Source organism: Maricaulis sp. (assembly GCF_017643475.1).
Classification (GTDB): Bacteria; Pseudomonadota; Alphaproteobacteria; order Caulobacterales; family Maricaulaceae; genus Maricaulis.
The window spans coordinates 1-115343 of sequence record NZ_JAEPNI010000004.1 but is presented as its reverse complement, the minus strand read 5'-3'; the positions used below and the strand labels follow the sequence as shown (position 1 = coordinate 115343).

Sequence of the window (115343 nt, the reverse complement as noted above, 5' to 3'; positions counted from 1 at the left end):
TCGCCCTGCCATCACCCCGCAAGCAGCCCAACCTGTTTCTCGCCGGCTTTTTGGCGCTTACCGCGATTGAACTGACAGTCTGGCTGTGGGGGGCGAGCGATTACATCTGGACCTGGCAGAGCACGATCTGGCTCGCGCTCGGCAAGCTGCAGATGCCGGTATTTTTCTTCTTTTTTGTCGCGTCCTGCTATTCAGATTTTCGCTTGCGGATGATCGATCTGGTCCATGGGATACCTTTCGCGCTCACGCTTCTGGTCAACTGGCCAGGCCTGGGCAGTTTCGGTTTTCTCGGTGACCTTCTCGCGCCGGGCGGACGCGTCTCGTGGATCACGAGCCAGCTGATCTATTTTGGTTACCTGACCGCCATTCTGCTTCTTCTGTGGCGTTTCCGAAGGCGATTTCAGCAGCAGCACTCCGGAGCCCGATCTGAGGTCCTGTTGTGGCTAACCCAACTGGCTGCGGCTTCATTGTTTGCCCGCCTGGTGATCCTGAGCCGTGACCTGCTGGCCGATACAGTGGCAGGCTGGGCGGTGCCGTCCCTGCAGATCTTTGGTGCACTTTTGGCGCTCGGCATAACCAGTTGGATCGCGTTAAAATCCCTGCTGCAACCTCATCTGTTCCGTGATGTGGACCGGCGTCTCCTTCGGCTGCCGATAGCGGGTCAGCCTGTGGGATCATCTCAGCTCGAAAGTTTGCGGGTCCGCGTTGAAAGCGAGCAAGTTTATCTCGACCCAGATCTGAATCTTGAGCGTCTGGCTTTTCTGGTCGCCATGACACCGCGTGAGGTTTCGGAACTGTTGAATCAGAGTGCTGGCATGCATTTCTTTGACTTTATCAACGGATACCGCGTCCGCCACGCTCAAGACCTGCTCGAACGATATCCGCAGCATACGATCTTGCAGATCCTGACCGACAGTGGGTTCAACTCCAAATCCTCCTTCAACACCGCATTCAAGAAACAGACGGGGATGACACCCAGCGCCTATCGGTCGAAACTGACATCTCGATGAGCGTACGGGCGAAAAGTCGGACGTTCGATTTCCTGTATTCGGTCGCTCGGACCCGAGAAAACACTCACACCTGTCGCGTCTTCAACGAGGTGTGACATCATGAGTTCAATTCTATTTCCCCTGGTTTGCTCCGCGCTCTGCGCATTCAGTCTGGGCGCTATCGACGCAGAAGCGCAACTGCGTGCATCCGAAGCGCCCGCCGCTCGTGCCGATGCGATTGTGGCCCCCTGGGTTTCCGATCGTGCGCCAGGTGTCTCGGTCGCAGTCTCCTTGAATGACGAGATCGTCTATGCGCGCGGGGCTGGCCTTGCGAACCTGGAGCACGGCGTGCCGTTGAGTCCGGATAGCGTGTTCCAGGTTGCTTCTGTGTCCAAGCAGTTCACGGCCTTCGCGGTGTTCTTGCTGGTCAGCGAGGGTCAGATTCAGCTTGGCGACGATATTCGTACTTATCTGCCGGAACTCGGTGAAACGGATGATGTGGTCACGGTGCAGCATCTCCTCGACCATGCCGGCGGGCTGAGGGAACAAAATACACTCGCGGCAATGGCGGGATGGATGCCGGGAGACATCCATACGCGCGATGGCATTTTCGATCTGGTGGCCCGTCAGCGCGGTGTGAATTTTCCGGCTGCGAGCCGTATTGAGTACAGCAATACCGGCTATGCCCTGCTGGCACGCGTGGTGGAGCGGGTGTCTGGACAGCCCTTTCGGGAGTTCATGCAGGAGAATGTATTTGCTCCGCTCGGCATGACCCGGTCCGGCTTTCCAGCGGATCGCGATGCGCTGGTCACACAGCGGGCGGCGTCCTACTACCCGGCTGGCGAGAGTTTTCGGAATGTGATTTCGGCGAGCGAGAGCATCGGGTCAAGCGGGCTCTATACAACGGCTCTCGACGTTCTGCGCTGGGCGGAAAACTTTGAAACCGGTGTTGTTGGTTCATCGCGCGTCTTCGAGTTAATGGCTGCCCGTTACACGGCGGAGAATGGTGAGGTGTCCACGTTTGGCCGAGGGCAGGAATTGCGGGTTCATAACGGGTTTGTGACCTGGTCACATGGCGGGCGAGACGCAGGCTACAGGTCTTTCCTGCTGCGCGTTCCGGCTGCCGATCTGGAAATCGTGATCCTGAGCAATCGTACAGATTTTGACACCGCGGCAATGGCCTTTGCGCTGATGGATGCCTGGCTCGAGAACGACCCTCGCTATGTTGGGCCACAAGCGGATAACTGGGAACCGCATTCCCTGAACGACTTGCAGGGTCTCGCGGGTGATTACGAGTTTTATCCGGGGGTGATCTTCTCGCTGCGCGCGGGAGAAGGAGGGCTGACCTTTGCTCCCCATGGTGCGTCACGAGATGACCTCGCGCCCCTTGTCCAAATCGGACCTGGCGAATTCCGGCTGAGTACGTCACCGGATCTCTCGCTTGTCTTCGAGGCGCAGCGTGGCACCCCAGCCGCTCGGATGGGATACCGGATTGGCCTTCACGGCACCTTATGGGCGCCGCGAATTGCGCTGGAGAGCTTCCAGCCGGAAAGTCTTGATATCAATGAATATGCAGGGCGTTGCTTCAGCGAGGAGCTGGAAACGCACTACCGGCTTGAAGCGCGCGATGGCGTGTTGATAGCGCACCATCCCAGACTGCAGTCCTTCGAGTTCACGCCGTACCAGCCCGACACCTTTGCCGGGGAGGGGCCGCTACAGCGAATTGAGTTTGTGCGTGCACAATCCGGTCAGCCGGTCGGGTTTCACGCCTCCGGGCCGCTGGCCATGAACGTCTGGTTCGAATGTCGGGCCGGTTGATCGCCCGGATGGTTACTCCGCGCTGACCGCCCCGGTATCGCGCCAATTCGCCTGGCTCCGGTACTGGCGCGGGGTGAGGCCGGTACGGGCCTTGAAGGCACGGTTGAACGGGCCCAGCGACGCGAATCCACTATCCAGTGCGATGTCGAGAATCGGCCTGGGTGTGGCGATCGGATCAGTCAGCAGGGCGCAGGCATGATCAATCCGGTATCGGTTGGCGAGGCGGTTGAAATTGGCTTCGCCCAGCCCGGCCGTAATGGCACGGCTGATACGATATTCTGGCTCCATCAGACGGCGGGCGATGTCGGCGACTTTCAGCTCGGCATTGAGATGCAGGGCCTCGTCGCGGAACAGGGTCTCGATACGCTGGCCCAGGGCGAGATCGTCGGAGGTCATTTCGGACTGGCGTGCGCGCAGGCGCTCACCCGTTTTGGTCAGCGGGTTCTGCAGGCGGAAAACCAGCGCCACCGAGGACACTGCGAAAATACTGAGCGCGCAGATCGACTGGGCGAGATACTCCGCATTGGCAGAGAGCGTCTCGCGTATCGGCAAGACCATGCAGACGCTCACGCACACACCGAACGCCCCGAGGAAGGCGAGGCGCAGATGGCGTTCGGATCCGTTTGTATTGGCAAAACCGCGGCCGGCCTCGGCGAAGCTGAGCAACAGGGCGGTTGAGCTCAGCAGGATCTGGAAACTGCCCAGCGTGTCATCAATAACGTCAAAACCGGCACTGTCTGTCCAATTGGGATCGCCAAAGAAAAGCAGCCCGCGCTTGATCACCGAGGGAAGGAAAATCCCGCTGACGAGCAACAGGTGTGGCCAGCCGATCTGTGCGGCGGGGCGGAAGAGTGCACGCGCATAAAGATAGAAGACGCTGCAGGTCGCCCCGCCGGCCATGCCGAACAGGAGCGCGTATCGGCCCAGCACATCAGAGAAGACCTCGTGCAACAGCACCAGTCCCATTGAGGTGCAGAATACAGCCCAGCTGGTCTCCAGCGCGCTGAAACGCCCGCGGCGCAACACCCATAACACCCAGACCAGGCAGCCACTGGCGATCGCCAGTTTGATCGAATTTGCCAGCATCAACATGAGCCACTCCATCAAGGTCGCGCACACTCCTGCAAACGCGATACCGGATCAAGGGTGACAGGCTGTCGCCAAATCCCTCACAAAAACTGTCGCCGATTTCCAAATCGGCAGGACCGGAGCGTCGATATCACGCCATTTCCGTCCAGGACCCGCCGCAAGTTTGCGCGGGCACAGGCAGGAAAGGTAAGTGAAATGACTGATGTCGCGAGCCCGAGGAATAGTGCCGGCAGGGCGCAGGGCATGCTCAAATCAGCCGGCGTGTTGTGGTTCCTCATAGCCACGGCAGGCCAGTGGGTCTTCGTCTACTACATCGCCATGTATTACGGCCGGAAGTCGCTCACCGGTGATTATGGCACGATCAATGATCGAGGCCTGATCAGCGGGTATGTCAATGGTGATTTCATCGGCAATCTCCTGTTTCTCAGCCACGTCCTCCTCGCGATGGTGATGATTGTTGGCGGCACGCTGCAGCTGACCCCTCCGCTTCGCAAACGTTTCCCGGCGCTGCACCGCTGGACCGGGCGGGTATTCATCCTGATTGCCCTGGTTCTGGCGATTGGCGGCTATTTCATGACCTGGGCCCAGGGTGTCCGGCTGAGTGATATCGGGGCACTGGGGGTCAGCTTCAACGCCCACCTGATCGTGGTGTTTGCAGGTCTGACTCTCTTTTACGCTGTTAAACGCCGCATCGATGTGCACCGCCGCTGGGCGATGCGCCTGTTCATCGTGGCCAACGGGGTCTGGTTTTTCCGTATCTGCCTGATGGGCTGGTACATGATGCACCAGGGACCGGTCGGCAATACGAGCCAGCTGGACGGGCCGGCGGACATCGCCATTTCCTTTGCCTGTTACCTGGTCCCGCTGGCCGTGCTGACGCTGTACCAATGGGCCAGCGATAGCTCGTCCGGCCTGTTCAAGTGGAGCATGGCAGGGGTGACCTTCCTGGGCGTACTGGCGACCGGTTTTGGTGTTTTCGCGGCCTATCTGATGATGTGGTCACCGCATTTCTGACGAGAGGTTGATGAGATCAATTCCCTTGGTGGGCGAATTTCGCATTGCCTCTCGTGACGGAGCTGTTAACGATTATGCCACCAGATCGTTCTGGTCGATAAACGATCTCAAAAAAGGGGAGAGAGATTATGAAAAAACTGATCGCAGGCGCAGCAATTGCGCTTCTCGCTGCGGCTCCGGCTCTGGCTGGCGAAATCGTCATCGAACTGACCCGTGACAGCGGTGAGAGCTTCACGCTGGTACTGGACACTACGGCGAACACTGCGTCCGTTAACGGCAGCACGCCGGAGGCTTACACCTGGGACGAGGGCACGAATGAGCTCTGCGCATCCAGCGGCCTTTGTGTGACTTTTGCGGAAGCAAGCCAGGAAGTTGGGTCGTCCACGACCTATACGACCAATGAAGGCAATGCCGGTACCGCAACACTGGTTGCTTTTTCGGAATAATCATTGGTCCTGGACCGAATGATGGACGGCGCTCCCACGGGGCGCCGTTTTTCATTGCCCGGACATGCTTGCCAGATCAGCGAACCTGTCCATAAATGTCTCTACAACAAAACAAAATGAGGGGGTTGATCATGAACTGGGCGCTGTCCATTGCACGCGAGGCCATCGCGGATGTCACGCTTGTCGAGGAGCCGTCACGCGCGCTGGAGGAGGGGGAAACCCGTCTTGCCGTGCGCCGCTTCGCCGTCACAGCCAACAATATCACCTACGCCGCGTTCGGGACGGTCATGCGCTATTGGGATTTCTTTCCCGGCCATGATGATCGTGGACGTCTGCCAGTCTGGGGATTTGCCGAGATTGCCGAGACGCGTTGCGCCGATCTCACCGTTGGTGAGCGCATCTATGGCTATTTCCCGGCCGGGTCCGAACTGATCGTATGCCCGGGCAAGGTGGAAAAGGGCAGTTTCATCGATTTCACCACCCACCGGGCCGAGCTGCCGCCGGCCTATAACCGATATGTCCGCTGTGCCGTCGATCCGATCTGGTCGCCCGCACGTGAAGCCGCCCAGATGGTCCTGCAGCCGCTGTTTGTCACCTCATTCCTGCTGGCGACATTCCTGCGCGACGAGAACGCCTTTGGCGCCAGCTCCATCTCGCTGACTTCTGCGTCTTCCAAGACCGCCATCGCGCTGGCCTGGTTGCTCAAGGCCAATCCGGTAGCGGGCGTCACCGTTCGCGCGCTGACCTCGAACGGAAACTCTGATTTTGTCAAAGGCCTCGATCTCTACGACGAGATTGTCACCTATGACACCATCGACAGCCTGTCGCGTGACGAGCGCCATGCCGTCGTCGATTTTGCGGGCAGCAGCGATATCAATACCGCCATCCACACGCATCTCGTTGACCAGCTGATGGCCAATATCCGTGTCGGTGGCGCCCACTGGCAAAAGAGCGTGCCGGCCTCTGATCTGCCAGGCCCGAAACCGCAATTCTTCTTCGCCCCTGACCATGCCCGCGCGCGGATCAAGGAATGGGGTCAGGAGGCATTCGACGGTCGCTACCGCGCCGGCTGGGACGGTTTTGCCGACGCTGGTTCACGTTACTTCGACTACGCTGAAGAGGCGGGCGGAGAGGCCGCGCTGGATATCTACAAGCGGTTTGTGGCGGGAGGCGTTCCCGCGAGCGCGGCTTTGACTGTCGGGGCCTAAACTCGGTCCCCGATGTCTTCTTGCTTGAAGATGTGTTGGCCGAGCGTCCGGTAAAGAGAGGCTCGGTCAATCGGCTTGGACAGGAAGCTGTTCATGCCAGCCGCCTCGCAGGCGCGGATATCGGCCTCGGCGACATGGGCGGTCAGCGCGATGACGGGCAGGGCGGCCAACTCCTCCCGCTCGCGCAAGCGCATGGTTGCTTCCAGCCCGTCCATTTCCGGCATGGACACATCCATCAGGACTGCATCAAAACGATGTTTAGCCAGCGCTGCGAGCGCTTCGCGTCCATTGGCGGCACGGATCACGCGGGCGCCGCACCGTGTCAGATGGTGGGTCACAACAAAGGCATTGGTGTCGCTGTCCTCGGCTAGCAGGATCTGGATATCGCTGCAGTCGGGGATGCTGCTGTCGACCGGCGATTCCGTCTGCGCGGGGGTCACATCCTCGTTCACGGGAATGCGGACGGTAAACGTCGTGCCGACGCCGGTTTGCGAAGTCACGGTGATGGTGCCGTTCAACAGGTCGACCAGGCTTCGGGTGATGGCCAGGCCGAGACCCACGCCCCCATGTCGCCTTGAGCGGGAAGCATCCGCCTGGACAAAACGGCCAAACACACGCTCGCGGGTCGCCCGGGTCATGCCGATGCCGGTGTCGCAAACGCGTAGGACAAGCTCGTCGCCGGCCTGACGTTCAATCGTCACATCGACCTGGCCCTGGTCGGTGAATTTGAGTGCATTCTGCGTGAGATTAAACAGGATCTGGCGAACCCTGTGGTGATCGGTGCGGACAGGTAGCGGGGCGATGTCGCTTTTAACGTTGAAATTGAGATCAGAGCGGGCCGCTTGTTTGGTGAAGGCGCCGAGTACATCTTCCACGAGGGTTTCGAGCCGTCCGGTCTCCTCCTTGACCTGCATTGTCCCGGCTTCGATCCGTGAGAAGTCGAGCAGTTGATCGATCAGGGCGGTGAGGTCATCGCTGGACCGCGAGGCCCGCGCTATCAAGGCGAGCTGTTCGTCATTTATTCCGGTCTCGGCGAGGATGTCCAGGCAACCGGAAATCCCGTTGAGCGGGGTGCGAACCTCATGACTGATATTGGCCAGGAAATCCTGTTTGGCCCGGTTGGCCGCATCGGCCTCGCGTTCGGCGACACGCAGGCGTGTCGTGGCCGAGCGCAGGGAGCTGATCAGGCGGCATTGCGCCCATTGCGCAGCCGTCAACGCAGCGATGGCCTTGAATGTCTCCAGATCGGATTCGCGAAACCAGCCGGGTGAGGGATGTTCGGAATCCAGCACGCCGAGCAATTCATTGCCGTGCAGGATCGGAACGCATAACTCCGAACCGGGCGGAGCGAGGTCGTGGATATAACGCGGATCGGCGCGGGTATCCCCGACCAGCAACGGGGTATGGCTGTCGGCGACCGCGCCGGTAATGCCTTTTCCGACAGGAATGCGCAGTGCGTTCTTGATCTGTCGCCGCAGAGGCGTTTTTTCGCCGATCGCCGCGGCCTGTACGAGGGTGTCTGTCTCGCGCTCCAGCCTGTAGATCACGCAGTCTGCATAGCCCAACCGTCCGACCACGCTCTGCGCGACGTACCAGAGCAGCTCGTCTTCCTTGTTGAGGCTGACGAGCCGGGCCGCGAATTCACGATAGATTTGCAGCTCTCGCTCTGCAGCGAGCGGAGTGTGCATGTCCCCACGCGTGTTGTGCTGATCCTCGATCACGCTTCACTCTCCCCGTTCTTACCTTTTAGGAGACGCAAGTTCAGGGCCGTTGTTAACTCATTGTTATCCACCCTAGTTTCGAAGAGTATTGCAGAATGCGGCGCGATTAGTTGCAAAACGCAAAATATTATTTGCATTTGGCGGTGTTATTATTCATGGCATCACGTTCCGTGTGCCAAGCAAGAGGCCTGAGAACTGTGTGTCTTCCTAGGCGGAACGCGGCGGGCCACTTATTCATGCTGTGCAACCGCAACGCCTGACCGCCTTGTTGTCCCGTAACCTGGTATCCGTGATGTCACGCTCCCTCGATCTCCTGTCCAGCACGTTTGGCTTTCCCGGTTTCAGGCCCGGGCAGGAGGAGATTGTCGATCGGTTGCTGGCCGGGACGAACACGTTGTGTGTCATGCCGACCGGTGCAGGAAAGTCGTTGTGTTACCAGGTGCCGGCGCTGTTGATGGACGGGCCGAGCGTGGTGGTCTCTCCCCTGACAGCCCTGATGGATGACCAGGTGGCCGGCCTGGCGGCCAATGGGGTCAAGGCCGTGGCGATCCATTCCGGGCGAGATCGTGACGAAAACGTCCAGGCCTGGCAGAGTTTCAAAACGGGCGAGGCCAAACTCCTCTACATGTCGCCGGAGCGCATGATGACCGGCCGCATGCTGGCAGCGCTGGACGGGCTGCAACCCGCCATGTTCGTCATTGACGAGGCGCATTGCATTTCCAAATGGGGCGCCAGTTTCCGGCCGGAATACGAGATGCTGTCGGCGCTTTCCGAACGCTTTCCCGATGCCGTTATCGGCGCCTTCACGGCCACGGCGGACGAGGTCACGCGCAGCGATATCGCGGCCAAGCTGTTTGGCGGTGAGGGCGATATCGTTGTGCACGGCTTTGACCGACCCAACCTGTCGCTGGCAGTCGCGCCAAAACAGAAATGGAAGGACCAGCTGCTCGACTTTCTCGAACCGCGACGCAAACAGTCCGGTATTGTCTATTGCCTGTCGCGCAAACAGACCGGGGAAGTGGCGCAATTACTGGTCGGTGAGGGCTATCGTGCCTTGCCCTACCACGCCGGACTGGCACCGGAAACGCGGCGGGAGAACCAGGAAAGCTTCATGGCCGAGGACGGCGTGGTCATGGTGGCCACGATCGCGTTTGGCATGGGCATCGACAAGCCGGACATCCGTTATGTCCTCCACCTTTCCCTGCCAGGCTCGATGGAGGCCTATTACCAGGAAATCGGCCGCGCCGGGCGCGATGGCCAGCCGGCGGATGCCATGATGCTCTATGCCATGGGCGATGCGCGCATGCGGCGGCAATTCATCGACCAGGATGGCGAGGATGAACGTCACAAGCGCCAGGAACACAAACGCCTGGACGCGCTCTTGGCCTATTGCGAGGCGACCCAGTGCCGTCGCCTGGCGCTGTTGGCCTATTTCGGGGAGACGGGCGGTAAGGCCTGCGGGAATTGCGATATCTGCCTCGATCCGCCGACCCTGATCGATGGCACGCGCGAGGCGCAGATGCTCTTCTCCGCCATTGCCCGCACCGGCCAGGTGTTTGGCGTGGGTCATATTACCGACATCCTGCGTGGGTCGGCCTCCGAGAAAGTCCTCGCCCGCGGCCATGATCAATTGCCCACCTATGGTGTCGGCCAGGACCGGCCCAAGGCCTTCTGGCAAGGCCTGACCCGCCAGATGCTGGCCTCAGGCCATCTGGAACTGGATATCGGCGGTTATGGTGGCCTGCGTCTGACCGACCGCGGCGACGCCGTCCTGCGCGGCAAGGCCAGTGTCGAGATCCGCGAAATCGTCCTCAAGAAGGAAACCCGCCGCACCAAGGCCGCCATCGCCGCCGCAGCAGCCGAGGTGGACCCCGATCTCCTGTCCCGCCTCAAGGCCGTGCGCCGCGAGCTGGCCGCAGAGCGCAATGTCCCGGCCTATGTGATCTTCTCCGACGCGACCCTCATCGACATGTGCCACCTGCAACCACGCAATCTCGACGAAATGGGCAGCGTAAACGGCGTCGGCCCGAAAAAGCTGAAGGATTTCGGGGAGGTGTTTTTGGGGGCTTTGGGGGATTAATACCAGCTCATCCCGGAATAAACTGGGACAAAGACATTTTTCACTCGCCACGCAGGCGAAGGGGCACGCGTTTTCGGCCTAAAAATGTGTCTGTCCCCATTTACTTCCGGGATAAATTTAATGGTCGAAGTGTTCACTTCGAGGAGGTCAGATCCTATACCGAAGTGTCCGGTCGCAAGAGGCGATGATGTTAGGTGTCCAGCATGAAGCTTGTCTATCGACTTGATAAAGACCGTGAGATCTACAATGACGCAGCAATCAGACGTTCGCATGCGTTATCAACAAACACTTTGTCCCCGCTTGGTATCGACCCGATCTATGGGTTGTACGCTTCATCCGAATGGTGGGCGAATGTCAATTCGGGGCGTATCCCAATCCGGGTGACTGAAGGAACGATTGAGCGACCGGTTTACGAGGCGGACGATCTTGATGGTGTTCCAAGCGGTGTACTTGTTCGACTAGATGATAACACAAATTGTGACCGGTCTATCAAACTGCTGGACCGCGATAACTATGAGTTGCTGAGGCGGGGTCGGCGCATCAAAATCATTGAGTTATTAGAAAAGCTCAAATCGCCATCTATGAGTATTGATGAGGATGGCATGCTTGCACGACTGTTCGAAGTATATCTGTGAATAGTTGGAGACAGACACATTATCTCTGCCCATCCGTTCGTTCGGCAGGCGAATGCGCGCGAGTTTTCAGTCCGAAAATGTGTCTGTCCCGGTTTGTCAGCGACCAATGAATGAGGCTTGGAACCGGTGAGAAACATCTACCTTGGATACTCAACCGTTTTTGACGCAGTCGAATTGCGGAGCTATTTCGATTACGATGAAGAGCACCCGGAAGGGTGGAGTAAGTACAAACAAAACATTGGTTTTGTAAGTGTTGATCCGGAGGGGTTTGAGCCTTACGGACTCGATTCTTGCCCGAGTGGCCGTTTTGATCCAGGCAGAATGAACTCGCTATTACCTTTCCGGGTTGAGGACGCCGGTGTGTGGAGGGCGTTCGACTTTGAAAAAATTAAGGCTGTGTTCTTTGTCGAAGCCGAGAAGGTAAAACAAATGTCTGACGAGTCTGTTTCTCTTGTTGGGCCTATCCAGATTTCGGCATACGACTACGAACAGTAGTCATTGAAAAAAAGCGTCGAGATAAAACAGGGACACCCACAATTAGCGGCCGTGCCCCAAGTTTCGGGACCTCACAAAAACCGGCCATGCTGAGCCATCGGTCCTGACTTTCGTCAGGATGAGGCGGCTTGATATTTTCTCCCTAAGGCATCTCGATCGCCGCAGCGATTTTCTCTGCCTGGGCTTGCAGCTCCGCCATATCCGCCTGGCCACCGCCATGCGCGCCCAGGGCTTTGCCTTCCTGGCGCGGGATGATGTGGAAATGGACGTGAAAGACGGTCTGGCCAGCCGGGGCGCCGGAGAACTGGGTCATCACGATGCCGTCGGGATTGAGCGCCTTTTTGACCGCCTGGGCGATGCGCTTGACGCGCAGCATGGCGCCCTGGAGTGCGCCGTCGGTCAGTTCCAGCAGATTGCGCGCCGGTTCACGCGGTACGACCAGGACATGGCCGGGCGCTTGCGGGAAAATATCCATGAAGGCGAGCACCTGTTCGTCCTCATAGACTTTCACACAGGGCATCTCGCCGCGCAGGATCTTGGCGAAGATATTCTCCGGATCATACTGGCCATCAATGCTCATCGTGCGTCTCCTGTTTGGGTTCAACGGCCTTAAACGGACTCTCCTGGCGCTGCAATTCGATATCGTGCAGCACGGCCGGGCGTTCGCGATCCAGGAAATCGGACACTGCGCCGCGAAAGCCTTCATCTGCAATGTAATGCGCCGAATAGACGGGCGAGGGCAGGTAGCCGCGCGCCAGCTTGTGTTCGCCCTGGGCTCCCGCCTCGACGCGGTCCAGTTTCAGTGCGATCGCGGCATCGATGGCCTGGTGATAACAGAGCTCGAAATGCAGGAAGGGGTGATCAACGAGGCGTCCCCAATAACGACCATAAAGGGCATGGGAGCCGATGAAGTTGAGCGCAGCGGCGATATAACGGCCATCCTGTTTGGCCATGACCAGCAGGACCTTGTCGCGCATGCGTTGGTGCAGCAGATCGAAAAAGGCCCGGTTGAGATAGGGATAGCCCCATTTGCGCGACCCGGTTTCCTGGTAACAGGCGAAAAACACATCCCAGTGTTCCGGGCGCAGATCATCACCGGTGAGTTGTTCGATCTCCAGCCCGGTCTGCGCGGCTTCGCGTTCCTTGCGCAAGGCCTTGCGCTTGCGGGAAGAGAGCGCGTCCAGGAAGTCGGCGTAACTGGCATAGTCCTGATTGTGCCAGATGTATTGCCGGTCCACGCGCTGTAACAGGCCCATGGCCGCCATTTCCTGCCAGCTTTTCTCGTCCGGGAAAGTGATATGCCAGCTGGCGATATTCCACTGGGATGCTGCCTGGACCGCGGCGGAGGCGAGTGTGCGGCGGGTAGCCTCGTCGGCAGCCAGAAGGCGCCGTCCTGTCACCGGGGTAAAGGGAACCGCCGTCTGCATTTTGGGGTAATACTGCCCGCCAGCACGTTCCCAGGCATCGGCCCAGGCGTGGTCGAAGACATATTCGCCCTGGCTGTGCGCCTTGAGATAGAGCGGCAGGACACCGATCAGTTCGCCCGCGGCATTTTCCAGCGCCAGGTGACGTGGATACCAGCCGGCCTCCGGCGAGACACTGCCGCTTTCCTCCAGGGCCTGCAGGAAATCCCAGCTCAGGAAAGGATCGAATTCCTGCCCCGCCGGATTTGCCAGCCGGTCCCACGCCTCGCGAGGGATCTCGGAGAGCGCGCCATGCGAGCGCACGGTCAGGCCATCAGGCGTGTCCGGTTCTGCAGGGTCCATCTGCTGCTTGCCTAGTCTCTGCGGCGCTGGCGGCGGATTTCCTCGCGGGTCGGTATGGAGACCGCCTCGATCTCGGTGGCGCGGAACCAGGCGGGTGTGCCTTGTTCCAGATTTGCCCGGGCACGCATTGCGAACTGGCGGGCGCGGCCGGAATTGCCAACCGCAAAGGCCTGTTCGGCGACAGCCAGCTGGGCCAGCGCGGTTTCTCCGCTGCGTTCATGCACGATGGAAAGCTGATACCAGGCAAAGGCATTGTCCGGCTCGATATCCAGTGCGATGCGCAGGTTTCGGCGGGCGTCCTCCAGCAATTGCGGGTCTTCCGTGGCGATCTGAGAGATGGCGAGATTTACGCGCAGCAAGGGCGCGGTCGGCAACAGCTCTACCGAGCGGGCGTGATACTGGATGCTTTCCTCGGCGCGACCGCTTTCGAACAGCATCTGGCCGTAAAGTTCATGGAAATAGGGGTTTTCCGGCTCTTCTGCGATCAGGCTCTCGATCTCTTCGCGCGCTTCGTCCAGGCGGGCGTCATGGTAATAGGCCACAGCACGGGCATAACGCGCCGGCAGGGACTGGTCGGTTTCCGGATAGCGATAGAAAACAAATTCCGGCTCGACCAGGAAGCCATAGATCTTGGCCTGGATGCGGCGCAGATAGGCGATGTCCTCGGGGGAATCCTGAACCGTGAAAAATTCGGACTGTTCCACATTCTCGCGCAGCGCGTCGATACGGTGGCTGGACAGCGGGTGGGACCGGAAATAGGGGAAGCGGCGCGCGTTCGACATCACTTCCTGGTAGCGAAAGCGGTCAAAGAATTCGACGAGGCCCTGGCCGGACTGGCCGGTCTCCTCCAGATAGCCGAGAGCAGCCTGATCAGCCGAAGCTTCCTGGCCGCGGCTGTAAGTGAGGAAGGACAGCGCGCCGAATTGCTGGCTTGAAGCCATCAGCGTGGCACCGGCACCGCCTTCGCCAGCGAGTGCAGCGAGCAAGCCCAGTCCCATTGACACATAAACCGGTACTGCAGCAGCCTGCATGGCATCGCCGGACCGTGCCAGATGAGCGCCGGCGATATGGCCGGTCTCGTGAGCGATGACGCCCTTGAGCTGGTTGGGTGTGCCTGCTTCGACGATGATGCCGGTATGCAGGAAAATATTCTGACCGCCCGTTACAAAGGCGTTCAGGGTCGGGTCCGCGACCAGATAGAGATCAACATCTGCTGGCAGCAATCCTGCCGCAACCAGAATCGGATCGGTATATTCGCGCAGGACCTGCTCGATCTCGGTATCCCGGATCAGCGATTGACCTAAGGCTTCAACACTTGTTGCCGTGGCAAGAGTAAACGCTACGGCGATGGCTTTGAGGATTTTCATCCTACCTCCACTACACAGCCCCCGCAGCAATATCTTAGCAGCGCTTCCCCAAAGCGCCAGCGTCAGGCGTTCACCCGGCTCTCACCATGTCGAGAGCCGGGTGAACAGGATCTGATCAGTTGCCGAACAGACCGGTGCGGTTCCACCAGCCCTTGCGCTTGGGCTTGTCCGACTTGTCGTCTGCCGCCTCGGCAGGGGTTTCAACAGCCGGCTCTGCTGCAGCAACAGGTTCGGCTGCGACGGGCTCCGGCTCTGCGGCTTTGGGAGCGTCCTCAGCGGCGGGCGCGTCAGCAGCCTTCTTTCTGGTACGGCGGCGCTTGGGCTTTTCCGTCGCTTCCGGTTCAGCTTTTTCTTCAGCCTTTTCCGCAGCGGGCTCAGCCGTTTTGGCGTCTTCCGCAGTTTCAGCTTCCGGTTCTGCCTTCTTGCGGCGCGTGCGACGCTTTGGTTTCGGCTTTTCTTCCTCGGCCTTGGCATCTGCTTCGGGCTCGGCTGGCGTTTCAGCCTTGTCCTCGCTTGCCGCAGATTTTGCGTCGGCGTCAGCCTTCTTGCGGCGCGGGCGACGTGTACGCTTGGGCTTTTCTACCTTAGCGTCCTCGGCGGCGGTCTCCGTGTCTTCAGCGGAGGCTTCGGCCGGTTCAGCAGCCGCCTCATCAGTTGCGGCTTCGCTCTCGACCTCAGCATCTGCCTTCTTGCGACGCGGGCGGCGCTTGCGTTTGGGCTTCTCGTCCTCGGCCGCCCGCGCTTCAGCTTCAGCTTCAGTGTCGGTTTCGGCTTCAGCAGCCGGAGCTTCCGCTTCGGCTACGGCTTCGCCGTCCACGGATGCCTCGGCCTCCTCGGTCGTTTCGCCATCAGCCTCCGCGTTGGCGTTCTCGCCGCGACGACGACCTCGGCCACCGCGACGCCCGCGACGACGGCGGCGCTTCGGCTTGTCCTCGTCATCATCATCGGAATCCGCCTCAACGTCGGCCGATGTGTCGTTGTTCTCTTCCGAGCTGGTTTCGGCAGACGCGTTGTCCTCGCCCTTGCCACCACGGCGACGGCGGCGACGACGGCGACGGCGACCGCCACCTTCACGTTCTTCCTCTTCCTGGGCTTCCGGCTCCTCGACCTCGATCTCGTCGATCGATTCGACAGAGAGCGGAGCCATTTCGATCTTCAGTTCCTGGCCGGGCTCTCGTGTGTCCAGGAGATCGATATTGAACGTCGGCGCGATGAGCTGATCATTGGCCGCAACCATGATGCGCATCTCGAAACGTTCCTCGATGGAAAGCAGGTGGTCACGCTTTTCGTTGAGCAGATACAGCGCAACAGAGGTCGGAACCGTGATCCGGATCGCCTTGGCGCGACCACGCGTGCCTTCCTGTTCCAGACCGCGCAGCGCGACCAGGGCACTGGACTCCGCAGACCTCAGCAGGCCGGTTCCGCTACAATGCGGACATTCCGTCGTCGAGCCCTCGATCAGGCTGGTGCGGCGCCGCTGGCGGGAGATCTCCATCAGGCCGAACTGTGAGATACGGCCCATCTGCAATCGCGCACGATCGCGTTTGAGCACGTCTTTCATGCGCTTTTCGACGGCACGATTATTCTTCGATTCATCCATGTCGATGAAGTCGATGACGATCAGGCCCGCCAGGTCACGCAGGCGCATCTGGCGCGCGGCTTCGGTTGCCGCTTCCAGATTGGTCTTCAGGGCAGTTGCCTCGATATTGCGCTCACGCGTGGCGCGTCCCGAGTTGACGTCGATCGAGACCAGCGCCTCGGTCGGGTTGATGACCAGATAGCCGCCGGATTTGAGAGGTGCGATCGGCGAGTAGATGGCCTCGAGCTGATTCTCGACCTGATGGCGCAGGAAGAGCGGAACCGGCTCCTTGTAATGCTGGACCTTCTTGGCATGACTCGGCATGAGCATGCGCATGAAGCCCTTGGCTTCCTTGTAGGCCGCTTCGCCTTCGACCAGGACGGAATCGATTTCCTTGTCGTAGAGATCGCGAATGGCGCGTTTGACCAGATTGCCTTCTTCGTAAATCAGGGAAGGGGCCACAGCCTTGAGCGTCGCCTCACGGATATTACTCCACAGGCGCATCAGATAGTCGGCATCGCGGCGAATCTCGACCTTGGTCCGCTTGGCGCCTGCCGTACGGATGATCAGGCCGACACCTTTCGGCAGATCCAGCTCGCCGACGACAGATTTCAGACGCTTGCGGTCAGCTGCATTGGAGATCTTGCGGGAAATGCCGCCACCACGCGGGGTGTTTGGCATCAGCACACAATAACGACCGGCCAGGGAAAGGTAGGTGGTCAGGGCCGCGCCCTTGTTGCCACGTTCTTCCTTGGCGACCTGGACCAGCAGCACCTGGCGGCGTTTGATGACCTCCTGGATCTTGTAGCGACGATAGAGTTGGCGGCGCATGCGCGCAGCCTTCTGCTCGTCGATATCGTCCTCGACGTCATCGCTGTCGGTCTCGATCGTCTCTGCAGACGTGTCGTCACCGTCTTCGTTCGCGTCATCGCCGTCACTGGTGTTTTCGTTGGACTTGTCCGCGTCGGATGCGTCCTCGGCCTGGGCCTCGGGCGTTTCGCTGGCGTCCTCCTCCTCGTCATCCTCATCGGCGACGACAGAGGCTTCTTCCTCGGCCAGGGCGAGGCGATCCTCGTAGGGGATCTGGTAGTAATCCGGATGGATCTCGTTGAAGGCGAGGAAACCGTGACGGTTTCCGCCGTATTCGACGAAGGCGGCCTGCAGCGAGGGTTCTACTCGCGTGACCTTGGCCAGATAGATGTTGCCGCGTATCGGCCGCTTCGCAGCGGCTTCGAAATCAAATTCCTCGACTTTGGGTCCATCGACTACGACGACGCGGGTCTCCTCGGGATGACCTGCATCGATCAGCATTTTCTTTGACATTAAGGGATTCTCCTGCGCGCACATACAGTCCGGCCCGGCCGCTTTCGGCGGCAACAGGAGACAGTTGTGGCGGGGTGCTGGAAAGCGAGTCTCGGCCTGTCGAGATTTGGAAATGATGCAGGCGTTGCTCGCGCATCTTCGCGTTTCCTTTGGCAGACCCGATGCGGCGGACGCCGGCTGGCCTGCGGTGGTCGGGGCCGCATCTCCGATATGGACATGCGACAGTGTTCAGCGGGTCGGCGCTCGCTTCGGCAGGCCCGAAAACAGGGCGCCGGAGGAGGCCTCATCGCGCCGGGCGAACTTCGGGTTGAATGCTTCCGGTCGCCGCAGCGGGCTCAAGATGCAACATTCGCGACGGGAATGGAAGCCTTTCACGCGGTAGGAAAAACTTGGAAGCTGAGTATTTTCATCAACCAAACGTCAAGTTCCATCGTTTAGGGTCCAATTAAAGCCGTGGACAGAATCACGGCGTATGCGATGGTGTGTGTATGCGTTTACTGGCGATTTTGGCGGCGTTTGCGACCAGCTTGGTCTCGGGTGCTGCAGCTCTGGCAGAACAGGAAGTCCGTGCGGTTCGTTTCGGTGGAGACGAGGCGCGTACGCGCGTGGTTGTTGAAACCTCGCAGCCGGGGGAGTTCCGCGCATATACGCTGGATGGTGTGTCCACGCGTCTCGTTGTCGACCTTCCGGTCTCGTCCTGGCAGGTGCCGGGGCTTGAGGCAGGTGAGGGCGTTGGAACCGGTCTTGTGGACGGTTTCCGCTTCTTCAACAATTCCGCCTCGTCATCACGCATCGTCTTCGAGCTTGACCATCCCGCGATGATCGACAGCCAGTTTTCGCTCGAACCTGCGCCAAGCAGCAATAATTATCGCATTGTCGTTGATCTCGCCCGGACCAGTGAACAGGCCTTCCGTGATTCTTCCGGGGTTCAGACGGTGGCCAGCACGATTGATACGCTGATCGCCGAGCGGGTCGAGGCTGCCTATGTTCCGCCAGCCCGTGACCGTCGTGTTATTGTCGTCGATGCCGGTCATGGAGGGCACGACCCGGGCGCGTCTGGTCGTGGCGGCACGCATGAGCGTGACGTGACCCTGGCCGCTGCGCGCGAGTTGCGCCGCCAGCTCGAGGCCACCGGGCGATATGAAGTCTATTTGACGCGAGACACTGATGTCTTTCTGTCCCTGCAACAGCGGGTCCAGGTGGCTGCCGATGTGCGTGCCGACCTTTTCCTGTCCATTCACGCGGACTCTGTACCAACCAATCGCAATGCACGCGGTGCCGCGGTTTATACGTTGAATGACCGGGCTGAAAACCGGGCCAGGAACCGGGCGCTCCAGAGCGCGGATCATTCTGAAGAAGCCGATGTGAACAACATCCTCGTCTCGTTGGAACTGCGAGAGAAGCGCAACCAGTCCTCTGCCTTTGCCGAGGTTCTGCTGGAGCATCTCGGCGATTCCGGCCCGTTGCTGAACAACCCGCACCGTCAGGAGAATTTCTACGTTCTTCTCGACAGCCGGGTGCCTGCCGTGCTGCTGGAAATGGGTTTCCTGTCGAACTCCACTGACGAGCGCAATCTCAATTCTGCCTCCCACCGCCGCCGCCAGATGGAGGCTGTGACCAGAGGTATCGACGACTATTTTGCCACTCGTGGTGACATGGGCGAATACCCCGAGGCTGCAAACACCCCTATCCGGGCACGCTAGAACGCTTCCATCCGGGGGCTGTACCCGTCATAATAAGGCCCTGATGTCGTGATCTGACGTGACACCGGGGAATGTGGGGCCTTGAGAGCGTAATGAAGATTTTCACTCTGCGTAATGTGTTGCGGACTGCCATGTGGGGCGGGATCGTCGCACTGGGCACGGCCCTCGTCGGCGCCATTGTGGCGGTTGTCTATGTGGTACGTGTCACAGCGGACCTGCCCGACTATCAACAATTGGCGGAATACGAACCGCCGGTAATGAGCCGGGTGCATGCCGGTGATGGGCGCCTAATCGCGGAATATGCGCGTGAGCACCGCGTCTTCGTGCCGATCGAGAACATTCCCCAGAGCCTGGTCCAGGCCTTCATCTCGGCCGAGGACAAGAATTTCTATGAACATGGCGGGCTGGATTTTCGCGGCATTATCCGTGCTGCCTTTGCCAATGTGCGCCATGTGATCCTTGGAGAACGCCTGGAAGGCGCCTCGACCATCACCCAGCAGGTGGCCAAGAACTTCCTGCTTTCCTCGGCTCAGCGCCTTGAACGCAAGGTGCAGGAGATGGTGCTGGCCCGGCGGATCGAACGTGCTTTTACCAAGGACCAGATCCTAGAGCTCTATCTCAACGAGATCTATTTCGGTCAGCGCGCCTACGGGGCTGCGGCGGCCGCGCTGAACTATTTTGACAAGTCCCTGGACGAGCTGACCCTGGACGAGGCCGCACTGCTGGCTGCGGTCGTGAACGGCCCGGCCCGTTTCCACCCGATCCGCCATCCCGAACGCACGATTGACCGGCGCAACTGGGTGCTTTCCCGCATGGCCGCCAATGGCTACGTCACCGAAGAGGAAGCGCGCGAAGCGGCCCAGCAGCCGCTGCAGATCGCGGAGCGTCTGAGCGGTGATGATTATCTGGCAGCCGAGTATTTCGTCGAGAATGTTCGTCGCCAGGTTTTCTCCATGTACGGCGATGACGAGCTCTATCATGGTGGGCTCTCGATCCGGACGACGCTGGACACAACCATGCAGCTGGCCGCACGCCAGGCTCTGCGAGAGGGTCTGGAGACCTATGACCGTCGCCACGGCTATCGCGGCGAGCTGGGCCAGATCGAGCTGGAAGACGGCTGGGAGACACGCCTCGAGGAGTTCACCCTGCCGCGCGATCTCGACGCCGGCTGGATCGGCGCAGTTGTTCTGTCGCTGACGGATGAAGCTGCCGAGATCGGCTTTGCTGACGGGGCGCGTGGATCCATTCCCATGACCGCTCTGGAATGGGGACGTGAAACCCTGCCAGACGGCGAGCTGGGTCCTGTTGTTTCCACACCGTCCGAGGTGCTTGATGCCGGTGATGTGATCCTGGTGGAATCGATTGCTGACCAGGAAGACTATTCAGAAGGCCAGTTCGGCCTTCGCCAGATCCCGGCCATCAACGGTGCGATCATGGCGATGGACCCGCATACAGGCCGTGTCCTGGCGATGATGGGCGGCTACAGCTTCCAGCACAGCCAGTTCAATCGTGCGACCCAGGCCCGGCGCCAGCCCGGATCTTCGTTCAAGCCGTTTGCCTATGCCGCAGCGTTGGACAATGGATATACGCCCGCCAGCCTGATCCTGGACGCGCCGTTTATTGCGACGGGTGGTCCGGATGAGCGTTTCTATATGCCCTCCAACTATGCCGAGCGTTATTACGGCATGTCGACGCTGCGCCTCGGGCTGGAACTGTCGCGTAACGTGATGACGGTTCGCCTGGCCCAGGAAATGGGCATGCGCCCGATATCCGATTATGGTCAGCGCTTTGGAATTTATGACGAGCTGTCTCCGGTTCTCGCCATGTCGCTGGGTGCGGGTGAGACGACGCTGCACCGCCTCGTGTCCGCCTATGCCACGCTGGTCAATGGCGGGCGCCGGGTCGAACCGACCATTCTCGACCGGGTTCAGGACCGGACAGGGTCCACGATCTTCGCCCATGAACAGCTCGATTGCGATACCTGTGACGTTGAGGAATGGACGCAGGAATTGCTCGAGCCCTGGTTCGAGGAAACGCGAACCGAGGTCGTTGACCCGGTGACGGCCTATCAGGTCGTGCATATGCTGGAAGGCGCTGTACAGCGCGGTACGGGCACGGCGCTGCGGTCCCTGGGCCGCCCGATGGGGGGCAAAACCGGCACGACCAATGATTTCCGCGATGCCTGGTTTGTCGGTTTCTCACCGGACCTGATTGTCGGCGTCTATGTCGGCTTTGACACGCCCTATCAGCTGGGCAGTGGCGAGGCGGGAGGCCGTGTTGCCGCGCCGATTGCACGCGATTTCTTCAGCCAGGTGATCGATGATTATCCGGTCGCACCTTTCCGCGTTCCAGAAGGCGTGCGCCTGGTGCCGATCGACCGTCTGACCGGCGAGCCCGGTATTCTCGGCCAGTCCGGTGTGATCCTGGAAGCTTTCCGTCCTGGCACCGAGCCCTCGCGCCAGAGCGTGGACGAGGAAAGCGGTCTGTCCTTCGCCCGTTCCTCCGTCAGTGACCGTCCGCAGGATGCGGGGCTCGAGGAGGGTGACGAGGAAGAGGAAGAAGAGGAGCTCGATGAGGAGCTGGGCGGGCTGTACTGACGTGTAGCGCCCGGCTTGTTTCCTCCGGCGAGCCTCTTTATCCCTGTTCGTTCACGTTCATGATGCCAAGCCGAGTCGATCAATGCGCGCAGACATCCAGACCCTGTCCGATGAAATCCAGCAGGCCGTAGGCTTGCTGAGGAGGCGTCTTTGACTGGGATACAGCCCAGAAACGCCTAGACGAACTTACCGCCATGTCCGAAGCACCGGACTTCTGGAATGACAGTCAGAAGGCTCAGTCCCTGATGCGTGAACGCAACCGGCTGGACGATGCCATGACGGTCATCCAGGAAGCCGAGGTCGAGCTGTCTGATACACTCGAACTGGTCGAGCTGGCCGCGATGGAAGACGATGAGAGCATCGTCGAAGATGCCGTCGAGAGCCTGAAGACCCTGCAGGACAAGATGAAGCGCGCCGAGCTGGAAGCGCTGTTGTCCGGTGAGGCTGATGGCAATGACAGCTATCTGGAAATCCACTCCGGTGCCGGCGGCACGGAGAGCCAAGACTGGGCGTCCATGATGACCCGCATGTATACACGCTGGGCCAATGCTCGTGGTTTCAAGGTCGAGGTCATTGAGGAACAGGCCGGCGAGGAGGCGGGGCTCAAATCTGCCACCCTGCTGATCAAGGGCGAGAATGCCTATGGCTGGCTGAAGACCGAGACCGGCGTCCACCGTCTGGTCCGGATCTCGCCGTTTGATTCCAGTGCCCGTCGCCATACCAGTTTCGCAAGCGTTGGCGCTTATCCACTTATCGACGACCAGATCGAGGTCGATATCGAGGAAGGCAAGGTTCGCACGGATACCTATCGCGCCTCCGGTGCGGGTGGTCAGCACGTCAATACGACGGACTCGGCGGTTCGCCTGACCTATGACATGCCAGGCCAGGAGCGACCCATCGTGGTGCAGTGCCAGAATGAGCGCTCCCAGCACAAGAACCGGGCCCAGGCCTGGGATATGTTGCGCGCCCGGGTTTATGAGATCCAGCTGGCTGAACGCGAGGCTGCGGCGCAGGCCGAGGCTGATGCCAAGACCGAGATCGGTTGGGGCCACCAGATCCGCTCCTATGTCCTGCAGCCCTATCAGATGGTCAAGGATCTGCGCACCAATGTGGAAACGTCCAATACGGGCGGTGTTCTTGATGGTGATCTGGACCAGTTCATGGCCGCTGCCCTGGCAGCGCGTGTTGGCGGTGAAGAGGAAGAGGCCTGAGTTGGCGCGGATAATCTTCCCCATTCATGGGGAAGTGGGCTCGCCGAAGCCTTGGCGTAGGCGAGGTCGAAGGGGGCGAGCGATAGCGAGCTAATCTCCGCGCTGACGCGCTCCGGTCCTTCCGCCTGCGCTTGAGCTACGGCAGAGCCACCTCCCAGGAGGGGAGGATTCGGTTCGCTCAGCCTCCATCTCCCAGCAGATCTGCAATGGCTTTCACATAGGCCTTGAAGGCTATGCGTCCGGTCTTGGTGATGCGGGCGCGGGTGAGCGGTTTGCGGTCGAGGAAGCTTTTTTCGATCTCGATATAACCCGCGTCTTCAAGCTTTCTCAGATGCACAGAGAGATTCCCGCGCGTGGCTTCAAGCGCGCTGGCGAGCTCGGTAAAATCAGCCACTTCTGCATTGGTCAGATAGGTCATGATACCCAGGCGCAAGCGCCCGTGGATCACTTCATCAATCTGGCCGATACCCTTGGACGCCATGACTAGTCCGCCGTCTCCGACTGTTTGTCGGCCACCCGCATCATGACCAGTCCAGGTCCGGCCAGCAGCAAGATGAGGGAAAGCGCGATCACCAGGACATAGGTTGGAGAATGCGCGGTCAAACCCAGCGCAATGGCGCCGACATACCAGCCCAGCGCGACAAGGCCGAGCCAGGCGCGCTTTCGCATCCGAAAGGCGAGATACCAGGCAACGCCCTGCAAAGCATAGATAAAGGGTGTGTAGAAATACCAGACGCCGCCATCACCCGTGCGGATATTGGCGACGATGAAGACGATGACCAGACATATATTCGCCACGCCTGCGCCCTGGAAGGCCGCTTCATAGGCCCGACGGACTGCGGTGTTGGAGCTCTGGCCCCGGTTTTTCCAGATGATCACGCCGAGGACAGCGAAGAAAGCCACGGTGCAGCCGATGACGAAGGCGAGATATCCCAATCCGGACAGACCGATGATGCCGATGGCCGTTGCCCACTGCACCAGACCCTGGAAACCATAGATAATGCCCGCTGCGAGGAAGGATTGGCCCATGGCCTTGTTGGGCTTGTCCGGTGCGTCCGCAAGCGCGCGCATGAAAGCCAGGTCGTCGCGAACTGTCTCGATATCATCAGCCATGGCTTACCTTTCCATGCAGGAAGGAGGCGCCGGGATTGGCGCCTCCTTGTGAGGGTATGACCTGATTCAGGCGTTTGCCGATGCGGTCTCCAGTTTGGCGGCTTTGGCGGCAGCCTTGGCTTCCGCTTTCTTGCCGTAGCGGCGACCATTGAGCCAGGCACCGATCCACGTGCCGCGGACCAGCAGATGGTAAGTGCTGATCGTGACCGCCAGGGTGATGGCGTTGATCAGCAGGTATTTCACGACGCCCAGCATCTCGACATCATTGAGCCAGACCTGCAGAGCCATGACGATCGGCAGGTGCCAGATGTAGATCCAGTAGGAAGCATCAGCGACATAGCGGCGCGCCGGGCTTTCATTGGCAAACAGGGCGAGGCCCAGGCCGATGAAGGCAAAGCTGAAGCACCAGCCGGCCAACGAATAGGCTCCGGCATAGGCCCAGCTCTGCAGGCTGTCATCAGCCGGCATGAAGCTGGGAGCGAGGCCGATCATCTGCAGGCAGGTGACTGTCAGGGCGATGGCAACCGCCATATAGGCCCACCAGAACTTGCGGAATGTGTCGAGCAGCCCGCTCTGACCGTGCAGGATCCAGCCAAAGGCGAAACCGGTGCCATAGGCGGTCAGTGCGATCATGTTCGGGTAAAGACCGATATCCGGCGTCGGGATGCCAAACCAGCTGTACCACATCTCGGTATTCATGAAGGCCAGGCTTGCCGGGATCGCCAGCAGGAGCGGCAGGAGCGGCGTGTGACCGATAAACTCGACGAGCGTGCCACCCGCAGCACGCATTTTCCCGGACGGATCAACGACCGCGACAAGCAGACGGATGATGATTGCGCCAACATAGAAAATGCTCAGCAGGTAGAGGAACCAGAGATGGGTCAGGGGAAAGTTTTCTGCCGTCAGCGGCGGATCTTCCGGCGCTTCCGGGGCTTCGCCCCCATTGGCCTTGATCGCGCCCCAGACAATGACCGTGACGATCAACATCAGGATCGGGAACCAGAACGTGGCGAGGGGAGCAAACACGCGTTTGAAGCGATCAAAGGCAAATCCGATCGCACCACGTTTTTGCCAGGCGAGGCGCGCGAAAAAGCCGGCGAGGATAAAGAAGAGCAGCATGCGGAAGATGTGGGGCACATAGAAAGTCAGGCCAAAGGCGGCGCTGCTGTTGGCGTCATGGGTGATCCACACGGGGAAGTCACTCGGGATGAATGACATGCCGGCGTGCAGGAACACGCCCAGCAAGAGTGCGAAACCGCGAACGGCGTCGAGGCCGTGCAGACGGTTGGTCGGGGAAGAGGTCATTTGATTGCTCCGTTACGTGTTGAGTAGGATGTAACACAGACAAGTTTAAAAATCAAACACGTCTACAATAGCCGGAGCGACGAAAAGGGATGACGCGCGCTGCCGGGGAAGGTAAGTCTCTATAAAGAAACAGCTTCAGAGGATTTCGATGGTCGATGTCGTGGCACAGAACCGAACGGCTTGGAACAGGGAATCAGCGTCCGGAGAAGGTGAGTGGAGCCAGCCCGTTGATTTGGAAACTATCGAGCGGGCACGCCGGGGCGAGGTAGAGGTAATCCTCACACCCAACCGCATCGTTCCGCGTAACTGGTTTGGCGAGCTGGCGGGTGCACGTGTGCTTGGACTGGCATCCGGAGGCGGCCAACAGGTTCCTGTACTGGCCGCGGCCGGCGGACAGGTGACCAGTTTTGACAATTCGGACGAACAGCTTGCTCGCGACCGTGAGGTTGCTCGACGTGACGGGTTATCTGTGCTGTTCGAGCAGGGCGACATGATGGATCTCTCGCGCTTTGATCCGCAGAGTTTCGATCTCGTTTTCAATCCGGTCTCCACGATTTTCGTGCCCGATGTCGAGCGCGTGTGGCAGGAGGTTCGCAGGGTCCTCAAGCCGGGCGGTCGTCTGCTTACTGGCGTGATGAACCCGGCTTTCTACATGTTCGATCACGACGCCATCGAGGCCGGTGCCGAACCGGTCGTGAAATTCCAGTTGCCGTTTGATGACACCCGACATCTCGACAAGCAGGGCCTCGACAAGCGAATCGCCGCACAGGAACATCTTGAGTTCTCCCACACGCTGGACGGCCTGATCGGAGGCCTCCTGCGGTCCGGTTTTGTGTTGCGCGACTTCTACGAGGACGACTGGAGCGATGAGGCCACGCCGCTCAACAAATTCATGAAAGTCTCCTTTGCCATGCTGGCAGAGGCGGTTTGACCAGATTTGTAAGCCTAAACCGGGGCTATCTGTCGAGACACGATTTAACAGTTTCGGGACAAGATTGGAGTGGATCACAGGCCTATCAGCGGGACAGAAGGTGAAGCGGCCGCGAATGGTTTTCGCGGCCATGTTTCACACTCCTACTCCGATGGTTGCTTGAGGTCTTCAATATGCTTACTCGTCTGTTTCTCATTCTGCTCTCGCCGGTTTTGCTGGCTGGACTAGCTTCCGCCGCCACGGTTCAGGCAGAGCATGATTGGTCGTATATCGATGCCTATTTCGAAGAGACCGACAGCGCGACGACGCCGGCCGCGGCGGTCGCCGTCATGTGGCAGGGCGAGTGGGTCCATCGAGCCGTCCACGGCATGGCGGATATCGAGAACGCCATTCCGGCCGACGCGGAGAGCGGGTTTAATCTCGCATCGCTGACCAAACACTTCACGGCCTATGCCATCCTTTCCCTTGAGGCGGAGGGCCATATCGAGCTTGACGCGTCCATTTCCAGTTATCTAACGGAGTTACCAGATCGCGGCGTGACGGTTCGCGATCTCATGGTGCAGATTTCGGGACTGGCTTCGCCGTCTGCGAGGCGTTTGGGGGTGTTCGCCGGTGGCCGGCGCGAGGGATTGCTGGATATGTATGCTCGCCTGCCACAGCCCAACGAGCCGGGCAGTTTCTGGGCATACAATAACAATAACTATGATTTGCTCAGCATGATCGTGGAGCGCGTCAGTGGCTGGTCACTGCCTGAATACCTGTCAGAAACAACGTTCGGGCCACTCGGCATGACGGGAACCTATTTCCCGTATGGCCCCAAATACAGCCGGGAGAATCGAGCCTTCGGTTATCGGCAAGTCGACGGAGGTTATCGCAATCTCGACACGGTTGACGCTGTGCAGAGCCTGGTCGGCGCAGGCGGGCTGTATTCTTCGCTTTCGGACATGATGACCTGGTCGCAAGTCGTCTTGGCAGGCGGAGGCGCCATGGACGGGTTGCGCATGGAGGGGCTCTATAGTGACGGCATGCCGACAAGTTATGGTGCTGGCCTGAATGTTTCCGGCGAGGGGCATGGCACCATTTTCGAACACGGCGGAACCAGTGGAGCGACCAGCACTTACGTCATGTACTATCCTGCAGCGCGTAGTGTGGTCATCGTTCTCATCGCGTCAGACATCTATCACGGGCGTGGCGGGGCCGAGCGCATCACGCATGCGATCCGCGATGAGATGTTCGAGCGTTTCACGCATGAGCGGCCTCTTCAGGACGAGCCTCCGAGAGTGACAGGCCCAAACGCCGAACTTGCCGCGCAACTTGTTGGGCAGTGGTTTGGAGAGGTGAACGGCCGGGTACAAGTCGCCGACATGGAGATTAATGAAGCGGGTGATCTGGCCCTGCGTTTCTTTGATGGCTTTCAGTTGAACCTGCAACCAGTTGCGGAAGACAGCTTTGTTAGCCCGGATGTGCCATGGGCACGTGTTACGCTGCATGAAGGGCAGCTGCTCCTGTGGATGCAGCAAAAGTCTCTCGACCAGCTTGCACCGGTCAGGGCGAATTCCGCGCTGCCAGTGACACGCAGACATACCGGGCGTTTCGTTTCATTCCTCCTTGGCGACGCCGCGTGGCATATTCAGGTCGACGGTGAGGATGTGCTCGCTACGTCCCCTTCCGGCAGAGCCTATACATTGACGCGTTTTACGGATGGAATTTACGGGAACACCCAATCCAATATGGCGTTACAAATGATGGAAGAGGGGTGGATGCTCGGCGGTGGCCAGCTGCCGGACATTCTCCTTCGGAAAAGCACTGACTGGTGCGACACAAACAAAAAACGGCGGAGCTTTCGCTCCGCCGTTTTTTAGAAGTCAAACTCGTCCTGGTTCAGCTAAGCTGAGGACTTGCTCGCCAGCGGTGGCTCAAGAGACGTCACGGAAGACGAGGACTTACCCGGAGCCGGCGGGATGTCGGCGGACTTGTTCGCGGCCTTGGGGGCAGAAGCGGGTGCGCCACCGCCGGATTTCTCGCTCAGCGGATCAGAGGCATGGCGGCAGTGGCCATCGAAGAACGCGCCGCTCTCTACGGAGAGGGCAGCATGCACGATATCGCCTTCGATGCGTGCGGTGGAGGCAAGCTGTACCTGGCGGGCGTAAACTGAACCGGTCACGCGGCCACGGATGACAACCGTCTCGGCCATGACTTCGCCATTCACATTCGCTTCTTCACCGATGATCAGGGAGCCTGCGCGGATGTCGCCGTCGACGGTGCCGTCCAGCTGGACTTCGCCTTCGGAAACGATGGAACCGGTCAGAACCAGGTCACCGGAGAGAATGGATGGAGCTTTCGATTTCATGGCATTCCTTTTTGGCGCTGCAGCTGGTTGATGCATCGGATCGGAGTTGGAGGTGTCTTTGTTACTCTTATTGAACATAACGTCCCGCTCTCAGTAGTCGGTCCGGATCAATTCTCGATCCATTGAACCAGATTTCATAGTGCAAGTGCGTAGCTGTGCTACGACCCGTGGACCCCATGCCCCCGATCTGTTGTCCTCGCTCGACGGTATCACCCCGGCGCACTGCGATTTCGTGGAGATGCGCGTATCGGGTACGGAAGCCATACCCGTGGTCGATCTCCACGGTACGACCATAACCACCTCTCCAGCCCGCGTAAACGACTTCGCCCGGTCCGGTCGCGATAATCGGGGCGCGGCGATAGGCGCCGAAGTCCATGCCCAGGTGCTGGGTGGGGCGTCCGTGGAAGGGATCCATGCGCATGCCAAACGGCGAGGTGCGACGATGGGGAACGGCGATCGGTTCACCGAACGGCGCCTCCAGGGAGAAGCGTTCCAACTCGTTCACTTCAAGCATGCGCGCTGCGATACGGTTGATACGCGAGGAAAAATCGCGATTGATCTCGAGGTCGGGTCCAAAGGAGTGGTCGACGAAAATCGGCTCATACGGGCCGCCTTGTTCGTCGGTGTCACGGCCTGACGCAACGACTTCCTCGATATCTAGTCCGGTCAGGCGCAGAACGGCGCGCAGGTTTTCAAGGCGCGTCTCGGTCGCGTCCTCGGCCTGGGCCAGAACGAGATCCTGCTCGCCCATGAGGTAATTGATCTGGTCTTCCGGGTTTTCCGAAAGCGAGGACAGGGAGACCAGGCTGTCGCGCGACTCGCGCGGTGTCGGGTCAGCCGGGGTCGCCGCCATCAGGACGCGGCCATCATCCAGCTCGGGAGAGGGCTCCATGACGCTGCCGGACAATTGCTCCGCAAATTCAACGAGCTGACGCAAGGTCTCGTGGCGAAGCTGGAATTCAACAGCGGTGCGGTCGAACTCGGCCGATTGCGACTCCACCAGCGAGATCGCGGTGGCTTCACTCGCCTGTGCCTCGGCAATCAGGCGGTTGGCCTGGACCCGTTCTTCTTCAATCTGGGATTCCTTGGCGGCAATGGCGCGGCCGTGGAAGGCAACGGAAACCGTCGTGAAACAAAGCCAGCCGGCGAGCACGGTTGCGGCAAAAAGCGCCGACACCTGTAGCGTGGTCGAAATTGCGAAATAACGAACCTGACCATCACTGCGGTGATAAATTTGTCGATCTGGAAACCAGCGCTGCGCTGTACCCCAAATCGCTTCTTTAACGCCTGCGAACATGCTTGTGAGCCGCTCTTTTACGCTTGCCCCATACGCCCCGCAGGCATGTGACACAAAACTGGAAGAAAATTCAACAGCCCGTGATGCAAATCTTGGGCCCTATTGCGCCAATGGTAGGTAGTATTCTTCGGGCAAACCCGCAGTTTTACGCGCATTGAAGTTAAATGGCAGCTTTAGGCCACCTTTAAAGTGCTGTTTTACAAGGCTCTGGTATCGCGTTTGAGGATCGAGCTTGTCGGCGGTGCAAAGCGCGTGAAACCACTTCGCACCGGCTGCAACGTGAGCGATTTCTTCCTCGTAAATCACTTTCAGGACATCGGCGCTGCTCTGGTCGCCGGCAGAGACCAGCCGGTCAATCATGCCGGGGGTCACGTCCAGACCGCGCGCTTCCAGCACTAATGGTGCTACGGCGAGGCGCGCCGCGAGGTCATGTGACGTGGAAATGGCGGCATCCCAGAGCCCGTTATGGGCGACGTGGTCGCCATAACAGGCGCCGAGCTCCTCCAACCGGTCCTGGACCATGACAAAATGCCGGGCCTCGTCATCCCCGACACGGATCCAGTCATCGACCAGGGCGTGGCGTTGGGCTTCATCAAATTCAGCTTCGCCGCCAAATCGGGCGACCAGGTCGAAGGCGAGGTCGATGGCGTTGAATTCGATATGGGCGATGGCGTGCATCAGGGCGATACGGCCGGCGGGCCCATTGAGACGTCGCCTGGGAACCTGTCCCGGTGGAACAAGTTCGGGGTTTTGCGGCCGGGCCGGGCGGTGCGTGTTTGGAATACACTGCCAGACATCTGGCAGCGTCAGCTTGCCATCCCGCCAGAGCGCCGCGACCTCACGCGCCCGGGCGGCCTTCGCGGTCGGCTGTGCGGTGTCGAGTACGCTCAAGCAGGCTTGCTGGATGTCGGCCGGCGTCATCAAAGGGCACGGACAGCGTCAAGAACGGCCTCGGCGTGGCCCTTCACTTTCACCTTGCGCCAGATCTGCGCGACCTTACCATTGGCATCAATGAGGAAGGTTGCGCGTTCAATACCCATGTATTCGCGGCCATAGAGCTTCTTGAGAACCCAGACACCATAGGCTTCGAGCACTTCGCCATCCTCATCGGAGCCCAGAGTGACCTTGAGTTCGTGTTTGGCCTTGAACTTGTCATGTTTGGCGACAGTATCCTTGGACACGCCGATGATTACTGTATTGGCGGCGTCGAAATCTGCGATCAGCGTGCTGAAGTCGATGGCCTCGGTGGTGCAACCCGGCGTATCGTCCTTGGGATAAAAGTAGAGGACGACATTTTTGCCTTTCAGGGTAGAAAGCTCTACGGAAGCGCCACCATCGGTCGGCATGTTGAAATTCGGAGCCAGGTCGCCTGTTTTGAGTTCGCTCATGTCATTTCTCCCCAGTCGCATGGATTGCGGTTGCTGCAGCGATAAATTGCCCTTGTGCGCCTGCACGTCCAGCCATTCGACTGCGATGGGGCGTGAATAATGCTGCGCCGTTCTGCGAAATGGACCCTGATCTACATTCTGGAAGCCGTTGCCGTGCTTCTGATGATGGTGATTTTTGGCCTGGGGTTCATCTTCTGGCGCCTGTCCTCAGGGCCGGTCGATCTCGGCTTCCTGCGCGAGGATGTGCAGGCCCAGATCGCCCAGATGTTCGAGGGTGATGTGGTCGCGCTTGGCGATCTGGAAGCGCGGTATGAGTCGAGTGAAGGCGCCATTATTGTCACTGCCCGCGATGTGGCGGTGGCCCAGGCGGACGGCGAAGTCATCGCCCGGGCGCCGCTGATCGAAGCGGGGCTGGCCATCCAGCCGATGATCTTCGGGCGGATCGAGCCGACGCAATTGCGTGTTCACGGGGGTTCCGTATCTATTGTGCGACGGGCAGATGGCGCCGTGGGCGCTGGCCTGGGCGGAGTTGACCGTGTGGCTGCTTCGGCACGTCAGCCGGAACGCGGGGGCGATGACAGCGCCTCGCTCTTCCTTCTGCTGCAGGACCCGGAAGCCAGTGACAGTCCGCTCGGACGTATCCGCAATGTGGAAGTTCGTGACGCGACGGTGCGCATTATCGACCAGATCAGTGGCGTAGCCTGGCTGGTCAACAATGCGCGTGTTGAACTCGCTCGGGACGAGTTCCGGATTGTATCCATCCTGCAGGGACAGATCGCGACCGCCTCCGGATTCGCCGATCTCAATATCCGTATGCAGGCCGGGGCCCGGCTGACCTCGCTCTTGCTGGAAGTTGATGTGGATCAGCTCTACCTCGCTTCGGTTGCTCCGACCCAGGGGCCGTTTTCCGCCTTGCGGGCACTGGATGCCCCGCTCTCGCTGGACCTGATCATGGATGCGCGTCTCGAGACCGGCATCCAGACAGCCTCGCTGGAGCTTGATATCGGGGAGGGTGTTATCCTGTCCCAGGGCGAGGAGCATGGATTTGAAGGAGCTGAGCTGTCGCTGGTCTTCGATCCCCAGGTCGGATCGCTTTCGCTGGACCGCGGGCGGATTGTCTCTGATGTCTTTGCCGGGGAACTTTCCGGGCGGATCTATGACCTGGACGCCTATGCGGGGGCCTTGCCCATGCGCTGGCGGTATGAATTCAGCGCCGGTGAGGGGTTTGTCGATCTGGGCGAGATCTTCGAGCGTCCGCCGCGTTGGGGCGGGCTGGATGTATCGGGCCGTGCCGACCTCAATGAGCGCCGGATCGATTACGAGGCCCTCAATGTCCAGCTCGACAGGATTCGCGCCGAACTGACCGGCTACGCCAGTCTCAGCCAGGTCGCGGACGGACGCTGGCTGCCCAATATCGTGCTCTCCGGACCGGTGCTTGGCGATGTAACGGCCGAGGCGGTGCTGTCCTACTGGCCGGTGGATCTCGCCGACGGTGCTCGTGACTGGATCGAGGAGGGCATTCTCGGTGGCCGGTTTTATAACTCGCGCCTGGATATGAATATTGACGCTGAATCGATTGCCAGCGGTGCGCTGGCCAACGACCGGCTCAATCTCTCCTTCGATGTTGAAGACGGTATCATCCGCTATATTTCGACCATGACGCCGATCACGGAAGCAGTTGGCAGCGCAACGCTTTACGGCAATGCCTTCGAAGCCAGCCTGACGGCGGGTCGGGTCGGCGACATCATCATCCACGAGGGCCATGTAGACATCCCCCGGCTCAATCCGAAAGGCGCCATCGCGACCTATTCAGGACGGGGATATGGCACGGCCACGGATATTCTCGCGTTGATCGACGAGGAGCCTCTGGGCTTCCCGACCGAGTACGGCATCGATCCACAGGCCGTGGGCGGTGAGGGCGAGATCACGTTCCAGATCCAGCGCCCCATGCTCTCTGACGTTCCGGCAGAGGACATCCCCTTTGTGATCACGGGCGATCTTACCGGCGTTGCCCTGGCCATTCCTGAGACACCTCTAGCGCTCAGCCAGGGCACGGTATCGATCACCGCGGACCAGAACCGCCTGACCGCCAGCGGAGATGCTTTCTGGGTCGATACGCCCGTTAGCGTGAACTGGGTGGAAGACTTCACAATGCCCGACGGTCAGCCTTCTACCACATTCGAGGTTGAGGCCCGCCTGGGCGCGCGGGCGCTCGATGAATTCGGCATTCCGGCGCGCCGGTATCTTGATGGATTTGTTGGTGTCGAAGCCCGCGCGATTTCCAACGGGCTGGATATCCAGTCGATCGATGTGGATGCCGACCTGACGGAAGCCTGGATCGAAGCGCCGGATGGTGTCTGGTTCAAGGAGATCGGGGTCGAGGGGCTTGCCGGTTTCACCTTGTCCCGCAACGACGCGCGGAATTACGTCTTTGAGGAAATCATCATCCAGACGGAAGGTGTGGAGATTGGTGCCGATGCGCAGCTGTCTCCCGGAGGACGTCTGGTCGAGCTCAATCTTGACCATGTCGAGGTGAACGATTTTATCAGTCTGCGCGGGCGTCTCGCCGCCCCTCCTGAGCCGGGGCAACCCTTTACTGCAAGACTGTCCGGCGATTATCTCGATGCTCGTGAAATCCTGGAGATCTGGAACAATCGTGAGCCGGTGGCACCGGAGCAATCGACCGCAGACGAGAGCGACACGGCGGACGCTTTTTCCCTTCCGCTGTCCGTGACGTTTGATGTGGCACGGATGGCGATTGAAGAGGATGAAGTGCTGGAAGATTTCAGTCTCATCTGGCGCAGCGAAGAGGATGGCATCCGTGCTGTAGCTGTTTCCGGCCGCTCCAGCGCCGGGCCGTTTTTCGCCAGCTTTGGCGCTCCGGAAGAGGGCGGCATCCGGGAATTCCGTGTGGAAACGCAGTCGATTGAACGTCTCTCGGCCTTCATCGGTTTCTCTGAGGGTGTGGTGGGTGGTCGAATGTCCGTACTCGGCGAAGCTCCGCCCCTGGGCGTGGATGGCCCGCTGACGGCCCGGGTGGAAATCGATGACATCACCCTTGTTCGGGTTCCGGTTCTCGCCCGCATCTTGGCTGCGGGTTCATTTGAAGGGCTGGGCGCTTTGCTCAATGGGGATGGTATCCGTTTCGAGCGCATAACAGGTGATGTCATGTTCGAGGACGGCCTGTTCACCATCGGCGAAAGTCAGGCGACGGGCAGTTCGCTGGGCGTGACGGCAGCAGGCTCGATTGACTTTGAAGGACGCAGCGCGGCGATTGACGGTAATCTGGCGCCCTCCTATGCGGTCAATTCCTTCTTTGGAAACCTCCCGGTTATCGGTGAATTGCTGATTTCCCGGCCGGGAGAAGGCGTGGTCGGGATAACCTATTCAGTCGAGGGGCCGTTCGACAGCCTGACAGTGTTCGCAAATCCGCTTTCCGTTCTGGCGCCCGGTGTCTTCCGCCGCATGTTCGAGGGCACAGCAGCGGAGCGTGCCGCTGCGAACCGGGGCGAGGATGGTGAGCCGGCCATCCCGTCAGTGTTGCCGCCGGAGGTTCTCGAACGATTGCGGGTGGTGGAAGAACCGGGAGACGGGGGCGTCGTTGCCGACCCCGTCACCGGTATTCCTGAAAGCGAAGAGCCGAGCGAGCGCTAGGCGGGCTTGGCCAGTGCGTGGCGCTTCTTGCCAACAGAGAGTTTGATCGCGCCATCCTGCACGAGATCAGCTGTAGCCTTGGCCTGGATATCAGTCAGGGGCTGACCGTTCACCTTGGCCGCACCGGCTTTGATGTGGCGCTTCATTTCGCCGTTTGAGGCAGCCAGACCGGCCTCGACAAACAGTGACGCCAGCGTCACATCACCATCGGTCAGACCGGCGATCTCAACAGTTGGCAGCGCGTCACCCGCACCGCCGGCCGCAAAGGTCGCCTTCGCCGTCGCCTCGGCTTCTCGCGCTGCGTCGGCGCCATGCAGCATCGTGGTCGCCTCATTGGCGAGACGCACCTTGGCATCATTGATCGCTGCGCCCTCCAGGGCTTCAAGCTGTGCGATCTCGGCCAGCGGCAGATCAGTGAACAGGCGCAGGAAACGGCCGACATCGGCATCCTCGGTATTGCGCCAGAACTGCCAGTATTCGTACGAGGACAGCATGTCGTCATTGAGCCAGACGGCGCCATCGGCGGTCTTTCCCATCTTGGCGCCGGACGCGGTCGTGATCAGCGGTGTGGTGAAGGCACTGACTTCATTGCCGGCGATCCGGCGGCACAGCTCAACACCATTGATGATATTGCCCCACTGGTCACCACCCCCCAGCTGCAGTGAGCAGCCATAGCGCTTGTTCAATTCCAGAAAGTCGACCGCCTGCAACAGCATGTAGTTGAATTCCAGGAAGGTCAGCGGTTGTTCGCGATCGAGGCGCTGCTTGACCGACTCAAACGTCATCATCCGGTTGATGGTGAAGTGCGGGCCGAATTCGCGCAGGAATTCCAAGTATCCGAACTCTGACAGCCATTCATCATTGTCCACGACAATCGCATCGGTCGGGCCATCGCCGATGGCGAGGAGTTTCTTGAACGGTTTGAGAATACCCGTCTTGTTCTCGCCGATCTGGTCTTCGGTCAGCATCGAGCGCGATTTGTCCTTGCCGGACGGGTCGCCGATCTTGGTCGTGCCGCCGCCCAGCAGGATGATCGGCTTGTGACCGGCCTTCTGCATCTGGCGCAGCATCATGATCTGGACGAGAGAGCCGACATGCAGGCTCGATGCGGTCGCGTCAAAGCCGATATAGCCCGTCACCACACCACTTGTCGCACGCTCATCGAGCGTGTTCAGATCGGTCGACTGAAAATGGTATCCGCGTTCCACCAGGTTGCGGACAAGTTCGGACTTGTATTCACTCATGAAAGCTCTCCTGATAGATCGCTTCTAGGTCGCAATTCGATGGGAGAAAAGAGGGAGATGGCATGAAGCGTGTGATCGGTCTCATGAGCGGGACCTCGCTGGACGGTGTTGATGCTGCCCTGATTGAGACAGACGGTGAGGATATCCGGGCCTATGGCGCGGGTACCGAGATCAGCTATACGGCCGAAGACCGGAGCATTCTTCAGGATGCGGTCGACAGGGCACTGGATTGGGGTTTCGAGGGTGATCAGCCTGATTTCACGGCTGCAGAAGACGTTCTCACCCGGACCCATATCGCGGCCGTTCGCGCTGTGCTGGAAAGCGAGTCGCTTTCCGCGCCGCCGGTCGAGCTGATCGGGTTTCACGGTCAGACTGTATTGCACAAGGCGCCCAAGGACGGGCAAGCCGGCCAGACCCTGCAGATCGGTGATGGGGAGGCTCTCGCACAGGCGCTGGGCATGCCGGTGGTCTATGATTTCCGCTCTGCCGACATGCAAATGGGCGGGCAGGGCGCCCCGCTCGCACCGCTCTATCACCGGGCGCTCGCCAACAAGGCCGGGCTGGGTGATATTGCCGTGCTCAATCTGGGAGGAGTGGCCAATGTGACTTGGTTGGAAGACGGTCAGGACCCGATCGCCTTTGACACCGGTCCGGCCAATGGCTTGATAGATGCCTGGTGCCAGGAGCTGACCGACAAATCCCATGATGAAGGCGGCAAGCTGGCCTGTGCGGGCGCCGTTGATCTGGATGTCCTGGCACAACTGATGTCTCACGAGTTTTTCCCGAAAGCCGCTCCGAAATCCCTTGATCGTTGGGATTTCTCGTTAGCTCCGGTACGCGGCCTGTCCCTGGAGGATGGCGCGGCCACGCTGACCCGGTTCACGGCGCGCACGGTCGCTGATGCAGTCCGCATGCTGGGTGAACCGTCTCGTGTCCTGGTCACAGGGGGCGGGCGTCACAATGCAACTCTGATGGGCATGCTCGAAGAGGAACTTCCCCGGGTGCAGGTTGAGCCGGTTGAAGCGGTCGGCTGGCGTGGGGACTATATCGAGGCAGAGGCTTTCGCCTGGCTGGCCGCCCGTTTTGAGCGCGGTTTGCCGACAAGCTTGCCATCGACAACAGGTGCCTCGGAGCCTGTATGTGGTGGAAGAAGGGCGAGTTGAGCTCAGAAAAAAAGCCCCGGCATCGACCGGAGCTTTTCTTTGTCGGGTCGTCGCGATGTTTACCGCTTGCCCGTAATCGTGCGCTCGGAGCGCTCTTTCTCGACGATCGGCAGGCGTTCGTCGAGATAGTCGTTGAGCATGATGTCCAGCGGTTCGGCATGTTCGGTGAACAGGTGATTGGCATCCGGGATCAGCTCGCGGCGGATCTCGATACCTTTCTGGACACGGATCTTGGACATCACCCGCTCGACATCGTCAGCCGGGACGATCTTGTCGGCACCGCCATTGACGATGATGCCGGAGGCTGGGCAGGGCGCCAGGAAGGTGAAGTCATACATGTTGGTCGGCGGAGCCACGGAGATGAAGCCCGCGATTTCCGGACGGCGCATCAGAAGCTGCATGCCGATCCAGGCCCCGAAGGAGTGGCCGGCCACCCAGCAGAAACGCGCGCCGGAATTATAACCCTGGACCCAGTCGAGCACGGTTGCGGCATCGGACAGCTCACCGAGACCCTGGTCATAACTGCCCTGGGACCGGCCTACGCCACGGAAATTGAAGCGCAGCGTGGCGAAATTCCGCTTGCGGAAGGTATCGTACATCATATCGACGATGTCGTTATCCATGCTGCCGCCGCCGAGCGGGTGGGCGTGGAGAATCAGCGCGATCGGTGCGGTTTCATCTTCACTCGGGCTGTAGCGCCCTTCCAGTCGGCCGGCCGGGCCGGGGATGATTACGTCGGGCATTCAGGGGGTACCTTCCTAGCTCGTCCAATGTCATTTCTGCAGGCATGCGGCAATTCGACCATTGAAAGCACGATCGAAAGGGCACATATACCTGACTACACAGCTCGGGTATTTGGTTTCAGTCGCCAAACGGCGCCTGTCGCCCACCCCGAAGCTGCGCGTCTTAGCATGATCATGCCGAAAGATGCGAGCGTTTAAGGAGGTAGATACATGAAGCTGAGCACAAAGGGCCGCTACGCCGTCATGGCAATGGCCGATCTTGCAGGAGCTGCAGAGCAGGGGCCGGTCACGCTGAGCGATATCGCGTCGCGCCAGTCCATCTCGCTTTCCTATCTTGAACAATTGTTCGCCAAGCTGCGTCGCGCCGAGGTGGTTGCCTCGGTCCGCGGGCCGGGCGGCGGCTATCGCCTGAGCCGTGAAGCATCCGAAATCCGTGTTTCGGATATCATCATGGCAGTGGACGAACCGCTGCGCGTCACCCGGTGTTCCGACGCCAAGGGCTGTCTGGCGGATGGTCGGCGATGTGTTACCCATGATCTCTGGGACGAGCTGTCCCGTCACATCTATCTCTTCCTGAGCTCCGTGACGCTGGAAGATGTGCTGGAGCGTCGCCTGCTGGGCGCTGCATCCGGCGCCATCGGACAGGGCGATAGAGGTCAATCGGCCGCTGCCGAGTAAACATGCGCGTCTATCTGGATCACAACGCCACCACGCAGGTCCGACCTGACGTGATCGAACTCATGAGCGAGCTCATGGGTAGCGTCGGCAATGCCTCGGCGGTGCATCAGCATGGCCAGTCTGCGCGCCGCCATGTCGACAACGCACGGCGCCAGGTCGGCAAGACTTTGTGCGCACGTCCCGAGGATGTGATTTTCACGGGCGGAGGCACAGAAGCACTAAATCTGGCCATGGCCAGCGCGACCCATGCGCCCGGGGTGAAGCGCGTTATCATCTCGGATATCGAACACCCCGCCATTGTCGAAAGCGCCCGGGCGTCTGGTTTGCCGATCGATATCCTGCCGGTGACTGGTGAGGGTGTGGTGGATCTGGCCTGGCTGGAACAACGCATGGACAGCTGGTCTGAAAACGACGGTCGTCCCGTTCTCTCAATCATGCTGGCCAATAACGAGATCGGCACCATCCAGCCGGTGGCCGACGCCATCGCATTGATCAAGCAAAGAGACGGTCTCGCGATCGTCGACGCCGTCCAGTCCGCCGGAAAAATTCCTGTCGATTTTGCGGGGCTCGGCGCGGACTACATGGCGATTGCTGCGCACAAATTTGGCGGCCCCCAAGGTGTAGGCGCGCTGATCGCGGCCTGCAATGCGCCCATGACACGCCACAATCACGGTGGCGGGCAAGAGCAGGGGCGTCGATCCGGTACGCTGAATGTGGCCGGTAATGCGGCGCTTGGACTGGCGCTGGAACAGGCGCATGCCAAGCTTGCAGAATTTGCTGCCCTGGCAGGCTCGCGCGACCGCATGATCGCGGCTATACGCGAGGCCAATCCGAATGTTGTTGTTCTGGGTGAGGGTGCGGAACGCCTGCCCAACACGATCGGACTGGCAGTGCCGGGCTGGCGCGGGGAAACCCAGGTCATGGCCATGGATCTTGCCGGTATTTCGATCTCGGCCGGCGCGGCCTGTTCTTCCGGCAAGGCCAAGGCGTCAAAAATGGGCACCGCCCTGGGCCTTGATGACGCATTGTCCGAAGGCGTGATCCGGATCAGCCTGGGCTGGTCGACAACAGATGAAGACGTGGATGCGGCGATCAAGGCCTGGACCGAGGCCTGGGCACGCGCATCGAAACAGATCAAGGAAACGGCCTGACCATGGCGGCGACCAAGGAAACCATTGAAGACGTCAAGCAGCTAGAAGCCGACAAATACAAGTACGGTTTCACGACGGACGTCGAGACCGAGCTCGCACCGAAAGGGCTGAACGAGGATATCGTTCGCTATATTTCGGAGCAGAAGAACGAGCCGGAATGGATGCTGGAATGGCGTCTGGACGCGTTCGAGCGCTGGAAACAGATGCGCGACCCCAGCTGGGCCAAGGTCGAGTACCCGCCGATCGATTACCAGGACATCCACTATTACGCCGCGCCCAAGGCTGGCGCGAAATATGAGTCCATTGATGATGTGCCTGAAGAGATCCTGAAGGATTTCGAGAAGCTGGGCATTCCGCTCAAGGAGCAGGAAGTCCTGCTCGGTGTGAAGGGCGCTGCCGCCACGGCTGCCGAGGCACGTGAAACGCCCAAGGTCGCGGTCGATGCGGTGTTCGACAGTGTATCGGTTGTGACGACCTTCAAGGAAGAACTAGCCAAGGCCGGTGTGATCTTCTGTTCGATCTCCGAAGCGCTGCGCGATCATCCCGAACTGGTGAAGAAATACCTGGGCTCGGTTGTGCCCACGACCGACAATTTCTTCGCGACCCTGAATTCGGCTGTCTTTTCGGACGGCTCCTTTGTCTATGTGCCGCCCGGCGTTCGCTGTCCGATGGAGCTGTCGACCTATTTCCGCATGAATGCAGAAGGCACGGGCCAGTTCGAGCGCACGCTGATCATTGCCGACAAGGGCGCCTATGTCTCCTATCTGGAAGGCTGTACGGCACCCATGCGCGATGAAAACCAGCTGCACGCCGCGGTCGTGGAACTGGTCGCTCTGGATGATGCCGAGATCAAGTATTCCACGGTCCAGAACTGGTGGCCGGGCGATGAAAACGGCAACGGCGGGGTATATAACTTCGTCACCAAGCGCGGTGATTGTCGCGGTAAAAACTCGAAGATCTCCTGGACCCAGGTCGAGACCGGCTCCGCCATAACCTGGAAGTATCCGTCCTGTGTCCTGCGCGGCGAAAACTCGCGTGGTGAGTTCTACTCGATCGCAGTCACCAACGGGCATCAACAGGCCGATACCGGCACCAAGATGATCCATCTGGGCAAGGGCTCGACCAGTCGCATCATTTCCAAGGGCATTTCTGCCGGTCGCTCGGACCAGACCTATCGCGGTCTGGTGTCGGTGCATGGCAAGGCGGAAGGCGCGCGTAATTTCACCCAGTGTGACAGCCTCTTGATCGGTGATCAGTGTGGCGCCCACACAGTGCCCTATGTCGAATGCAAAACGCCCAGGGCGGTACTCGAACACGAGGCGACGACGACCAAACTCTCCGAGGACCAGCTTTTCTACGCCCGCCAGCGTGGCCTGGACGAGGAAGCGGCCACGGCGCTCTTGGTCAACGGCTTTGTCCGAGAAGTGTTGCAGGAACTGCCGATGGAATTTGCCGTTGAAGCCCAGAACCTGCTCAAAGTCTCGCTTGAAGGGAGTGTAGGATGATTACTGTTATTGGACTTGTTTCGGCCATGGCCGGCAGCAACTTGCAGGCGATACCGGAATGCCCGGAACGGTTCACGCCGGGTGAGTGGTATTCCTGCCAGACCGCACTCGATCAAGGGGAGACGCTGACCTGGACCATGGACGGCGGCAATCTTGTGCTATCGCAGCAAATGAGCGATGGGCGCCGGCAGCAAACGTCGACCTATACGGATAGTGCGCTCTGGGGAGCGCCGCGCTTCTCCGATCTCGATCTGGACGGTGATGAGGAGATGATCGCCACCTTGTTCTGCGGCATGGTCAATTGCACCTATGCAGTCTACCAGCGTGACGCTGATGGTTGGTTTACCTATGCCGGGCAGGGCGGAGGTTTCGGCATCAAGGCCGCGGAAGCACCCGGCGGGTTGTTGACTGACACGGCTCGCAGTTCAGCGGCAATCTATGTGTACACGACCTGGCTGCTGGACGAGGACGGTCTGCACCTCGTTTACGAGATCGACAAAGATCATGGAATGGGGGTTTGCCACCTTCGCCTTGGTTCCGCCTTCGGGCGGTCTTTGCTGGTGGCGGACGAGGTCCTTGCTGATTGTACACAGGACCTGACCCAAAGAGTGGAAGAAGTTGGGAGTACGATCCGGGACATGGGAGGGGAATGATGGTTCTTCTTCCGATCGACACGATCATCGCGGCCCGCGAAGCAGGTATGGGTGGAGCCGAATGATGAAACGTCTTCCCCCCGTGGTAAGTCTCGACAAGCTTCAGCTAGACACACTGGCTCATGGCGAAAAGTTTGAAGCCCAGCTGGGTCGCATTGGACCCGTCATCGGTATGGAGCAGCTTGGCGCGATGTTGACAGTCGTGCCGCCGGGCAAGCGCGCCTTTCCCTGTCACAATCACCATGTGATCGAGGAAGCCATCCTGATCTTGCAGGGTCAGGCAGAGTACCGCTACGGCGATGAGGTCTATCCGGCCCGGGCAGGCGATGAGATCGCCGCGCCCGCAGGCGCCGAGGCCCAGGCGCACCAGCTTATCAATACAGGTCAGGAGGAGCTGCGTTATGTCTGCTTCTCCACCATGCAGAAAACCGATGTCGTGGAGTATCCCGACAGCAACAAGGTCGGCGCCATCACCTGGGGTGATGAGAGCGGCGAGGGCGATGGCGTATTGTTTCGTCACCGCGCCTATGGCCAGGAAGTCGACTATTGGGAAGGCGAGGAATAATCGTGCTCAAGATCAAAAATCTCCACTGCCGTGTCGAAACCCAGGATGGTGAGGAAAAGCCGATCCTGAAGGGGCTCTCGCTCGAAGTGCCTGCCGGTGAAGTGCATGCGATCATGGGGCCCAACGGGTCGGGCAAGTCCACGCTTTCCTATGTGCTGACGGGCCGTGACGGTTATGACGTCACTGACGGCGAGATGGTGTTTTGTGGCGAGGACCTGGCAGAACTGGAACCGGAAGAGCGCGCCGCGGCAGGCCTTTACCTCTCCTTCCAGTACCCGGTGGAAATTCCCGGCGTGCCGACGCTGACCTTCCTCAAGGAAGCCCTCAACGCCCAGCGCACTGCGCGCGGCGAAGAGGAGATGTCGGCCCCGGAATTCATGAAATTCGCCCGCGCCCAGGCCAAACAGATCGGTGTGTCCATGGATATGCTGAAACGCCCGGTCAATGTCGGTTTTTCCGGCGGCGAGAAAAAGCGCATGGAAATCCTCCAGGCCATGATCCTGGAGCCGAAATTCCTCATCCTCGACGAGACTGACAGTGGTCTGGATATCGATGCGCTGAAGACGGTGGCCGAGGGCGTCAACACGCTGCGCGCGGAAGATCGCGGCATGCTGGTGATCACGCACTACCAGCGTCTGCTCGATCATATCAAACCGGATGTGGTGCATATCATGGCTGATGGCCGCATCATCAAGTCCGGCGGTCCGGAGCTGGCGCTGGAGCTGGAAGCGGATGGTTATGACAAATACCTGGGCGAGGTGGCCTGATGGGCGTCATCTCCCGAACACCGGCCGAACAGGCCCTGATCGACCTTCTCGACGGCGCCGAGGACTGGCGGGCGGCTGCACGCCAGGCAGTGATCGAGCATGGCCTGCCCACCAAACGTGCGGAAGCCTGGAAATGGTCGGATCTGCGCCGGGCCAGCCAGGGCATCGACCAGGCCGGTGAAACGCGCATCCTGCTGAACGGGAAACCCGCGCCTGCCGCTATCACTCTGGACGCGGACACCGCGTTGAAGATTGAGGCAGACGCTGGCGTATCTGTGGGCAGTCTGGAAATCGAGATTGCTGCTGGCGCGTCGGTGACTCTGAACGAAGTCCATACCATTGCAGCCGACGCTTTCCCGAATATCCGTCTGGAGATTTCGCTTGGCGATGGCGCGACGCTGGAGCGTGTGATCCGGAGCGATGTGCCGATGGACGCTGTGCCTGTTGTGCGCAGCCGTATCCGTGTCGGAAAGAATGCGACCTACAGGCAGGCCACCCTGTCGTTCGGCTCCAAACTCTCCCGTCACGAAACGCACATCACCCATGCTGGTGAGGGCGCTGAGGTGCATCTGGGCGGTGTCTATCTTCTTGAGGAAGGTCGTCACGCGGACTTTACCTCCACGGTGACCCATTCCGGTCCGGGCGGGGTGACGCGTCAGCTGGTCAAGGGCGCGGCAATGGCGCATGCGCAGGGCGTTTTCCAGGGCAAGTTCAAGGTCGAGCAAGCAGCGCAGCAGACCGATGCGCAGATGACCCACCGGGCGCTGATGCTGGATGAGCGTGCCGAGATCGACGCCAAGCCGGAGCTGGAAATCTATGCCGATGATGTTCAGTGCGCACACGGTAATGCGCTGGGCGCTATCGACGAGACGGCGCTCTTCTACATGCGCCAGCGTGGACTGTCTGAGGTGAAGGCGCGGGCGATGTTGATTGAGAGCTTCCTCGCAGAACCCATTGATATTATTTCGGATGAAGCGCTTCGCGAAGAGGTTTCCGGCCTCTTGCGGCAACGATTGGGAGCGATCGCATGACGGCTCAGACACCGGTCAAGCTTCCACTCGATATCGAAGCTATTCGCGCCGAATTCCCGATCCTGCATCGCCAGGTGAATGAGAAGCCGCTGGTCTATCTCGACAGTGCGGCGTCGGCACAGAAACCCGAATTTGTCATCGAAAGCGTGGCGGGCGTTTATCGCGCGCAATACGCCAATGTGCATCGCGGCCTGCACACGCTTGCCAACGAAACCACCGAGGCGTTCGAGGCGGCACGCGAGGATGTGCGTCGTTTCCTCAACGCGCCGAGCACGAACCAGATCGTCTTCACGCGCGGCACGACAGAAGCCATCAACCTGCTGGCTGCCAGTTTCGGCCAGATGTTGAAAACGGGGGACGAGATCATCCTCTCCGAGGCCGAGCACCATTCCAATATCGTGCCCTGGCGCTTATTGGCGGATCGTATTGGTCTGGAGCTGAAATGGGTCGACGTCACGGATGACGGTTCGATCGACTATGCGCACCTGGCGCAATTGGTGGGGCCGATGACGGCGCTGATCACCATCACCCACATGTCCAATGTCATGGGCACGGTGACGGATGTCGCACGCGTGATGGACATTGCCCGCGCTGCTGATGTCCCGGTGATGATCGACGGCTCCCAGTCCGCTGTTCACCTGCCGGTGGATGTGCAGAAACTCGATTGCGATTTCTTCGTCTTCACCGGACACAAGCTCTACGGTCCGTCCGGTATCGGCGCGTTTTACGCCAAGGGCGACTGGCTGGACCGTTTGCCACCCTATCACGGTGGCGGCGAGATGATTGCTGACGTCTACAAGGACCGTGTGACTTTCGCTGACGTGCCGCACAAGTTCGAAGCGGGTACGCCGCCGATTGCCGATGCCATTGGCCTGGGCGCCGCCATTCGCTGGCTGGAACGTTATGACCGCCAGGCTATCCTGGAACACGAACGTGCGCTGCTCGACCGCGCCATGGCCGGCCTTGCTGATATCGATGGTTTGCGGATCATCGGAACGGCGCAGGACAAGGGCGCGATCATCTCCTTCACGCTTGAGGGCGCACACGCCCACGATATCGCGCAAATTGTGGACAAGTACGGGATCGCGATCCGCGCCGGCCATCATTGCGCCCAGCCGCTGATGCAGCGCATGGGTGTCAGTTCCACTGGCCGGGCGAGTTTTGCTGTGTACAACACCGTCGAAGAAGCCGATGCCTTTGTCGAGGCCTTGAAGAAGGCTCGTGAGTTTCTCATCTAGGTGACCATGATGACCGAGAATACTGCCAGAGATGTGATCGACCTGTCCGGTACGGCCCCGAAAGAGGACGTCATCGCGGAAGCGTCCGCCGAGTTGCCCTCTGCGGAAGCCAGCGCGATCCCGGCTGATGAGCTGGCGCGTATCACGGACGATATCGTTGAAGCACTCAAGACGGTGTTCGATCCGGAGATTCCCGTCGATATCTACGAGCTGGGCCTGATCTACAAGGTGGATCTGGAAGATGACCGCTCGCTCAAGGTTTTGATGTCTTTGACGGCTCCGGGGTGTCCTGTTGCCGGCGAGATGCCCGGTTGGGTGCAGGAGGCCGTTGAGAAGGTGGACGGCGTTGCCAAAGCGATGGTCGAACTCACTTTCGATCCGCCATGGACGCCCGCTCGCATGTCTGACGAAGCGCGTCTCGCGCTCAACATGTTCTAGGAGGCTTGAATGACTCTGCGTGAACGTCCCAAGGCTGTCAGCCTAACCGATGCCGCAGCCGCGCGTGTCAAATCCATCATGTCCGATCGCGAGAAGGGGTTCCTGCGTGTCGGTGTGAAAAATGGCGGCTGTGCGGGCATGGAATACGTGATGGAGTATGTCGAGGCGCCGGAAGCCCTTGACGAACGTGTCGCGGACAAAGGCGTCGAAATCGTTCTTGAATCCAAGGCGCTTCTTTTCCTCCTCGGCACTGAGATCGATTACGAGACCACGGCGTTGCATTCCAAGTTTGTTTTCAACAATCCAAATCAGACCGACGCATGTGGTTGCGGCGAGAGCGTCACCATAATCCCCGTGAAAGAGGCCTAGTCCTGATGCAACTCCTCGTCTCGCACACCTCACCCTATGCCCGAAAATGTCGAGTTCTGGTGCGGGAGCTGGGACTGGAGAGCAAAGTCGAGGAGATTGACGCACATCCGTTCGAGGATAGCGAGATCCTGCTCAGGGCTAATCCGCTGGGTCGGGTTCCGTGCCTCATCCGTGACGGCAAGGGCTATCCGGAAAGCACTCTGATCGGCGAAATGCTGCACGAGGAAGCGGAATATCCCTGGCGTTATGACTGGGAAGACCAGCGCATCGAAGCTTTGGCCAGCGGGCTGCTGGACCTCGCGGTCGGCCGTCGTGTGGAGATGGTCCGTGACGAGGCAATCTACTCCGACTACTGGATCGGTCGTCGCGAAGCGGGCATCAGCCGGACGCTGGATGTGCTGGAGGCAGAGGCCAATCGCGGACTGGAGCTGGACACGATGGGCGCGCTGACGATCGCCGTCGCAGTCAGCTATCTGGATTTTCGCTACCCGGAGAGTGATTGGCGGAACGGGCATCCGAAACTGACGGGGCTCCACGACGCCTGGGCCGCACGCCCCTCCTTCGCGCAGACAAAACCGCCCGCAGACGCTTAGTCCACGGGCGGTTTCAATTCGGTTTTTTAGGAGCATCAGGCCGCGTTGGCGTTGTTTTCCGGCTGGTCCTCGGTCAGGCGGTTTCGGCCTTCCGTCTTGGACCGGTAGAGATTGCTGTCGGCTCGCTCGATGAGCTCTTCAACGGACTCATTGCCCGTGTAGTTGGCGATGCCCAGCGATACGGTGATATTGCCAAGGTCTTCATTGGTCGATTTGCGAAGGAGTTTCTTGCTTTCGACTGTTCGTCGTATCTTTTCAGCAACCTGAGCGGCTTCAACCGGAGAGGTTCCCTGCATCACAATGCCAAATTCCTCACCGCCATAACGCGCCACAAGATGGCTGTCGGCGGAATGACGGGTCAGGCAGCCGGCAACAAAGCGGATGATCTGATCACCGGTCTGGTGACCCCATGTGTCATTGAAGCGCTTGAAGAAGTCGATATCACAAAGAACTAGGCTCAGCGGCTTCTTGGCCGTGTCTGAATCGCGACGGGCCTTGCGCAGGACCTCGTCGAAACGCTTGCGATTGGCGATGCCGGTGAGGGCATCGGTCATCGCTTCCTCGCGGACCTTTTCCAGGTTCGAGCGCAGCTGGGTGACCTCGTTGGAGGTTTCCTGCAGGCGCTTTTCGAGATCCTGGCTGCGACGCTGCATCTTGGCGGTTGCGGAGACGAGTGATTCAACAAGAACCTTCATGCCGTCATTATCCGGCAGACCCTTGAGTTCAGTGGATGCACCTTCCAGGGCCTGGCCGTAAGCAGCGGTATCGCGCTCGGCAGCTTCAAGGCTCTGTTTCACAGCGCCAAGTTCGCGGGACATGGCGCCGCCGCTTTCGAGGATTGCGTCCTGGATGGCTTTCCACTGGAAATATTGTTCGAAGAGATCAGCGCTGACAGTGTCTGTGAACTCTTCCTCCGATTCGATACGGGCCTTGATCGAATTACAGAGCTCAGGATTGCTGTCAGTCGCGAAGGATACCCAGACTGCATAGTTTTCCGGGGTTGGGGGAACATTGAACTGTTCCATGAGGTTCAGCGCTTTTTGCGCGTGATCCCGTCCCTCATTGCCTAAAAGTCGACCGTTCACCGTCAATCCTTCCTTACTCCAGAGGATGCCCGCACATCACTCATGCGGCGAAAGCTAGGAGAGAAAGTGTAAGATTGGGTAAAAATCGCTCATACGGTATGAGCTTTTCCGCGCGGAAGCACGCAGTCGCAGATTTCATTGGATAAGTTGCAGGCGCGCAGTGATTTAGCGCATGAAATCCGGAAAATGATCACCGAAACCGACAATCGGGGTGCGATTGCGATCATTGTCGTCGCGACGAGAGCGTTTACGCTCTTTCGGTTTGTCCTGCTCCGGGGCCTTTTCGACCTTCTTTTCAGCAGGCTTGCTCGGCTTTTCCTTATTGTCAGCCGTGCTCTTGCGGCTCTTGGAATTGCGGCGCGGCTTGCGGTCGTCGGCCTCTTCCAGCGCTGCTTCCAGGCCCGGAAGCTCCAGATTCGGAATCTCTTTCTTGGTCAGCTTGGTGACTGCTGAAAGAGACTTGTCATCTGCCGGGGTGACGATCGTGACCGACTCTCCCTGGCGACCAGCACGACCGGTCCGGCCGATACGGTGGACATAATCATCCGCGTGGTGCGGGACGTCATAGTTGAACACATGGCTGACATCGGGAATGTCGAGACCGCGTGCGGCAACGTCTGATGCGACCAGGAATTTCAGCTCGCCGGACTTGAAGTTCGCCAGCGTGGCCATGCGTTCCGACTGGTCCAGATCGCCGTGGATCGGCGCCGCCGAGAAACCGTGTTTCTGAAGGCTGCGAGCGACGATATCCACATCACGCTTGCGGTTCGAGAAGATGATACCATTGCGCACATTCTCGCGATCCATCGACACGCGCAGGGCAGTTCGTTTGGCCTTGGGCGTGGAGGTTGGAATGCGCACGAGGAATTGTTCGATATTCGCGCTGGTTGTTGCCGGGCGCGCAACTTCGACACGCTCGGGGTCCCTGAGAAAACGGTCAACAAGTGACTGGATTTCCTTGGGCATGGTCGCCGAGAAAAACAGGGTCTGTCGGCGCGGCGGGGTCAGCGAGAAGATCTTTTCCAGGTCAGGGATGAATCCCATGTCCAGCATGCGGTCTGCTTCATCGACGATGAGCATCTGCACGCCGGTCAGCAGGAGTTTCCCGCGCCCGAAATGGTCGAGCAGGCGCCCCGGGGTCGCGATCAGGACATCGGCGCCCTTGTTCAGGATCTCTTCCTGGGGACCAAAGGCGACACCACCGATCAACAGCGCCATGTTGAGTTTCTGGCCAACTGAATAGGTCTCGAAATTTTCGGCGACCTGGGCTGCCAGTTCGCGCGTCGGCGTGATGATCAGTGAGCGCGGCATGCGAGCCTTGGCCCGGCCACGCGAGAGCTTTTCGATCAGCGGCAGGGTGAAGGATGCCGTCTTGCCAGTACCGGTCTGGGCAATACCCAGAACGTCCTTGCCCTGGATAGCATGTGGAATGGCGCCGGCCTGGATCGGGGTCGGCTCGGTGTAACCGGCGGCAGAAACTGCCTCGAGGAGTTTCGGGCTGAGCCCGAGATCGTCGAACGTCATGGCGTCCTTGGTGCTCTTACAACGAGAGTGGCCGCGCCGTAGGGCGCGGCCACGTTTGTGCGGCAAAATACGGACAAGTCGCGCCCTGTCAACGCAACAAGGCTGAAACGCTAGCGCCGATAGGCAAATGGCGTCTCGTCCGTGATATCCATGTAACGGTCACGGAGCATCGTCTGCCGGCTTTCCATGTCCGTTTCCTGGCCATCGATCAGCACGTGTGTTGGTGCCGACATCACTTCCAGCGGGTCGCCGTCCCACACCACGACATCGCCGGCGTAACCCGAGGCGAGGGCGCCATAACGCGTGTCCACTCCATAGATCTGGGCCGGAACCAGGGTGATGGCCGCGAAGGCATCATCCCAGGATACACCGTGGGCAACGGCATTGCCGGCATGCTGAGCGAGCAGGCGGGCATTGAAATACCCATCCGCGGTTTCCGTCGTATAGGCGACCGTGACACCGGCATCATGCAGGCGCGAAGCGGCCGCGAGGGTGGAGCCGAGACTGTCGAATGAACCCGGGAGGTTACGGATCGGGTCCATCAGGACCGGAATGCCGGCGGCGGCCAGTTCATCGGCCACCATCCACGCTTCCGCACCGCCCTGGATGATCATCCGGACGGGCGGATGTTCATTGCGGAAACGGATTGCCCGGCGAATGTCTGCGGCGCGATCAACATTGATCACTAACGGCAATTGTCCTCGAACGACGGGGACCAGGGCCGCGGCATCATATCGATCAAGGGCGTCACCGTGATGATGCGCACTGAAACGTCCCATGAAACCGGCGGCGTCTCCAAAGGCTGCTTCCAGGAAGGTCCATGCCGCAGAACGTGATCCACCCGCGGTGCCGGCGCCGCTTTGGGAAAGATCTGCATAGACGAAGCTGCCGGTCTCAAAGAGGCTGTCGGCTGCACCGGACATCGAGACAAGAGCGCCGTGACCGCCAAAGAGGTTGAACCCTGTGGACGGGTAGAGCGCGGCCCGGGTGACACCCTCTATCCGCGTTGACGGAATATGCGTGCCGGCCGGGTTGAAGCTGTCCGCAACATCCAGGGCGACGGAGTATTCACTGTCACCGGCACCGGCGTCATTGGTCGAGCTTTCCAGCGCCACCTCGATCAGGCCAAGCTGCGTATAGGGTGCAAAAATGCCCGGGGTGACCCAGCCACCATCCGCATCGATGACTGTTGCGCCGGCCGGGACGGTGACATTTGCACCGATGGCGAGGATATCGCCATCGCGGATGACAACGGTACCGCCTTCAATAATACCGGCATCGGTATTGGTGACGACACGTCCATTGGTGACCGCATAGGTCTGGGCCAGGGCAGACGTTGCCGTCAGCGCCGTAACGGCGAGAGCAGAAAGAAGTCGTTTCATTACTGGTCTCCTTCACCAGGCTGGCCGAGCATGAAGTCCCGAACCGGTTGGGTGTTTTCCTCGGAGCGGTTATAGGCCATCGCCCCGTCGATCCAGACCTGGTCAGCGCGCGTATAGACGCTGAACGGGTTTCCTGACCAGAGAACGACATCACCACGCAGGCCCGGCTGCAGGGAACCGGTCTGATCGGCAATGCCCAGCGCTGTTGCCGGGTTATTGGCGACCCAGGTCCAGGCTTCCGCTTCGGAGATCTCGATGCCGGCACGGCGGCCATCGGCCAGGGCCTTCGCGATTTCCTGGTTCAGGCGCTGGATGCCGCCGGAACTGTCGGAATGGATCATGGCGCAGGCACCATTGGCATGGGACAGGGCGAGGTTCTCGCGAATGCTGTCATAGGCTTCCATCTTGAAACCACCCCAGTCTGCCCAAACGGCAACACAGGCGCCGTTTTCGGCCAGGAGATCCGGGATCTTGTAGGCCTCGACCGCGTGGTGGAAGGTCGTGACCTGGTAGTCGAACTCACGGGCCAGATCCATGATCTGAGCCATCTGGTCGGCGCGATAACAGTGCATCTGCACCAGGACTTCGCCTTCCAGGACACCCATCATCGTGTCCAGTTCCAGATCGCGACGCGGTGGTGAGGCGTCTTCGCCCGCTTCCGCAGCATCCCAGTATTCCTGCCAGTCATCGCGATAGTCGGAAGCGCGCTGCCACGCTGCGCGATAACCGGCCATGTTGCCCATATCGGTCGCTGGCGAGGAGCCGCGATTGCCATAGACGCGCGATGGATTCTCACCGCAGGCCATTTTCAGCGTGTAGGGCGCGTCAGGGAATTTCATTTCCTGGACAGTGCGGCCGGAGACATTGCGCAAGGTCACGCCGCGACCACCGAAGAGGTTGGCGGAGCCTGGCAGGACATGCAGCGTGGTGACACCACCCGCGAGGGCGGCTTCAAATCCAGGATCCTGCGGCCAGACGGAATGCTCAGCCCAGACTTCCGCGGTGACCGGCTGGGTCGCTTCATTGCCGTCGGAATGGGCGCCAACGCCCGGAGAGGGGTAGACACCAAGGTGCGAGTGGATGTCGATCACACCCGGCGTTACATATCGTCCGGCTGCGTCGATTACGGTTGCGCCATCCGGCACATCGAGATCTTGTCCAACCGCGGCGATGAGGCCGTCTTCAATCAGGACATCTCCGTCGTCAACCTGGCCACCCAGACCATCGAAGATCGTGGCGTTCTGGATCAGTGTCGTGCCGCTGGACATCGGTTGATAGGTGGACGGATACGGATCGAGGTTGATGCGAACAACCTCTCCGTCATCCGCAGTATCTGTCCCGCCCGAGCCGGAGCTCGCAGATCCGCCATCGCTGCATGCAGCAAGGCAGAACACGGCGGCGAGACCCACCGATGCCTTCAGAAAGTTAGATGTCATGATGTACCCTCTTGATGTTCCCTGAGTCGCGAGTGCCCGCGCATTGAACGCAATCAGGAGGGGAGCGTCAATTTCAGTTCGCTACCCTTCGCTGAGTTCAGCGAAATGTCTTCCGGTCCGCAATGATGCTGTAGCGGTACGGTGCCGTCGTTGCATTCTTAAGCGGGCAGGCGGGATTGCGCACGCGACCAGCCACCCGCGCTGCTTGTGGTGTTCGTGTCGTAGCTTGTTACGGGCCTGCAGTATCAATGCAGCGCTAGATATCCAACCCACTGATTTCCGGCGCGTGTTCCTGGATATATGCGAAGCGCAATTCCGGCTTCTTGCCCATCAGCGTTTCGACCAGGCCTTCCAGTGTCGGGAGGTTTTCCTCGTCGATCACGACCCGTGCCATGGTGCGCACATTGGGATCCATCGTGGTCTGTTTCAGCTGTGACGGGGTCATCTCGCCAAGACCCTTGAAGCGTCCGATATCGACCTTGGAACTGCCCTTGAATTCCTCGGCGATGATCTGGTCCTTGTGGGCGTCGTCCCTCGCATAAAACGTCGTCGAGCCCTGGGTTACGCGATAGAGCGGCGGTTGCGCCAGGAAGAGGCGGCCGGAATGGATCAGCTCCGGCATGGAGCGATAGAAGAAGGTGATCAGCAACGCTGCGATATGAGCTCCATCGACGTCGGCGTCAGTCATGATGACAACACGCTCGTAGCGCAAATCTTCCAGGTTGAAGCGGCTTCCGCTCAGGCAACCCAGCGCTTGCAGCAGGTCGTTGATTTCCTGGTTGGCGGCAATCTTGTCCGCGGCGGCCGAGGCCACGTTCAGAATCTTGCCGCGCAGGGGTAGAATGGCCTGGGTCTCGCGATTGCGAGCCTGCTTGGCTGATCCACCAGCCGAGTCGCCCTCGACCAGGAATAATTCAGTTCCATCCGCATCAGAGCGGGAACAGTCAGCAAGCTTGCCGGGAAGGCGCAGTTTGCGCGATGCCGTCTGGCGTTTGACGGCCTTTTCCTTGCGGCGGCGGACGCGGTCCTCGGCGCGTTCGATCGCCCATTCGACCAATTTGGTCGCTTCCTTGGGCGAACCGGCGAGCCAGTGATCAAACTGGTCGCGGACGGCAGTCTCAACCAGCTTGGCTGCTTCGGGAGTAGCCAGGCGTTCCTTGGTCTGGCCCTGGAATTCAGGGTCCCCGATGAAGACAGAGACGAGGGCTCCTGCGCCACCAAGTACATCCTCGGCGGTTATCAGCGAGGCCTTCTTGGCGTTGGCGTGTTCGGCATAGGCGCGCAGGCCCTTGGTCAACGCCGCGCGCAATCCTTGCTCGTGGGAACCGCCCTGCGGGGTCGGGACAGTGTTACAGAAAGACTGGCAGAAACCATCGGCCTCGGCTCCGAAGCCGTTATTGGACCAGGCGATGGCCCATTCGACACCCCCCGTGCCGTCATCGCGCTCAACCTTGCCAACAAAACTCTCTGCAGTGACCAGGGCGCGGCCCTGGACGATTTCTGCGAGGCGATCCGCCAGACCACCGGGAAAGCAGAGCAGGGCTTCAGCAGGCGTGTCAGTGCCCTCGACGAGTTCCGGTGCACAGCGCCACTGGATCTTTACGCCGCGGCGCAAAAACGCCTTGGCACGGGCCATGGCATAGACGCGCGATGGCTTGATCTTGAGCTTGTCGCCAAAGATCTCGGTGTCCGGCATGAAGCGGATCTTGGTACCGCGGCGGTTCGGTGCAGAGCCGACCTTTTCCAGCGGGCCTTGCGGCAGGCCGCGACTATAGGTCTGACGCCACAAGGTTTTTTCACGCGCGACTTCGACCTCGACGGTCTGCGACAGGGCATTCACGACAGAAATACCCACGCCATGCAGGCCACCGGATGTCTTGTAGGCCTTGTCCGAGAACTTGCCGCCGGCGTGCAGGACAGTCATCACAACCTCCAAGGCGGACTTGTTCTCGTATTTCGGGTGCGGGTCGACGGGGATGCCCCGGCCATTATCGGTGACGGTAATATAGCCTTCAGCGTCAATGGCGACCTCGATCCGGTCCGCCCATCCTGCTACAGCCTCGTCCATCGAGTTGTCGAGGATTTCCGCGAACAGATGGTGATAGGCGCGTTCATCCGTACCGCCGATATACATGCCCGGGCGCCGTCTGACGGCTTCAAGGCCTTCCAGGACCTCGATATGGGCAGCGGAATATCCCGGAGCCGGAGCGGACTCGGGTTGCGGGGCGGGCGATGAACCAAACAGATCGGTCTGAGAATTTGACGTCGACATGTGCCCAGATTGCACGAGTCGCGCGCCAAAGGGCAATTTCAAAACAGTCCGAAACGCCGTGACAGCCGTCTTTCGCAGCGGGAAATCTGGTTTTCGTAACGTTGGGCGTCGGCCGCGACCTGATCCGCAGCGCGCATCAGCCAGTCGTGGCGACGATAAGTGCCGCGATTATAGCCACCATGTCCCTCGTGATAGGACAGATAGAGCTCCCGGGCCTGATAGGGCTGGATGCCGGAAAGCTGACGGCTTTTCGCGGAATACCAGCCAACAAAATCCACGGCATCGGAGAAGTCATCGCGGTCCGCACCGCGCCGGCCGGTGTCGCGGCGGTACCAATCCCAGGTGTCATCAAGTGCCTGTGCATACCCATAGGCTGATGAGGGCCTCCGCCCGGGGATAATGCCGAGCAGACGGTTGCGCGCCGGTCTTGCGTGGGCGTTGAAACTGGACTCGCGTTTCAGAATGGCCAGCTGGACGCCGGGCGGGGTGCCCCAACGCTCTTCGGTGCGCTGCAAGGCACGCCACCAGGAGCGATTGTCCTCAAGGATCAGACAGGCGTCATTGACCTGGTCCGGTGGTGCGTGACCACAGGCGGAAAGGGCAGTCAGTGCCAGAAACGAAACGAGGCTTGCGCGGATCATCGCGCAAGCCTCGTTGAAGCGGGTTAACCGTAAGTTGCCCTGGTGTCGATTTAGAAGACCAGGCGGATCACGAAACGTGCCGTGTGACGGATGAAGTCGTCGCGGACATCAGCATCATAGTCGAGCGAGAAGGTGGAGTAATCCGAACCTGCCGCGATGCCGAAGCCGAAGATGAAGCCACTGCCTGGCATCTGCTGAGACCGCAGGGTGAAGCGATCACTATAGGTCGGCGTACCCGAGCAATCAGAGACACAGAGCGCAGCGAAGGTGTCCGTGTTGGAACTGTCCAACTCACTGCGATATCCCAGACGCAGGGTCGGTGACCACCAGTTGTCATCACCCTCGAAGCGCGCGCCCATCGAGAGCAGGGCAGTACCTGTAAAGCTCGTGGAATCACGGTCTCCGACCATCAGGTCGATACCGGCACCGCCGCCGCTCTCATTGTAGGAGTTCTCGGTCAGGCTGAGATAGTCGATCGAGGCTGACGGACGGAAGAAATAGCGCCCGAACTGGACGTCGTATCCGATGCGGGCCGAACCGGTGAGGTGATAACCATCCCATTCCGCGATTGGTTCAGCGGAGAAGCTGCCGATAACGACCTGCCGGTTGTGCTCGAACTTGTCGATACCGCCACCGGCGTAGATGTCGATGTAGACATCACCAGTCTGGGCCGCGGCATAGACACCAATCTGGCTGGTGATGGCAGACATCGGATTGTCAAAACCCTCAACCTCTTCCACCTCACTGGCGGCACCCACAGCGTTGATACCCACCGCGTAGAAGGGGCCGAACGGCCGGTCAAAGCCTATGGCCATACCAAGACCGTGACCGCGATAGCCAGGTCCGAACGCCGTGCCCGCACGATCCGCGAAATAGCCGAATTCCTGCAGCCAGAGGCCGCCGGTGTTGTCCGGGCTGCGGCGTGCAGCTTCGAGGCGTGTTGCCAGCGCACCGAGCGAGCTGTCATTCGCCGCCATCGCAAACTGGATTGCGCTCGACGCATATTCCGGCAGCAGCTGGTTATAGGCCTGATAGAATTCGGCTTCGGTGATCAGTGAAGCAATTGCCGCACCCAACTCGTCATTGGCCTGCCAGCCAGCGAAAGCTGCGCCATAGGCCGCAGCCTGGTTGTCATTCATGCCCAGCTCTTCCGCCGATTTGCGGCGCAGGGACAGGATGATGGCGTTGGAATTGTTTTCGTCCAGAGCCAGTGTGGTGTCGTAGAGGAACGGGTTTGGTGCATCGGCGAGTGTCGCGATGCCTTCGTCAATGTCCAGATTTGCTGCCGAAAGGACGACATAGTCACCGGATTCTCCGATCAGGTTGGAGAGGGTGATGGACAGGCGGGATCCCGCCTCGAAATTCACATCGCCGGAGGCTGTGATGGTGCGCGGGGCTGCGGCGTCAGCGTCGATCTCGAAACGCAGCAAAGCGCCATCGCCGAAGCGCGCGTCGCCAATCTGAAGCTCGCCAGCCTGGGTCAGCTCAAGGCTGGCCCACTGCATGTCGATGTCCAGCGTGCCGTCCGCGTCCGTAACTGCACCTACAAAGCTCGGCAGAGCGTCGTACAATTCATCGGTGGAGAGGGCATCAATCCGACCAGCGGTAACAAGATTAGTGATCTCGTCGCGGACGTCAGAACCGTCGAGCACAAACATGTCGCTGCCATCGCCAAAGGCGATCATGCCGCGTACATCGCCAGCATCAATGCGGATGACATCATCGCCCGAGCCCAGCAGGATATCGCCCGTGGTGGCAATGATGGCCTGGGTAACGAGAATAGCGTTCAGTGACTCATCGGCATCGGTGTCGGGGTCGTCCTCGACAACGTCGCGGACCCAGAACTGATGATAGGTCACCCCGGTGGTGTTGTTGGACACATCGATGGCAACAACGTCGTAATTGTCCACGTCATCTGGAGAGATCAGGTCGCCATTATCGTCAAAATAGGATGATGGTGCCGTGCGCGCCGACTGGATCGTGCCACTGTTGGTGATGTTCGTCAGCGTACCCGAGCGGTCAACGACAGCAAAGGCGCTGCCGCCTCCGATACCGGATGACAGGATGTTTCCGGAGTTCACCAGCGCGTTCATCACAGCGTCGCTGTGGATGTAAATCGCGTAGGAATCAGCGAAAGCGGTGCCCTGAGCCACGGTTGTAGCCTGGCCGCTGATATTGCCGCTGTTGGAAAAGACCGGAATGAGCGCGCCGGACGTGATGTCATAGGCGTAGGCAGACGCGCCAACGGTGTTGGAATGTGCCGCGGCTGTGACGGTGCCGGTGTTGGACATGCCATGGGTCAGTGTAGCGGTGTGGAAGCCACCAGCACCATTATCCGTACCGCCGACCCGCACACCAAATGCGTCCATGTCATCGAGCTCGCCGCGCGAGGTAATTGCGCCGCGATTGACGAAGGAGAAACCGAGAGGAATAGCGGCAACGCTCTCGTCTGTGTCGGTCGTGTCCGGATCGTCGGGAATTGCCGGCTGCTGCGATTCGCCAATGATGATGTCACCGCTGGTTGCCGAGATCTGGACAGCAGGCGCACTGCCGCGGATGGAGATTGCGCTGGCACTGGTCGTGGAATTGTCGTCAGTCGGAGCATCAAAGAGAATGCCGCCGCTGACGCTCGCTTCTACCAGAATAGTCGCTCCGGATTGCGCGGTGTCCTCACCGGGATTGTCGTCGTTCGAAATATTGGTGAGCTGGGTATCCGTGACCGGGCGTCCGGCGAACCGGAAACCGGTCGTGCTGGATGTGCCGTTGAAGTAGAAACCGCCCGTGATATCGCCGCCGATCCGGATGGCCGTTGAGCCCTCGCCGGACGTTGCGACGTTGCCGCTGACATTGAAATCGCCGGTTAAAGCCGCTGCAATGTCGACACCGTATGAATTGTCGCCGACTGTTCCGATACTGCCGGCAATATCGATATTGCCCGTCATTTCGGTGAGAGTGCGCAGGCCGGCCGATTCATTTCCGCGAACAGAGATGGTCCCGCCCGTTTCAAGGAAAACGTCGCCGACATAGGCACCGGTACCGTCTACCAGGACACCGACACGATGACTGCCCGCGCCGATATCTCCGTCGACATCGCCGTCATTGTCGTCATCGCCGGGCAGGTTTTCCGCTGTGACGGTAATGTCGCCACCGATGCGCAAATCTCCCGAGACACCGCCGAGCAGATTGACGCCCACTCCGCCATCATCATCTGACGTCACGGTGACATCGCCGTCGATGGTCACATCGTTGTCGCTGTCCATCGTGACAGCCGGAGTCGCCGGCGAGGTCAGCGTTACGCGACCGGTGTTTGAGATGACAATGCTGTCAGCACCACCACCCGAGCCAGCCGTCGACGTCGCGATCGGAGTCGTACGTTCGTCGGAGACGGTCGTCTGGGCGAACGCTGCGGGAGCGCAAACTGTTAGCGTGGCAAGAGCGCTTGCAAACATAAAACGGCGACGCATACCGACTCCTAGAAGAACGACCCATGGCGGGAATAAGTTAACTCGGGTGGATTTGTAGCGAATGGAATAGCGCTCGTCGACCATTCATGTGTGTCGAAACAAAAAAGCGGCCGGGCTTGGGCCCGACCGCTTCTTCAATCTTCGTGCGGATCGCCGGATCAGCAGGAATAATACATGTCGAATTCGACCGGGTGCGGGTGCATCTCGAAGCGTTCGACTTCTTCCATCTTGAGATCGATATAGGCGTCGATCTGGTCGTCATCCATGACACCGCCCTTCTTGAGGAAGTCGCGATCGGCGTCGAGTGATTCCAGAGCCTCACGCAGCGAGCGGCAGACCGTTGGGATGTCCTTGAGCTCTTCCGGCGGCAGGTCGTAGAGGTCCTTGTCCATCGGATCGCCCGGATCGATACGATTCTCGATGCCGTCGAGACCGGCCATCAAGAGCGAGGTGAAGGTCAGATACGGGTTGCCGGCGGGGTCCGGGAAACGCGTCTCCAGGCGCTTGCCGTTCGGCGAGCTGACATACGGGATACGGATGGACGCAGAACGGTTGCGGGCGGAATAGGCCAGCAGGACCGGTGCCTCGAAGCCCGGGACCAGGCGCTTGTAGGAATTGGTCGAAGCGTTGGCGAAAGCATTGATCGCGCGGGCGTGTTTGATGATGCCACCGATATAGTAGAGGCAGTTGTCAGACAGGTCAGCATACCGGTCGCCGGCGAAGAGCGGCTTGCCGTCCTTCCAGATGGACTGGTGCACGTGCATGCCGGTGCCATTGTCGTTCCAGACCGGCTTGGGCATGAAGGTGGCCGTCTTGCCATAGGCATGGGCAACCATGTGGACCGTGTACTTATAGAGCTGCATGCGGTCGGCCATCGTGGTGAGGGTCGAGAACTTCATGCCGAGCTCGTGCTGCGCCGGAGCCACCTCGTGGTGATGCTTTTCCGGCTCGAGGCCCAGCTCAGTCATCACTTCGAGCATCTCGGTGCGCATGTCCTGGCCGCTGTCGACCGGATTGACCGGGAAATAGCCGCCCTTTGGACCCGGGCGGTGGCCCATATTGCCGCCTTCATACTTGCGGTTGGAGTTGTAGGGGCCTTCCTCGCTGTCGAGCTTGTAGGAGGTGTGGTGCTGTTCGGTGGAGATGCGAACATCGTCAAAAACGAAAAATTCCGCTTCCGGGCCGAGATAGGCCGCGTCGCCAATGCCGGAGGACTTCAGGAAAGCCTCGGCTTTCTTGGCGGTCGTGCGCGGGTCGCGATTATAGCTTTCGCCCGAACCCGGCTCGAGAATGTCACAGAACATGACCATCGTCGGCTGCTGGTAGAACGGGTCGATCGTCGTGTAGGAGGTGTCCGGTTTGAGCACCATGTCGGACTCATTGATCGCTTTCCAGCCACCGATGGAGGAACCGTCAAACATGATGCCGTCTTCGAAGAAGTCCTCGTCAACCTGGGACTTGTCGAAGGTCACGTGCTGCAGCTTGCCGCGCGGATCGGTGAAACGGAGGTCAACATAGTTGATCTCCTCGTCATGCAGTTTCTTGATGATGGCCTCGGACATGAGCCGGTCTCCGTGGTTTGTCGGGTTTGAATGCTAGAGGGCGTCGCGACCGGTCTCACCGGTACGGATGCGGATGACACTTTCGACGGGGCTGACAAAGATCTTGCCGTCGCCGATACGACCGGTCTGGGCCGCATTCTGGATGGCTTCGACGGCAGCGTCGACACGATCCGCGGGCAGAACCAGTTCAATCTTGATCTTGGGAAGGAAGTCCACGACGTATTCAGCGCCGCGATAAAGTTCCGTGTGACCTTTCTGGCGGCCGAATCCCTTGGCCTCGAGAACGGTCAGGCCTTGCACGCCGACTTCCTGAAGGGCTTCCTTCACATCGTCGAGCTTGAACGGTTTGATAATCGCTTCGATCTTTTTCATGACCGTCTCCTTGGACTTGAGCCGAACCTATCGGTGGCACCGGTCGAGACAAGCAGTCGGCAAGGTGTGATATGCGATGAACGGGAAACTGCTCGATCATGAAGCAGTGCTGCTACGAATTGAGGCAATGATGCAGAAGGCGATCCTGTCCACCGCGGATATCGCCCTCTGCGACCGCTATGCGATTGAACATGGCGTGGCGGGCACGGGTTTGATGGAGAATGCCGGTCGGGCAGTCGCAAAGGCGATCTGTCAGCGCTGGGCTCCGCGCCCGACCCTGATTCTGTGTGGCCCCGGGAATAACGGCGGCGATGGTTATGTCGTCGCGCGATACCTTCGGGACCAGGGCTGGCCGGTGACGCTCGCCAGCCTGGTCGAGCCGAAGGCGCTGAAAGACGATGCGCTCTGGGCCTATCAGCAATGGAGCGGGGACACCCGGCTTGCATCCCGGGCTCGGACCGAGGATCAGGCCCTCATTGTAGACGCAATGTTCGGGGCCGGCTTGACGCGCCCACTTGATGGGCCGGCCGCGGATCTTGTGCGGGCGAGTAATACGGCTGACGCCATTCGCGTGGCCATTGACCTTCCTTCGGGGTTGTCCGGTGATATGAGTGCGTTGGAGGGGCCTGTTTTCCACGCGGATCTGAGTGTCACCTTTCACCGTTGCAAACCAGCCCATTTCCTGCAGCCTGGAGCTGATCTATGCGGCGAGGTGGTGCTCGCGGATATCGGTATCCCCAATGGCTGGCAGGCCGAGATAACGCCGGTCGCTTACTGGAATGTCTCCGAGACCTGGCGACAGCGTCTACCGTGCTCCGGGGCAGACACCCACAAACACCAGCGCGGTCGCCTCGCAGTTTTTTCCGGACCTGCTGGCTCTACAGGCGCCGCGCGCCTGGCCGCCATGGCTGGATTACGGACAGGGGCAGGCCTGGTCACAGTGGTTTCTCCGAAAAATGCCATGGCCGAAAACGCGGAGCATCTGACGGCGATCATGTTGCGCGAGGCGGAGGTTCAAGCAGGGGACGACCTGTCCGCATTACGAGCCACGTCTGCCGTGATGGGGCCGGCTTATGGGACCGGTCTGACGACACGTGACCAGGTGCTGGCAGCACTGGGCGGTGACACCAAGATGGTGCTGGATGCGGATGCGTTGAGCAGTTTCGAGGGGCATAAGGATGCGTTGTTTGCAGCCCTGCGAGCGGAAGACGTTCTGACGCCGCACTTCGGCGAGTTTCGGCGCCTTTTCCCGGGGATCGCGCTCGGACCAGAGAACAAGATCGAAATCGTTCGCGAGGCGGCGGAGAAAGCGGGTTGTGTCGTCCTGCTCAAGGGTGCGGACACGGTTATCGCCGCGCCGGGGCAGACCCCGGTGGTGAACACCCATGCTTCCCCCGTGCTGGCAACGGCTGGCAGCGGGGATGTGCTGGCGGGATTGATCGCGGGATTGATTGCCCAGGGCGTTGACAGTTTTACAGCTGCGTGTGCTGGCGCCTGGATTCATGGCGATGCCGGATGGCGCTTCGGGCAAGGTCTGGTCGCGGAAGATTTGCCGGGCTCGGTTGCTGAGACGCTGCGCCGACTCGAAGCGTCTGCACGGCGGGCCGAGGTTTATGAGCGCCTCGCAAATCGGGTGTGAACAGAAGGGGACTTGGCGGAACCAGCGGAGCGGTTCATGTTTGCGGTCCCACCTTTGATGCGAGACATGCATGCCCGCTGACCATCCGTCCAATACTGCCAGTGCTCTCGACGCAGAAGCGCTGCGCTTTCACATGAAACCCACCCCCGGCAAGATCGGACTCGCGGCGACCAAGCCGATGGCGACGCAGCGTGATCTCGCCCTGGCCTATTCACCGGGCGTGGCAGCACCCGTAAGAGCGATCGCCGCCGATCCAGATGCGGCATATGACTATACCTCCAAGGGCAATATGGTCGCCGTCGTCTCCAACGGTACAGCGATCCTCGGGCTAGGTGATCTGGGCGCCGCGGCGTCCAAGCCTGTGATGGAAGGCAAGGCGGTTCTGTTCAAGCGATTTGCTGATCTGGACGCGTTTGATGTCGAGGTGGAATACACCGATCCTGACAAGTTCATCGATTGTGTGAAGGGGTTCGGGAACAGTTTCGGCGGCATCAATCTTGAGGACATCAAGGCGCCGGAATGTTTCGAGATCGAGCGCCGTCTGCGCAAGGAACTCGATATCCCCGTCATGCATGACGACCAGCACGGCACGGCGATCATCGCGGCTGCGGGGCTTATCAATGCGTGCGACATAACCGGGCGAAAAATCGAGGACCTGAAAGTTGTCCTTTGTGGTGCCGGGGCTGCGGGCCTTTCCGTGCTCGAGCTGATCAAACACCTCGGAGTGAAGGATGAAAACACCATCGTCGTCGATATCGAGGGCGTGGTTTATGAAGGTCGTCCCGGCTGTCACGACCGCCTCGCTAAACACGCCATCGAGACGGATAAACGCACCCTGGCAGAGGCTGCCGAGGGCGCGGACTGCCTGCTGGGGCTGTCGGCTGCGGGGGTGTTCACAAAGGACATTGTAGCCTCGCTGGCGCCTCGACCAATCATATTCGCCATGGCCAACCCGACACCGGAGATTACTCCTGAAGAAGTGTCCGAGGTGCGTGATGACGTGATCATGGCTACGGGACGTTCCGACTACCCCAACCAGGTGAATAACGTTCTGGGCTTCCCCTATATCTTCCGCGGCGCTCTGGATGTCCGTGCGACCGAGATCAATGAGGACATGAAGGTCGCCGCCGCGCGGGCCCTGGCGGCCCTGGCGCGCGAGGATGTTCCTGATGAAGTGGCCAATGCCTACAAGGTTGACCGTCTCCAATACGGTCGCGACTACATCATTCCGACCCCGTTTGATCCGCGCCTGATCTACTGGATCCCGCCCTTTGTCGCCGAGGCCGCCGTCAACAGTGGCGTCGCGCGGCGTCCGATCGCTGATATCGAGGCCTACAAGCAGCAGCTGGCGCGCCGTCTCGATCCGACAGCTTCAATGCAGCAGCGCATTACCGCTTCCATTCGCAAGGAAGAAAAGCGAATCGTCTTTGCCGAGGGCGAGGAGCCGGCGGTGATCCGAGCGGCGCATGCGTTCGAGAACCAGGGGCTTGGCAAGGCGATCCTGATCGCGCGAGAGGAAATTGCCCGGAAGAATATGCGCGAGCTTGGCCTGCCCGATGACGCGCTGGAGATCTGCAATGCGCGGCTTTCCGAGCATAATCAGGACTATGCCGATTTCCTTTACACCCGTCTTCAGCGCAAGGGCTATCTCCGCCGGGACGTGCAGCGTCGAGTTAACAATGATCGCAATGTTTTCGCTGCCTGCATGCTCAAAATGGGGCAGGCCGACGGGATGGTGACAGGCGTTACCCGCCACTCCAACGGTGTGATGAAGGATGTGAAACTCGTGCTCGGCCCGGCCGAGGGCGGTCGGGTGGTTGGCATCGCTGCCGCGATTACTCCGGGACGCACCATCCTGATGAGTGATGTCACTGTCGACGAGTTTCCCGATGCTCAGGGACTGGCTGAAATCGCCATAGCGACGGCCAATGCTGCCAAGCGCCTGCGTCTGACACCGCATCTGGCGTTCCTGTCGTATTCCAGTTTCGGCAATCCTCCGGGCGAGCGCACCGAGAAGATCCAGCAAGCCGTGCGCATACTGGACGAGATGGGCGTGGATTTTGAGTACGAGGGCGAAATGGCGGCCGATGTGGCGCTGGACCCGGACCATCATCGGCTTTACCCGTTCTCGCGTCTGACCCAGCCGGCAAATGTGCTGATCATGCCGGCAGTCCATTCCGCATCGATCGCACTGCGATTGCTGAAATCCGCGGGTGGGGCGACCGTCATCGGCCCGATGCTCGTGGGGCTCGAAAAACCTGTTCAGATCGCGCGTCTGGGTTCGTCGGTGTCCGATATTGTCAACCTCGCGGGCATTGCGGCCTACGACCTCAATACAGTCGATGCATAACGGTCATTCGCCGTGTTCACGAAAACGAGGGGTGCATGCGAGGATGTGGCGGCCTATCTAGTGCGCTCTTGTGTGTTTGAAAGGACTGGCCATGGCGGGACGTCAGGCGAATGATCTGACCCAGGGCTCGGTGTTCGGGCACCTTGTACGCATGGTCATGCCGATGAGTTTCGGCATTCTGGCCATGATGCTCGTCGGCATTATCGATACCTTCTGGGTGGGAACCCTGGGTACGGCGCAACAGGCCGCCGTACAGATGAGTTTCCCGGTGACCATGCTGGTTATGTCCGTTTCCATCGGCCTGGGCGCCGGAGCGGTCTCGGCTGTCTCCCGGGCAGCCGGGCGCAAGGACGGCACCTCAATTCCACGCATTTCCACTGACGCCCTGAGTCTGTCGATTATCTCGGTGGGCCTGGTGTCCATTCTTGGGATCGTTTTTGTCGAAGAGATTTTCGCGGCGCTTGGTGCCAGCGAAAGCATGATGCCACATGTGGTCGACTACATGACGGTCTGGTTCGCAGGCATCCTCCTGATCGTCGGCCCAATGGTGGCCAGCAACATCCTGCGCGCACTCGGCAATGCGACCGTGCCCAGCCTGATGATGATCGCAGCCGCTTTCATCAACATGATCCTCGACCCGATTTTCATTCTCGATGATGTCTTCGGCTGGTTCCCGGGGCTGGGCTGGGGCGTGTCCGGCGCTGCACTGGCAACGGTCGTCGCCAACGGCGCGACTTTCCTGATGGTTTCCGCCTACCTGGTGTTCAAGGAAAAGCTGATCGATTTCAGCTGGCCGGGTTTTGGTGAAGTCCTGCACAACTGGGCGGATATTGCGCGAGTCGGTATTCCGGCCTGTATTTCCAATGTCTTCAACCCGCTGGCCCTGACCATTGCCATGTCCGGCCTGGGAATGGCGCGCTTTGGTGATGCTGCCGTAGGCGGTCTTGGCGTTGCGGGGCGCGTTGAGGCTTTCGCCATCGTCCCGTTGTTTGCCCTGTCAGCCTGCATCGGGGCTGTCACCGGCCAAAATGGCGGAGCCAATAATCTTGATCGTGTGCGCGAGGCATTCCGGTCCTCGTTTGTATTCTGCATCATCTGGAGTTTTGCGATCGCGGCGTTGTTGTGGGTTGTCGCTGGTCCGTTGGCCGCCGCCTTCCTTCCCAGCGAGGAGGGGCAGTCCATTGCGCGCACCTATTGGCAGATCGTCCCGCTGACTGTTGCCGGTTATGGCATCACCATCGCGGCGAGTGCCGGTTTCAATGGGCTTGGCCGTCCCGGGCATGCCCTGGTGATCACTGCTGGCCGCGCGATCGGATTGGTGATCCCCGGTGTGATCATCGGTGCCCAGGTATTTGATTCACCGCTGGGTCTGATCTGCGGTTTTGCAGCCGCGAATGTCATCGCAGGCCTTCTGACCGCAGGCGCAGTTCTCACCTTTGCGCCGATGACCGCGAAACATGGCAAGCAACGCAAGCCGGTGGCTTCGACTGAAGAACCGAAAACATCCGACGAAGAGCGGGCCTAGCGCCGTCTCAATACGCCTGCGAGCTCAGGTTTGTCGTTGAGGTTGGGGTGAGGATAGGGCGTGAAGCTCTCGTTTTCCGGCCAGTCCCATCGATTAGCCGGGAACAGCGTGTGCATCGCTTCCAGAGAGCAGGCATAGGGTGGCCCGCCACGCTCGGTTTTCTGCATGAACAGGGCCAGGAAGCCTCCGCCCGGTTTCAGCCAGCGATAAGCGCAGGCCTCATAGGTTTCGCGCAAGGCTGGCGGGATGGCGCAGAGAAATGTCTGTTCATAGATCAGGTCGATGGGGTGGCTGGGCGCCCAGGTGAAAGCGTCGCCTGCGATCAGTTCGGCATCCAGCCCGCGTTCCTCGAGCCTTTCGCGCTGCCAGCCGATAGCTGTTTCCGAGAGGTCGAAACCAGTGACTTTCAGGCCTAACGAGGTGAGATGAACGAGTTCCGGTGAACGTCCGCATCCCGGAATGAGCACGCGGGAACCCGGTTGGAATACGCCTGCGCTGGCCCAGTCAGAAATGACCGGGTGCAGTCTTGACCGCTCCCAGGGCGTGGAGTTTTCCTGGAATCTCTGTTCCCAATCCATGGCTTGCCTCAATCTCTCAAGGCGAGACTAGAGCGAGCCGAGTTTCCGGACAAACGGGAAGGTCAGGCCGCCTTGGCAATGCGGCAGAGATCGACGATCGACAGGGGACGCAGCGGCGACGGGCGTGCGGCTTCCGGCACCAGGCCCGGCCCGCACAACATGCGAACACCGCAGGCCATGGCCTGTTTCAAAGTCTTTAGATCACGCACATCATCCAGCAGGAATGGGGCAGACATGGCGCCCGCCGCCCGGACAGCATTGTTCAGGGCAGCGGAGTCATGATCAAGCATGCCCTCGCTTTCGAAATTGGCGGGGCGCAGGGCGCGGGCCGAGAAGACATTGACGCCGCGCTCTTCAAAGGAGGACAGCTCAGCTTGGCCAAATGGTTGGTCCAGCATCAGGCTGAAGCCCTGATCGGCGAACTCCTCCAGAGCCGGAAAGGCGTTGCCGTGGGGAATGTCTGCGGCCTCCAGGCGCAACCAGAAACTCTTGCGAGCCACTTCCGGAACGCCGGCCAGGCATTCCAGGAATCGGGTGCGGTTTTCCGCATTCAAGAGGGTCGTCTCGTGGATCGAGATGGCAAATGTGTTGCGTTTCTTCTTCTTGAAGAATGCGAGAAAGGCCTGGAAGGCAGAACGCGCGGCGACCAGGTCGAGCGTGAGATGTTCGACATCACTCATCCGGGTCTCGATGGCGCGGCGCCCTTCGATGAGGCGGCCTTCGACATGAACCTTGGAAAAACAGTAATTGGCGGTTATGGCTTGGCGCTCAGCGTCCCAGATCGGTCGGAAGCAGGCTTGAGCATTTTCCGCCCCGGGACCCAGCTCGTGGAGCGGGGGCAGGGAGTCCATGGACGGGATGTCTGGTGCCTTCGCTGGCGCGGGCGGCTTTGATGATGTCGCTATTTGAGCGAGCTCGCCTGGCGATACCGACTGGGCGTCGCTGGCGACTTCCAGGTCAGGCAGATCCGGATGGCCCAGGAAGAAGGCGATCATCTCTTCGGTGATCTTCTCGACTTCTTCAGCGATATTGTCGGCGTGTTCCGCGAAGATGATCAGGAAACCTTCTTCGCACGGAACCAGGATGTGTTTGATCGACAGGCGCTTCTCGATGAAATGGGAGGCGGCGTCGAAAATCTTTTTCTTCATGGCCGGCCAGTCATCGCCGGATGCGTCTTTGATGCGATCAAGATTGAGAAGTTGAAACTGGCCGATATCGACCTTTTTCTTCTCCGCGAGGACCGCCTTTAGAATAGTGTTCAGATCAATAGACATCGCCGACAAGCACTTTCCCACCCCTGTACGAATAACTGTATGCGACAGTTTGATTAATATGCGATTGATGACTTGCCCCAGTGTGCGGGGGCTTGCGTCCGGAGCAGGCCCATGTCATCACCCGCGCCCGGTCCGAGAATGACCGATGCGGATGTGGCGAAACTGGTAGACGCGCCAGATTTAGGTTCTGGTGCCGCGAGGCGTGGAGGTTCGAGTCCTCTCATCCGCACCACTCATTGCCTGTAGGTTTCACGAGTTGGAAGCCATCCTGGCTGAATTGCAGGGTGGGGCGGTCGGGAAGAACCGCTTTTCACAGATCAATACAGCTTCAATACACACGCTACAGCGTCGCACCGTTGCGCATGCCAAAACCACGTGACATAACGCGCGCTCGAATTTCAACGCGGTCTCCGCACTAGTCAGAACACCAAGGTCCAACCCATGAACGTCATCGAGAAAGCATCAGAAGGCTTGAGCCGCACTTATGAAGTCGTTTTCGCGGCTGATGATCTGCAAGCTCGCCTGGATGCAAAAATCGAAGAAATCCGTCCGGAAGTTCGCCTGAAGGGCTTCCGCCCGGGCAAAGTTCCGTCCAAGCACATCCGCAAGATGTTCGGCGAATCCATCATGGGCGATCTGCTCAACGAGCTGGTGCCGGAAACCACCCAGAAAGCCCTGGACGAGCGCAAGATCCGCCCGGCCTCCCAGCCGGAGATCGACGTCAAGTCTGACGCCAAGGCTGTTGCCGGTGGTTCCGACTTCACCTTCGAGATCAGCCTGGAAATCATGCCGGAATTCGAGCCGGCCGATCCGTCCAAGTTGAAAGTCGAGCGTCCGGTCGCTGAAGTCGCCGACGCACAGGTCGACGAGGCGCTCGGTGAGCTGTCCGAGAAGAACCGTTCCTACGCAGCCAAGAAAGGCGGCAAGAACGCCAAGGCTGAAGAGGGTGATGTTGTTGTCATCGACTTTGTCGGCAAGATCGATGGCGAAGCCTTTGAAGGTGGCTCCGCCGAAGACAGCCGTGTCGCCATCGGCGACGGCGCCTTCATCCCGGGCTTTGAAGAGCAGCTGGTTGGTGCCAAGCGAGGCGAGGAGCGTGAGTTGAACGTTTCCTTCCCGGAGCAGTACCAGGCCCAGCACCTTGCGGGTAAGGCCGCTGTCTTTGAAGTCACCGTCAAGGATATCGAATCCCCGGAAGAGCCGAAGGTTGACGACGAGCTCGCCAAGCGCCTCGGTCTCGAGGACCTGGACAGCCTCAAGGACGTTCTCAAGAAGAACATCGAAAGCGAGCACGCCCAACAGTCCCGCATGAAGGTCAAGCGCGTCCTTCTGGACCAGCTGGACAGCGAGCATAGCTTTGACCTGCCGCCGAAAATGGTGGAGGCCGAGTTCGCCAACATCTGGCGCGAGGTTTCCCACGCGATCGAGCACGATCACCTTGAAGACGAAGACAAGGGCAAGTCGGAAGACCAGCTCAAGGACGAATACCGCGGTATCGCGGAGCGTCGTGTCCGTCTCGGCCTGGTGCTGGCGGAAATCGGCCGCGCCAACAATGTTGATGTGACCCAGGAAGAGCTTTCCCGCGCGGTCAACCAGGAAGCCATGCGCTATCCGGGGCAGGAGCGCCAGGTTGTCGAGTTCTACCAGAAGAACCCGAACGCCATCGCTCAGCTGCGTGCGCCGATCTATGAGGAGAAGGTCGTCGACTACATCCTCGAGCAGGCTGACGTGAGCGAAGTCTCCGTCTCTCGCGAAGCACTCTTCGCTGACGAGGAGGAGGAAGCTCCGAAAAAGGCGCCGGCCAAGAAAAAAGCTCCGGCCAAGAAGGCAGCTGCGAAAAAGGCTCCGGCCAAGAAAGCAGCAGCCAAGAAGGACGACGCCAAGGACGAGAAGCCGGCAGCCAAGAAAAAGGCACCTGCGAAGAAAAAGGCTCCGGCCAAGAAGGCGGCTGCTAAAAAAGACGCCTAGGCCTAACAGTCTCATTTTAAAACAGAACGCCGGTGCCTATATGTGCACCGGCGTTTTGTTTTTGGTCATACCTTGCAGTCTAGAGCTGTGTTGATGGCCTTGCCTCGTCGGGCGAGCGCCGCAATAGTTCTGACTACTTCCCATGAATCGGCGGCGTCCGCTGTGCCGATACCCCAAGGAGCGCGATATGAGAGATCCCCAGGATGTGATGATGAATCTTGTTCCCATGGTCGTCGAGCAGACCAGCCGGGGCGAGCGTTCCTTTGATATCTTTTCCCGTCTGCTCAAGGAGCGGATTATCTTCCTGACCGGACCGGTCGAGGACCACATGGCGAGCCTGGTCATTGCCCAGCTGCTCTTCCTTGAGTCGGAAAACCCGAAGAAGGAAATCTCCATGTACATCAACTCGCCGGGCGGTGTCGTTTCGGCCGGGTTGGGTATCTATGACACGATGAAATACATTCGCAGCCCTGTTTCCACGATCTGTCTGGGCATGGCAGCCTCCATGGGCTCGCTGCTGCTGACCGGTGGAGAGACGGACATGCGTTTTGCCACGCCGAATGCGCGCATCATGGTGCACCAGCCGTCCGGCGGTTTCCGTGGGCAGGCGTCCGACATCGAGCGTCACGCAGCTGACATCATGAAGATCAAGCGTCGTCTGAACGAGATCTATGTCGAGCACACCGGTCGCAAATACGAAGAAATCGAGGCTGCACTGGACCGCGACAATTTCATGTCGGCGGAAGAGGGCAAGGAATTCGGACTGATCGACCAGATCGTTCAGACCCGTGGCGGCGAGGACGCAGCCGAGGACTAGATGTGATTGTTGGCGCGGATCCTGCTTGATCTGCGCTACAACACTGTGGTCGAATAACAGTATGCGGAAACGTTTCGCTAAAGATCGATTGCGATTTTGTACGAAACGAAACTGAAAGCAGGCATGGTATAGACCCAGTGCTTGCGGGTTGAATTGGAGCGGTCATGAGTAAGACGACAGGCGGCGAAGGCGAAGCGAAGAACACGCTGTATTGTTCTTTCTGCGGCAAGAGCCAGCACGAGGTTCGCAAGCTGATTGCGGGACCGACCGTCTTTATCTGCGACGAGTGTGTCGAACTCTGCATGGATATCATCCGTGAGGAGAGCAAGTCCTCGCTGGTCAAGTCCAAGGGCAATGTCCCGGCTCCGCAGGAGATCTTCGATATCCTGAACGACTATGTGATCGGGCAGGGACATGCCAAGCGCGTGCTCTCCGTTGCCGTCCACAACCACTACAAACGTCTCAACCACGCCACCCAGAATGGCGGTGATGTCGAGCTGGCCAAGTCCAACATCCTGCTGATTGGCCCGACGGGTTGCGGCAAGACGCTGCTGGCCCAGACCCTCGCACGCATCTTGGATGTGCCGTTCACGATGGCGGACGCCACCACTCTGACCGAAGCCGGTTATGTTGGTGAGGACGTCGAGAATATCGTGCTGAAACTGCTGCAGGCCGCCGACTACAATGTTGAGCGAGCCCAGCGCGGCATCGTCTATATCGACGAGATCGACAAGATCTCGCGCAAGTCCGACAACCCGTCCATCACCCGTGATGTGTCCGGTGAGGGCGTGCAGCAGGCGCTGCTGAAAATCATGGAAGGCACGGTCGCATCCGTGCCGCCGCAAGGTGGTCGCAAACACCCCCAGCAGGAATTCCTGCAGGTGGACACGACCAATATCCTGTTCGTCGTGGGCGGTGCCTTCGCCGGTCTCGACAAGGTGATCTCCCAGCGCGGTCAGGGCTCCTCTATCGGCTTTGGTGCCGATGTGCGTGAGCCTGATGATCGTGGCACCGGCGAAATTCTGCGTGATGTCGAGCCGGATGACCTCAACCGTTTCGGCCTGATCCCGGAATTTGTCGGTCGTCTGCCGGTCATCGCAACGCTGGAAGACCTGGACGAGGGTGCCCTGATCAAGATCCTGACCGAGCCGAAAAACGCTCTGGTCAAGCAATATCAGCGCCTGTTCGAGATGGAAGGCGTTGGCCTGACCTTTACCGAAGATGCGCTCAAGGCGATCGCCCAGCGTGCGATCCAGCGCAAGACCGGTGCGCGCGGCCTGCGCTCGATCATGGAAGGCATTCTGCTGGAAACCATGTTCGAACTGCCTGGCCTTGATGGTGTTGAAGAGGTCGTGGTCAACGGCGAAGTTGTTGATGGCAATGGTAAACCTCTCTACATCTATGCAGACCGCAAGGAAGAGACAGCCGAGGGCGCTTGACGTTCGGCTCTCGGATCGCCACCTGTTGATCTGAAGACAGCCTCAACTGTCACAGTCTTAGCCGCCGGTTCCACCGCGAATCGCGTCAAATTCCCATTGAATGCGACGCGGCTGGAGCCGCGAATGGAGTATCCATGTCCACAGTGAAAACCCTTCCGCTTCTGCCGCTTCGCGACATTGTCGTTTTCCCGCACATGATCGTGCCGCTGTTTGTCGGCCGGGAAAAATCCGTGAAGGCCCTGGAAGAAGTGATGCGGGCGGACAAGCAGATCCTGCTCGCGACCCAGCGCAATGCGTCTGACGATGAACCGGCTCCGAACGCCATTCATTCAACCGGTGTGATCGCGTCTGTCCTGCAATTGCTGAAACTGCCCGATGGCACCGTCAAGGTGCTGGTCGAAGGCGGTGTGCGCGTCGAGATCAGCAAGCACCTCGACAACGAGACCTATTACGAGGCGGAGTGCGAAACGATCATCGAGGATCAGGGCGATGAAAGCGAACATGAAGCGCTGATGCGCTCGGTCGCCGCCAAGTTCGATGACTACGTCAAGCTGAACAAGAAAGTCCCTCCGGAAGCCCTCGCGTCGCTGCCTCAGATCACTGATCCGGGCAAGCTGGCCGATACGATTTCCGCCCACCTGGCCGTCAAGATCGAGGAGAAGCAGAGCCTGCTTGAAGAGACGGATGTTTCTTCGCGTCTCGAACGTGTGCTCGGCCTGATGGAAGGCGAGATCGGCGTGCTGCAGGTCGAGAAAAAGATCCGCAGCCGCGTCAAGCGCCAGATGGAAAAGACGCAGCGCGAATACTATCTGAATGAACAGATGAAGGCGATCCAGCGTGAGCTGGGTGAGGGCGATGACGGCCGCGAGGAACTCGCAGAGCTGGAACAGCGTCTGTCCGAAGCCAAATTGTCCAAGGAAGCGCGCACCAAGGCCGATGCCGAGTTCAAGAAACTCCGCCAGATGAGCCCGATGTCCGCCGAGGCGACGGTTGTTCGCAATTATCTCGACTGGATCCTGGCGCTGCCCTGGGGCAAGCGCAAACGCCTCAAGAACGATCTGGGGCGTGCCGAGGGCATTCTCGACAGCGATCATTATGGTCTGGAGAAGGTCAAGGAGCGCATTCTCGAGCACCTCGCTGTGCAGGCGCGCACCAAGAAGCTGCGTGGCCCGATCCTGTGTCTTGTCGGTCCGCCGGGCGTGGGCAAGACCTCGCTGGGTCGTTCCATCGCCAAGGCAACGGGACGTGACTTTGTGCGCATGTCGCTGGGCGGTGTGCGTGACGAGGCTGAGATCCGCGGTCACCGCCGGACCTATATCGGTTCCATGCCGGGCCGCATCATCCAGTCGATGAAAAAGACAAATTCGTCCAACCCGCTCTTCCTGCTCGATGAGATCGACAAGCTGGGCGCGGATTATCGTGGCGACCCGGCGTCTGCCCTGCTTGAAGTGCTGGACCCGGAACAGAATTCGACCTTTGCCGATCACTATCTGGAAGTCGATTACGATCTGTCCGACATTATGTTCGTGACGACGGCAAACACGCTCAACCTGCCGCAACCCCTTCTCGACCGGATGGAGATCATCCGCATCGCCGGTTACACCGAGGATGAGAAAGTCGAGATCGCCAAGCGCCACCTCCTGCCCAAGACGCTGAAGAACCACGCGCTCAAGGCCGACGAGTGGGAGCTGACCGAGGACGGTCTGCGTGACCTGATCCGCTATTACACGCGCGAAGCTGGCGTGCGTAATCTCGAGCGTGAAATCTCCAATCTGGCGCGCAAGTCCGTGCGCAAGATCGAGAGCGGTGAAGAGAAAACGATCTCTATTACACCGGCCAATCTCAAGGACTATTCCGGTATCCGCAAACACCGTTTCGGTGAGACCGAGAACCAGGACCAGATTGGTGTTGTCACCGGACTTGCCTGGACGGAAGTCGGTGGTGACCTGTTGACGATCGAAGCCGTGCGCATGCCCGGAAAGGGCCAGATGAAGGTCACCGGTAATCTGCGCGATGTGATGAAGGAATCGATCTCCGCAGCGAACTCCTTTGTGCAGTCGCGCGCGCCATCCGTCGGCGTAAAGCCCACCGTGTTCCGCGCAACCGATATCCACGTTCACGTGCCCGAAGGGGCAACGCCGAAGGACGGTCCGTCAGCGGGTATCGGCATGATGACTGCCATCGTCTCCGTGCTGACCGGAATTCCGGTGTGCAAGGACATTGCCATGACCGGCGAGATCACCTTGCGTGGCCGTGTCCTGCCGATCGGCGGGTTGAAGGAAAAACTGCTCGCGGCCCTGCGCGGCGGTGTTAAGACGGTGCTTATTCCGAAAGAGAATGAGAAGGATCTTGAGGAGATCCCGGACAACGTCAAGGAAGGCCTGGAAATCATTCCGGTCGAGACTGCTGATGAAGTCCTCACGCGCGCCCTGGTCGAGCCAGTCGAGCCGGTCGAGTGGACCGAGGCGGACGAGGCTGCCCTGGCGGCGGTTTCCTCTACACCAGGTGGAGGCGAGAGCACGCCGATTGCGCACTAGTTTCACCTGAAACGAATTTGAGCAATAAAATGAGAGCCGGGATGCTTATCCCGGCTCTTTTTTGCAGAAAACGGCGCTTTGTTAACTCTGAGGGGATTGACGCCACCCGACCGGCTGCGCACAGTCTCCGCATGACTTGCACGACTTATTTCTTTTTTGGCTATTTTACCGACGTGACCCGAACGGGGGCGGTGGCCGGATAGTTTGCGTGACAAGCAACAAGTTTCCAGGACCTCCCCGAGCGGGAGGTCCTTTTCATTTGGGGTAAAGGACATGAGCGACACACAAGCGAGGGACCAGGTCCGTCAGCAGATTTCCGAACTGGACCGGTTATTGATCGACACCATCGCGAAACGCGGTGACCTGGTGGAGGAAATCCTCCGCGCCAAGGCCGAACAGGGGTTGCCAGTGCGCGATCGTGAGCGCGAGCAGGCCGTGCTTCTCGATGCTGTTGAACGCGGCAAGTCCCAAGGTGTGGCGCCGGAACTGGTAGAGGGCCTGTTCCAGGGCCTGTTCGAAGCGTCGATCCAGCGCCAGCGCACCCATTTCGACAGCATGCGCGATGAAGACCTCAACGAAGCAACTGTCGCCTATCTCGGCGGCCCAGGAAGCTACAGCCATATCGCTGCCCAGCGTGTGTTTGAACGCCGCAATGCGAGTGTCGTTCCGGCCCCCAAACGCGACTTCATCTCCATCTTCCGCGCTGTGGAGAGCGGCGAGGTGGATTTCGGTGTTATCCCCATCGAGAACACCACGACCGGTTCCATCAATGAAGTTTATGACCTTCTTCTCGCTGGCAATGCCCGTATCGTTGGTGAGTTCCTTTTGCGCGTCGATCACTGCCTGATTGGCCGGTCCACGGGGCTGGGGCGCATCAGTCGCGTCTATGGCCACCCTCAGGCGCTGGCGCAGTCACGCCGCTGGCTGGCCGGACATCCCGAGATCGAGTCCCACATGGCGTCCAGTTCGACCCGTGCGCTTGAGCGCTTGCTTGAGGATGATGATACGGCCGGCGTGATCGCGGGGGCTGACGCCGCTGCGCTCTTTGGATTTGACATCCTGGAAAGCGGTGTTGGCGATCACGAGCAGAATATCACGCGTTTCATCGTTCTGGGACGCGACAGCAAGAACCCGACGCGTGAGGTCGAGTGCAAGACATCGATGATGTTCACCACACGTGATACGCCGGGCGCGCTCGTGGATGCGCTGATGGGGTTCCGCGATGGGGCCGTGAACCTGGTCAAGCTGGAAAGCCGTCCCATTCCGGGCAATCCCTGGGAAGAGATGTTCATCATGGATGTGGATGGCCATGTCGAGGACAGGGTCATCAAGGACGCGATGGCCGTGCTCGAGGAGCACACACGTGAGATCAAGCAGCTGGGCTGTTACGCGTCCGATCGTATTGATCAGGTGAGTATCGCCGAGTAGGTCACGGCAGACTATTCCCAGAATCGGCTCATCGGGTTTACAAGCCCCGATGAGCCGTTTTGCTGTCAGGCCTACGCCGCATCCTTGGATGCATATTCACTCAGCAATTTTTCCTGCTTGGCGCGTTCGACCTTGCTGGAAAATTGCTCATTGATCCGCACTTCCTGCAGCGTTTTTACCAGGGTGATGAGAGAGCCGCAGAGGAATAGGATCCCCATGCCAAGATAGCCCTTGGTCGACAGATCAACCGGCATCAGCAAGAGGGAGAGGGAGAGCATGCCCAGGGCAATAGCCACACAGGCATAATTGAAACCGATCCAGAGTTTTGATTGTTCCAGCATGTCATTTCTCCTCGTCCTGGCTCATGCCAGCGCGAATGCGGGCCAGCACGGCGTCGGTTGAGTGGGGAGCAGGGGCTCCGCAGCCTTCTGCAGCCAGTCGGTCCAGTACAGTGTCTGGGTCGTTTTCGGTCGCGATTTCCTCCAGGATCTCCATATGTTCATAGGCGTCTGGTTGATCGAGGAAGGCGTTGAGTACACGCTCGCCCTCAATGAGCGCTGCAATGCCGGTAATATCCCCGCTCAACTCCGCCGTCGTTCTGCGCTCGGCCGCCACCGTCCGGGCCGTAGAGAGCCCCTGTTTCAACTCCAGCAACCGGGTTTGGCCGGAATCGATCATCCGGCGCAGTCGTTCGATGGCGAGTTGGTTCCTGGAAATGGATGTGTCGAGGCGTTCGACATCACGTTCCAGCCGCGCCAGATGTCCTGCCGCATCCTCTGCAAGGGCCGTCAGGTCAGAACACAGTGCCTTTTTAATCCTATTTTCCAGCTCTCTCGCCTGGCCGGTCAGGCTGGTGCGTGAACCGGTTTCATTCCTTTCCTTTAGAATCAGCCCGGCGAGGCGCTGTTTGGCATTGGCCTGCGCCATCTCAGCATCCTCGATTCTCTGCTCCAGTATGGTGATGGCATTCTGGCGCTCGATGGAGCGCTCGGTCTTGCGGACTTCGCCCCGCATGACGGTCATCAAGGTAGAGAACATCGATACCTCCATAAATGAACAATGTTCATAAACAGAGTGGAAGCGAATATCATTCATTCAAGGTGTAAAATGAACCTTGTTCATTAAATAATAGTATGGTTGAACGTAGAAATGGAAACGAATTCACGTAACGCGCGGGGGCGAGGGCGCCCGCCTCTGTCAGACGGTGTCCGCCAGCGGCTGTTATCCCATGCGCGTGAACTCTTGCGTTCCGGCGAGCAGGAAAAGCTTCCGATACGCCAGCTTGCCGCGAGTGCGGGCGTAAGTACAGGTTCATTCTACAAGTTTTTTCCTGATCAGCATGCGCTGCGCGAAGCCTTGGCCATGGATGTCTATGCCGAACTGGCGCTGATCCTGGATCGTACATTGACTCAAGCCGCGGAACGCTCGGTCCTGGAACGGGTCATGCAAATGGCTGTGTCCTACGTCGACTATGTGCAGGCGAACGAGAAACTTTGGGCGAATCTCCTGGAGTTCCGGCGCCAGTATCGAGATTCGAATGCGCTGGCTGTTGAGGCCGAAAATGCACTCTTTGGTGTGCTTGAAGCAGAATTGGATAAACTCGAGGGGGTCAATGAACCCGAGCTTCGTGCCGACCTCGCACGTGCCCTGTGGGCGAGCGTGCATGGCATTACTGTGCAGACGGTTCCCAATAGTTTCAAGGAAGATCCAAAGGGCGATGCCCTGGAACAAATGCGCCTGATAATCGACGCTGTGATCACGCGTTACAGTTCCTAGCGCATGAAGCGCTTGCCAAGGAGCGTTTGGCTTATTAGAACGCGCGCTCCACACCGGATGGGCGGTTAGCTCAGTTGGGAGAGCATCTCGTTTACACCGAGAGGGTCGGGGGTTCGAGCCCCTCACCGCCCACCATCCTTCGACCTGCGGGTTTCGGACGGCGAGCCATTCGGGAAAGCAGGCGAACATTCAGAGTGGATGGTGCGATGTCCTCCGACGCCTTGGCGACGGAGGGTTTTTTGTGCCTTTTTCAGTCTCGCGACAGCTTGTTTCGAAGATGCCTCCTTACGGGATCGGACCGATCGACCCTCGGTGGCGTTTGCGAAAGTGACGCACCTGCACCGGTCAGACTGGGCCGCCTCAGACGAAGGCGGGCGAGCCTGTGAAGTTGCTTAGACCGGGCAGGGCGATGGCCAGTTCCTGATCGTTCAGGCCGAACCAACGCCCCAGAGTGGCTGCATATTGTTCGACCGAGGTCGTGGGGATAAGGCGACCATTTCCGGCGTCCTGGGCGTGTTCGAAGCCGTATTCAGGCATTTGACCATAGATCTGGCGGCCATTGACTGCACCACCGATTATAAAGTGGTGAGATCCCCAGCCATGATCGGTGCCATCACCATTGATGGACAGGGTACGGCCGAAATCCGAGGCGGTGAAGACGGTGACATCATCACTCGCGCCGATTTCGCCCATGGCGGACTGGAAGGCGGCGATACCTGCGGCCAGCTGGGACTGGCGATTGATCAGGTCGCGTGCTTGCGTCGAGTGGGTGTCGAAACCACCCAGTCCGACGAAGAAGACCTGGCGGGAGGCGCCGAGGACATTGCGAAGAGAAATCGCTTCGGCAACCGTGCGCAATTGCTGCGCGAAATACCCACCCGGAAACTCCGTGGTGATCTCGGCGACTTCGTCTCGGGCGTTGGAATAGGCCTCATTGGCGTCCAGGGCCCTGCGGGAACGGTCGGTGATATCCTGTTGGAAGAGATTTGACGGGCTGAGGCCCTGCGACCGGAAATGGTCCTCCATCATCGCCGAGACACCCTGGCCCTCAGCTCCGAAATAGGGAGGCCATTGAATGGCGATCAGATTGTCCGGGCCACCAATGGACAGCTGGTATTGCTGGGCAACATCCCCGGACAGCCAGACTTGGTTCCCGAACGTACTCATGCTGGTGAAGAGGGAGTTCTGGTTGGCATTCGCTTCCAGCGCGGCGTCAGCGAAACGTCCGCCCCAGCCAAACAGGGCACCTTCGGGAGCAGATGACATCCAGGTGGATTGCTGGTCATTGTGGGAGAAAAGCTTGCGTGGAAGCCGAGCCTGGCCATTCAACACCATCTCCCGGTTGGTTGGCTCGAGCAGCGGGCCAACATTCGCGAGGATTGCTGCATCACCCGATTCAAACATGGTGTGGAGGGGGGCCAGCTCCTGCGGCAGCGCAAACTGGCGGCCGCCGAGTGAGCCGGCGTTTACAGGGTTGAGCGCCAGCAAATTGTCACGGCTGCGCGGGCTGTTGGCGCTGACATACTGCGAAAACAGGCTTTCGCGCGTGGTTGCGAAACTGTCGTGTGATGCCTGATCGTAGGGGATGACAGCATCATAGTGATCCATCCCTCCGAACAGGAAAACACAAACAAGTGCCTTGTATCCCGTCGTGTCTGCCGCCAGAGCCGGCATCGACATCAGGCTGGTGGTCAGTCCGCCAGTGCCGAGAAGACCGGCTGCGGATGCGCGGGAGAGGAAATCGCGTCGATTGAGTTTCATGAGCTTGTCCCCCTAGCGCTGAACAATGTAGTCGGGTGAGGTGAGAATGAGCAGGACGGCCGTCTGCACCCGCCCCCTCTGCCCGGGGCCGGGGTCCTCGCCATCGATCACGATCGTCTCGAGGATGTCTGACATTCGGGTGCGGGTTTCCACGCTCAAAGTTCCTGCTGTGAATGTCATGTCGAGCCAGTCGATCAAGGCATTGATATCGCCTGCGATCGCCATCTCATCGTCATAGACCGGGTGGAAGCCGAGGGTTTCAGTCCGGTCATCGCCCCAGGTGGCGTCTGTGATGAAGGCACTCAGGAAATTGGTGAAACCGATGATGCTGGCCTCGTTGACGATCTGGAGTTCGGGGGCGGTCAGTCCCGCTGCCCCGGTCGCAGATCCAGGCGCGATGTAGCCCGGTCGGTAGAAATTGAAGACTGATGGCGACCGGAAAGGGTGCTGCCCGAGCGTGCCGTTGGAGGAGGTGTCCCACAGGAAATCCTCGCGCCAGGCTTCAGAGCCGGTTATGTGGAAGGCGCGTGCCCAGTGTACAAAGCGCAGAACCGGTTCCCGCACCTTGCCGAACTCGTTGGGCGCTGTTGCCGGATCCTGGCGGGCTTCATCATCCATCAGGATTGCGGCAAGCGTAGCTGCAAGGTCTCCGCGCTGGCCTGTTCCCACATTCTGTCCATCGGGGAATTGATAGCTGCCGTTCTCGAACACGGTCGCCACGCGTTGGACATAGGCCGGTGTCGGATGGCTGGTGGTGAACCGCTGGATCAGCTGGCGGCTGATAAAGGGCGCGAGGTTGGGATGATTGAAGAGCGTATCCAGGGCGATGTCGATACTGGTTTCGGCATCGGTATTCGCTGGAATTGTCGTTTCCAGGAAAGTTTTCTCGCTCGTCGAGTGATAGTCCGGAAAAATCTGGAGCGGCGTGTAGTAGATGCTCTCATCATCCCCGGACGGCCAGTAATTTTCGCCGCGCAGGCCCAGGCCTGTGAAGACCCGGGCGAGGCCGGTTACATCGGTATTGTCATAGGTCTCAACCGGGCGGCCCTCATTGTCGGTGACGACGCTGCCATCCATGCGCAGTTCGACCAGGCCGATGGTGAAGAGTTGCATGATCTCGCGTGCGTAATTCTCGTCGGGGACGCGGCCATTCTCCATATTCTCGCGAACATTGTAGAGATAGGTCAGATAGGCTGACATGGCCGGCGAATAGGTAACCTCCTCGAGGATGTCCCGGTAATTGCCAAAGGCATTGCGGATGAGAATGTCCATGTAGTGGGCGGTGGTCAGTGGGCGGCCGGCCAGTACAGAACCCTGGCCCTCCGAGACAACCAGGATTTGCGAGAGCGCATAGGCCATGCGCTGCCGTAACTGATCATCGCCATCGATCAGACCTGCCCAATAGGCGTCCGAAGCCCCCCGGAAGGTCGAGAAATCGTTGAGAACGCCATTGGCGATCAAAGCGTCTAGGTGCAGCGTCGCCGGTCGGGTCAGCTGATCTCGGTACCAGAGCGAAAACGTGCTGACCGACAGATCTTCGATTTCCTCGTAAGTCGGGCCGAACGTCGCCTGCCCAAGGAATTTGGAAGATTGTTCCAGCGTCGGGCTTTGATTCTGCGGAGGTGGGGGAGGCGGCGTTGTTCCACCGCCGCTACCCGAGCCACTACCTGATCCACCACCGCCGCCACTACAGGCAGCAACGACAAGACCCAGTCCAAGGGCCGCGACACGAACAATACTGCGCATACTTTCCCCGCTTGAAATGCTCCGGCCCAATCTGTGCGGGCAGGAGTTTGCGATCTCTCCAAGACATTCTGAGGATGATTATACGGATTGGAAGGCGATTCCCGTCGCCCGAAAGGTTCACATCGTAAACTCGACGTGATTGGCCAGGCGGGAAGTTGACTCAGATTGCGCTGACCTAGTCACGCAAGGCGAGGTCGACGATCCGGAGCAATCGTTCCGGGCGGTTCGCGTCGTATTCGATGATCTCGGCGCGCGGGGAGAACCGGCGAAGGCTGGCTGCCGTTTCATTTGCCTCGACTGGATCGCCGGGACGTGGATTGATGATGACAGCAGCGCGGCCGTCCAGCACGCGTAGTGCCGTCAGCGTGTGGGATATCGTGCCCAGATAATTACCGGTCACCAGGACCGGAAAGGCGTCGAGTTCCCGCAACAGGTCGAGATTGAGACCGTCTTGTGCGATCGGAGACATGATGCCGCCGGCTCCTTCGACAAAGGTCGGGCGGCTTGAACTGCACTGGTCACTGCACCAGGAGGCGATCGGGTCAAGTGTCAGTTCGCGCTGTTCACGGCGCGCGGCCATGTCAGGCGAGAGCGCAGCCTTGAATCGCCACGGCGTGGTTTTCTTGAGCGTCTCGGCATCCATTGTGCCGCCATTGGCGCGGATCAACCGGGCCGAATCGGATTCCAGAGCGTTAGAGTTGTCGAAACCCGACAGGACGGGTTTGAGAACACGGGCGCGGCCGCCAACGGAACGGTAGATTTCCAGCAGGGCACACAGCACGTGTGTCTTGCCGATGTCGGTTCCGGTTCCGGTAAAAAAGATCGGTCTGCGGTTCACGCTGTCTCCGAGGTCTCCTCAAGGATCACTCGCACGCATTGCGCCAGTCGGTCAATGTCCGCCTCGACATGGGTGGCCGAGAAGGTGATGCGCAGGCGTGCGGTGCCGCGCGGAACGGTCGGTGGCCGAATGGCGGTGACCAGAAAACCTTCATCCTGCAATGCCATGGACGCTTTGAGCGCGCGGCTTTCCGATCCCAGCAGTACCGGCACAATGGGAGAGGCCGGAGCCGGCAGGCCCGCTGCAGCGCAAAAACGCCTCGCCAGCGTGAGCGGGCGCTCCCGGCGTTCCGCATCGCGCTCAACGATATCCAGCGCCGCAAGAGCGGCTGCGATGCTGGCAGGGGGCAAGGCCGTGGTGAAAACCAGCGGCCGTGCGCGGGTCCGCAGCAGCTCGCAGACATTGCGTGAGGCGCACAGATAGCCGCCGTAACTGCCCAGCGCCTTGGACAGAGTCCCCATCTGAAGGGGCGGCATGGCAGCTGGAGAGAAGTGCGCGGACGAGCCCTTGCCCTCACCAACAACGCCAACAGCATGAGCGTCATCGACCAGCGTCCAGGCCTCGAACTCCTCGGCCAGAGCCAGCAGTTCAGGCAGGGGAGCGAAATCGCCATCCATGGAAAACACGCCGTCGGTCATGATCATGGCGTGACGATAATCCGCGCGCTCGGCAGTCAGGATCTCGCGGGCGTCGGCCAGGTCATTGTGGCGGAACTTGCGGATCTCGGCGCGGGAGAGCTCGGCACCTGCATGAATGCAGGCATGGGCCAGCTCGTCGACCAGCACCAGATCGCCGGCCCCCAGCAACGCCGGAGCGATGGCGAGATTAGCCAGATAACCCGAGCCGAAAACGATGCAGTCCTCGCTGCCTTTGAGCGCGGCCAGGCGGCGCTCAAGTTCAAACAGCAGGTGGTGCCCGCCGGTGACCAGTCGGGACGCACCCGAGCCGGCACCATATTTTGCGGCGGCCTGCTGGGCGGCGCGGATTACTTCCGGATCATTGGCCAGGCCCAGATAGTCGTTCGAGCAGAAATTCACATAGGTCCGGCCGTCACGCTCGACCTGCATGCCGGCGGAATTATTGGATTCCTGGAGCCGGCGGCGCAGCTGGCGTTTTTCCAGCCCGGCCAGCTTGCGGGACGTGAAACGTTCAAGCGATGGCGAAATTGATTGCATATGGGCCCTGTCGCACAGATTTCCCGCCTGCTAAAGCCCGGTCATGACCCAAAACACACCTGATCTGCCGTTCAACATTGCCGACCATCATGTCTGGCGCCCCTATACCCAGATGAAATCCACACCGCCGGCACTGAAAGTGCGTTCAGCGGAAGGCGTCTTCATCGAGCTGGAAGATGGTCGCCGCCTCATTGATGGCGTCTCGTCCTGGTGGACGGTGTGCCATGGTTATCGTCATCCGCACATCATGGCCGCCGTGAGGGACCAGATCGACAAGGTGCCTCACGTCATGCTCGGCGGTCTCACACACGAACCCGCGCAAACACTTGCAGCGCGCCTGGCTAGGCTGGCGCCGGGGGATCTCAACCACGTCTTTTTCTGCGAAAGCGGATCTGTCTCGGTCGAGATCGGGATGAAGATCGCGATCCAGTCCTGGATCAATCGCGGTGAGCGCGGCCATACGAAATTCGTCTGCTTCAAGGGCGGCTATCACGGCGACACGCTGGCGACGATGTCGGTGTGTGACCCGGAGGAGGGCATGCACAGCCTGTTCGCAGGTGGTCTGCAGCAGCAGATCGTGACGGAGCTTCCATGCGATACAGAGAGCCGGGTCCGGTTCGAAAGCCTGGTCGCGGAACGCAAGGGCGAGATCGCAGGCATCATCACTGAACCGCTGGTCCAGGGTGCGGGCGGGATGAAATTCCATACGCCTGAAACGTTGCGGTATCTCCGCGAGATTTGTGACCGGCACGGTTTGCCGCTGATCCTCGATGAAATCATGACCGGATTTGGACGTCTCGGGACGATGTTTGCCTGTGAGAAGGCCGGTGTGGTCCCCGACATCATGACCGTATCAAAGGCGCTGACCGGCGGGACCCTGCCACTGGCCGCCGCGATTGCGTCTTCCCGGCTGTTTGCGGATTTCTGGTCGGATGATGCTGGCGCGGCGCTGATGCACGGACCCACCTATATGGGCAATCCGGCCGCCTGCGCGGCCGCCAACGCGTCCATTGACCTGTTTGAAAACGAGCCGCGACTTGAGCAGGTCGCCGCCATCGAGGCGGTGTTTGCGGAACAACTTCCCGAGGCGCGGGAGTTTGCGGGTATTGTTGATGTCCGCTGGCAGGGAGCTATCGGTGTGATGGAATTTGAAAGCCTGCCGGATCTTGAAACCCTGAAGGCGCGATTTGTCGATGCTGGTGTCTGGGTGAGGCCGTTTGGAAACATCATCTATCTGATGCCGCCCTATGTGATTTCCCGAGATGAGCTCGACCAACTCATATCGGCAACGCTATCGGTTACGAAGGTCTGGGCGGGAGAACATTTCAATTAAATTTCCAAAATTGTGAAAATGACCTTGCGTCAGATCTCATTTTCACTACATTGGAAATATGAAAAAGAATGACGCCATCTCTGCCCTGGGCGCTCTCGCCCATGATTCCCGTCTGGATATCTTCCGGCTGCTGGTTAGCTGGGAGGCGGAGGACCCGGCTGAGGCCGGGCTCGCAGCCGGGGCGATCGCCGAAAAATTGTCCCTTCCGTCGCCCACCGCCTCTTTCCATCTGAAGGAGTTGTCACGGGCCGGCCTGGTCGAGGGCACACGGCGGGGGCGTTCGATAATCTATCGGGCACAGCTGGACACACTGCGTTCGGTAGCCGATTTCCTGCTGCACGATTGCTGCAGCGCGTCCTCCCCCAGAATCAGGAGTATCACGCCATGAAACGTCTTCATGTCAGCTTCAACGTTGAGGATCTCGACCGGTCCATCGCCTTTTACACCCAGTTGTTCGGCACCGAGCCCACAGTTGTGCGCGAGGGGTATGCCAAGTGGCTGATCGATGACCCACGCATGAATTTTGTCATCGAGGAGACGGCGGAGGCCCATGGTTTCACCCATGCAGGCCTGCAAACCGAGAGCGAGGACGAACTCAACGCCGTGTTTGATCGCATGAAGTCTGCAGAAGCCCCCTATCTTCCCGAGGGCATGACGACATGCTGTTACCACAAGTCCGAGAAGAGCTGGACGGCGGATCCGGACGGTGTGATGTGGGAAGCTTTCTTCACGCACCACCAGACAGAGGACTATGGAAAGACGCCTGAATTTGCGGCGAAATAGCAGCTTGTGCAGTTCGAGCTGCATTGCCTGCTGAAAGTCGCTTGACCCAGCGCCAGCACGCGCATAAACAGCACTCCTCGCTTCGGCGAGCCACATTGCGGGTGTAGCTCAGTTGGTTAGAGCGCCGGCCTGTCACGCCGGAGGTCGCGGGTTCGAGTCCCGTCACTCGCGCCACTTCTTTTCAGAAGTGGATGGACCCGAAAAAGCCGCTCAATCGAGCGGCTTTTTTCTTTGCGCAATGTGCTGTTGCGGCCTGCAAGCCTAACAAGTTTTAACTTCCATTTCCCCTTCGCCGCGGTGAGAGTTTTCGCTCACCTCGGAGGGTGATCGTGACAAAAATTGATATGAAGAAGGAAGACCGCTGTTTCTACAGCGGCCGGAAGGGGCGTTTTGACATCGTCACCGTACCGGAAATGAACTTCCTGCAGATTGACGGCAAGGGCGATCCGGATGCGTCGAAGGCGTTTTCAAGCGCCGTGGCGGCGCTGTTTGCGCTGTCCTACAACATCAAATTTCATTCCAAGCTGGAACTGCAGCGTGATTATGCGGTGATGCCGCTGGAAGCGTTGTGGTGGGCCGAGGATGAGGCCGTGTTCCAGCGTCGGGAAAAGGATGAATGGCTGTGGACGGCCATGATCCGCCAGCCGGACTGGATTGAACTGGCGCTGCTGGACAGCGTGCTGGAAGCCACGGTGGCCAAGATCAATCGCAAGCGTGAAGCGGCGACGGACGAGGGCACGCTGCGGCGTGTTCGCCTGGCGCGCTGGAGCGAGGGTGAATGTGTCCAGACCCTGCATCTTGGAAGTTTTGATTCCGAGGGGCCGGTGCTGGAGGAAATGCACGGCAGTTTCATCCCGAAGGCCCGCGCCAGCATGCGCGGAAAGCACCACGAGATCTATCTCAGTGACTTGCGCCGCACGCCCTCTGACCGCCTGCGTACGATCCTGCGTCAGCCTGTCGAGCTATCGCAGGGCGGGATTTCGGCGCAGCGCGAATGCGACCAGGTAGACGTAAACGAAGAGCTGGCCTGAGAAGACGAAGAAGCCCAGTTGTGAGGCCGTTTCAGGTACCGTGTTGATCAGCAGCACCCAGTCGACCACGGCCGCCAGGATGGCGAAGGCATAGGTGATGAGAACAAGGTTGCTTCCGCGCCATGCCAGAACGAGGCTGGGCAGGGTAAGCGCGATCGCCGTGTAGAAGGCGATGTCATTCCAGATTGAAAGTGTGTCCTGCATCGCCCCTGTGTCCACCACGGGGGCCTGCGGCGTCATGCCAAGCTTCATCAGGACATCAAGGACCAGCCAGGCACCGGAATAGACAAAAATGGCGAGCATCGTGCCAAACGCGATCCAGAAGACCGGGTTACGACGATGCTCGCCAGATGTGTTCATGCGGATGTCTCCGCCTAGTTGCTGCCGCTTGTCAGCGTGCTCGGATCAATCGTGACCGGGGCAAAGCCCGGGCCCAGCGGCAGATCCAGTACAACGAAGATACCCAGCACCGACATCGACACGATCAGGATCGCGATCGAATAGGGCAGCATGGTCGCGATCAGGCTGCCGAGGCCGAATTCCGGCATGTAGCGGCGTGCAAAGACCAGAACCAGCGGCATGTAGGGCATCAGCGGCGTGATGATATTGGTGGCGCCGTCGCCGACACGATAGGCGGCGGTGGTCGCGTCCGGTCCGATCCCCAGCAGCATGAGCATGGGAACCGCGACAGGCGCCAGCATTGCCCACTTGGCCGAGGCCGATCCAACAAACAGGTTCAGCACAGCCGTCAACAGCACCATCGCGATCAGCAGGACAGGTGCCGGAAGGCCGGATTCCTGGAGCGTCGCCGCTCCGCCGATGGCCAGAATGGTCCCGAGGTTGGACCAGGCAAACAAAGCCAGGAACATCGCCATCGAGAAGGCGAGAACGATATAAATACCCATGTCGCCCATGGCATCCGAGGCCATTTTGACGACGTCCTTATCGGATTTGATTGTTCCTGCGCCGATTCCGTAAGCCATACCCGCAAGCAGGAAGGTCAGCATTGAGATGGCGACGATCGAGTTGAAGAACGGCGTCAACTCGGATCCTTCACTAGAAGCGTCCCAGAGGATGCCATTGCTCGGCCAGACCAGGTAGACGACCGTGACTGTGATCGCGAGAAGCACAAGCCCTGCCATGAGCAGGCCGCGATTCTCGGCGCTGCTGAGTTGCGTTGTTGCTTCCGGAGCGTCGTCGCTCTCGGTGCCCGGCGGGGTCCATGGGCCAAGCCGCGGCTCGATAATACGATGCGTTACAAACGTGCCTGCAATTACCACCGCTGGTGTCAGCGCGACAATGAAGAAGTAGTTGGACAGAATGTTCAGGCCCCAGTCGGGGTCGATGAACTGTGCTGCAGTCTGTGTAATTCCGAGCAGCAGTGGCTCGAGAGGGCCCGGCGCTAGATTCGCCGAAAACCCAGCTGAAACACCGGCAAAGGTCGCGGCGATACCGGCGATTGGGTGGCGTCCAACAGACGCGAAGACCAGTCCGCCGAGCGGGATGAGAACAACGTAACCGGCATCAACCGCGAGGTTGCCCATGACGCCTGCGAAAACCAGCGTGGCTGTCAGAAGGGTCGCCGGAACCCAGCCGACGAGCGCGCGCAGGCCTGCTGCGAACAGGCCCGTTCGTTCGGCAACGCCCGCACCGATCATGACCACAAGGACAAGACCTAGAGGTGGGAAGTTGACGAAAATCTGGGTGTATTCGGTCAACAGTCGACGAATATTCTCGCCGCTCAACAGTGATTGAGCCGCGATTGTATCGCCGGTGACCGGGTGGGTTGCTTCCAGGCCGGAACCGGCTGCGAAGACTGAAACCGTGACTACGATCCCGATCAGGATCAGAAAGATCGTTACGGGATCCGGTAGTCGGTTCCCCGCTTTCTCAACCATGTTGAGAATTGAATTGCCAATGCTCACCTTGAAACTCCCCTGAAACGCTCAAGACTTGTGCCCGATTTGGCTCAAAGAGATAAAACGAATGGAAGGGCGGGGCTAGCCATTTTGGCGTCAGGCGAGGTCGAGCCGTTTCTGGGCGTCTGCGATGAGTGCGCGGTCATCGACCTGCCAGGGGTGAAATCCGGGCCGGAAATAGGCCAGCCAAGCCAGGAATACGCGCCGTATCAGCCCCGGTTTGCCCCACAGGAGCCAGGCCAGTTTCCAGCGGGCCTTGAAGCCGATTATCCCGTCCTGTTCGAGCAAATCCAGAGCTTCGCGCCAGCGGCCGGTGATGAAATTGCGGGAGACATTGAGGAAGGTCATCGAGCGGATCATCCAGCGCTTGAACTTCGGCACGTCCCGCGTGGCATGGCGATATATGTCGAAGGCGACGGCCTTGTGCTCAATCTCTTCAATGGCGTGCCAGCCCCACATGCGCTGGGCTTCCCTGTCGGCACCGTTGAGCAATTCGGGCTGTTTCAGCGCAGAATGAGCAAAAATGGCCGTGAAATGTTCCAGCGCCGTCGTGAGGCCAAGCTGGACAACCGGATGCGTTTCGCGTGCCTGGTCGAGACGGGCCTGAACCTCTGCCTCCATATGGGCGATATCGTAGCCGGCCTCCTTGACGCGGGCGTTGAAGGCATTGTGTTCGCGCGTTTGGAACGCCTCCTGCTTGACGAAGGCCCTGATCTGTAGTGCCAGCTGTTCGGGAACCTGTTTTTCAGAGCGCCGCACACTCTCGATGAAGAATGTCTCGCCAGCTGGGAAGGTGACGGAGAGGGCATTGTACCAGGCTGTCGAAATCGGATCGCCGCCTGCCCACCAACGCTTGGCTTTGCTCTCCCGCGCGAATTTCAGATTGCGCGGCGAGATCTCCAGGTCTTGCGGTGTCACAGCTTCAGCCAAGCCTGCCTCCCGTAGCGAACGCTGTTCACTTTTTTCCGGGAAGGGCAGGTTGTCAATCTTTCAGCAGGTCCAGCGCCGGGCTGTAGAACTGGCGATAGGCCAGCAGGCTGGCGATCGCTGCCGTTGCGAGGATCTGGGCGAGGGGACCAGCGATCCAGGCAAGATATCCGATGGAAAGAAAGAGCGCACGCAGTCCTCGATTGAACTGGCGGCCAGCGAGTACATTCATCTCGCTGGCCAGCTCGGCCTGTCTCAGGCATTGCGCGTCGGGGCTGTCACCACGTTCCACATCCCGCGTCGAGCCCAAAAGGACGGCGCAGTAGTTGATCAGGCGATAGGCCCAGCCGAATTTGAAGAAGGCATAGGCATAGATCATCAGAAGGCCGATGCTCATGACTTCCCATTGGGTTCGAGACCCGACAGCAAGCGCCGGGATGTCGCGGACGGCGGCCATGACATTGTCCAGGGCAGTGAGAAGGGTAAAGGCCGCACCTATTCCCAGCAGCGCGGTTGAGGCGAAAAAAGCGATACCGTTCTGCAAGCCGCTGATAATCTGGCTGTCGACGATGCGGACTTCCCGTGCCGCCATCGCGCTCATCCAGTGTGACCTGTAGCGGTCCATGCGAGCGGACAGGGTGCGGGCTTTCAGGGGGCTGTGGTCCACCAGATACGAAAAAAGGACGGCGATCAGCGCGAAGCCTATAACGCCGTAGTAATCAGCCAGCATGACAATCCCCGTTTTTCCTTCACGCTGACAGATCGGCACGAGTCTGGGCCGGTGCAAAGAGGCAAGGGGACGCTCAGCGTGCACGTCCCTCTATCTGTTTGCCGGTGAAGCGGAAAAGCTCGGCGCATGCGTACATCCAAGGCTTTTCTCGATTTCCAGCTCTGGTCGCTTCGCGCGACCTGGCCGCCCCTGCTTCTGCTGGGCAGTTCGCTGATTATCGCCCTAGCCAGCCCGTTTCTCTGGCTGTCTGTCCTGGCTGTGCTCGGGGTGCTCGTGCTGTCCCTCGATAGTGTGGCCCGATTGCGGGAATTCGTGCGCTTGCGCGCAGTTTTCCAGCACGTCGGCGCTATCGAGGGGCGTGCGCTGGCCGAGTTCCGTCGCTCGCGCTCTTCCTGGTGTTCTCGGCGCGCTGCCATCGCTGCTGCCTATGCGGCTGGCCTTGGTGACCAGGCACGGCAACAGATTCGGGAATGGGGGTACAAGCCCTGGCATATCTTCCCGGACCGCGCGTTTTCGCTGCGCTCGCCCTTTTTGCGTGTGAATTTCTGGAAATCCGTACTCGGGATCACCGCAAAATAGCCCGTTTTCTGCGACCTGTTCGCAACTGGAAACCTCTTTGCGGATAAAGCGGTAGAGAACTGAACTCCGGCGGTGTTTTGCCCTTGCCCGAAGCGCCGGTGCGATCTAGCTTCCGGCAAAATTCGGGCGGGGGCTCTTCTTGGCGTTTCTGATTCGCTCCCCGCGGGTCACGCCAGTGTTCCAGATCTTCGCCCGAGAGCTGAAATTCGGACCCGGCGAGTGCTGATCATGGACACGCTTCTTCTCGACTACCTTCCGATCCTCATCTTCTTCGGCATTGCTGCCGTTATCGGGATTGGTTTCATGCTTGCGGCCTTCGTGATCGCACCGTCAAAGCCGGACCCGGAAAAAGTCTCCACCTATGAATGTGGCTTTGAAGCATTCGACGATGCGCGGATGAAGTTCGATGTCCGCTTCTACCTGGTGGCAATCCTTTTCATCATCTTCGACCTGGAAGTCGCCTTCCTCTTCCCATGGGCGGTCACCCTGCGGGAACACCTCGGCGAGTTCGAGTTCTGGTCGATGATGGTTTTCCTCGGCGTGCTGACCATCGGCTTCGTTTACGAGCTGAAAAAAGGCGCGTTGGACTGGGAGTAAGTCATGGCCTCTGATCTCACCCCGAATGGCATGGCCGGACGCGCTGCCGTCCCGCACTATGACCCGAAGAAACACGATCCCTTCTTTGATGGCGTGTCCGACGCCCTCGCTGACAAGGGGTTCGTCGTTGCGGCTGCCGACGATCTCGTCACCTGGGCGCGCACCGGCTCGCTGATGTGGATGACCTTTGGTCTGGCCTGTTGCGCCGTTGAAATGATGCAGGCCTCCATGCCACGTTACGACGTCGAGCGTTTCGGGTTTGCTCCGCGTGCATCCCCGCGCCAGTCCGACGTGATGATCGTGGCCGGCACGCTGACCAACAAGATGGCTCCGGCCCTGCGCAAGGTCTACGACCAGATGCCCGAGCCGCGCTACGTCATCTCCATGGGGTCCTGTGCCAATGGGGGTGGGTATTACCACTATTCATATTCGGTCGTTCGCGGGTGTGACCGCATCGTGCCGGTAGATGTCTATGTGCCGGGTTGTCCGCCGACAGCCGAGGCGCTGGTTTACGGCATCCTGCAGCTGCAGAAGAAAATCCGCCGCGAAGGCTCGATCGAGCGCTGATCCGCGCACCAGGAGAGATGAATGAGCGAAGCTCTCAAAACGCTGGGTGAACACATCGCCGCCTCTCAGGAGACGGCTGTGACCAACTGGTCAATCGCCCACGGCGAGCTGACGGTTGAGATCCACGACGACCGTATCGAGGACGTCATCCGTTTCCTGCGCGATGACCCGACCTGCCGGTTCACCACGCTGATCGACATCTGTGGTGTCGACTATCCGCAACGCGCCGAGCGTTTCGAGGTCGTCTATCACATGCTGTCCATGCAGCAGAACCAGCGTATCCGCGTGAAACTCTGCGTCGACGAGGAGACCCCGGTCGCCTCGATCTGCGACTTGTTCCCGGTCGCCAACTGGTTCGAGCGTGAAGCCTTCGACATGTATGGCATCACATTCTCCAACCACCCGGACCTGCGCCGTCTGCTGACGGACTATGGTTTCGAGGGTTATCCGCTGCGCAAGGACTTCCCGCTGACGGGTTATGTCGAGGTGCGCTGGGATGAAGAAGAAAAACGCGTCGTCTATGAGCCGGTCGAACTGGTCCAGGAATATCGCGACTTTGATTTCATGAGCCCGTGGGAAGGCGCGAAATACGTGCTCCCGGGCGACGAGAAGGCGGAGGGTTAAATCATGGCTGATGATCAGGCGCAAACCTCCGAACGTAACTTCACGATCAATTTCGGTCCCCAGCACCCGGCGGCACACGGTGTTCTGCGCCTCGTGCTGGAGCTGGACGGCGAGGTTGTCGAACGCGTTGACCCGCATATCGGCCTCTTGCACCGCGGTACCGAGAAACTGCTCGAGCACAAGACCTATCTCCAGGGTATCGGCTATTTCGACCGTCTCGACTATGTCGCGCCGATGAACCAGGAGCACGCTTTCTGCATGGCTGCAGAGCGTCTGGCTGGTGTCACCGTGCCGCGCCGTGGCCAGTATATCCGCGTGCTCTATTCGGAAATCGGCCGGATCCTGAACCATCTTCTCAACGTCACCACCCAGGCCATGGATGTGGGCGCGCTGACGCCGCCGCTCTGGGGTTTTGAAGAGCGTGAGAAGCTGATGATCTTCTACGAGCGCGCCTGTGGTGCTCGTATGCACGCGCATTATTTCCGCGTTGGCGGTGTCCACCAGGACCTGCCGCCGCAACTGCTCGCGGACATCCGCCAGTGGTGTGATGATTTTCCCAAGGCGCTGGACGATATCGACAGCCTGCTGACGGAAAACCGCATCTTCAAACAGCGCAATGCCGATATCGGTATCGTCTCCAAGGAAGAGGCCCTGGAATGGGGTTTCTCCGGCGTGATGGTGCGCGGTTCCGGCATGGCCTGGGACCTGCGCCGCGCGCAACCGTATGAAGTTTACGACGAGCTCGAGTTCAACATCCCGGTTGGCAAGAATGGCGATTGTTATGACCGCTATCTCTGCCGCATGGAGGAGATGCGCGAGTCCGTTAAGATCATGATCCAGTGCTGTGACTGGCTGATGCAGGACGAGAACCAGGGTGAGGTGCTGGCCACCGATTCCAAACATTCTCCGCCACGTCGCGCCGAGATGAAACAGTCCATGGAAGCCCTGATCCAGCACTTCAAGCTCTACACCGAGGGTGTGCATGTCGATGCGGGCGAGGTCTATGCCTGTGTGGAAGCGCCCAAGGGCGAGTTTGGCGTCTATCTCGTGGCCGACGGTACCAACAAGCCGTATCGCGTGAAGATCCGCGCGCCGGGCTTTGCCCACCTGTCCGCCATGGACCACCTCAATCGCGGGCACATGCTCGCTGACGTATCCGCCATTATTGGTTCACTGGACGTCGTGTTCGGGGAGATCGACCGATGAGCGTTCGCCGTCTCGCAAAAGAGCAGCCGGATAGCTTCGCCTTCAAAAAGAAGAGCGAAGACGAGATCAAGTTCTGGCTGGGCAAGTACCCGGAAGAGAAAAAGGCCTCTGCCGTCATCCCGATGCTGTGGATCGCGCAGAAGCAGGAAAGCTGGGTGTCCGAACCGGCAATCCGCGAAATCGCCTCGCGTCTGGATATGCCCTATATCCGCGTCTACGAAGTCGCGACCTTCTACACCATGTTCAACCTGGCCCCGGTCGGTGAGCATCTGGTCCAGGTCTGTGGCACGACACCGTGCATGCTGCGTGGCTCTGACGAGCTGATCAAGATCTGCAAGAACCGGATCGGCAAGCAGCACGAGATTTCCGAAGACGGCAAGTTCACCTGGGTTGAGGTCGAATGCATGGGCGCCTGCGCCAACGCCCCGATGATCCAGCTCGCCAATGGCGAGGGTGACCATTACATCGAGGATCTCGACGCCGAGAAATTCGAGAAACTGCTCGACGATCTGGCCGCCGGAAACAAGGTCGAGTACGGCCCGCAATCCGAGCGCAACGCGTCCGAGCCGCACGGCACGTCTGTTCTGTCTGATCCGAGCCTCTATGACGGTTCAAAGGCCAAGAAGATCAAGCTGCCGAACACAGAGAAGGCGGAGGGCTGATCATGGTAGAGCTTCTCCAGGATAAAGATCGTATCTTCACCAACCTGTTTGGTCATCACAGCCCGGGGCTGGAGGCTGCCAAACAGCGTGGCGCATGGAATGGCACCAAGGACATCCTTGAACAGGGCCGTCACTGGATCATCGACCAGATGAAAGCCTCCGGCCTGCGTGGCCGCGGTGGCGCCGGTTTCCCGACCGGCCTGAAATGGTCCTTCATGCCGCAGGAAGTGGGCGCGCGTCCGCATTATCTCGTCGTCAATGCCGACGAATCAGAGCCGGGCACGTGTAAGGACCGCGAGATCATGCGTCATGATCCGCACCTCCTGATCGAAGGCTGCATGATCGCCTCCTTCGCGATGCAGGCGCACGCTTGTTACATCTATCTGCGTGGCGAGTACGTCACCGAGCGCCTGGCGCTCGAAAAAGCCGTCAAGGAGGCCTATGAGGCCAAGCTGATCGGCGAGAAGAACACCAATGGCTGGCCGTTCCACGTCTATATCCACCACGGGGCTGGTGCGTATATCTGTGGCGAGGAAACGGCGCTGCTGGAAAGCCTGGAAGGCAAGAAGGGCCAACCGCGCCTGAAGCCGCCATTCCCGGCCAATGCCGGCCTTTATGGCTGCCCGACCACGGTGAACAATGTCGAGTCGATCGCGGTTGCCGGCACCATCCTGCGTCGCGGCGCGGAATGGTTCTCCAGCTTCGGTCGTGAGCGCAATGTCGGCACCAAGATCTTCTCGATCTCGGGTCATGTGAACAATCCCTGTAACGTCGAAGAAGCCATGTCGATCCCGATGAAAACGCTCATCGAGACACATGCCGGCGGTGTTCGCGGGGGCTGGGACAATCTCAAGGCCGTCATTCCTGGTGGTTCCTCGGTTTCCCTGCTGCCCAAGGATATCTGCGACGACGTGCTGATGGATTTCGATGCGCTTTCCGCGCACAAGTCCGGTCTGGGTACGGCTGCCGTCATCGTCATGGACAAGTCCACCGACGTGGTGAAGGCGATTGCCCGGATTTCGTACTTCTACCGTCACGAGAGCTGCGGCCAGTGTACGCCGTGCCGCGAAGGCACCGGCTGGATGTGGCGCGTCCTGACCCGCATGGCGGCAGGCGAGTCCACGATCGAAGAGATCGACATGCTGCTCGACGTCGCCGGCCAGGTAGAAGGTCACACGATCTGTGCCCTGGGTGATGCGGCTGCATGGCCGGTCCAGGGTCTCATTCGCCACTTCCGTCACGAGATTGAAGAGCGGATCAACAATTACCGCGAAGGCAAACCTGTCTTCGTCAGCCAGTCGGTCGCAGCGGAGTGATGGAGATGACTTTCTTCGGCAATCCGCGGTTTATTCCGGTGATGTCCCACAAGGGTGAGAAGATGCTGCTGCGCGTCGACACCATTGCGACCATCCGGGAGCACGACAAGGGCGGCAGCGTCGTCACCTGTCTGCCCAATGCGTCCTATGCCGGCGAATTCAAAGTGCAGAATACGATCGAGGAACTCTCGACCCTGTTGAAGGCGAAAGACTAGGCCATGAGCGAAGATCTCCGCAAAATTATCGTCGATGGCGAGGAAATCGAAGTACCGAATTCCTACACGCTGTTGCAGGCGGCTGAAGAGGCAGGGCGCGAGATTCCGCGCTTCTGTTATCACGAGCGCCTGTCCGTGGCGGGCAATTGCCGCATGTGCCTCGTTGAGCTGGTCGGTGCGCCGAAACCGGCTGCGTCCTGTGCGATGCAGGTGAAAGACATGCGCGGTGGCCCCAATGGTGAGCCGCCGGCGATGAATACGCTGTCCCCGATGGTCAAGAAGGCCCGCGAAGGTGTGATGGAGTTCCTCCTGATCAACCACCCGCTGGATTGCCCGATCTGTGACCAGGGTGGTGAGTGTGATCTTCAGGACCAGGCCCTGGCCTATGGCCGTACCGGTTCCCGTTTCCCGGAGAACAAGCGCGCGGTTGAAGACAAGGAAATGGGTCCGATCATCAAGACCGAGATGACCCGCTGTATCCAGTGTACGCGCTGTGTCCGTTTCGTCACCGAAGTGGCCGGCTCGCCGGAGATCGGCATGATCGGTCGCGGTGAAGATGCTGAAATCACGACCTATCTGGAAAGCGCGGTCGAGAGCGAGCTGTCCGGTAACGTCATCGACTTGTGCCCGGTTGGCGCTCTGACCTCCAAACCGTATGCGTTCAACGCGCGTCCGTGGGAGCTGAAAAAGACCGAGACCATCGACGTGATGGACGCGGTTGGCTCCAACATTCGCGTCGACAATCGCGGTCCGGCGGTTCTGCGTATCCTGCCGCGCGTCCATGAGGGCGTGAACGAGGAATGGATCTCCGACAAGACACGTTACGCCTGGGAAGGCCTGGGCAAACAGCGCCTGGATCGCCCGTATGTGCGTGAAAACGGCAAGCTGCGTCCGTCTGACTGGACCGAGGCGCTGACGATTGCCGCTGAAAAACTGGGCGGTGACGCCTCGAAAATCGGTGTTGTTGCCGGTGATATGAACTCTGTTGAAGAGCTCAAGGCCGTCAAGGATCTCGCCGATGCGCTGGGTGTTGCTTCCATCGATTGTCGCCAGGACGGCGCCAAAATCGGTGGCGGAGCCCGCCAGGACTATCTGTTCAATTCCACGATCGCCGGTATCGAGGACGCGGACGCCATCCTGCTGGTTGGCACCAATCCGCGTGTTGAGGCCGCGATCATCAATGCCCGTATCCGCAAGACCTGGCTGAACAATGACACCAAGGTCGGTGTTATCGGTGAAGCTGTTGATCTGACGTATGAATACGAGCATGTCGGCGAAAGCGCCAAGGACCTGGCCGGTCTCAAGAAAAAGCGCTCCGGCTTCATCAAGACGCTGAAAGACGCCAAACGCCCGATGATCATTGTCGGCTCCGGCGCTCTAACCCGCGGTGATGGCGCCCAGGTGCTCAATGCAGCGGGCGATCTGGCGGCTGCCGTTGGCGCAATCAGCGAAGACTGGAATGGTTTCAACGTACTGCACACGGCCGCATCGCGTGTCGGCGGTCTCGATCTCGGCTTCCTGCCGGGCGAGGGCGGTCATGACGTGGCGGGCATGCAGTCCACGGCGCTGGACACGGTTGTCCTGCTGGGCGCTGACGAGCTGGACATGTCCAGCTTTGGCGATGCCTTTGTGATCTATGTCGGTTCGCACGGCGATAATGGCGCACACCGCGCCGACCTGATCCTGCCGGGCGCCGCCTGGACCGAACAGGACGGCATTTTCGTCAACACCGAGGGCCGTGTTCAGCTGGCTTCGCGTTCCGTCTTTCCGAAAGGCGAAGCGAAAGAGAACTGGGCCATCTTCCGGGCGCTGTCCGAGCGACTCGGCAAGACACTGCCGTACGACAATCTGGAACAGCTGCGCATGAAACTGTTCGAGGACCACCCGGTCTTCGCTGGTATCGACCATGCGTCGGGCGCTGAAGGCGCTGCCGACTTCGACGCCAAGGCTGTTGGCCAGGCCGGCGATGTCGCGGACGAGGCCTTCACCTCGGCTGTCTCCAACTTCTATTTCACCAACCCGATCGCCCGAGCGTCGGAAACCCTGGCGGCCTGTTCCGCCCTGCGTTCCGAACCGGCCAAGGTCGCAGCGGAGTAAGCCTTGATGAGCGATTTTGTTGCACAATTTGGCGTCTGGGGCGGGTTCGGCATGGCCGTGCTGCAGATCCTGGGTTTCGTGATCGTCCTCTTGATCTCGCTGGCTTTCCTCTTGCTGATGGACCGCAAGGTCTGGGCCGCGGTCCAGATGCGCAAGGGCCCGAACGTGGTTGGCGCCTTTGGTCTGCTTCAGTCCTTTGCCGACTTCTTCAAGTTCGTCTTCAAGGAGATCGTGGTGCCGGCCGGCGCGGACCGGTCGATGTACCTGCTGGCGCCGCTGATCACGCTGATCCTCGCCTTTGTGACCTGGGCTGTCGTGCCGGTCGCTCCGGGCTGGGTCATCTCCGACATCAATGTGGGTATTCTCTACCTCTTCGCCATGTCCTCGCTGGGTGTCTACGGCATCATCATCGGTGGCTGGGCGTCGAACTCGAAATACCCCTTCCTGGGCGCGCTGCGCTCGGCGGCACAGATGGTCTCCTACGAGGTTTCCATCGGCTTCATCATCGTCACTGTGCTGCTGTTCGCGGGCTCCATGAGCCTGACGCACATCATCGAGGCTCAGGCGGGTGGTTTCTGGAACTGGAACTTCCTCGCCGGTCGCGCACTGATCGAGGATGGCTGGCCGATGTTCATCGTCATGCTGCCGATGGCGATCATCTTCTTTATCTCGGCCCTGGCCGAGACCAACCGTCCGCCGTTCGACCTGCCGGAAGCCGAATCCGAGCTCGTGGCCGGTTACCAGGTCGAGTATTCCTCGACCCCGTACCTGCTGTTCATGGTCGGCGAGTATCTCAACATCGTCCTGATGTGTGCCATGACGACGATCCTGTTCTTCGGGGGCTGGAACCCGCCGTTCGAACTCGACACGTCCAGCTGGCCGTATCTCGTCTCCAGCCTGTGGTACTTCTTCTGGTTTGCCATCAAGGTTGTCTTCTTCTTCTTCATGTTCGCCATGGTGAAGGCTCTCGTACCGCGTTACCGCTATGACCAGCTGATGCGCCTGGGTTGGAAAATCTTCCTGCCGGCCTCTCTCGTCGCGGTTGCCGTGGTTGGCGCCTACATCGTCTACGGCGCTCAAGGGTGATTGTGATGAGCCGTATCTCTCAAGCTATCCGTGGCGCGCTCCTGATGGATTTCTGGTCCGCATTCGGACTGGGCATGCGCTATTTCTTCACGAAGAAGGCGACGCTGAACTATCCCTTCGAGAAGGGTCCGCTCAGCCCGCGCTTCCGTGGCCAGCACGCTCTGCGTCGCTACGCCAATGGCGAAGAGCGCTGCATTGCCTGCAAACTCTGCGAGGCAATCTGTCCGGCGCAGGCCATCACCATCGAGGCCGAACCGCGTGAAGACGGCTCCCGCCGCACCACGCGCTACGACATCGACATGACCAAATGCATCTATTGCGGTTTCTGCCAGGAGGCGTGCCCGGTGGATGCAGTGGTGGAAGGTCCGAACTTCGAATTCGCGGCCGAGACCCGCGAAGAACTCTATTACGATAAGGCGAAACTGCTCGAAAACGGTGACCGTTGGGAACGCGAAATCGCCAAGAACCTGGAACTTGATGCACCGTACCGCTGATCTGTCGGTGCATTGTAAAACTTGAGAATGGAAGAGGGCGCCATGCTCGCATCCCTGGCCTTCTGGGCCTTTTCCGGTGTCGCGATTGTCTCGGCCTTGATGGTCGTCATCGCGCGTAACCCGGTCAGGTCTGTACTATTCCTGATCCTCGCCTTTTTCTCGGCGGCGGGTCTTTTCGTACTGCTGGGCGCGGAATTCCTCGCCATGCTGCTGATCGTTGTCTATGTCGGCGCGGTCGCGGTGCTCTTCCTCTTCGTCGTCATGATGCTTGACGTTGATTTCACCGAGCTGAAACAAGGTTTCCTGGAATACGCGCCGCTCGGTGCCATCGTCGCCCTGATCTTGGCCATCGAGCTGGCCATGATCGGCCTGACCTGGCGCGCTTCCGAACAGGCCGAGGCGCTGCGCGCTGCGGTGATGCCGGACGGTGTCTCCAACGTCGAGGCGCTCGGGATGATCCTGTATGACGACTACATCTATTTCTTCCAGGCTTCCGGCCTCGTCCTGCTGGTTGCCATGATTGGTGCCATCGTGCTGACGCTGCGCCACAAGCCGCATGTGAAACGTCAGAGCGTCTCCGCTCAGGTCGGTCGCCGTCGCGAAGACGCGGTCGAGCTCGTGGACGTCAAACCGGGACAGGGGATTGGAGAATGATGGAAGTCGGTCTGGGCCATTATCTGGCTGTTGCCGCGATACTGTTCACCATCGGTGTCTTCGGCATTTTCGTGAACCGCAAGAACGTCATCGTCATCCTGATGTCGGTCGAGCTGATCCTTCTGTCCGTGAACGTCAATCTGGTGGCTTTCTCCAGCTTCCTCGGTGATCTCGCCGGCCAGGTCTTCGCACTCTTCGTGCTGACCGTGGCTGCCGCCGAAGCCGCTGTGGGGCTCGCCATCCTCGTCGTCTACTTCCGCAACCGGGGTGATATCTCGGTTGAGGGCGTCAACCTGATGAAGGGCTAGGAAACATGGCACCCTACATCGTTGTCTTCGGACCGCTCCTGGCGTCCATCATCGCCGGCCTGTTCGGCAATATCATCGGGCATCGCGTCTCGCAGATCGTCACGACCTTCTTTGTCGTGCTCGCTGCAGCGCTGTCCTGGTATCTCTTCTTCGACGTGGCCATGGGCGGCCATACGGCGACCCTGCATCTGGCGACCTGGATGAGTGTCGGCAATTTCGATGTCTCCTGGGACATCAAGCTGGATACGCTCTCCGCGACCATGCTGATCGTCGTCAACACGGTCTCCGCGCTCGTGCATATCTATTCCTGGGGCTATATGTCCCACGATCCGCACCGTGCGCGTTTCTTCTCCTATCTGTCGCTCTTCACCTTCGCCATGCTGATGCTGGTGACCTCCGACAACTTCCTTCAGCTCTTCTTCGGCTGGGAAGGTGTGGGCCTGGCCTCCTATCTGCTCATCGGTTTCTGGTACAAGAAGAAGTCCGCCAACGACGCCGCCATCAAGGCCTTCGTCACCAACCGTGTCGGTGATTTCGGCTTTGCCCTGGGTATCATGGCGCTGTTCCACGTCTTCGGATCAGTGGATTTCGACGTCGTTTTCAGCCACGTCGCCGACCATTCCGAGACGGTGCTGGCCTTTGCCGGTATGGAGTTCAACGCGATCGAGCTGATCGCCTTCCTCCTGTTCATCGGTGCTATGGGCAAGTCGGCCCAGTTCTTCCTGCACGTCTGGCTGCCGGACGCAATGGAAGGCCCGACGCCGGTCTCCGCCCTTATCCACGCTGCGACCATGGTCACCGCCGGTGTCTTCCTGGTCTGCCGTGCTTTCCCGATCTACGAAGCTGCACCGATGGCCTCTGCCATTGTCACGGTGATCGGTGCGACGACGGCGATCTTTGCTGCAACGATCGGCCTGGCCCAGAACGACATCAAGCGCGTTGTCGCCTATTCGACCTGTTCCCAGCTTGGTTACATGTTCTTCGCCGCGGGCCTTGGCCTTTACTCGGCAGCGATGTTTCACCTGTTCACGCACGCTTTCTTCAAGGCGCTCCTGTTCCTTGGATGTGGCGCCGTCATTCACGGCCTGCATGACGAGCAGGACATGCGCAAGATGGGCGGTCTCTACAAGATGATGCCGATGACCTGGGTGCTGATGCTGATCGGTACGCTGGCGTTGACCGGTGTCGGTATTCCGCCGTTCACCCTGGGTGGTTGGGAATTCGATGGTATCGGCTTTGCCGGTTTCTACTCGAAGGACATGATCATCGAGGAAGCCTTCATGATGGGCCAGGAAGGCAAGTTCTTCGGAATGGGTGCTTTCTGGATCGGCATCGGTGCAGCCCTGCTGACCAGCTTCTATTCCTGGCGCCTGATCTTCATGACCTTCCACGGCAAATTCCGTGGCAAGCAGTCCGACTACGAGCACGCCCACGACAGTGGCTGGGTCATGACCGGCCCGCTGGTCCTGCTGGCGATCGGTGCTGTCTTTGCGGGCGGCCTGTTCAAGGACAGCTTTGTCGGCAAGGATGCCTTTGCATACTGGGGCGACAGCCTGCCGGCAGGCCCCTATGCCGAGGGCAATTACCCCGAATACGCTGAAGCCTATGCGTCGGGTGGTTATGCGGGCGACAGCCATGCGGCTGACGATCACGCAGCGAGCTCCGAGGAGCATGCAGCTGATACCCATGCCGCTCCGGCTCATGCCGACAACACGCACGCGGATGAAAGCCATGGCGATGAAGGTCATCACGGTCACCATCCGCCGACCTGGGTGTTGTGGATGCCGTTTGGCGTGACCTGGCTTGGTTTCGGCCTGGCGGTCTGGTTCTACATCGTCAAGGAAGGCATTGGTGCGCGCATCGCTGCCAATGGCGGTCCTGTCCACGCTTTCCTGTCCAACAAATGGTATTTCGACGAGATCTATCAGTTTGTCTTCGTGAAAGGCTCGAAAGGGCTGGGCGATTTGTTCTGGAAGGTCGGCGATGTACGCATCATCGACGGTTTCGGACCCAATGGTTTTGCCGCAACGACCATGGCCACGGCACGCCGTATCGCCAAGGCTCAGTCCGGCTTCCTCTATCACTACGCATTCGTCATGCTGATCGGCGTACTGGGCTTCACGCTCTGGATCGTCGCCGGCGCAGGAGGCAACTAGAATGTTCGGCGAGATCGAATCCCTGCTTACCGTTCTCACCTTTGTGCCGACGCTCGGCGCGCTGGTGATTGCCTATCTGCGTTTCACGACGCGGGCGGAAAACCAGGACATCACGGATCGCAATTCCCGCGCCGTGGCCCTGTGGACGACGCTCATCACCTTTGGCATTTCCTGCCTGATGTTGTGGGAGTTCGACCCGTCGGTCTCCGGCTTCCAGATGATCCACGAGGTCACCTGGCTGGAGCAGATCGGCCTGGGTTACCGCATGGGTGTTGACGGCATCTCGGTCCTGTTCGTCATGCTGACGACATTCCTGATGCCGATCTGTATCCTGGCGTCCGGTGCGATCAAGAAACGCGTCGCCGACTACATGATTGCCTTCCTGCTGCTGGAGACGCTGATGATCGGCGTCTTCACGGCACTGGACCTGGTTCTGTTCTACATCTTCTTCGAAGGTGGCCTGATCCCGATGTTCATCATCATCGGTGTCTGGGGTGGTCAGAACCGTGTCTATGCGGCCTTCAAATTCTTCCTCTACACCCTGTTCGGCTCGGTGCTGATGTTGGTGGCGATGATCTACATGTTCTTGGATGCAGGTACGACGAACATCATTACGCTGCTCGATCATCCGTTCGACATCGATGTCCAGACCTGGCTGTGGCTCGCCTTCTTCGCGTCCTTCGCGGTGAAAATGCCGATGTGGCCGGTGCATACCTGGCTGCCCGACGCGCACGTACAGGCGCCGACGGCAGGCTCGGTCATCCTGGCCGGCGTGCTGCTGAAAATGGGTGGTTACGGCTTCCTGCGTTTCTCACTGCCGATGTTCCCCAATGCGAGCGATTATTTCGCGCCGCTGGTCTTTGGCCTGTCGATCATCGCCATCATCTATACCTCGCTGGTGGCGTTCCGGCAGACGGATATCAAGAAACTGATTGCCTATTCGTCAGTTGCTCACATGGGTTTTGTGACCATGGGCCTGTTCGCCATGAATGACGTCGGCGTTCAGGGCGCGATCTTCCAGATGATCTCCCACGGCTTCATCTCCGGTGCGCTCTTCCTGTGTGTCGGCGTTATCTATGATCGCATGCACACACGCGAGATTGCCTTCTATGGTGGTCTGGTACACCGCATGCCGGTTTATGCCGCGCTCTTCGCGCTCTTCACCATGGCCAATGTCGGCTTGCCGGGTACGTCGGGCTTTGTCGGCGAGATCATGACCATGGTCGGCGCCTATCAGGTCAGCTGGTGGATCGCTACCGGCGCAGCCGCTGGCGTCATCCTGTCAGCCATGTACATGCTGACCGTCTACCGCAATGTCGTGTTTGGCGAGATGACCAATCCCAAGCTGGAGACGATCACCGATGTCGATGGCAGGGAATCCGCAATGCTTGGCATTCTTGCCATCGCAACGCTGGTTCTGGGGGTGTCGTCCACACTGATCACCGATATCACCGCGGCTTCGGTCGACAATCTGATTTCCAACTACCAAGCGGCCCTTGAAGCCGCAGCAGCCCAGTAAGAGGGGCCTGATATGACAGCGGATCTGCTTTCCCAGGAATTCTCGCTTCTCCTTCCCGAAGTGCTGCTTGCAGGCGGTGCCATGGTGCTTTTGATGCTCGGCGTCTTCATGGAAGGCGAGCGGGCGACACGCTTGGTCTACACGCTTTCCATTGCGGCCCTTGTCGGTGCAGCACTTCTGGCGCTGTTCGGCACGGGCGGTGAGGGCATGGCCTTTGGCGGCGCTTTTGTCTTTGACCCGCTGGCCAAGTTCTCCAAAGTTGCCATCGTGCTGGTCGCGGCGCTGACCCTGATCCTGGCCCTGCCATACCTGGACAAGGAAAAACTGCTCAAGATCGAATACCCGATCCTTGCCATCCTGGCGGCCACGGGTATGGGCATGATGGTTTCGGCCAATGACCTGATCTCCATGTATATGGGTATCGAGCTGCAGTCCCTGGCGCTTTACGTGCTGGCTGCGTTCAACCGCGACAGCCTGCGCGCGTCCGAGGCCGGTCTGAAGTATTTCGTGCTGGGCGCTCTGTCCTCCGGTCTGCTGCTTTACGGCTCGTCACTGATCTACGGTTTCACGGGCGCTACAGGTTTCGAGGAAATCGCCCAGGCGGTTGCCGCAGGGCCGTCGGTTGGTCTGACCTTTGGTCTTGTCTTTGTCATCTGTGGTCTGGCCTTCAAGGTCTCTGCCGCACCGTTCCACATGTGGACGCCGGATGTTTACGAAGGCGCGCCGACCCCGGTCACGGCCTTCTTTGCGACTGCACCCAAGTTTGCCGCCATCGTCCTTCTGGCCCGTATCCTGGTTGAGCCGTTTGGCGGCATGATTGACCAGTGGCGCGACGTCGTCTGGATGATTGCGGCCTTGTCCATGGGTATCGGTGCCTTTGGCGCTCTGACCCAGACCAATATCAAGCGTCTTTTGGCCTATTCCTCGATCTCGAACATGGGTTATGCCCTGGTCGCGATTGCGTCGGGTACGAATACAGGCCTGTGGGCGCTGCTCGTTTTCATGTCGCTCTACATGGTGGGCGTGGTTGGTGCCTTTGGTGCTGTCCTCTCCATGCGCACCAAGGAAGGCATGGTCGAGAACATTTCTGACCTCGCCGGTCTCGCCCAGCGCAATCCGGGGCTTTCCTGGTCCATTACAGCGTTGATGTTCTCGATCGGTGGTCTGCCCTTCATGGTCGGCTTCTTCGGCAAGTTCTTCGTGATCTATTCCGCCGTTGATGCAGGCCTGATCTACCTCTCGATCTTGGCAGTCCTCTTCTCTGTCGTTTCCGCGGCCTACTATCTGCGGATCGTCAAGGTGATGTGGTTCGACAGCTCCGACGTCGAGTTCGTGCCATCCTCCATGAGTGTCTACTGGGTGACGCGTGCGGCTGGTCTGGCGACCGTGCTCTTGCTGCCGGCCCTGGGCTGGCTGGTGCACCGCGCCTTCAGCGTCGGACTGGCGACGCTCTAGCTTGAGTGGACTTGCCACCCGGCTGGAATGGCTGGACGAGACATCGTCGACTAACACACTGGCGCGCGAGCGTGCCGAGGCGGGTGAACGCGGTCCCCTGTGGATCGCCGCCCGCCGCCAGACCGCGGGGCGAGGGCGACGCGGTCGTTCCTGGTCCGGGCTGGACGGAAACCTCTTCACCACGGGCCTTTACACGCTGTCGGACGATCCACAACGCGCGGCCCAGCTGTCCTTTGTGGCAGCACTGGCAGTTGGCGATCTGTGTGACGCGGCTGGGGTTCCGTTTGAGCTCACCCGGCTGAAATGGCCCAATGACGTTCTGATCAACGGCGAGAAACTGGCCGGTATCCTGCTGGAGAGCGGCAAGGCGCCAGGCGGTGGTCTCTGGCTGGCCGTCGGTATTGGTATCAATATCGCCGTAGCTCCCGAAAACGTCGAGCGGCCGGCGACCAGTCTGGCAAGTCTCGGCGCGGATATGAATCGCGAGCGGGCGCTTGATATTCTCTCCCGCGCTTTCGACAAGTATTTCGCGCTCTGGTTCCGGGATGGATTTGGTCCGATCCGGGATCGCTGGCTGGTGCGTGCCTTCGGGCTGGGCGATCGCTGTCAGGCGCGGCTGAATGACGAGACCGTGACTGGTATCTTTGCCGATCTTGGTCCTGATGGATCACTGCGCCTCGACTTGGCGCGCGGAGAGCGGAGATTTATCTCTGCCGGTGAAGTCTTTTTCCCGGACAGCTGATCCGGGGCGGGATGAAAGGATGAGGCATGCTGCTGGTTATCGATTGCGGTAATACCAACACGCTGTTTGCCATTCATGATGGCGAGGACTGGAAAGCGCATTGGCGCGCCGGAACGGATTCAACGCGAACGGCCGATGAGCATGCCGTTTGGCTGTCGCAATTGATGGCCCTGCAGGGCTTCAAGCTGTCGGATGTCCATGCGTGCGTAATCTCCACTGTGGTGCCCCAGGCGCTGTTTAACCTGCGCAATCTCTCCCGCCGCTATTTCGATTGCGAGCCGATGATTGTCGGCGAGAGCGGGATCAATCTGGATATCGAGGTGCGGCTCGAGCGTCCCCAGGACGCCGGTGCCGACCGCCTGGTCAATGCGCTGGGCGCCCGCGCCAAGTATTCCGGCGCCATGATCATCATCGATAGCGGCACGGCGACGACCTTCGACGTGATCTCCCATGACGGTGCATTCGAGGGAGGCATCATCGCCCCGGGGATCAACCTGTCGATGCAGGCGCTGCACGCGGCTGCAGCGAAACTGCCCCGCGTGGCCATTGCCAAGCCACAACGCGTGATGGGGCGGGATACGGTCTCGGCCATGCAGTCCGGCGTGTTCTGGGGCTATATCGACCTGATTGACGGGCTGGTGGAAAGGCTCAAGTCGGAGTACGCACAGCCCATGACGGTGATCGCCACGGGTGGTGTCGTCAGCCTGTTCGATGGGGCTTCGCGCACGATCGAACATTACGACCCCGACCTGACCATCCGGGGATTGCTTGAAGTCTGGAAACTGAACGGGGGCGCCGCGTGAGCGACAGCGTCTATTTCCTGCCGCTCGGCGGGTCTGATGAAATCGGAATGAATCTCAACCTCTACGGCTATGGCCCGGAGGAAAAACGCAAATGGGTGATCGTCGATTGCGGCGTGACCTTTGGCGATTTGTCGACGCCCGGCGTCGACCTGATCATGCCCGATCCGATCTTCATCGAGGAACGTGCCGACGACCTGGTCGGCATGGTGCTGACGCATGCGCACGAGGACCATATGGGCGCTGTGGCGCAATTGTGGAAACGCCTGCGCTGTCCGATCTATGCAACGCCGTTCACCGCCTATCTGGTACGCGACCGCCTCGCCGAACATGGCCTGCTGGACGAGGTCGAGCTGCACGAGATCAGCCTCGACAGCCGGTTCGAGCTCGGCCCGTTTGATATCCAGCTGGTCACGCTGACCCACTCCATCCCCGAACCCAATGGCCTCGCCATCCGGACGCCGGCAGGTCTGATCCTGCATACCGGTGACTGGAAGATCGATCCCGATCCGCTGATCGGTGAGGAAACCGACAGCGCGGCGCTGGAAGCTATGGGCGAGGAGGGCGTCCTCGCCATGGTGTGCGACAGCACCAATGTCTTCTCGGCCGGTGAAAGCGGCTCCGAAGCCGGGGTCAAGGACGCACTGATCGAAGTCGTCGGCGAGCTCAAGGGCAAGGTCGCCATTGCCGCCTTTGCCTCCAATGTTGCGCGCCTGCAATCGGCTATCGAGGCCGCCGAGGCTAATGGCCGACGCGTCTGCCTGGTTGGTCGCTCCATGCACCGCATGACGTCTGCGGCCAAGTCCGTGGGACTGCTCCAGCATGTCCAGGATTTCGTGACCGAGGAAGAGGCCGGCTTTTTCCCGGACGACAAGATCCTCTATCTCTGCACCGGTTCCCAGGGCGAGCCGCGCGCGGCGCTGTCGCGCATTGCCGACGGCAATCATCGCAATGTGACACTGGGACCGGGCAGTACGGTGATCTTTTCCAGTCGCGTCATTCCGGGCAATGAGCTGGGGATCTTCAATCTTCAGAACCAGCTGGCCGAACGCGGTGTGCATATCATCACCGAGAAGGATCGGCCGATCCACGTCTCCGGCCATCCCTGCCGGGACGAGCTGGCGCAGATGTATGCCTGGGCCAAGCCGAAAGTGGCGATCCCGGTGCATGGTGAGCGCCGTCACCTGCTCGAGCACGCCGATTTCGCCAAGTCCCTGCAGGTTCCCCATGCCATCACGGTGCGCAATGGCGACATGGTTGAGCTGCGCTCGGACGGCAGTGGCGCGGTTGTTGACGAGGTTCCCGCCGGGCGTCTGCACCTTGATGGCAAGTTCCTGACGCCGGACAATGCCAATTCCATGCGCGAACGCCGCCGCCTGTCTTTTGCCGGCATGATCGCGGTCTCGCTGGCCGTGGACGAGAAGGGCCGGCTGGTAGGCGGTCCGGACGTGCGGGCCTCCGGTGTGGCGGAAGATCACCGCACCCCGATCGAGGCTATTCTCGACCAGCTCGAGGAAGTTGCCGAACAGCGCTTTGACAGTCTGGGCCGCCGGACCCGCAAGGATCCCGACGCCATCGAGGAAGAAATCCGCCTGGCCGTGCGCCGTGAAATCAATGCCATCTGGGGCAAGAAGCCACAGGTCGAAGTGATGGTTCTGCCCGTATAAGGCGGCAAAGAAGGAGAGTACTGGATGAAGATCGGACGTCTCAACCATGTCGGTGTCGCAGTTCCGGACATCGAGGCCGCCAAACAGACCTATGCCGAGCTCTATGGCGCCACGGATGCCACCGAGACCAAGGATTTCCCGCAACTGGGTGTTCGGGTCGCCTTTGTGCACCTGGACAATTCCGAGATCGAGCTCCTCTCACCGCTGGGTGATGACAGCCCGGTGCACAAATTCCTTGAGCGCAATCCCAAGGGCGGTCAGCACCATTTGTGTTTTGAGGTCAAGGACATCATCGAGGCGCGTGATGCGATGGTTGAGCGCGGCGCGACGGTATTGGGCACCGGTGAACCCTATCTGGGCGCGCACGGCGTGCCGGTGATTTTCATCCACCCGAAAAACTCCAACGGCCAGCTGATCGAACTGATGCAGGAGCCGTCCTGATGAACCGCTATCTCCAGATCGCCCCCGTCGTCATCGCCGGCCTTTTGTGGCTGTCGCGGATTTTCCTGCGTGATGGCGGTGTGGGCCTGGTCAACGGGCTGGTGGTCTTCCTGATCAGCTGGTGGCTGATCCTGTTCATGACCCTGCCGGTCGGCGTGCGCTCGCAACAGGAAAACGGTGATATCCAGGAAGGTTCCGAGCCGGGTGCGCCTGTCACGCCGATGCTGGCCAAGAAGGCCTGGTGGACCACGGTCATCACCTCGATCGTCTGGATCATCTATTTCGCCATCGCCGAAAGCGGTGTGATCAATGAATTCCTGCCGCGCGATGGTAGCTGGGGGTAGGGCATGATCCTGCTCGCCCTCATACTCAATCTCGGACTGGCGGAAGGTCAGGCGGTCAATTCCCGGCCTGGCGTACTCATCTGGGCGGACCTGTCCGGCGAAACGCCCGTGATCGAGGCTTATGGCGAGCGCACCTATTTTGAAAGCGATGTCACCACCGCGCCCGGATCGCACCAGTTGTGGACCTTCTATAGCTGCCGTCAGCGCGAGATGGGCCGGACCCGGGTCTGGGACCCGCGCTGGGTCGGCGGCGGCCATGCCTTTGTCGGTGAAAATGGCGAGCTGGGTGAACGTATCCCGGGCCGGCTCGATGACCGGCCGGTCGAAGGCGAGGCCATTGCTCCGCGCGGAGCGGCCTATTTCACCATCAGCCTGGATGTGTCAGAGGCGCATCCCGAAGGCGCCGTGCTTGGGCCCTTTGCACTCCCACTCGAGGTCTTTCCCTGTGCCGGTCTGCCGACACCGGACTTCCAGCCCGACCCGAAAGGGAATTAGGACATGCCCCACGCCATCGTGGAATTTTCCCCGCTCAGCGAAATCGGTATCAGCGAAGCCGATCTCCTGGACGCCGTCTTTGACGGCATGCAGGCCAGCGGGCTGTTTGGCACCGAAGACATCAAGGTCCGCTCCCACCCGGCCTCGATGACCCGCAATGGCTCGGACAATTTCTCCTTCATCCACGTCCAGCTCCGCATCATGCCCGGCCGCACGGTCGAACAGAAAGCCGATCTGAGCGAACGGGTGAGGGCGAATGTGTGTTCGATGCCAGGGCAAGCGCGCTCGACCAGTGTGGAAGTGGTGGATATTGATCGCGCTGTTTATGCGAAGACGGTGGTCAATAGTTCACCCGCGGCTGAGGGCCTCAGCGAGTTGGATCTCCTACACGAGGCCGTAAGAATCTATCTGACCGAGACAGACCCGAATAGGAACTCGGAAGCCTCAGACGGATCATCAAGTCGGCATACGAGTGCCTGGTTCTGGAGAAAGGCACATCTGCCGTATCGTCCAGCGTCCAGCCGTGGTGTGAAGCTGGGCGCGCGCGATGTCCTGGCCGGTATCGCGGAGATTGCTAATGAGGGTAAGCTCGATCGTGTTTTCGCGCGCTGGAAATCGGAACTCGATACAGATCTTCAGGGTGTTAATCAGCTGCTTGCAAAGCCGCGACTTGGCGCCGGGCGTAAAAAGATTACGAGTCCTGACCTTAATGATGAACTCGTCCTGGGAGATGCAATTTCCATAGACTATGCGGTGGCAGCTCCGATTTGGGAGGCGCTCTCGGTCTCTCCTGACCTAAGTCAGCCGGATCCGGGGCTCGCTTTTGTTGGAGACAGGCTGCAGGCGGAAAACCTGGCTGCTAAGGGCAACGTGGACACTTTGTTTATCAGGGTGATCAATCTGGGCTTTTTTCGTTCGGTGGAGGTGCTTCAGGCACTGGATAGTGGTGGCGTGCGCTGGGTGCCACGAGACGAAATCAGCGCGACCGCTTCCATCGGTGTGATTGAAACCGTGGCACGTTTGCAGTCGGAGTTGGCGACCGCACAGGAATCCGCCCCCGAAGCATTTGTCCTCACTGTAAACTGTAGGGGCGATGCGGCCGTTCAGTTTATCCAGCAGGCGACATTTCTTTGTGCGCAACCCATACTTTCTGTTGAGCCGATGTCTCTCTGGCCGGTTTTTGCTACCGCAGCAGAGCAGTTGGGGGATAGGGCGGACTGGTGCGCAGATGAGATCGGGCTTTCACTCACTCATTATACGCGCTGGAGATTGGTCGAGTTTGACGCTGATGCGCTTGTTGACTTGGCAGATTGTCTGACGGGGCTCCTCGTCAAGGAGCGTTCGGAGAGTCCGCGCCACTTTTTTCTGCACGCCAGTTTCCAGCGGAAACCTACGACGGCGAAGGAGCCCATCCTCACGCTGGATGTTGAACACGGAAAGAGCTGGATTCCGGTCCCGGCGGGCGAGATGCGCTTGCTGGTAGGAATTTTCGCGCAGGCTGTCATGGAGCATCTATCCCACAACATCTCCACACATTTCGGTACAGACCTGGTTGAACTCGAATTCGATCTTGAGGAAGGCGTGGTCAGGGCTACGACCAACTTGCCCGATCTATGTGCCGAGTTTGCACTGGGATGACACCGCCAGGAGCAGCCGCTGACCAAATTCCTGACTGGCGAGTCGGGAACTGGTGGATATTGACCGTGCTGTTTATGCGAAGACAGTGGTGTAGGGGCCTTTCGCAGTCCGCCTATCGTCACCGCAAGCCGCCCCAATCACCTTCCCCCGCATTCATTGCGGGGCCCGGCATGCGGTGGTGATTGTTCTTCCCGTCAACCAGACCCCGCCACAAGGGCGGGGAAAATGACTGGGGGGTGCGTTTGCGGATTGGCAGAGTGTTAGCTCGCACTCCGCCGTCACCCTGATGAAGATCAGGGCCTAGTTCGAAGCGGGCCGATGTTCGCGGCTTATTCCTGAACCAGAATCGTTCGACGAACTGGATCCCAACTTTTGTGGGGACGGCGCTTTTAACACCACCTCCGTCATCGCCCGGCTCGTCCGGGTGTCCTCAGCCATCCGAGTGCCGGGCGAGGCGCCGATCTGGAATGCGGTCAGACCGTGTGACGCTCGTTCTCGCGGCATGGCAATACTTTGGGGCGTGGCGCGAAGAATGTGTCTGTCCAGGCTTCTCTCCTGGCCCCGTTTATCGCTCTTCAGAGAAGACCGACCCGAAGACGCTTTTGCAGGATTTAGCGATGTTGATCATTGCTTCGCCAATCTCAGTGGCGTTGGACGCTCGTGGTAAAACTACTTCTTGAACAGGGCCAAACCGCCGATTTCCTTCCTCCCATAGGTCAACGCGAGATTGATGCCTGCCTGCCAGTTTGAACTCGTTTTCGAACAAGCGAAAACGCACGACTATCAGCGGCTTATGCGCAGCGGCCACGGTACGGAAGCCGCCGCGTGTTTGTATCTCCCGCTGCCACTCGTTCGTGCCCTGTGGTTTAAGCGAAAACGGATCGGTATCCGCAACCTTGGCGGTTTCCACCACACTGATTTCGGTCGCAGCCAACACCGCCTCTCCGACCAACTCGGGGGAGAGTGGGTGGTCACCAAATCGAGCAAACAAGGCAGGAGCACTCGCAGCCACGAGTTCGCCGATTGACGGAGTGACACTCCACATATTTTTGTTCACAGAAAGATTACCCGAACCAAGCATGTCCATCCTTCTTATTTGATCCACTTTGAAGTGAGACTAAAACCTCTACAGGGTTTGTGGGTGATTTCGACCAAAATCCATCGCTGCAACATGACAGGGACACACCATTTAACGCCAGCCCGTGGAATGTTTTGCGTAGCTAGTGGCAGTTGGCGTGTTGGCCGAAATTCGAATTAGAAAATGTGTGTGCCCCATTTTTCCTCTTCCCCCGAATTCATTCAAAAAAAAGGGGACACGTACCAATTACGATGGGCGCTCCGGACGGGTTGGACAGTCTCGAAACCAAGTCCACTCGCCAGCTACGCCCCCGCGCACGTGGACGCCCGCGTCTGGACAGGGAATAAATGGTGTGTGTCCCTGTTTTTCTCAGCAGCTGATCAATGATGGATACTCGGCTGTAGTGAATGGAAGTAGATAAAATGAAGCTAGTTGGAAACACGTACGGCAAGCCGTCTGAAGTGCCATCTGATTTCGATTTGCATTATAAGTGCGAAAATTGTGGTGAATATATACCATCAATTCCAAACGATAATATAAGTTGTAAATGCGGAATGGTTTATATTGATAGAGATTGCCACAGACTTATAGTCGATGACTTTTCAAAGTTTTCTGTTTGGAGATCAAAAGAGAAAAAGTAGTTAGGCCTACACCAAGGTCTCCATCGCCAAGCTCAAGGAGATCCACGCCGCTACAGAAAACGGGGACACGTACCGATTACGATGGGCGCTCCGGTCGGGTTGGACAGTCTGGAGACCAAGTCCACTCGCCAGCTACGCCCCCGCGCACGTGGACGCCCGCGTCTGGACGGGGAATAAATGGTGTGTGTCCCTGTTTTTTGGAAGGTCTGCTAATATGCTGTTTCTTGGTCTCTGCGCTTTGGGTGCGGCCATATGAGAATGATTTGAAAGTGAGCGAGTTCTATGTTTGAAATGCCTTTTTTGGTTGCGGGGGTAGTTGCGGTTACTCAGCCTGATTGGTCGCTCGGTCCTCCGCCCCTCCCCAGTTTGGTAACGTGCCGGACTTCTGAACTTGCCTACCTAGAGGAGGATGAAGGTGAAGATAACGTCGGATACGAATCTGAGAGGCTTGAGCTGAGATTGGAGCTCAGACGAGTTGACGATCGAACGCTTGCTCCAAAACGAGAACTATTTGATCACGATACTGAGTTGATGCCGCTCGATTATGTTCTTTATTTCGCAGGGGAGGATCGACCGGAGCTTGCTTGTTGGTCTGCGACAACATTTATTACTTGCCCATATTCGCGTGGCATGATGGCTACTTACTATCGACCAACGGGGCGTTTTCAGTTCGTTGACCACGCGGGGTGGTTTTTGGGCGAGATTGATGGAGCTGCCGTTCTCGGGAGAGGTAATTGTGAGGAGCGTAATGATTGAGATTGGACACGACTTTCGAATGAACTGAGGCTGTCGCCTCGCTCGATCTATAGGTGAGGATGTCGAGACCGCGAGTCGCCAAACTTCCGATTAGTATCCATCCTTCGCCCCAAACACTTTTCCACACCCTCCCACACCACACCTTGCCGCCAACCTGCGTTGACCATTTTAGAACAATTTCAGCGTGCGGTGGTGAGGCGCAACAAAATTCCCTCTTGAAACACCTCAAAATTGTGCATTAGGGTCCCCGCCGCATTGGGGGCTTTGTGTGATGTTAGAATTGTTGCAAAAAACAGGGACACACCCCCATCCCTCCCGTGTGAAATCAATCACCGGTTGCGTTAGGGTGTCCTGGCAGCCATTCTGCGCGCATGCCTCGCCAAGCGCGCCTCGTCCTGCCCGGATATCCGCACCACGTGACCCAGCGGGGTAATCGTCGTCAGCAGACCTTCTTTGAAGACACCGATTACGCGCTTTATCGCGATCTGATGGCGGCGGCGTGTGCGCAGTTTCGCGTGCACTGCTGGGCCTGGTGTCTGATGCCCAATCATGTCCACCTGGTTCTGGAACCGGCCGATGAGGGCGGTCTGTCCCGGGCGGTGGCGCAGGCGCATCAGCGCTATACCCGACATATCAATGCGCGCGAGGGATGGACCGGTTATCTCTGGCAGGGGCGG

The 115343-nt window shown here is 59.5% G+C and carries 100 protein-coding genes and 3 tRNA genes (1 of these 103 running past the window's edge); 66 read left to right on the top strand and 37 right to left on the bottom strand.

The features are described from left to right. Window positions 1-1010, top strand: partial view of an AraC family transcriptional regulator gene (locus JJ889_RS14035; RefSeq protein ID WP_291896167.1) — the 3' portion only. Its footprint begins 49 nt before the window's first position; only the last 1010 of its 1059 coding nucleotides appear in the window; the start codon falls outside the window, past its left edge; its stop codon occupies window positions 1008-1010. Between the two features lie 99 nt (window positions 1011-1109). Then, entirely contained in the window at window positions 1110-2807 is a 1698-nt protein-coding gene (locus JJ889_RS14030) for a serine hydrolase (RefSeq protein WP_291896166.1), read from the top strand. A gap of 12 nt (window positions 2808-2819) precedes the next feature. On the opposite strand, the gene JJ889_RS14025 is transcribed toward JJ889_RS14030, so the two are convergent. Continuing rightward, window positions 2820-3899: an AraC family transcriptional regulator gene (locus JJ889_RS14025; RefSeq protein WP_291896165.1), complete on the bottom strand. Its 1080-nt coding sequence runs from the start codon at window positions 3897-3899 to the stop codon at window positions 2820-2822. A gap of 240 nt (window positions 3900-4139) precedes the next feature. Here JJ889_RS14025 and JJ889_RS14020 point away from each other — a divergent pair, with 240 nt between their 5' ends. From JJ889_RS14020 to JJ889_RS14010, 3 genes are all read left to right on the top strand, one after another. Next, window positions 4140-4910, top strand: a complete 771-nt coding sequence (locus JJ889_RS14020; protein WP_291896164.1) for a DUF2306 domain-containing protein — start codon at window positions 4140-4142, stop codon at window positions 4908-4910. A 128-nt stretch (window positions 4911-5038) separates the two neighbouring features. Further along, window positions 5039-5356 carry a hypothetical protein gene (locus tag JJ889_RS14015; protein ID WP_291896163.1) on the top strand — a complete coding sequence of 106 codons (318 nt, stop codon included), beginning with the start codon at window positions 5039-5041 and terminating at the stop codon, window positions 5354-5356. 131 nt (window positions 5357-5487) lie between these two features. After that, complete coding sequence (locus JJ889_RS14010) at window positions 5488-6564, top strand: DUF2855 family protein (RefSeq protein WP_291896162.1); 1077 nt, start codon at window positions 5488-5490, stop codon at window positions 6562-6564. On the opposite strand, the gene JJ889_RS14005 is transcribed toward JJ889_RS14010, so the two are convergent. Continuing rightward, window positions 6561-8285 carry an ATP-binding protein gene (locus JJ889_RS14005; protein ID WP_291896160.1) on the bottom strand — a complete coding sequence of 575 codons (1725 nt, stop codon included), beginning with the start codon at window positions 8283-8285 and terminating at the stop codon, window positions 6561-6563. The genes JJ889_RS14010 and JJ889_RS14005 overlap by 4 nt on opposite strands. Window positions 8286-8577: 292 nt before the next feature. On the opposite strand from JJ889_RS14005, the gene recQ reads away from it, so the two are divergent. The 3 genes from recQ to JJ889_RS13990 all read left to right on the top strand — a co-directional run bounded on the left by recQ (window position 8578) and on the right by JJ889_RS13990 (window position 11495). Continuing rightward, window positions 8578-10365, top strand: a complete 1788-nt coding sequence (gene recQ, locus JJ889_RS14000; protein ID WP_291896158.1) for a DNA helicase RecQ — start codon at window positions 8578-8580, stop codon at window positions 10363-10365. Window positions 10366-10568: 203 nt separating this feature from the next. Continuing rightward, a complete protein-coding gene (locus JJ889_RS13995) occupies window positions 10569-11000 on the top strand; it encodes a hypothetical protein (protein ID WP_291896156.1) in 432 nt (143 codons plus the stop codon). A 126-nt stretch (window positions 11001-11126) separates the two neighbouring features. Next, the gene (locus JJ889_RS13990; protein WP_291896154.1) at window positions 11127-11495 is read left to right on the top strand and encodes a hypothetical protein; all 369 of its coding nucleotides are present in this window, start codon (window positions 11127-11129) and stop codon (window positions 11493-11495) included. A gap of 142 nt (window positions 11496-11637) precedes the next feature. Here the strand turns inward: JJ889_RS13990 and JJ889_RS13985 are convergent, their stop codons facing one another. The 4 genes from JJ889_RS13985 to JJ889_RS13970 form a co-directional block, all read right to left on the bottom strand. Next, the gene (locus JJ889_RS13985) at window positions 11638-12075 is read right to left on the bottom strand and encodes an HIT family protein (RefSeq protein WP_291896153.1); all 438 of its coding nucleotides are present in this window, start codon (window positions 12073-12075) and stop codon (window positions 11638-11640) included. Next, entirely contained in the window at window positions 12065-13261 is a 1197-nt protein-coding gene (locus JJ889_RS13980) for a GNAT family N-acetyltransferase (protein WP_291896151.1), read from the bottom strand. Before JJ889_RS13980 ends, JJ889_RS13985 begins: the two co-directional genes overlap by 11 nt. A gap of 11 nt (window positions 13262-13272) precedes the next feature. Then, on the bottom strand, window positions 13273-14628 hold the full coding sequence (locus JJ889_RS13975; protein WP_291896148.1) for a M48 family metalloprotease: 1356 nt from the start codon (window positions 14626-14628) through the stop codon (window positions 13273-13275). A 115-nt stretch (window positions 14629-14743) separates the two neighbouring features. Further along, window positions 14744-17530 (bottom strand): ribonuclease E/G, encoded by a 2787-nt coding sequence (locus JJ889_RS13970; protein ID WP_291896146.1) that lies wholly within the window; start codon window positions 17528-17530, stop codon window positions 14744-14746. A gap of 488 nt (window positions 17531-18018) precedes the next feature. Between JJ889_RS13970 and JJ889_RS13965 the strand changes: the two genes are divergently transcribed. The 3 genes from JJ889_RS13965 to prfB all read left to right on the top strand — a co-directional run bounded on the left by JJ889_RS13965 (window position 18019) and on the right by prfB (window position 23041). Beyond that, entirely contained in the window at window positions 18019-19233 is a 1215-nt protein-coding gene (locus JJ889_RS13965) for an N-acetylmuramoyl-L-alanine amidase (protein ID WP_291896144.1), read from the top strand. 92 nt (window positions 19234-19325) lie between these two features. After that, on the top strand, window positions 19326-21830 hold the full coding sequence (locus JJ889_RS13960) for a penicillin-binding protein 1A (RefSeq protein WP_291896142.1): 2505 nt from the start codon (window positions 19326-19328) through the stop codon (window positions 21828-21830). 82 nt (window positions 21831-21912) lie between these two features. Continuing rightward, a protein-coding gene (gene prfB, locus JJ889_RS13955) for a peptide chain release factor 2 (RefSeq protein WP_291896140.1) occupies window positions 21913-23041 on the top strand; the annotation gives its coding sequence in 2 pieces (ribosomal slippage) (window positions 21913-21981 and window positions 21983-23041; 1128 coding nt in all). Window positions 23042-23219: 178 nt separating this feature from the next. Here prfB and JJ889_RS13950 read toward each other — a convergent pair. The 3 genes from JJ889_RS13950 to JJ889_RS13940 all read right to left on the bottom strand — a co-directional run bounded on the left by JJ889_RS13950 (window position 23220) and on the right by JJ889_RS13940 (window position 25459). Beyond that, window positions 23220-23522 (bottom strand): transcriptional regulator, encoded by a 303-nt coding sequence (locus JJ889_RS13950; RefSeq protein ID WP_291896138.1) that lies wholly within the window; start codon window positions 23520-23522, stop codon window positions 23220-23222. 2 nt (window positions 23523-23524) lie between these two features. Then, window positions 23525-24154: a hypothetical protein gene (locus tag JJ889_RS13945; RefSeq protein ID WP_291896137.1), complete on the bottom strand. Its 630-nt coding sequence runs from the start codon at window positions 24152-24154 to the stop codon at window positions 23525-23527. A 66-nt stretch (window positions 24155-24220) separates the two neighbouring features. Beyond that, complete coding sequence (locus JJ889_RS13940; protein WP_291896135.1) at window positions 24221-25459, bottom strand: acyltransferase family protein; 1239 nt, start codon at window positions 25457-25459, stop codon at window positions 24221-24223. Between the two features lie 148 nt (window positions 25460-25607). Here JJ889_RS13940 and JJ889_RS13935 point away from each other — a divergent pair, with 148 nt between their 5' ends. Both JJ889_RS13935 and JJ889_RS13930 read left to right on the top strand, forming a co-directional pair. After that, window positions 25608-26390, top strand: coding sequence for a class I SAM-dependent methyltransferase (locus tag JJ889_RS13935; protein ID WP_291896134.1), 783 nt, complete (start codon window positions 25608-25610; stop codon window positions 26388-26390). Between the two features lie 173 nt (window positions 26391-26563). Then, a complete protein-coding gene (locus JJ889_RS13930) occupies window positions 26564-28252 on the top strand; it encodes a serine hydrolase (RefSeq protein WP_291896133.1) in 1689 nt (562 codons plus the stop codon). Window positions 28253-28275: 23 nt separating this feature from the next. Here JJ889_RS13930 and JJ889_RS13925 read toward each other — a convergent pair whose 3' ends face one another. From JJ889_RS13925 to bcp, 4 genes are all read right to left on the bottom strand, one after another. Then, a complete protein-coding gene (locus JJ889_RS13925) occupies window positions 28276-28740 on the bottom strand; it encodes a polymer-forming cytoskeletal protein (RefSeq protein WP_291896132.1) in 465 nt (154 codons plus the stop codon). Between the two features lie 67 nt (window positions 28741-28807). After that, a complete protein-coding gene (locus tag JJ889_RS13920; RefSeq protein ID WP_291896130.1) occupies window positions 28808-29917 on the bottom strand; it encodes a peptidoglycan DD-metalloendopeptidase family protein in 1110 nt (369 codons plus the stop codon). Window positions 29918-30136: 219 nt separating this feature from the next. Continuing rightward, complete coding sequence (locus JJ889_RS13915; RefSeq protein WP_291896129.1) at window positions 30137-30928, bottom strand: ferritin-like domain-containing protein; 792 nt, start codon at window positions 30926-30928, stop codon at window positions 30137-30139. 29 nt (window positions 30929-30957) lie between these two features. Continuing rightward, window positions 30958-31425, bottom strand: a complete 468-nt coding sequence (bcp, locus tag JJ889_RS13910; RefSeq protein WP_291896127.1) for a thioredoxin-dependent thiol peroxidase — start codon at window positions 31423-31425, stop codon at window positions 30958-30960. A gap of 99 nt (window positions 31426-31524) precedes the next feature. Between bcp and JJ889_RS13905 the strand changes: the two genes are divergently transcribed. Next, complete coding sequence (locus JJ889_RS13905; protein ID WP_291896125.1) at window positions 31525-35079, top strand: AsmA-like C-terminal region-containing protein; 3555 nt, start codon at window positions 31525-31527, stop codon at window positions 35077-35079. Here the strand turns inward: JJ889_RS13905 and tyrS are convergent. Beyond that, window positions 35076-36323 carry a tyrosine--tRNA ligase gene (tyrS, locus tag JJ889_RS13900; RefSeq protein WP_291896124.1) on the bottom strand — a complete coding sequence of 416 codons (1248 nt, stop codon included), beginning with the start codon at window positions 36321-36323 and terminating at the stop codon, window positions 35076-35078. The two genes, JJ889_RS13905 and tyrS, sit on opposite strands and share 4 nt — an antisense overlap. A 62-nt stretch (window positions 36324-36385) precedes the next feature. Between tyrS and JJ889_RS13895 the strand changes: the two genes are divergently transcribed. Then, entirely contained in the window at window positions 36386-37486 is a 1101-nt protein-coding gene (locus JJ889_RS13895) for an anhydro-N-acetylmuramic acid kinase (protein ID WP_291896122.1), read from the top strand. 59 nt (window positions 37487-37545) lie between these two features. On the opposite strand, the gene JJ889_RS13890 is transcribed toward JJ889_RS13895, so the two are convergent. Further along, on the bottom strand, window positions 37546-38229 hold the full coding sequence (locus JJ889_RS13890; RefSeq protein ID WP_291896119.1) for an alpha/beta hydrolase: 684 nt from the start codon (window positions 38227-38229) through the stop codon (window positions 37546-37548). 210 nt (window positions 38230-38439) lie between these two features. Between JJ889_RS13890 and JJ889_RS13885 the strand changes: the two genes are divergently transcribed. From JJ889_RS13885 to JJ889_RS13835, 11 genes are all read left to right on the top strand, one after another. After that, the gene (locus tag JJ889_RS13885) at window positions 38440-38907 is read left to right on the top strand and encodes an Rrf2 family transcriptional regulator (protein ID WP_291896116.1); all 468 of its coding nucleotides are present in this window, start codon (window positions 38440-38442) and stop codon (window positions 38905-38907) included. 2 nt (window positions 38908-38909) lie between these two features. Beyond that, the gene (locus JJ889_RS13880) at window positions 38910-40058 is read left to right on the top strand and encodes a cysteine desulfurase family protein (RefSeq protein ID WP_291896114.1); all 1149 of its coding nucleotides are present in this window, start codon (window positions 38910-38912) and stop codon (window positions 40056-40058) included. A 2-nt stretch (window positions 40059-40060) separates the two neighbouring features. Continuing rightward, on the top strand, window positions 40061-41563 hold the full coding sequence (sufB, locus tag JJ889_RS13875) for a Fe-S cluster assembly protein SufB (RefSeq protein ID WP_291896112.1): 1503 nt from the start codon (window positions 40061-40063) through the stop codon (window positions 41561-41563). Further along, entirely contained in the window at window positions 41560-42216 is a 657-nt protein-coding gene (locus JJ889_RS13870; protein WP_291896110.1) for a hypothetical protein, read from the top strand. The genes sufB and JJ889_RS13870 overlap by 4 nt, the downstream gene beginning before the upstream one ends. Before the next feature lie 64 nt (window positions 42217-42280). Continuing rightward, window positions 42281-42781, top strand: a complete 501-nt coding sequence (locus tag JJ889_RS13865; RefSeq protein WP_291896108.1) for a cupin domain-containing protein — start codon at window positions 42281-42283, stop codon at window positions 42779-42781. 2 nt (window positions 42782-42783) lie between these two features. Beyond that, the gene (gene sufC / locus JJ889_RS13860) at window positions 42784-43548 is read left to right on the top strand and encodes a Fe-S cluster assembly ATPase SufC (RefSeq protein WP_366940128.1); all 765 of its coding nucleotides are present in this window, start codon (window positions 42784-42786) and stop codon (window positions 43546-43548) included. Then, a complete protein-coding gene (gene sufD, locus JJ889_RS13855; RefSeq protein WP_291896106.1) occupies window positions 43548-44579 on the top strand; it encodes a Fe-S cluster assembly protein SufD in 1032 nt (343 codons plus the stop codon). The genes sufC and sufD overlap by 1 nt, the downstream gene beginning before the upstream one ends. After that, window positions 44576-45817, top strand: a complete 1242-nt coding sequence (locus JJ889_RS13850; RefSeq protein WP_291896104.1) for a cysteine desulfurase — start codon at window positions 44576-44578, stop codon at window positions 45815-45817. Before sufD ends, JJ889_RS13850 begins: the two co-directional genes overlap by 4 nt. A 9-nt stretch (window positions 45818-45826) precedes the next feature. Continuing rightward, the gene (locus JJ889_RS13845; protein ID WP_291896102.1) at window positions 45827-46255 is read left to right on the top strand and encodes an SUF system Fe-S cluster assembly protein; all 429 of its coding nucleotides are present in this window, start codon (window positions 45827-45829) and stop codon (window positions 46253-46255) included. A gap of 9 nt (window positions 46256-46264) precedes the next feature. Continuing rightward, the gene (locus tag JJ889_RS13840; protein WP_291896100.1) at window positions 46265-46624 is read left to right on the top strand and encodes an iron-sulfur cluster assembly accessory protein; all 360 of its coding nucleotides are present in this window, start codon (window positions 46265-46267) and stop codon (window positions 46622-46624) included. Window positions 46625-46629: 5 nt separating this feature from the next. Continuing rightward, window positions 46630-47217, top strand: coding sequence for a glutathione S-transferase N-terminal domain-containing protein (locus tag JJ889_RS13835; RefSeq protein WP_291896098.1), 588 nt, complete (start codon window positions 46630-46632; stop codon window positions 47215-47217). A 35-nt stretch (window positions 47218-47252) separates the two neighbouring features. Here JJ889_RS13835 and JJ889_RS13830 read toward each other — a convergent pair whose 3' ends face one another. The 9 genes from JJ889_RS13830 to JJ889_RS13790 form a co-directional block, all read right to left on the bottom strand. Beyond that, on the bottom strand, window positions 47253-48242 hold the full coding sequence (locus JJ889_RS13830; RefSeq protein WP_291896096.1) for a GGDEF domain-containing protein: 990 nt from the start codon (window positions 48240-48242) through the stop codon (window positions 47253-47255). A 225-nt stretch (window positions 48243-48467) separates the two neighbouring features. Next, the gene (locus tag JJ889_RS13825; protein ID WP_291896094.1) at window positions 48468-49826 is read right to left on the bottom strand and encodes a DEAD/DEAH box helicase; all 1359 of its coding nucleotides are present in this window, start codon (window positions 49824-49826) and stop codon (window positions 48468-48470) included. A gap of 110 nt (window positions 49827-49936) precedes the next feature. Continuing rightward, complete coding sequence (locus JJ889_RS13820) at window positions 49937-51208, bottom strand: amidohydrolase family protein (protein ID WP_291896092.1); 1272 nt, start codon at window positions 51206-51208, stop codon at window positions 49937-49939. Further along, window positions 51208-52644 carry an amidohydrolase gene (locus tag JJ889_RS13815; protein ID WP_291896090.1) on the bottom strand — a complete coding sequence of 479 codons (1437 nt, stop codon included), beginning with the start codon at window positions 52642-52644 and terminating at the stop codon, window positions 51208-51210. The genes JJ889_RS13820 and JJ889_RS13815 overlap by 1 nt, the downstream gene beginning before the upstream one ends. Before the next feature lie 256 nt (window positions 52645-52900). After that, window positions 52901-54916, bottom strand: a complete 2016-nt coding sequence (gene parE / locus JJ889_RS13810) for a DNA topoisomerase IV subunit B (RefSeq protein WP_291896088.1) — start codon at window positions 54914-54916, stop codon at window positions 52901-52903. A gap of 38 nt (window positions 54917-54954) precedes the next feature. Further along, window positions 54955-55557: a hypothetical protein gene (locus JJ889_RS13805; protein ID WP_291896086.1), complete on the bottom strand. Its 603-nt coding sequence runs from the start codon at window positions 55555-55557 to the stop codon at window positions 54955-54957. 50 nt (window positions 55558-55607) lie between these two features. Next, the gene (locus JJ889_RS13800) at window positions 55608-59021 is read right to left on the bottom strand and encodes an autotransporter outer membrane beta-barrel domain-containing protein (protein WP_291896084.1); all 3414 of its coding nucleotides are present in this window, start codon (window positions 59019-59021) and stop codon (window positions 55608-55610) included. Between the two features lie 158 nt (window positions 59022-59179). Then, window positions 59180-60583 (bottom strand): type I glutamate--ammonia ligase, encoded by a 1404-nt coding sequence (glnA, locus tag JJ889_RS13795; protein ID WP_291896082.1) that lies wholly within the window; start codon window positions 60581-60583, stop codon window positions 59180-59182. Between the two features lie 33 nt (window positions 60584-60616). After that, on the bottom strand, window positions 60617-60955 hold the full coding sequence (locus JJ889_RS13790) for a P-II family nitrogen regulator (protein ID WP_291896080.1): 339 nt from the start codon (window positions 60953-60955) through the stop codon (window positions 60617-60619). A 76-nt stretch (window positions 60956-61031) separates the two neighbouring features. Between JJ889_RS13790 and JJ889_RS13785 the strand changes: the two genes are divergently transcribed. The 3 genes from JJ889_RS13785 (at window position 61032) to JJ889_RS13775 (ending at window position 66469) form a co-directional block, all read left to right on the top strand. Continuing rightward, entirely contained in the window at window positions 61032-62594 is a 1563-nt protein-coding gene (locus tag JJ889_RS13785; protein WP_291896078.1) for an NAD(P)H-hydrate dehydratase, read from the top strand. Window positions 62595-62664: 70 nt separating this feature from the next. Continuing rightward, entirely contained in the window at window positions 62665-64944 is a 2280-nt protein-coding gene (locus tag JJ889_RS13780) for an NADP-dependent malic enzyme (RefSeq protein ID WP_291896076.1), read from the top strand. 91 nt (window positions 64945-65035) lie between these two features. Next, a complete protein-coding gene (locus JJ889_RS13775; protein WP_291896074.1) occupies window positions 65036-66469 on the top strand; it encodes an MATE family efflux transporter in 1434 nt (477 codons plus the stop codon). On the opposite strand, the gene JJ889_RS13770 is transcribed toward JJ889_RS13775, so the two are convergent. After that, window positions 66466-67047 carry a methyltransferase domain-containing protein gene (locus tag JJ889_RS13770; protein WP_291896072.1) on the bottom strand — a complete coding sequence of 194 codons (582 nt, stop codon included), beginning with the start codon at window positions 67045-67047 and terminating at the stop codon, window positions 66466-66468. The two genes, JJ889_RS13775 and JJ889_RS13770, sit on opposite strands and share 4 nt — an antisense overlap. Window positions 67048-67109: 62 nt before the next feature. Further along, entirely contained in the window at window positions 67110-68321 is a 1212-nt protein-coding gene (locus JJ889_RS13765; RefSeq protein ID WP_291896070.1) for a hypothetical protein, read from the bottom strand. Window positions 68322-68468: 147 nt separating this feature from the next. Here JJ889_RS13765 and JJ889_RS13760 point away from each other — a divergent pair. The 6 genes from JJ889_RS13760 to pheA all read left to right on the top strand — a co-directional run bounded on the left by JJ889_RS13760 (window position 68469) and on the right by pheA (window position 76510). Then, window positions 68469-68553, top strand: a tRNA-Leu gene (locus JJ889_RS13760). A 209-nt stretch (window positions 68554-68762) separates the two neighbouring features. After that, entirely contained in the window at window positions 68763-70289 is a 1527-nt protein-coding gene (gene tig / locus JJ889_RS13755; protein ID WP_291896067.1) for a trigger factor, read from the top strand. Between the two features lie 187 nt (window positions 70290-70476). Further along, window positions 70477-71106, top strand: coding sequence for an ATP-dependent Clp protease proteolytic subunit (locus JJ889_RS13750; RefSeq protein WP_291896065.1), 630 nt, complete (start codon window positions 70477-70479; stop codon window positions 71104-71106). Window positions 71107-71270: 164 nt separating this feature from the next. Beyond that, window positions 71271-72545: an ATP-dependent Clp protease ATP-binding subunit ClpX gene (clpX, locus tag JJ889_RS13745; protein WP_291896063.1), complete on the top strand. Its 1275-nt coding sequence runs from the start codon at window positions 71271-71273 to the stop codon at window positions 72543-72545. A 134-nt stretch (window positions 72546-72679) separates the two neighbouring features. Next, window positions 72680-75082 (top strand): endopeptidase La, encoded by a 2403-nt coding sequence (gene lon / locus JJ889_RS13740; protein ID WP_291896062.1) that lies wholly within the window; start codon window positions 72680-72682, stop codon window positions 75080-75082. A gap of 273 nt (window positions 75083-75355) precedes the next feature. Continuing rightward, window positions 75356-76510 (top strand): prephenate dehydratase, encoded by a 1155-nt coding sequence (gene pheA / locus JJ889_RS13735; RefSeq protein ID WP_291896060.1) that lies wholly within the window; start codon window positions 75356-75358, stop codon window positions 76508-76510. A gap of 71 nt (window positions 76511-76581) precedes the next feature. Here pheA and JJ889_RS13730 read toward each other — a convergent pair whose 3' ends face one another. Then, complete coding sequence (locus tag JJ889_RS13730) at window positions 76582-76851, bottom strand: YiaA/YiaB family inner membrane protein (RefSeq protein WP_291896058.1); 270 nt, start codon at window positions 76849-76851, stop codon at window positions 76582-76584. A 1-nt stretch (window position 76852) separates the two neighbouring features. Further along, entirely contained in the window at window positions 76853-77548 is a 696-nt protein-coding gene (locus tag JJ889_RS13725) for a PspA/IM30 family protein (RefSeq protein WP_291896057.1), read from the bottom strand. Window positions 77549-77647: 99 nt separating this feature from the next. Here JJ889_RS13725 and JJ889_RS13720 point away from each other — a divergent pair, with 99 nt between their 5' ends. Together JJ889_RS13720 and JJ889_RS13715 are read left to right on the top strand one after the other, a co-directional pair. Next, the gene (locus tag JJ889_RS13720; protein WP_291896055.1) at window positions 77648-78286 is read left to right on the top strand and encodes a TetR/AcrR family transcriptional regulator; all 639 of its coding nucleotides are present in this window, start codon (window positions 77648-77650) and stop codon (window positions 78284-78286) included. Window positions 78287-78345: 59 nt separating this feature from the next. Next, window positions 78346-78421: transfer RNA gene (locus JJ889_RS13715), tRNA-Val, on the top strand. Window positions 78422-78646: 225 nt separating this feature from the next. Here JJ889_RS13715 and JJ889_RS13710 read toward each other — a convergent pair. From JJ889_RS13710 to bioF, 4 genes are all read right to left on the bottom strand, one after another. Continuing rightward, on the bottom strand, window positions 78647-80047 hold the full coding sequence (locus JJ889_RS13710) for a DUF1501 domain-containing protein (protein ID WP_291896053.1): 1401 nt from the start codon (window positions 80045-80047) through the stop codon (window positions 78647-78649). Between the two features lie 12 nt (window positions 80048-80059). After that, window positions 80060-81793 carry a DUF1800 domain-containing protein gene (locus tag JJ889_RS13705; RefSeq protein ID WP_291896051.1) on the bottom strand — a complete coding sequence of 578 codons (1734 nt, stop codon included), beginning with the start codon at window positions 81791-81793 and terminating at the stop codon, window positions 80060-80062. A 175-nt stretch (window positions 81794-81968) separates the two neighbouring features. After that, a complete protein-coding gene (gene bioD, locus JJ889_RS13700) occupies window positions 81969-82631 on the bottom strand; it encodes a dethiobiotin synthase (protein WP_291896050.1) in 663 nt (220 codons plus the stop codon). Continuing rightward, complete coding sequence (bioF, locus tag JJ889_RS13695) at window positions 82628-83806, bottom strand: 8-amino-7-oxononanoate synthase (RefSeq protein ID WP_291896048.1); 1179 nt, start codon at window positions 83804-83806, stop codon at window positions 82628-82630. Before bioF ends, bioD begins: the two co-directional genes overlap by 4 nt. Window positions 83807-83849: 43 nt before the next feature. Here bioF and JJ889_RS13690 point away from each other — a divergent pair, with 43 nt between their 5' ends. The 5 genes from JJ889_RS13690 (at window position 83850) to JJ889_RS13670 (ending at window position 86953) form a co-directional block, all read left to right on the top strand. Then, complete coding sequence (locus tag JJ889_RS13690) at window positions 83850-85139, top strand: adenosylmethionine--8-amino-7-oxononanoate transaminase (RefSeq protein ID WP_291896046.1); 1290 nt, start codon at window positions 83850-83852, stop codon at window positions 85137-85139. A 58-nt stretch (window positions 85140-85197) separates the two neighbouring features. After that, window positions 85198-85527 carry a metalloregulator ArsR/SmtB family transcription factor gene (locus JJ889_RS13685; RefSeq protein WP_291896044.1) on the top strand — a complete coding sequence of 110 codons (330 nt, stop codon included), beginning with the start codon at window positions 85198-85200 and terminating at the stop codon, window positions 85525-85527. Continuing rightward, on the top strand, window positions 85524-85922 hold the full coding sequence (locus JJ889_RS13680; RefSeq protein ID WP_291896043.1) for an ArsI/CadI family heavy metal resistance metalloenzyme: 399 nt from the start codon (window positions 85524-85526) through the stop codon (window positions 85920-85922). Before JJ889_RS13685 ends, JJ889_RS13680 begins: the two co-directional genes overlap by 4 nt. Before the next feature lie 97 nt (window positions 85923-86019). Next, window positions 86020-86096: transfer RNA gene (locus JJ889_RS13675), tRNA-Asp, on the top strand. Window positions 86097-86251: 155 nt separating this feature from the next. Beyond that, complete coding sequence (locus JJ889_RS13670) at window positions 86252-86953, top strand: GyrI-like domain-containing protein (protein WP_291896041.1); 702 nt, start codon at window positions 86252-86254, stop codon at window positions 86951-86953. Here the strand turns inward: JJ889_RS13670 and JJ889_RS13665 are convergent. The 4 genes from JJ889_RS13665 to JJ889_RS13650 form a co-directional block, all read right to left on the bottom strand. Continuing rightward, entirely contained in the window at window positions 86885-87313 is a 429-nt protein-coding gene (locus tag JJ889_RS13665; protein WP_291896039.1) for a hypothetical protein, read from the bottom strand. The two genes, JJ889_RS13670 and JJ889_RS13665, sit on opposite strands and share 69 nt — an antisense overlap. Before the next feature lie 14 nt (window positions 87314-87327). Next, window positions 87328-88878 (bottom strand): AbgT family transporter, encoded by a 1551-nt coding sequence (locus JJ889_RS13660; protein ID WP_291896037.1) that lies wholly within the window; start codon window positions 88876-88878, stop codon window positions 87328-87330. Between the two features lie 90 nt (window positions 88879-88968). Continuing rightward, window positions 88969-89802 (bottom strand): metal-dependent hydrolase, encoded by an 834-nt coding sequence (locus JJ889_RS13655; RefSeq protein ID WP_291896035.1) that lies wholly within the window; start codon window positions 89800-89802, stop codon window positions 88969-88971. Window positions 89803-89854: 52 nt separating this feature from the next. Next, complete coding sequence (locus tag JJ889_RS13650) at window positions 89855-90529, bottom strand: DUF599 family protein (RefSeq protein WP_291896034.1); 675 nt, start codon at window positions 90527-90529, stop codon at window positions 89855-89857. 126 nt (window positions 90530-90655) lie between these two features. On the opposite strand from JJ889_RS13650, the gene JJ889_RS13645 reads away from it, so the two are divergent. The 23 genes from JJ889_RS13645 to JJ889_RS13535 all read left to right on the top strand — a co-directional run bounded on the left by JJ889_RS13645 (window position 90656) and on the right by JJ889_RS13535 (window position 112191). Continuing rightward, entirely contained in the window at window positions 90656-91108 is a 453-nt protein-coding gene (locus JJ889_RS13645) for a hypothetical protein (protein WP_291896033.1), read from the top strand. A gap of 228 nt (window positions 91109-91336) precedes the next feature. Then, window positions 91337-91705: an NADH-quinone oxidoreductase subunit A gene (locus tag JJ889_RS13640; RefSeq protein WP_291896032.1), complete on the top strand. Its 369-nt coding sequence runs from the start codon at window positions 91337-91339 to the stop codon at window positions 91703-91705. 3 nt (window positions 91706-91708) lie between these two features. Continuing rightward, on the top strand, window positions 91709-92272 hold the full coding sequence (locus JJ889_RS13635) for an NADH-quinone oxidoreductase subunit B family protein (protein WP_291896030.1): 564 nt from the start codon (window positions 91709-91711) through the stop codon (window positions 92270-92272). Window positions 92273-92293: 21 nt separating this feature from the next. Then, window positions 92294-92896, top strand: a complete 603-nt coding sequence (locus JJ889_RS13630; RefSeq protein ID WP_291896028.1) for an NADH-quinone oxidoreductase subunit C — start codon at window positions 92294-92296, stop codon at window positions 92894-92896. A 3-nt stretch (window positions 92897-92899) separates the two neighbouring features. Beyond that, the gene (locus JJ889_RS13625) at window positions 92900-94102 is read left to right on the top strand and encodes an NADH-quinone oxidoreductase subunit D (protein WP_291896026.1); all 1203 of its coding nucleotides are present in this window, start codon (window positions 92900-92902) and stop codon (window positions 94100-94102) included. Next, window positions 94099-94764, top strand: coding sequence for an NADH-quinone oxidoreductase subunit NuoE (gene nuoE, locus JJ889_RS13620; protein WP_291896024.1), 666 nt, complete (start codon window positions 94099-94101; stop codon window positions 94762-94764). The genes JJ889_RS13625 and nuoE overlap by 4 nt, the downstream gene beginning before the upstream one ends. A gap of 2 nt (window positions 94765-94766) precedes the next feature. Next, window positions 94767-96080, top strand: a complete 1314-nt coding sequence (gene nuoF, locus JJ889_RS13615; RefSeq protein ID WP_291896022.1) for an NADH-quinone oxidoreductase subunit NuoF — start codon at window positions 94767-94769, stop codon at window positions 96078-96080. Window positions 96081-96085: 5 nt separating this feature from the next. Beyond that, the gene (locus tag JJ889_RS13610) at window positions 96086-96295 is read left to right on the top strand and encodes a hypothetical protein (RefSeq protein ID WP_291896020.1); all 210 of its coding nucleotides are present in this window, start codon (window positions 96086-96088) and stop codon (window positions 96293-96295) included. Between the two features lie 3 nt (window positions 96296-96298). Next, a complete protein-coding gene (gene nuoG / locus JJ889_RS13605; protein WP_291896017.1) occupies window positions 96299-98392 on the top strand; it encodes an NADH-quinone oxidoreductase subunit NuoG in 2094 nt (697 codons plus the stop codon). A 6-nt stretch (window positions 98393-98398) separates the two neighbouring features. Then, a complete protein-coding gene (gene nuoH, locus JJ889_RS13600; protein ID WP_291896015.1) occupies window positions 98399-99478 on the top strand; it encodes an NADH-quinone oxidoreductase subunit NuoH in 1080 nt (359 codons plus the stop codon). Window positions 99479-99483: 5 nt separating this feature from the next. Further along, window positions 99484-99972, top strand: a complete 489-nt coding sequence (gene nuoI / locus JJ889_RS13595; RefSeq protein ID WP_291896013.1) for an NADH-quinone oxidoreductase subunit NuoI — start codon at window positions 99484-99486, stop codon at window positions 99970-99972. Window positions 99973-100014: 42 nt separating this feature from the next. Continuing rightward, complete coding sequence (locus JJ889_RS13590) at window positions 100015-100626, top strand: NADH-quinone oxidoreductase subunit J (RefSeq protein ID WP_291896010.1); 612 nt, start codon at window positions 100015-100017, stop codon at window positions 100624-100626. Next, entirely contained in the window at window positions 100626-100934 is a 309-nt protein-coding gene (nuoK, locus tag JJ889_RS13585) for an NADH-quinone oxidoreductase subunit NuoK (protein ID WP_300866700.1), read from the top strand. Before JJ889_RS13590 ends, nuoK begins: the two co-directional genes overlap by 1 nt. A 5-nt stretch (window positions 100935-100939) precedes the next feature. After that, window positions 100940-103090: an NADH-quinone oxidoreductase subunit L gene (gene nuoL / locus JJ889_RS13580; protein ID WP_291896005.1), complete on the top strand. Its 2151-nt coding sequence runs from the start codon at window positions 100940-100942 to the stop codon at window positions 103088-103090. 1 nt (window position 103091) lies between these two features. Continuing rightward, complete coding sequence (locus tag JJ889_RS13575; protein ID WP_291896003.1) at window positions 103092-104609, top strand: NADH-quinone oxidoreductase subunit M; 1518 nt, start codon at window positions 103092-103094, stop codon at window positions 104607-104609. A 12-nt stretch (window positions 104610-104621) separates the two neighbouring features. Next, the gene (gene nuoN / locus JJ889_RS13570) at window positions 104622-106064 is read left to right on the top strand and encodes an NADH-quinone oxidoreductase subunit NuoN (RefSeq protein ID WP_291896001.1); all 1443 of its coding nucleotides are present in this window, start codon (window positions 104622-104624) and stop codon (window positions 106062-106064) included. Between the two features lies 1 nt (window position 106065). Continuing rightward, the gene (locus tag JJ889_RS13565) at window positions 106066-106806 is read left to right on the top strand and encodes a biotin--[acetyl-CoA-carboxylase] ligase (RefSeq protein WP_291895999.1); all 741 of its coding nucleotides are present in this window, start codon (window positions 106066-106068) and stop codon (window positions 106804-106806) included. 26 nt (window positions 106807-106832) lie between these two features. Further along, on the top strand, window positions 106833-107609 hold the full coding sequence (locus JJ889_RS13560; protein WP_291895996.1) for a type III pantothenate kinase: 777 nt from the start codon (window positions 106833-106835) through the stop codon (window positions 107607-107609). A 47-nt stretch (window positions 107610-107656) separates the two neighbouring features. After that, a complete protein-coding gene (locus JJ889_RS13555) occupies window positions 107657-109273 on the top strand; it encodes a ribonuclease J (protein ID WP_366940134.1) in 1617 nt (538 codons plus the stop codon). Between the two features lie 24 nt (window positions 109274-109297). Then, window positions 109298-109714: a methylmalonyl-CoA epimerase gene (mce, locus tag JJ889_RS13550; RefSeq protein WP_291895992.1), complete on the top strand. Its 417-nt coding sequence runs from the start codon at window positions 109298-109300 to the stop codon at window positions 109712-109714. Then, a complete protein-coding gene (locus tag JJ889_RS13545) occupies window positions 109714-110058 on the top strand; it encodes a DUF1467 family protein (protein ID WP_291895990.1) in 345 nt (114 codons plus the stop codon). Before mce ends, JJ889_RS13545 begins: the two co-directional genes overlap by 1 nt. 3 nt (window positions 110059-110061) lie before the next feature. Next, window positions 110062-110553, top strand: a complete 492-nt coding sequence (locus JJ889_RS13540; protein WP_291895988.1) for a hypothetical protein — start codon at window positions 110062-110064, stop codon at window positions 110551-110553. A 3-nt stretch (window positions 110554-110556) separates the two neighbouring features. Next, entirely contained in the window at window positions 110557-112191 is a 1635-nt protein-coding gene (locus JJ889_RS13535; RefSeq protein WP_291895985.1) for a 5-carboxymethyl-2-hydroxymuconate Delta-isomerase, read from the top strand. A 565-nt stretch (window positions 112192-112756) separates the two neighbouring features. Here the strand turns inward: JJ889_RS13535 and JJ889_RS13530 are convergent. Continuing rightward, window positions 112757-113272 carry a hypothetical protein gene (locus tag JJ889_RS13530; protein WP_291895983.1) on the bottom strand — a complete coding sequence of 172 codons (516 nt, stop codon included), beginning with the start codon at window positions 113270-113272 and terminating at the stop codon, window positions 112757-112759. Window positions 113273-115037: 1765 nt separating this feature from the next. On the opposite strand from JJ889_RS13530, the gene JJ889_RS13525 reads away from it, so the two are divergent. Then, window positions 115038-115343 (top strand): transposase (locus JJ889_RS13525; protein WP_291895981.1); only part of this gene is annotated, 306 nt, incomplete at its 3' end.

What these genes read in the sequence shown, in the direction of transcription:
- JJ889_RS13545 (WP_291895990.1), top strand. Translation starts at nt 109,714, where the DNA reads ATGAACCGCTATCTCCAGATCGCCCCCGTCGTCATCGCCGGCCTTTTG.
- JJ889_RS14010 (WP_291896162.1), top strand. Translation starts at nt 5,488, where the DNA reads ATGAACTGGGCGCTGTCCATTGCACGCGAGGCCATCGCGGATGTCACG.
- JJ889_RS13950 (WP_291896138.1), bottom strand. Translation starts at nt 23,522, where the DNA reads ATGGCGTCCAAGGGTATCGGCCAGATTGATGAAGTGATCCACGGGCGC.
- JJ889_RS13800 (WP_291896084.1), bottom strand. Translation starts at nt 59,021, where the DNA reads ATGCGTCGCCGTTTTATGTTTGCAAGCGCTCTTGCCACGCTAACAGTT.
- JJ889_RS13840 (WP_291896100.1), top strand. Translation starts at nt 46,265, where the DNA reads ATGACTCTGCGTGAACGTCCCAAGGCTGTCAGCCTAACCGATGCCGCA.
- JJ889_RS13815 (WP_291896090.1), bottom strand. Translation starts at nt 52,644, where the DNA reads ATGACATCTAACTTTCTGAAGGCATCGGTGGGTCTCGCCGCCGTGTTC.
- JJ889_RS13895 (WP_291896122.1), top strand. Translation starts at nt 36,386, where the DNA reads ATGAAGCGTGTGATCGGTCTCATGAGCGGGACCTCGCTGGACGGTGTT.
- mce (WP_291895992.1), top strand. Translation starts at nt 109,298, where the DNA reads ATGAAGATCGGACGTCTCAACCATGTCGGTGTCGCAGTTCCGGACATC.
- JJ889_RS13825 (WP_291896094.1), bottom strand. Translation starts at nt 49,826, where the DNA reads ATGACGTTCGACGATCTCGGGCTCAGCCCGAAACTCCTCGAGGCAGTT.
- JJ889_RS13835 (WP_291896098.1), top strand. Translation starts at nt 46,630, where the DNA reads ATGCAACTCCTCGTCTCGCACACCTCACCCTATGCCCGAAAATGTCGA.
- tyrS (WP_291896124.1), bottom strand. Translation starts at nt 36,323, where the DNA reads ATGAGTGAATACAAGTCCGAACTTGTCCGCAACCTGGTGGAACGCGGA.
- JJ889_RS13785 (WP_291896078.1), top strand. Translation starts at nt 61,032, where the DNA reads ATGAACGGGAAACTGCTCGATCATGAAGCAGTGCTGCTACGAATTGAG.
- JJ889_RS14020 (WP_291896164.1), top strand. Translation starts at nt 4,140, where the DNA reads ATGCTCAAATCAGCCGGCGTGTTGTGGTTCCTCATAGCCACGGCAGGC.
- JJ889_RS13770 (WP_291896072.1), bottom strand. Translation starts at nt 67,047, where the DNA reads ATGGATTGGGAACAGAGATTCCAGGAAAACTCCACGCCCTGGGAGCGG.
- JJ889_RS13725 (WP_291896057.1), bottom strand. Translation starts at nt 77,548, where the DNA reads ATGTTCTCTACCTTGATGACCGTCATGCGGGGCGAAGTCCGCAAGACC.
- nuoN (WP_291896001.1), top strand. Translation starts at nt 104,622, where the DNA reads ATGACAGCGGATCTGCTTTCCCAGGAATTCTCGCTTCTCCTTCCCGAA.
- nuoE (WP_291896024.1), top strand. Translation starts at nt 94,099, where the DNA reads ATGAGCGTTCGCCGTCTCGCAAAAGAGCAGCCGGATAGCTTCGCCTTC.
- JJ889_RS13630 (WP_291896028.1), top strand. Translation starts at nt 92,294, where the DNA reads ATGAGCGAAGCTCTCAAAACGCTGGGTGAACACATCGCCGCCTCTCAG.
- nuoH (WP_291896015.1), top strand. Translation starts at nt 98,399, where the DNA reads ATGAGCGATTTTGTTGCACAATTTGGCGTCTGGGGCGGGTTCGGCATG.
- JJ889_RS13975 (WP_291896148.1), bottom strand. Translation starts at nt 14,628, where the DNA reads ATGAAAATCCTCAAAGCCATCGCCGTAGCGTTTACTCTTGCCACGGCA.
- JJ889_RS13730 (WP_291896058.1), bottom strand. Translation starts at nt 76,851, where the DNA reads ATGCTGGAACAATCAAAACTCTGGATCGGTTTCAATTATGCCTGTGTG.
- JJ889_RS13805 (WP_291896086.1), bottom strand. Translation starts at nt 55,557, where the DNA reads ATGATCCGCGCAAGCCTCGTTTCGTTTCTGGCACTGACTGCCCTTTCC.
- JJ889_RS13870 (WP_291896110.1), top strand. Translation starts at nt 41,560, where the DNA reads ATGATTACTGTTATTGGACTTGTTTCGGCCATGGCCGGCAGCAACTTG.
- pheA (WP_291896060.1), top strand. Translation starts at nt 75,356, where the DNA reads ATGAGCGACACACAAGCGAGGGACCAGGTCCGTCAGCAGATTTCCGAA.
- sufB (WP_291896112.1), top strand. Translation starts at nt 40,061, where the DNA reads ATGGCGGCGACCAAGGAAACCATTGAAGACGTCAAGCAGCTAGAAGCC.
- JJ889_RS13710 (WP_291896053.1), bottom strand. Translation starts at nt 80,047, where the DNA reads ATGAAACTCAATCGACGCGATTTCCTCTCCCGCGCATCCGCAGCCGGT.
- sufD (WP_291896106.1), top strand. Translation starts at nt 43,548, where the DNA reads ATGGGCGTCATCTCCCGAACACCGGCCGAACAGGCCCTGATCGACCTT.
- lon (WP_291896062.1), top strand. Translation starts at nt 72,680, where the DNA reads ATGTCCACAGTGAAAACCCTTCCGCTTCTGCCGCTTCGCGACATTGTC.
- JJ889_RS13750 (WP_291896065.1), top strand. Translation starts at nt 70,477, where the DNA reads ATGAGAGATCCCCAGGATGTGATGATGAATCTTGTTCCCATGGTCGTC.
- tig (WP_291896067.1), top strand. Translation starts at nt 68,763, where the DNA reads ATGAACGTCATCGAGAAAGCATCAGAAGGCTTGAGCCGCACTTATGAA.
- nuoG (WP_291896017.1), top strand. Translation starts at nt 96,299, where the DNA reads ATGAGCGAAGATCTCCGCAAAATTATCGTCGATGGCGAGGAAATCGAA.
- nuoL (WP_291896005.1), top strand. Translation starts at nt 100,940, where the DNA reads ATGGCACCCTACATCGTTGTCTTCGGACCGCTCCTGGCGTCCATCATC.
- JJ889_RS13885 (WP_291896116.1), top strand. Translation starts at nt 38,440, where the DNA reads ATGAAGCTGAGCACAAAGGGCCGCTACGCCGTCATGGCAATGGCCGAT.
- JJ889_RS13705 (WP_291896051.1), bottom strand. Translation starts at nt 81,793, where the DNA reads ATGCGCAGTATTGTTCGTGTCGCGGCCCTTGGACTGGGTCTTGTCGTT.
- JJ889_RS13680 (WP_291896043.1), top strand. Translation starts at nt 85,524, where the DNA reads ATGAAACGTCTTCATGTCAGCTTCAACGTTGAGGATCTCGACCGGTCC.
- JJ889_RS13685 (WP_291896044.1), top strand. Translation starts at nt 85,198, where the DNA reads ATGAAAAAGAATGACGCCATCTCTGCCCTGGGCGCTCTCGCCCATGAT.
- JJ889_RS14030 (WP_291896166.1), top strand. Translation starts at nt 1,110, where the DNA reads ATGAGTTCAATTCTATTTCCCCTGGTTTGCTCCGCGCTCTGCGCATTC.
- JJ889_RS14015 (WP_291896163.1), top strand. Translation starts at nt 5,039, where the DNA reads ATGAAAAAACTGATCGCAGGCGCAGCAATTGCGCTTCTCGCTGCGGCT.
- bioF (WP_291896048.1), bottom strand. Translation starts at nt 83,806, where the DNA reads ATGCAATCAATTTCGCCATCGCTTGAACGTTTCACGTCCCGCAAGCTG.
- JJ889_RS13535 (WP_291895985.1), top strand. Translation starts at nt 110,557, where the DNA reads ATGCCCCACGCCATCGTGGAATTTTCCCCGCTCAGCGAAATCGGTATC.
- JJ889_RS13830 (WP_291896096.1), bottom strand. Translation starts at nt 48,242, where the DNA reads ATGGAACAGTTCAATGTTCCCCCAACCCCGGAAAACTATGCAGTCTGG.
- JJ889_RS13985 (WP_291896153.1), bottom strand. Translation starts at nt 12,075, where the DNA reads ATGAGCATTGATGGCCAGTATGATCCGGAGAATATCTTCGCCAAGATC.
- JJ889_RS13625 (WP_291896026.1), top strand. Translation starts at nt 92,900, where the DNA reads ATGGCTGATGATCAGGCGCAAACCTCCGAACGTAACTTCACGATCAAT.
- parE (WP_291896088.1), bottom strand. Translation starts at nt 54,916, where the DNA reads ATGTCGACGTCAAATTCTCAGACCGATCTGTTTGGTTCATCGCCCGCC.
- recQ (WP_291896158.1), top strand. Translation starts at nt 8,578, where the DNA reads ATGTCACGCTCCCTCGATCTCCTGTCCAGCACGTTTGGCTTTCCCGGT.
- JJ889_RS13560 (WP_291895996.1), top strand. Translation starts at nt 106,833, where the DNA reads ATGCTGCTGGTTATCGATTGCGGTAATACCAACACGCTGTTTGCCATT.
- JJ889_RS13530 (WP_291895983.1), bottom strand. Translation starts at nt 113,272, where the DNA reads ATGCTTGGTTCGGGTAATCTTTCTGTGAACAAAAATATGTGGAGTGTC.
- nuoK (WP_300866700.1), top strand. Translation starts at nt 100,626, where the DNA reads ATGGAAGTCGGTCTGGGCCATTATCTGGCTGTTGCCGCGATACTGTTC.
- JJ889_RS13880 (WP_291896114.1), top strand. Translation starts at nt 38,910, where the DNA reads ATGCGCGTCTATCTGGATCACAACGCCACCACGCAGGTCCGACCTGAC.
- JJ889_RS13790 (WP_291896080.1), bottom strand. Translation starts at nt 60,955, where the DNA reads ATGAAAAAGATCGAAGCGATTATCAAACCGTTCAAGCTCGACGATGTG.
- JJ889_RS13775 (WP_291896074.1), top strand. Translation starts at nt 65,036, where the DNA reads ATGGCGGGACGTCAGGCGAATGATCTGACCCAGGGCTCGGTGTTCGGG.
- nuoI (WP_291896013.1), top strand. Translation starts at nt 99,484, where the DNA reads ATGAGCCGTATCTCTCAAGCTATCCGTGGCGCGCTCCTGATGGATTTC.
- JJ889_RS13930 (WP_291896133.1), top strand. Translation starts at nt 26,564, where the DNA reads ATGCTTACTCGTCTGTTTCTCATTCTGCTCTCGCCGGTTTTGCTGGCT.
- JJ889_RS13935 (WP_291896134.1), top strand. Translation starts at nt 25,608, where the DNA reads ATGGTCGATGTCGTGGCACAGAACCGAACGGCTTGGAACAGGGAATCA.
- JJ889_RS13640 (WP_291896032.1), top strand. Translation starts at nt 91,337, where the DNA reads ATGGACACGCTTCTTCTCGACTACCTTCCGATCCTCATCTTCTTCGGC.
- JJ889_RS13960 (WP_291896142.1), top strand. Translation starts at nt 19,326, where the DNA reads ATGAAGATTTTCACTCTGCGTAATGTGTTGCGGACTGCCATGTGGGGC.
- JJ889_RS13610 (WP_291896020.1), top strand. Translation starts at nt 96,086, where the DNA reads ATGACTTTCTTCGGCAATCCGCGGTTTATTCCGGTGATGTCCCACAAG.
- JJ889_RS13925 (WP_291896132.1), bottom strand. Translation starts at nt 28,740, where the DNA reads ATGAAATCGAAAGCTCCATCCATTCTCTCCGGTGACCTGGTTCTGACC.
- JJ889_RS13650 (WP_291896034.1), bottom strand. Translation starts at nt 90,529, where the DNA reads ATGCTGGCTGATTACTACGGCGTTATAGGCTTCGCGCTGATCGCCGTC.
- bcp (WP_291896127.1), bottom strand. Translation starts at nt 31,425, where the DNA reads ATGAGCGAACTCAAAACAGGCGACCTGGCTCCGAATTTCAACATGCCG.
- JJ889_RS13995 (WP_291896156.1), top strand. Translation starts at nt 10,569, where the DNA reads ATGAAGCTTGTCTATCGACTTGATAAAGACCGTGAGATCTACAATGAC.
- JJ889_RS13905 (WP_291896125.1), top strand. Translation starts at nt 31,525, where the DNA reads ATGCTGCGCCGTTCTGCGAAATGGACCCTGATCTACATTCTGGAAGCC.
- JJ889_RS13820 (WP_291896092.1), bottom strand. Translation starts at nt 51,208, where the DNA reads ATGAAACGACTTCTTTCTGCTCTCGCCGTTACGGCGCTGACGGCAACG.
- clpX (WP_291896063.1), top strand. Translation starts at nt 71,271, where the DNA reads ATGAGTAAGACGACAGGCGGCGAAGGCGAAGCGAAGAACACGCTGTAT.
- JJ889_RS13645 (WP_291896033.1), top strand. Translation starts at nt 90,656, where the DNA reads ATGCGTACATCCAAGGCTTTTCTCGATTTCCAGCTCTGGTCGCTTCGC.
- nuoF (WP_291896022.1), top strand. Translation starts at nt 94,767, where the DNA reads ATGGTAGAGCTTCTCCAGGATAAAGATCGTATCTTCACCAACCTGTTT.
- JJ889_RS13850 (WP_291896104.1), top strand. Translation starts at nt 44,576, where the DNA reads ATGACGGCTCAGACACCGGTCAAGCTTCCACTCGATATCGAAGCTATT.
- glnA (WP_291896082.1), bottom strand. Translation starts at nt 60,583, where the DNA reads ATGTCCGAGGCCATCATCAAGAAACTGCATGACGAGGAGATCAACTAT.
- JJ889_RS13965 (WP_291896144.1), top strand. Translation starts at nt 18,019, where the DNA reads ATGCGTTTACTGGCGATTTTGGCGGCGTTTGCGACCAGCTTGGTCTCG.
- JJ889_RS13590 (WP_291896010.1), top strand. Translation starts at nt 100,015, where the DNA reads ATGCTCGCATCCCTGGCCTTCTGGGCCTTTTCCGGTGTCGCGATTGTC.
- JJ889_RS13540 (WP_291895988.1), top strand. Translation starts at nt 110,062, where the DNA reads ATGATCCTGCTCGCCCTCATACTCAATCTCGGACTGGCGGAAGGTCAG.
- JJ889_RS13970 (WP_291896146.1), bottom strand. Translation starts at nt 17,530, where the DNA reads ATGTCAAAGAAAATGCTGATCGATGCAGGTCATCCCGAGGAGACCCGC.
- JJ889_RS13690 (WP_291896046.1), top strand. Translation starts at nt 83,850, where the DNA reads ATGACCCAAAACACACCTGATCTGCCGTTCAACATTGCCGACCATCAT.
- JJ889_RS13765 (WP_291896070.1), bottom strand. Translation starts at nt 68,321, where the DNA reads ATGTCTATTGATCTGAACACTATTCTAAAGGCGGTCCTCGCGGAGAAG.
- JJ889_RS13780 (WP_291896076.1), top strand. Translation starts at nt 62,665, where the DNA reads ATGCCCGCTGACCATCCGTCCAATACTGCCAGTGCTCTCGACGCAGAA.
- JJ889_RS13845 (WP_291896102.1), top strand. Translation starts at nt 45,827, where the DNA reads ATGACCGAGAATACTGCCAGAGATGTGATCGACCTGTCCGGTACGGCC.
- JJ889_RS13945 (WP_291896137.1), bottom strand. Translation starts at nt 24,154, where the DNA reads ATGGCTGATGATATCGAGACAGTTCGCGACGACCTGGCTTTCATGCGC.
- JJ889_RS13865 (WP_291896108.1), top strand. Translation starts at nt 42,281, where the DNA reads ATGAAACGTCTTCCCCCCGTGGTAAGTCTCGACAAGCTTCAGCTAGAC.
- JJ889_RS13980 (WP_291896151.1), bottom strand. Translation starts at nt 13,261, where the DNA reads ATGGACCCTGCAGAACCGGACACGCCTGATGGCCTGACCGTGCGCTCG.
- JJ889_RS14025 (WP_291896165.1), bottom strand. Translation starts at nt 3,899, where the DNA reads ATGTTGATGCTGGCAAATTCGATCAAACTGGCGATCGCCAGTGGCTGC.
- JJ889_RS13635 (WP_291896030.1), top strand. Translation starts at nt 91,709, where the DNA reads ATGGCCTCTGATCTCACCCCGAATGGCATGGCCGGACGCGCTGCCGTC.
- JJ889_RS13940 (WP_291896135.1), bottom strand. Translation starts at nt 25,459, where the DNA reads ATGACCTCTTCCCCGACCAACCGTCTGCACGGCCTCGACGCCGTTCGC.
- JJ889_RS13665 (WP_291896039.1), bottom strand. Translation starts at nt 87,313, where the DNA reads ATGAACACATCTGGCGAGCATCGTCGTAACCCGGTCTTCTGGATCGCG.
- JJ889_RS13890 (WP_291896119.1), bottom strand. Translation starts at nt 38,229, where the DNA reads ATGCCCGACGTAATCATCCCCGGCCCGGCCGGCCGACTGGAAGGGCGC.
- JJ889_RS13555 (WP_366940134.1), top strand. Translation starts at nt 107,657, where the DNA reads ATGAATCTCAACCTCTACGGCTATGGCCCGGAGGAAAAACGCAAATGG.
- JJ889_RS13575 (WP_291896003.1), top strand. Translation starts at nt 103,092, where the DNA reads ATGTTCGGCGAGATCGAATCCCTGCTTACCGTTCTCACCTTTGTGCCG.